This window comes from Sphingobium jiangsuense, from assembly GCF_014196495.1.
GTDB lineage: Bacteria > Pseudomonadota > Alphaproteobacteria > Sphingomonadales > Sphingomonadaceae > Sphingobium > Sphingobium jiangsuense.
Genome location: NZ_JACIDT010000002.1, coordinates 170,776 through 281,051, shown reverse-complemented (window position 1 = coordinate 281,051; position 110,276 = coordinate 170,776). Strand labels below are relative to the sequence as shown.

The 110,276-nt window shown below is 65.6% G+C and carries 123 protein-coding genes (1 of these 123 running past the window's edge); 65 read left to right on the top strand and 58 right to left on the bottom strand.

What is annotated here, in order from left to right; all coding sequences use genetic code 11:
* Nucleotides 1–17: 17 nt before the first annotated feature.
* From GGR43_RS03780 to GGR43_RS03710, 15 genes are all read left to right on the top strand, one after another.
* The gene (locus GGR43_RS03780; protein WP_188070611.1) at nt 18–269 is read left to right on the top strand and encodes an HNH endonuclease; all 252 of its coding nucleotides are present in this window, start codon (nt 18–20) and stop codon (nt 267–269) included.
* Nucleotides 270–392: 123 nt separating this feature from the next.
* Nucleotides 393–827, top strand: coding sequence for a P27 family phage terminase small subunit (locus GGR43_RS03775; protein WP_188070610.1), 435 nt, complete (start codon nt 393–395; stop codon nt 825–827).
* 82 nt (nt 828–909) lie between these two features.
* Nucleotides 910–2,622, top strand: a complete 1,713-nt coding sequence (locus GGR43_RS03770) for a terminase large subunit (protein ID WP_188070609.1) — start codon at nt 910–912, stop codon at nt 2,620–2,622.
* Nucleotides 2,623–2,632: 10 nt separating this feature from the next.
* Entirely contained in the window at nt 2,633–3,964 is a 1,332-nt protein-coding gene (locus GGR43_RS03765; RefSeq protein WP_188070608.1) for a phage portal protein, read from the top strand.
* A 164-nt stretch (nt 3,965–4,128) separates the two neighbouring features.
* Nucleotides 4,129–4,842, top strand: a complete 714-nt coding sequence (locus GGR43_RS03760) for a head maturation protease, ClpP-related (protein WP_223177268.1) — start codon at nt 4,129–4,131, stop codon at nt 4,840–4,842.
* 14 nt (nt 4,843–4,856) lie between these two features.
* Entirely contained in the window at nt 4,857–6,140 is a 1,284-nt protein-coding gene (locus GGR43_RS03755; RefSeq protein ID WP_188070607.1) for a phage major capsid protein, read from the top strand.
* Nucleotides 6,141–6,223: 83 nt separating this feature from the next.
* A complete protein-coding gene (locus GGR43_RS03750; RefSeq protein ID WP_188070606.1) occupies nt 6,224–6,400 on the top strand; it encodes a hypothetical protein in 177 nt (58 codons plus the stop codon).
* Nucleotides 6,401–6,404: 4 nt separating this feature from the next.
* Nucleotides 6,405–6,698, top strand: coding sequence for a head-tail connector protein (locus GGR43_RS03745; protein ID WP_188070605.1), 294 nt, complete (start codon nt 6,405–6,407; stop codon nt 6,696–6,698).
* Nucleotides 6,695–7,075, top strand: a complete 381-nt coding sequence (locus GGR43_RS03740; protein ID WP_188070604.1) for a phage head completion protein — start codon at nt 6,695–6,697, stop codon at nt 7,073–7,075. Before GGR43_RS03745 ends, GGR43_RS03740 begins: the two co-directional genes overlap by 4 nt.
* The gene (locus GGR43_RS03735; RefSeq protein WP_246343314.1) at nt 7,075–7,590 is read left to right on the top strand and encodes an HK97 gp10 family phage protein; all 516 of its coding nucleotides are present in this window, start codon (nt 7,075–7,077) and stop codon (nt 7,588–7,590) included. The genes GGR43_RS03740 and GGR43_RS03735 overlap by 1 nt, the downstream gene beginning before the upstream one ends.
* Complete coding sequence (locus GGR43_RS03730; protein ID WP_188070603.1) at nt 7,587–7,988, top strand: hypothetical protein; 402 nt, start codon at nt 7,587–7,589, stop codon at nt 7,986–7,988. The genes GGR43_RS03735 and GGR43_RS03730 overlap by 4 nt, the downstream gene beginning before the upstream one ends.
* A gap of 14 nt (nt 7,989–8,002) precedes the next feature.
* Nucleotides 8,003–8,182 (top strand): hypothetical protein, encoded by a 180-nt coding sequence (locus tag GGR43_RS03725; protein WP_188070602.1) that lies wholly within the window; start codon nt 8,003–8,005, stop codon nt 8,180–8,182.
* Between the two features lie 70 nt (nt 8,183–8,252).
* Entirely contained in the window at nt 8,253–8,696 is a 444-nt protein-coding gene (locus GGR43_RS03720; protein ID WP_188070601.1) for a hypothetical protein, read from the top strand.
* A gap of 97 nt (nt 8,697–8,793) precedes the next feature.
* A complete protein-coding gene (locus tag GGR43_RS03715) occupies nt 8,794–9,231 on the top strand; it encodes a hypothetical protein (RefSeq protein ID WP_188070600.1) in 438 nt (145 codons plus the stop codon).
* A 107-nt stretch (nt 9,232–9,338) separates the two neighbouring features.
* Complete coding sequence (locus GGR43_RS03710; protein WP_246343313.1) at nt 9,339–9,656, top strand: phage tail assembly chaperone; 318 nt, start codon at nt 9,339–9,341, stop codon at nt 9,654–9,656.
* Here the strand turns inward: GGR43_RS03710 and GGR43_RS03705 are convergent.
* Nucleotides 9,653–9,994: an NINE protein gene (locus GGR43_RS03705; protein WP_246343312.1), complete on the bottom strand. Its 342-nt coding sequence runs from the start codon at nt 9,992–9,994 to the stop codon at nt 9,653–9,655. The two genes, GGR43_RS03710 and GGR43_RS03705, sit on opposite strands and share 4 nt — an antisense overlap.
* Before the next feature lie 160 nt (nt 9,995–10,154).
* Here GGR43_RS03705 and GGR43_RS03700 point away from each other — a divergent pair, with 160 nt between their 5' ends.
* The 14 genes from GGR43_RS03700 to GGR43_RS03635 all read left to right on the top strand — a co-directional run bounded on the left by GGR43_RS03700 (nt 10,155) and on the right by GGR43_RS03635 (nt 23,833).
* Entirely contained in the window at nt 10,155–14,531 is a 4,377-nt protein-coding gene (locus GGR43_RS03700; protein WP_188070599.1) for a phage tail length tape measure family protein, read from the top strand.
* Nucleotides 14,528–18,325, top strand: coding sequence for a hypothetical protein (locus GGR43_RS03695; RefSeq protein ID WP_188070598.1), 3,798 nt, complete (start codon nt 14,528–14,530; stop codon nt 18,323–18,325). The genes GGR43_RS03700 and GGR43_RS03695 overlap by 4 nt, the downstream gene beginning before the upstream one ends.
* Nucleotides 18,325–18,609, top strand: coding sequence for a hypothetical protein (locus GGR43_RS03690; protein WP_223177267.1), 285 nt, complete (start codon nt 18,325–18,327; stop codon nt 18,607–18,609). Before GGR43_RS03695 ends, GGR43_RS03690 begins: the two co-directional genes overlap by 1 nt.
* On the top strand, nt 18,609–19,307 hold the full coding sequence (locus GGR43_RS03685; RefSeq protein ID WP_188070596.1) for a hypothetical protein: 699 nt from the start codon (nt 18,609–18,611) through the stop codon (nt 19,305–19,307). The genes GGR43_RS03690 and GGR43_RS03685 overlap by 1 nt, the downstream gene beginning before the upstream one ends.
* A 9-nt stretch (nt 19,308–19,316) precedes the next feature.
* On the top strand, nt 19,317–19,634 hold the full coding sequence (locus GGR43_RS03680) for a hypothetical protein (RefSeq protein ID WP_188070595.1): 318 nt from the start codon (nt 19,317–19,319) through the stop codon (nt 19,632–19,634).
* Between the two features lie 18 nt (nt 19,635–19,652).
* Nucleotides 19,653–20,114 carry a hypothetical protein gene (locus GGR43_RS03675; protein ID WP_188070594.1) on the top strand — a complete coding sequence of 154 codons (462 nt, stop codon included), beginning with the start codon at nt 19,653–19,655 and terminating at the stop codon, nt 20,112–20,114.
* 2 nt (nt 20,115–20,116) lie between these two features.
* Entirely contained in the window at nt 20,117–20,404 is a 288-nt protein-coding gene (locus GGR43_RS03670) for a hypothetical protein (protein ID WP_188070593.1), read from the top strand.
* 20 nt (nt 20,405–20,424) lie between these two features.
* The gene (locus tag GGR43_RS03665; protein ID WP_284278363.1) at nt 20,425–20,721 is read left to right on the top strand and encodes a phage holin family protein; all 297 of its coding nucleotides are present in this window, start codon (nt 20,425–20,427) and stop codon (nt 20,719–20,721) included.
* Between the two features lie 69 nt (nt 20,722–20,790).
* Nucleotides 20,791–21,057: a hypothetical protein gene (locus GGR43_RS03660; RefSeq protein ID WP_188070591.1), complete on the top strand. Its 267-nt coding sequence runs from the start codon at nt 20,791–20,793 to the stop codon at nt 21,055–21,057.
* Nucleotides 21,058–21,060: 3 nt separating this feature from the next.
* Nucleotides 21,061–22,206, top strand: coding sequence for an SGNH/GDSL hydrolase family protein (locus GGR43_RS03655; RefSeq protein WP_223177266.1), 1,146 nt, complete (start codon nt 21,061–21,063; stop codon nt 22,204–22,206).
* A gap of 14 nt (nt 22,207–22,220) precedes the next feature.
* Entirely contained in the window at nt 22,221–22,391 is a 171-nt protein-coding gene (locus GGR43_RS03650) for a hypothetical protein (protein ID WP_188070589.1), read from the top strand.
* A 277-nt stretch (nt 22,392–22,668) separates the two neighbouring features.
* On the top strand, nt 22,669–23,208 hold the full coding sequence (locus GGR43_RS03645) for a glycoside hydrolase family 108 protein (RefSeq protein ID WP_188070587.1): 540 nt from the start codon (nt 22,669–22,671) through the stop codon (nt 23,206–23,208).
* The gene (locus tag GGR43_RS03640) at nt 23,208–23,519 is read left to right on the top strand and encodes a hypothetical protein (RefSeq protein ID WP_188070586.1); all 312 of its coding nucleotides are present in this window, start codon (nt 23,208–23,210) and stop codon (nt 23,517–23,519) included. Before GGR43_RS03645 ends, GGR43_RS03640 begins: the two co-directional genes overlap by 1 nt.
* Nucleotides 23,516–23,833, top strand: coding sequence for a hypothetical protein (locus GGR43_RS03635; RefSeq protein WP_188070585.1), 318 nt, complete (start codon nt 23,516–23,518; stop codon nt 23,831–23,833). Before GGR43_RS03640 ends, GGR43_RS03635 begins: the two co-directional genes overlap by 4 nt.
* A 126-nt stretch (nt 23,834–23,959) precedes the next feature.
* Here GGR43_RS03635 and GGR43_RS03630 read toward each other — a convergent pair whose 3' ends face one another.
* The 3 genes from GGR43_RS03630 to GGR43_RS03620 form a co-directional block, all read right to left on the bottom strand.
* Nucleotides 23,960–24,172 (bottom strand): helix-turn-helix transcriptional regulator, encoded by a 213-nt coding sequence (locus GGR43_RS03630; RefSeq protein WP_188070584.1) that lies wholly within the window; start codon nt 24,170–24,172, stop codon nt 23,960–23,962.
* Nucleotides 24,173–24,396: 224 nt separating this feature from the next.
* Nucleotides 24,397–25,026 (bottom strand): SOS response-associated peptidase family protein, encoded by a 630-nt coding sequence (locus GGR43_RS03625; RefSeq protein WP_188070583.1) that lies wholly within the window; start codon nt 25,024–25,026, stop codon nt 24,397–24,399.
* Nucleotides 25,027–25,035: 9 nt separating this feature from the next.
* A complete protein-coding gene (locus GGR43_RS03620; RefSeq protein ID WP_188070582.1) occupies nt 25,036–25,362 on the bottom strand; it encodes a hypothetical protein in 327 nt (108 codons plus the stop codon).
* 659 nt (nt 25,363–26,021) lie between these two features.
* Here GGR43_RS03620 and GGR43_RS03615 point away from each other — a divergent pair.
* The 12 genes from GGR43_RS03615 (at nt 26,022) to GGR43_RS03560 (ending at nt 39,517) form a co-directional block, all read left to right on the top strand.
* Entirely contained in the window at nt 26,022–26,975 is a 954-nt protein-coding gene (locus GGR43_RS03615) for a LysR family transcriptional regulator (protein ID WP_188070581.1), read from the top strand.
* Between the two features lie 100 nt (nt 26,976–27,075).
* A complete protein-coding gene (locus tag GGR43_RS03610) occupies nt 27,076–29,223 on the top strand; it encodes a TonB-dependent receptor (RefSeq protein ID WP_188070580.1) in 2,148 nt (715 codons plus the stop codon).
* 16 nt (nt 29,224–29,239) lie between these two features.
* Nucleotides 29,240–30,232 (top strand): VOC family protein, encoded by a 993-nt coding sequence (locus tag GGR43_RS03605; protein WP_188070579.1) that lies wholly within the window; start codon nt 29,240–29,242, stop codon nt 30,230–30,232.
* On the top strand, nt 30,232–31,371 hold the full coding sequence (locus GGR43_RS03600) for an FAD-dependent monooxygenase (RefSeq protein WP_188070578.1): 1,140 nt from the start codon (nt 30,232–30,234) through the stop codon (nt 31,369–31,371). Before GGR43_RS03605 ends, GGR43_RS03600 begins: the two co-directional genes overlap by 1 nt.
* 14 nt (nt 31,372–31,385) lie before the next feature.
* Nucleotides 31,386–32,426, top strand: a complete 1,041-nt coding sequence (locus GGR43_RS03595; RefSeq protein ID WP_188070577.1) for an aromatic ring-hydroxylating oxygenase subunit alpha — start codon at nt 31,386–31,388, stop codon at nt 32,424–32,426.
* Nucleotides 32,414–33,340: a 3,5-dioxohexanoate:acetyl-CoA acetone transferase gene (kce, locus tag GGR43_RS03590; protein ID WP_188070576.1), complete on the top strand. Its 927-nt coding sequence runs from the start codon at nt 32,414–32,416 to the stop codon at nt 33,338–33,340. Before GGR43_RS03595 ends, kce begins: the two co-directional genes overlap by 13 nt.
* 3 nt (nt 33,341–33,343) lie before the next feature.
* Nucleotides 33,344–34,120 (top strand): cyclase family protein, encoded by a 777-nt coding sequence (locus GGR43_RS03585; protein ID WP_188070575.1) that lies wholly within the window; start codon nt 33,344–33,346, stop codon nt 34,118–34,120.
* Between the two features lie 3 nt (nt 34,121–34,123).
* Nucleotides 34,124–35,161: an SMP-30/gluconolactonase/LRE family protein gene (locus GGR43_RS03580; RefSeq protein ID WP_188070574.1), complete on the top strand. Its 1,038-nt coding sequence runs from the start codon at nt 34,124–34,126 to the stop codon at nt 35,159–35,161.
* On the top strand, nt 35,158–36,210 hold the full coding sequence (locus GGR43_RS03575; protein WP_188070573.1) for an aromatic ring-hydroxylating oxygenase subunit alpha: 1,053 nt from the start codon (nt 35,158–35,160) through the stop codon (nt 36,208–36,210). The genes GGR43_RS03580 and GGR43_RS03575 overlap by 4 nt, the downstream gene beginning before the upstream one ends.
* A 7-nt stretch (nt 36,211–36,217) precedes the next feature.
* Nucleotides 36,218–37,366 (top strand): alpha/beta hydrolase family protein, encoded by a 1,149-nt coding sequence (locus GGR43_RS03570; protein WP_246343311.1) that lies wholly within the window; start codon nt 36,218–36,220, stop codon nt 37,364–37,366.
* A 74-nt stretch (nt 37,367–37,440) separates the two neighbouring features.
* Nucleotides 37,441–38,208: a CatB-related O-acetyltransferase gene (locus GGR43_RS23935; RefSeq protein ID WP_281392408.1), complete on the top strand. Its 768-nt coding sequence runs from the start codon at nt 37,441–37,443 to the stop codon at nt 38,206–38,208.
* Between the two features lie 127 nt (nt 38,209–38,335).
* Nucleotides 38,336–39,517, top strand: coding sequence for a hypothetical protein (locus tag GGR43_RS03560; RefSeq protein WP_188070572.1), 1,182 nt, complete (start codon nt 38,336–38,338; stop codon nt 39,515–39,517).
* 204 nt (nt 39,518–39,721) lie between these two features.
* Here the strand turns inward: GGR43_RS03560 and GGR43_RS03555 are convergent, their stop codons facing one another.
* From GGR43_RS03555 to petA, 7 genes are all read right to left on the bottom strand, one after another.
* Nucleotides 39,722–40,486, bottom strand: coding sequence for an acylneuraminate cytidylyltransferase family protein (locus GGR43_RS03555; protein WP_188070571.1), 765 nt, complete (start codon nt 40,484–40,486; stop codon nt 39,722–39,724).
* Nucleotides 40,483–42,039 carry an N-acetylneuraminate synthase family protein gene (locus GGR43_RS03550; protein WP_223177265.1) on the bottom strand — a complete coding sequence of 519 codons (1,557 nt, stop codon included), beginning with the start codon at nt 42,037–42,039 and terminating at the stop codon, nt 40,483–40,485. The genes GGR43_RS03555 and GGR43_RS03550 overlap by 4 nt, the downstream gene beginning before the upstream one ends.
* Nucleotides 41,960–42,685: an inositol monophosphatase family protein gene (locus GGR43_RS03545; protein ID WP_188070569.1), complete on the bottom strand. Its 726-nt coding sequence runs from the start codon at nt 42,683–42,685 to the stop codon at nt 41,960–41,962. The genes GGR43_RS03550 and GGR43_RS03545 overlap by 80 nt, the downstream gene beginning before the upstream one ends.
* Before the next feature lie 209 nt (nt 42,686–42,894).
* Complete coding sequence (locus GGR43_RS03540) at nt 42,895–43,155, bottom strand: hypothetical protein (protein ID WP_188070568.1); 261 nt, start codon at nt 43,153–43,155, stop codon at nt 42,895–42,897.
* 241 nt (nt 43,156–43,396) lie between these two features.
* Nucleotides 43,397–44,242, bottom strand: a complete 846-nt coding sequence (locus GGR43_RS03535) for a cytochrome c1 (protein WP_188070567.1) — start codon at nt 44,240–44,242, stop codon at nt 43,397–43,399.
* Between the two features lie 14 nt (nt 44,243–44,256).
* Nucleotides 44,257–45,561 (bottom strand): cytochrome b, encoded by a 1,305-nt coding sequence (locus GGR43_RS03530; protein ID WP_188070566.1) that lies wholly within the window; start codon nt 45,559–45,561, stop codon nt 44,257–44,259.
* A gap of 11 nt (nt 45,562–45,572) precedes the next feature.
* Nucleotides 45,573–46,142: a ubiquinol-cytochrome c reductase iron-sulfur subunit gene (gene petA, locus GGR43_RS03525; protein WP_188070565.1), complete on the bottom strand. Its 570-nt coding sequence runs from the start codon at nt 46,140–46,142 to the stop codon at nt 45,573–45,575.
* A 232-nt stretch (nt 46,143–46,374) separates the two neighbouring features.
* On the opposite strand from petA, the gene GGR43_RS03520 reads away from it, so the two are divergent.
* Genes GGR43_RS03520 through GGR43_RS03510 form a run of 3 tightly spaced genes read left to right on the top strand, consistent with a single transcriptional unit; the run spans nt 46,375 to nt 48,284 of the window.
* Nucleotides 46,375–46,833 carry a tRNA (cytidine(34)-2'-O)-methyltransferase gene (locus GGR43_RS03520; protein ID WP_188070564.1) on the top strand — a complete coding sequence of 153 codons (459 nt, stop codon included), beginning with the start codon at nt 46,375–46,377 and terminating at the stop codon, nt 46,831–46,833.
* Nucleotides 46,830–47,690, top strand: coding sequence for an oxygen-dependent coproporphyrinogen oxidase (hemF, locus tag GGR43_RS03515; RefSeq protein ID WP_188070563.1), 861 nt, complete (start codon nt 46,830–46,832; stop codon nt 47,688–47,690). Before GGR43_RS03520 ends, hemF begins: the two co-directional genes overlap by 4 nt.
* 3 nt (nt 47,691–47,693) lie before the next feature.
* Complete coding sequence (locus GGR43_RS03510) at nt 47,694–48,284, top strand: GNAT family N-acetyltransferase (RefSeq protein ID WP_188070562.1); 591 nt, start codon at nt 47,694–47,696, stop codon at nt 48,282–48,284.
* A gap of 6 nt (nt 48,285–48,290) precedes the next feature.
* Here GGR43_RS03510 and GGR43_RS03505 read toward each other — a convergent pair whose 3' ends face one another.
* The gene (locus GGR43_RS03505; protein ID WP_188070561.1) at nt 48,291–49,049 is read right to left on the bottom strand and encodes a hypothetical protein; all 759 of its coding nucleotides are present in this window, start codon (nt 49,047–49,049) and stop codon (nt 48,291–48,293) included.
* Between the two features lie 115 nt (nt 49,050–49,164).
* Between GGR43_RS03505 and lipB the strand changes: the two genes are divergently transcribed.
* From lipB to GGR43_RS03490, 3 genes are read left to right on the top strand one after another with little or no spacing between them, the layout of a single operon-like run.
* Nucleotides 49,165–49,848 carry a lipoyl(octanoyl) transferase LipB gene (lipB, locus tag GGR43_RS03500; RefSeq protein ID WP_188070560.1) on the top strand — a complete coding sequence of 228 codons (684 nt, stop codon included), beginning with the start codon at nt 49,165–49,167 and terminating at the stop codon, nt 49,846–49,848.
* A 55-nt stretch (nt 49,849–49,903) separates the two neighbouring features.
* On the top strand, nt 49,904–50,218 hold the full coding sequence (locus GGR43_RS03495) for a hypothetical protein (RefSeq protein ID WP_188070559.1): 315 nt from the start codon (nt 49,904–49,906) through the stop codon (nt 50,216–50,218).
* Nucleotides 50,215–50,901 (top strand): hypothetical protein, encoded by a 687-nt coding sequence (locus GGR43_RS03490; protein ID WP_188070558.1) that lies wholly within the window; start codon nt 50,215–50,217, stop codon nt 50,899–50,901. The genes GGR43_RS03495 and GGR43_RS03490 overlap by 4 nt, the downstream gene beginning before the upstream one ends.
* A gap of 271 nt (nt 50,902–51,172) precedes the next feature.
* Here the strand turns inward: GGR43_RS03490 and queE are convergent, their stop codons facing one another.
* From queE to GGR43_RS03360, 26 genes are all read right to left on the bottom strand, one after another.
* Nucleotides 51,173–51,820 (bottom strand): 7-carboxy-7-deazaguanine synthase, encoded by a 648-nt coding sequence (queE, locus tag GGR43_RS03485; RefSeq protein ID WP_188070557.1) that lies wholly within the window; start codon nt 51,818–51,820, stop codon nt 51,173–51,175.
* Nucleotides 51,817–52,563 (bottom strand): 7-cyano-7-deazaguanine synthase QueC, encoded by a 747-nt coding sequence (gene queC, locus GGR43_RS03480; RefSeq protein ID WP_188070556.1) that lies wholly within the window; start codon nt 52,561–52,563, stop codon nt 51,817–51,819. The genes queE and queC overlap by 4 nt, the downstream gene beginning before the upstream one ends.
* 59 nt (nt 52,564–52,622) lie before the next feature.
* Nucleotides 52,623–53,048 (bottom strand): DUF3617 domain-containing protein, encoded by a 426-nt coding sequence (locus tag GGR43_RS03475; protein ID WP_246343310.1) that lies wholly within the window; start codon nt 53,046–53,048, stop codon nt 52,623–52,625.
* Nucleotides 53,049–53,181: 133 nt separating this feature from the next.
* Nucleotides 53,182–54,120: an Hsp33 family molecular chaperone HslO gene (hslO, locus tag GGR43_RS03470; protein WP_284277412.1), complete on the bottom strand. Its 939-nt coding sequence runs from the start codon at nt 54,118–54,120 to the stop codon at nt 53,182–53,184.
* A gap of 168 nt (nt 54,121–54,288) precedes the next feature.
* Entirely contained in the window at nt 54,289–55,215 is a 927-nt protein-coding gene (gene argF / locus GGR43_RS03465) for an ornithine carbamoyltransferase (protein ID WP_188070555.1), read from the bottom strand.
* A gap of 11 nt (nt 55,216–55,226) precedes the next feature.
* Nucleotides 55,227–56,417 carry an aspartate aminotransferase family protein gene (locus tag GGR43_RS03460; RefSeq protein ID WP_188070554.1) on the bottom strand — a complete coding sequence of 397 codons (1,191 nt, stop codon included), beginning with the start codon at nt 56,415–56,417 and terminating at the stop codon, nt 55,227–55,229.
* 175 nt (nt 56,418–56,592) lie between these two features.
* Nucleotides 56,593–56,985: a flagellar export chaperone FliS gene (locus GGR43_RS03455; protein ID WP_188070553.1), complete on the bottom strand. Its 393-nt coding sequence runs from the start codon at nt 56,983–56,985 to the stop codon at nt 56,593–56,595.
* Nucleotides 56,986–57,052: 67 nt separating this feature from the next.
* Nucleotides 57,053–58,489: a flagellar filament capping protein FliD gene (gene fliD / locus GGR43_RS03450; RefSeq protein ID WP_188070552.1), complete on the bottom strand. Its 1,437-nt coding sequence runs from the start codon at nt 58,487–58,489 to the stop codon at nt 57,053–57,055.
* 100 nt (nt 58,490–58,589) lie between these two features.
* Nucleotides 58,590–59,030 (bottom strand): hypothetical protein, encoded by a 441-nt coding sequence (locus tag GGR43_RS03445; RefSeq protein WP_188070551.1) that lies wholly within the window; start codon nt 59,028–59,030, stop codon nt 58,590–58,592.
* A 133-nt stretch (nt 59,031–59,163) separates the two neighbouring features.
* Entirely contained in the window at nt 59,164–60,318 is a 1,155-nt protein-coding gene (gene flhB, locus GGR43_RS03440; protein ID WP_188070550.1) for a flagellar type III secretion system protein FlhB, read from the bottom strand.
* 3 nt (nt 60,319–60,321) lie between these two features.
* Complete coding sequence (fliR, locus tag GGR43_RS03435) at nt 60,322–61,104, bottom strand: flagellar biosynthetic protein FliR (protein ID WP_188070549.1); 783 nt, start codon at nt 61,102–61,104, stop codon at nt 60,322–60,324.
* Between the two features lie 19 nt (nt 61,105–61,123).
* Nucleotides 61,124–61,399, bottom strand: coding sequence for a flagellar biosynthesis protein FliQ (fliQ, locus tag GGR43_RS03430; RefSeq protein WP_188070548.1), 276 nt, complete (start codon nt 61,397–61,399; stop codon nt 61,124–61,126).
* Between the two features lie 19 nt (nt 61,400–61,418).
* Complete coding sequence (gene fliP / locus GGR43_RS03425; RefSeq protein WP_425502147.1) at nt 61,419–62,216, bottom strand: flagellar type III secretion system pore protein FliP; 798 nt, start codon at nt 62,214–62,216, stop codon at nt 61,419–61,421.
* Entirely contained in the window at nt 62,200–62,535 is a 336-nt protein-coding gene (locus GGR43_RS03420; protein ID WP_188070547.1) for a FliO/MopB family protein, read from the bottom strand. The genes fliP and GGR43_RS03420 overlap by 17 nt, the downstream gene beginning before the upstream one ends.
* Nucleotides 62,535–62,861 carry a flagellar motor switch protein FliN gene (fliN, locus tag GGR43_RS03415; protein ID WP_188070546.1) on the bottom strand — a complete coding sequence of 109 codons (327 nt, stop codon included), beginning with the start codon at nt 62,859–62,861 and terminating at the stop codon, nt 62,535–62,537. Before fliN ends, GGR43_RS03420 begins: the two co-directional genes overlap by 1 nt.
* A complete protein-coding gene (locus GGR43_RS03410) occupies nt 62,858–63,742 on the bottom strand; it encodes a flagellar motor switch protein FliM (protein ID WP_188070545.1) in 885 nt (294 codons plus the stop codon). Before GGR43_RS03410 ends, fliN begins: the two co-directional genes overlap by 4 nt.
* A gap of 53 nt (nt 63,743–63,795) precedes the next feature.
* The gene (locus tag GGR43_RS03405; protein WP_188070544.1) at nt 63,796–64,470 is read right to left on the bottom strand and encodes a flagellar basal body-associated FliL family protein; all 675 of its coding nucleotides are present in this window, start codon (nt 64,468–64,470) and stop codon (nt 63,796–63,798) included.
* Between the two features lie 37 nt (nt 64,471–64,507).
* Nucleotides 64,508–66,529, bottom strand: a complete 2,022-nt coding sequence (locus GGR43_RS03400; RefSeq protein WP_188070543.1) for a hypothetical protein — start codon at nt 66,527–66,529, stop codon at nt 64,508–64,510.
* Entirely contained in the window at nt 66,526–66,954 is a 429-nt protein-coding gene (locus GGR43_RS03395) for a hypothetical protein (protein ID WP_188070542.1), read from the bottom strand. Before GGR43_RS03395 ends, GGR43_RS03400 begins: the two co-directional genes overlap by 4 nt.
* Nucleotides 66,951–68,282 (bottom strand): FliI/YscN family ATPase, encoded by a 1,332-nt coding sequence (locus GGR43_RS03390; protein ID WP_188070541.1) that lies wholly within the window; start codon nt 68,280–68,282, stop codon nt 66,951–66,953. The genes GGR43_RS03395 and GGR43_RS03390 overlap by 4 nt, the downstream gene beginning before the upstream one ends.
* Nucleotides 68,279–68,941, bottom strand: coding sequence for a FliH/SctL family protein (locus tag GGR43_RS03385; protein ID WP_188070540.1), 663 nt, complete (start codon nt 68,939–68,941; stop codon nt 68,279–68,281). The genes GGR43_RS03390 and GGR43_RS03385 overlap by 4 nt, the downstream gene beginning before the upstream one ends.
* Nucleotides 68,934–69,965, bottom strand: a complete 1,032-nt coding sequence (fliG, locus tag GGR43_RS03380) for a flagellar motor switch protein FliG (RefSeq protein ID WP_188070539.1) — start codon at nt 69,963–69,965, stop codon at nt 68,934–68,936. Before fliG ends, GGR43_RS03385 begins: the two co-directional genes overlap by 8 nt.
* On the bottom strand, nt 69,958–71,742 hold the full coding sequence (gene fliF / locus GGR43_RS03375) for a flagellar basal-body MS-ring/collar protein FliF (RefSeq protein WP_188070538.1): 1,785 nt from the start codon (nt 71,740–71,742) through the stop codon (nt 69,958–69,960). The genes fliG and fliF overlap by 8 nt, the downstream gene beginning before the upstream one ends.
* Nucleotides 71,743–71,773: 31 nt before the next feature.
* Complete coding sequence (fliE, locus tag GGR43_RS03370; RefSeq protein WP_188070537.1) at nt 71,774–72,130, bottom strand: flagellar hook-basal body complex protein FliE; 357 nt, start codon at nt 72,128–72,130, stop codon at nt 71,774–71,776.
* A 23-nt stretch (nt 72,131–72,153) separates the two neighbouring features.
* Nucleotides 72,154–73,440 carry a sigma-54 interaction domain-containing protein gene (locus tag GGR43_RS03365; protein WP_188070536.1) on the bottom strand — a complete coding sequence of 429 codons (1,287 nt, stop codon included), beginning with the start codon at nt 73,438–73,440 and terminating at the stop codon, nt 72,154–72,156.
* A gap of 196 nt (nt 73,441–73,636) precedes the next feature.
* A complete protein-coding gene (locus GGR43_RS03360) occupies nt 73,637–73,966 on the bottom strand; it encodes a hypothetical protein (RefSeq protein ID WP_223177301.1) in 330 nt (109 codons plus the stop codon).
* Between GGR43_RS03360 and GGR43_RS03355 the strand changes: the two genes are divergently transcribed.
* The 3 genes from GGR43_RS03355 to GGR43_RS03345 all read left to right on the top strand — a co-directional run bounded on the left by GGR43_RS03355 (nt 73,902) and on the right by GGR43_RS03345 (nt 79,012).
* Nucleotides 73,902–74,819 carry a flagellin N-terminal helical domain-containing protein gene (locus GGR43_RS03355; protein WP_188070534.1) on the top strand — a complete coding sequence of 306 codons (918 nt, stop codon included), beginning with the start codon at nt 73,902–73,904 and terminating at the stop codon, nt 74,817–74,819. The genes GGR43_RS03360 and GGR43_RS03355 overlap by 65 nt on opposite strands.
* 325 nt (nt 74,820–75,144) lie before the next feature.
* A complete protein-coding gene (locus tag GGR43_RS03350) occupies nt 75,145–76,062 on the top strand; it encodes a flagellin N-terminal helical domain-containing protein (protein WP_188070533.1) in 918 nt (305 codons plus the stop codon).
* 532 nt (nt 76,063–76,594) lie between these two features.
* The gene (locus GGR43_RS03345; RefSeq protein WP_188070532.1) at nt 76,595–79,012 is read left to right on the top strand and encodes an HAD family hydrolase; all 2,418 of its coding nucleotides are present in this window, start codon (nt 76,595–76,597) and stop codon (nt 79,010–79,012) included.
* 289 nt (nt 79,013–79,301) lie between these two features.
* Here the strand turns inward: GGR43_RS03345 and GGR43_RS03340 are convergent, their stop codons facing one another.
* The 9 genes from GGR43_RS03340 to GGR43_RS03300 form a co-directional block, all read right to left on the bottom strand.
* Nucleotides 79,302–79,991, bottom strand: a complete 690-nt coding sequence (locus GGR43_RS03340; RefSeq protein ID WP_246343309.1) for a L,D-transpeptidase family protein — start codon at nt 79,989–79,991, stop codon at nt 79,302–79,304.
* Nucleotides 79,992–80,121: 130 nt separating this feature from the next.
* Nucleotides 80,122–80,862 carry a sigma-70 family RNA polymerase sigma factor gene (locus tag GGR43_RS03335; protein WP_188070531.1) on the bottom strand — a complete coding sequence of 247 codons (741 nt, stop codon included), beginning with the start codon at nt 80,860–80,862 and terminating at the stop codon, nt 80,122–80,124.
* Between the two features lie 61 nt (nt 80,863–80,923).
* On the bottom strand, nt 80,924–83,062 hold the full coding sequence (flhA, locus tag GGR43_RS03330) for a flagellar biosynthesis protein FlhA (RefSeq protein WP_188070530.1): 2,139 nt from the start codon (nt 83,060–83,062) through the stop codon (nt 80,924–80,926).
* Nucleotides 83,063–83,071: 9 nt separating this feature from the next.
* Nucleotides 83,072–83,923 (bottom strand): lysozyme family protein, encoded by an 852-nt coding sequence (locus GGR43_RS03325; protein ID WP_188070529.1) that lies wholly within the window; start codon nt 83,921–83,923, stop codon nt 83,072–83,074.
* Between the two features lie 286 nt (nt 83,924–84,209).
* Nucleotides 84,210–84,512, bottom strand: a complete 303-nt coding sequence (locus GGR43_RS03320) for a hypothetical protein (protein ID WP_188070528.1) — start codon at nt 84,510–84,512, stop codon at nt 84,210–84,212.
* A gap of 1 nt (nt 84,513) precedes the next feature.
* Nucleotides 84,514–84,795, bottom strand: a complete 282-nt coding sequence (gene flgM, locus GGR43_RS03315; RefSeq protein WP_188070527.1) for a flagellar biosynthesis anti-sigma factor FlgM — start codon at nt 84,793–84,795, stop codon at nt 84,514–84,516.
* Nucleotides 84,796–84,836: 41 nt separating this feature from the next.
* Nucleotides 84,837–85,403 (bottom strand): flagella basal body P-ring formation protein FlgA, encoded by a 567-nt coding sequence (locus GGR43_RS03310; protein ID WP_188070526.1) that lies wholly within the window; start codon nt 85,401–85,403, stop codon nt 84,837–84,839.
* Between the two features lie 97 nt (nt 85,404–85,500).
* Complete coding sequence (locus GGR43_RS03305; RefSeq protein WP_188070525.1) at nt 85,501–86,004, bottom strand: OmpA family protein; 504 nt, start codon at nt 86,002–86,004, stop codon at nt 85,501–85,503.
* A complete protein-coding gene (locus tag GGR43_RS03300; protein ID WP_188070524.1) occupies nt 86,001–86,666 on the bottom strand; it encodes a motility protein A in 666 nt (221 codons plus the stop codon). The genes GGR43_RS03305 and GGR43_RS03300 overlap by 4 nt, the downstream gene beginning before the upstream one ends.
* 261 nt (nt 86,667–86,927) lie before the next feature.
* Here GGR43_RS03300 and flgB point away from each other — a divergent pair, with 261 nt between their 5' ends.
* The 13 genes from flgB to GGR43_RS03235 all read left to right on the top strand — a co-directional run bounded on the left by flgB (nt 86,928) and on the right by GGR43_RS03235 (nt 97,372).
* Nucleotides 86,928–87,284 (top strand): flagellar basal body rod protein FlgB, encoded by a 357-nt coding sequence (gene flgB / locus GGR43_RS03295; RefSeq protein WP_188070523.1) that lies wholly within the window; start codon nt 86,928–86,930, stop codon nt 87,282–87,284.
* Between the two features lie 17 nt (nt 87,285–87,301).
* Nucleotides 87,302–87,694 carry a flagellar basal body rod protein FlgC gene (flgC, locus tag GGR43_RS03290; protein WP_188070818.1) on the top strand — a complete coding sequence of 131 codons (393 nt, stop codon included), beginning with the start codon at nt 87,302–87,304 and terminating at the stop codon, nt 87,692–87,694.
* On the top strand, nt 87,691–88,392 hold the full coding sequence (locus tag GGR43_RS03285) for a flagellar hook assembly protein FlgD (RefSeq protein WP_188070522.1): 702 nt from the start codon (nt 87,691–87,693) through the stop codon (nt 88,390–88,392). Before flgC ends, GGR43_RS03285 begins: the two co-directional genes overlap by 4 nt.
* Before the next feature lie 31 nt (nt 88,393–88,423).
* A complete protein-coding gene (locus GGR43_RS03280) occupies nt 88,424–89,266 on the top strand; it encodes a flagellar hook-basal body complex protein (protein ID WP_188070521.1) in 843 nt (280 codons plus the stop codon).
* 29 nt (nt 89,267–89,295) lie between these two features.
* Nucleotides 89,296–90,039 carry a flagellar basal-body rod protein FlgF gene (gene flgF / locus GGR43_RS03275; protein ID WP_188070520.1) on the top strand — a complete coding sequence of 248 codons (744 nt, stop codon included), beginning with the start codon at nt 89,296–89,298 and terminating at the stop codon, nt 90,037–90,039.
* Between the two features lie 30 nt (nt 90,040–90,069).
* Nucleotides 90,070–90,861, top strand: a complete 792-nt coding sequence (flgG, locus tag GGR43_RS03270; protein ID WP_188070519.1) for a flagellar basal-body rod protein FlgG — start codon at nt 90,070–90,072, stop codon at nt 90,859–90,861.
* 11 nt (nt 90,862–90,872) lie between these two features.
* Nucleotides 90,873–91,547: a flagellar basal body L-ring protein FlgH gene (locus tag GGR43_RS03265; RefSeq protein WP_188070518.1), complete on the top strand. Its 675-nt coding sequence runs from the start codon at nt 90,873–90,875 to the stop codon at nt 91,545–91,547.
* 19 nt (nt 91,548–91,566) lie between these two features.
* On the top strand, nt 91,567–92,691 hold the full coding sequence (locus tag GGR43_RS03260) for a flagellar basal body P-ring protein FlgI (protein WP_188070517.1): 1,125 nt from the start codon (nt 91,567–91,569) through the stop codon (nt 92,689–92,691).
* A gap of 17 nt (nt 92,692–92,708) precedes the next feature.
* The gene (locus GGR43_RS03255) at nt 92,709–93,083 is read left to right on the top strand and encodes a rod-binding protein (RefSeq protein ID WP_425502154.1); all 375 of its coding nucleotides are present in this window, start codon (nt 92,709–92,711) and stop codon (nt 93,081–93,083) included.
* Nucleotides 93,080–94,423, top strand: a complete 1,344-nt coding sequence (gene flgK / locus GGR43_RS03250; protein WP_188070516.1) for a flagellar hook-associated protein FlgK — start codon at nt 93,080–93,082, stop codon at nt 94,421–94,423. The genes GGR43_RS03255 and flgK overlap by 4 nt, the downstream gene beginning before the upstream one ends.
* Before the next feature lie 20 nt (nt 94,424–94,443).
* Entirely contained in the window at nt 94,444–95,289 is an 846-nt protein-coding gene (locus GGR43_RS03245) for a flagellin (RefSeq protein ID WP_188070515.1), read from the top strand.
* Between the two features lie 142 nt (nt 95,290–95,431).
* Complete coding sequence (gene motA / locus GGR43_RS03240) at nt 95,432–96,295, top strand: flagellar motor stator protein MotA (protein ID WP_188070514.1); 864 nt, start codon at nt 95,432–95,434, stop codon at nt 96,293–96,295.
* 3 nt (nt 96,296–96,298) lie between these two features.
* Nucleotides 96,299–97,372: a flagellar motor protein MotB gene (locus GGR43_RS03235; protein ID WP_188070513.1), complete on the top strand. Its 1,074-nt coding sequence runs from the start codon at nt 96,299–96,301 to the stop codon at nt 97,370–97,372.
* Between the two features lie 71 nt (nt 97,373–97,443).
* Here the strand turns inward: GGR43_RS03235 and GGR43_RS03230 are convergent, their stop codons facing one another.
* The 4 genes from GGR43_RS03230 to GGR43_RS03215 all read right to left on the bottom strand — a co-directional run bounded on the left by GGR43_RS03230 (nt 97,444) and on the right by GGR43_RS03215 (nt 102,587).
* Complete coding sequence (locus tag GGR43_RS03230) at nt 97,444–98,655, bottom strand: MlaA family lipoprotein (RefSeq protein ID WP_246343307.1); 1,212 nt, start codon at nt 98,653–98,655, stop codon at nt 97,444–97,446.
* 388 nt (nt 98,656–99,043) lie between these two features.
* Complete coding sequence (locus GGR43_RS03225; RefSeq protein ID WP_188070512.1) at nt 99,044–100,348, bottom strand: dihydrolipoamide acetyltransferase family protein; 1,305 nt, start codon at nt 100,346–100,348, stop codon at nt 99,044–99,046.
* Nucleotides 100,348–101,364, bottom strand: coding sequence for an alpha-ketoacid dehydrogenase subunit beta (locus tag GGR43_RS03220; protein ID WP_188070511.1), 1,017 nt, complete (start codon nt 101,362–101,364; stop codon nt 100,348–100,350). Before GGR43_RS03220 ends, GGR43_RS03225 begins: the two co-directional genes overlap by 1 nt.
* A gap of 5 nt (nt 101,365–101,369) precedes the next feature.
* Nucleotides 101,370–102,587 (bottom strand): thiamine pyrophosphate-dependent dehydrogenase E1 component subunit alpha, encoded by a 1,218-nt coding sequence (locus GGR43_RS03215; protein WP_188070510.1) that lies wholly within the window; start codon nt 102,585–102,587, stop codon nt 101,370–101,372.
* Between the two features lie 123 nt (nt 102,588–102,710).
* Between GGR43_RS03215 and GGR43_RS03210 the strand changes: the two genes are divergently transcribed.
* Nucleotides 102,711–103,163 (top strand): Lrp/AsnC family transcriptional regulator, encoded by a 453-nt coding sequence (locus GGR43_RS03210; RefSeq protein ID WP_188070509.1) that lies wholly within the window; start codon nt 102,711–102,713, stop codon nt 103,161–103,163.
* On the opposite strand, the gene GGR43_RS03205 is transcribed toward GGR43_RS03210, so the two are convergent.
* The 5 genes from GGR43_RS03205 to phhA all read right to left on the bottom strand — a co-directional run bounded on the left by GGR43_RS03205 (nt 103,160) and on the right by phhA (nt 108,203).
* Nucleotides 103,160–103,453, bottom strand: coding sequence for a 4a-hydroxytetrahydrobiopterin dehydratase (locus tag GGR43_RS03205; protein ID WP_188070508.1), 294 nt, complete (start codon nt 103,451–103,453; stop codon nt 103,160–103,162). The genes GGR43_RS03210 and GGR43_RS03205 overlap by 4 nt on opposite strands.
* A gap of 184 nt (nt 103,454–103,637) precedes the next feature.
* A complete protein-coding gene (gene fahA, locus GGR43_RS03200; protein WP_188070507.1) occupies nt 103,638–104,945 on the bottom strand; it encodes a fumarylacetoacetase in 1,308 nt (435 codons plus the stop codon).
* Nucleotides 104,942–106,273: a homogentisate 1,2-dioxygenase gene (gene hmgA, locus GGR43_RS03195; protein WP_246343306.1), complete on the bottom strand. Its 1,332-nt coding sequence runs from the start codon at nt 106,271–106,273 to the stop codon at nt 104,942–104,944. The genes fahA and hmgA overlap by 4 nt, the downstream gene beginning before the upstream one ends.
* Entirely contained in the window at nt 106,270–107,325 is a 1,056-nt protein-coding gene (gene hppD / locus GGR43_RS03190; protein WP_188070506.1) for a 4-hydroxyphenylpyruvate dioxygenase, read from the bottom strand. Before hppD ends, hmgA begins: the two co-directional genes overlap by 4 nt.
* Entirely contained in the window at nt 107,322–108,203 is an 882-nt protein-coding gene (gene phhA, locus GGR43_RS03185; protein WP_188070505.1) for a phenylalanine 4-monooxygenase, read from the bottom strand. The genes hppD and phhA overlap by 4 nt, the downstream gene beginning before the upstream one ends.
* 93 nt (nt 108,204–108,296) lie before the next feature.
* On the opposite strand from phhA, the gene GGR43_RS03180 reads away from it, so the two are divergent.
* Nucleotides 108,297–108,767, top strand: coding sequence for an Lrp/AsnC family transcriptional regulator (locus tag GGR43_RS03180; RefSeq protein ID WP_188070504.1), 471 nt, complete (start codon nt 108,297–108,299; stop codon nt 108,765–108,767).
* Nucleotides 108,768–108,775: 8 nt separating this feature from the next.
* Here the strand turns inward: GGR43_RS03180 and GGR43_RS03175 are convergent, their stop codons facing one another.
* Nucleotides 108,776–109,957 (bottom strand): thiolase family protein, encoded by a 1,182-nt coding sequence (locus GGR43_RS03175; protein ID WP_188070503.1) that lies wholly within the window; start codon nt 109,955–109,957, stop codon nt 108,776–108,778.
* A gap of 81 nt (nt 109,958–110,038) precedes the next feature.
* On the bottom strand, nt 110,039–110,276 hold the 3' end of the coding sequence (locus tag GGR43_RS03170; RefSeq protein ID WP_188070502.1) for a copper resistance protein B. It continues 647 nt past the right edge of the window; 238 of the gene's 885 nt are visible here — the last part of the coding sequence; its start codon lies beyond the right edge, outside the window; the stop codon is at nt 110,039–110,041.

The window sequence follows — 110,276 nt, the reverse complement described above, 5'->3', positions numbered from 1 at the left end:
AGGTGAGAAAGCGGCGCATGGCGCGCACCGATGGCCTTTGCGAGCGCTGCGACGCACGGGGCCTGACGGTGTTCGCAACTGTCGTTGACCATATCAAGCCGCTCGCGCTGGGCGGGACGGACGAGGACAGCAACACGCGGAACCTTTGTGACCCGTGCCATGCCGAGGCGACGGCCGAGCAGTTCGGGATGCGCACGGCGCGGGGGATCGGGCGCGATGGGCGGCCGACCAGCCCGGACCACCCATGGAACCGGCCGGATCGGACCTGACCCCTCCCCCGGTCCGAAAGTCTGAGGGGGCCGAGGGCGGAAACCGAACCCCGCCCTTCATGCACAATAAGTTGGATTTTCAGACGGAAAAGTTGGGGGCATCCCCATAGGGGATGATGTGTCATGGAAGCTATCGAAGGCACCGGGCAGATTGCAGTTGAGCCGGATTGGTCGCTGCTGCTTTCCGACCCTCTCGAAGTTGAAACGGCGCGCCACCATTGGCAGCGGATCACGATCGAAATGCGCGAGCGTGAGACGCTGGCGGCCTCGACCGGGCATTCGATCCAACGGCTTGTGCTGGCGTACCTGATCTACGACCGGTCGGCCCGAGTCGTGGCAGAACAAGGGGCGGTGATGAAGCCGAAGCGGGGTAATCCGAAAGCCATCGCACGGATCAGTCCGTATTTTACGGCTATGCGCGAGGCGGCATCCGATGCCGCCGCACTGGAAGCCGAGCTTGGCCTGTCGCCGCGCCGCCGGGGCGGCGTCACCAAGGTTGACCGCAAGAACCGCAAACGCAGCGCCGCAGCTGCCTATCTGAAGTCCGTTGAGAAATAGGTTTCTGGCGCTGCCAGATCCGACGACAGCCTGGGCGGAAGCTGCGGTCAAAGGGGAATTCGTTGTCGGCGATCTGGTCGGCATGGCGGCCGAGCGGCATCTGCGCGATATGCGCGACGGCGCGGCGCGAGGCCTCCACTGGTCGCCCGAGGCCGCCGCCCATACGCTGAACTTCTTCCCGGCTGTATTTTCGGTCGCGGACGGCCCGCGCGCCGGGGAGCCATTCCATCCGCTGGAATGGCACACGTTCGTCGTCGGCAGCCTGTTCGGCTGGCTGCGGGAGGACGGGCGCCGCAGGTTCCGCAAAGGGTGGCTGGAAACCGGCAAGGGGCAAGCAAAATCGCCGCTCATGGGCGCGATCGGCGTCTATTTGATGGGCTGGGACGGCATTCCGCACGCGCAATGCTATGCGATCGGGCAGGACAAGGCGACGGCCAACGTCCTTTTCCGTGACGCGGTATCGATGTGCCGGGGGCAGGTTCCCGACGAGGATGACGGAACGACGCTCGAATCGCTAGGCGAAGTGGTCATTCGCGGCGAGTTGGACAACGCTTGGAAGATCGAGCACCCGGAAAGCGGCTCGTTCTTTCGCACGCTGGCAGGCGGCGAGAGCCAGTCAGGCCCTCGCCCCGCCTATGTGGCGGCGGACGAGATCCACGAATTCAAGTCGGATGGCCCGATTGAGACGTGGCAGCGCGCTATCGACAAGGTGGCGGGCAACTCGCTGATGCTGCTGGGCACGAACACCCCGGCGACCTCGCAGATCGTGGGCACCAGCTATTCGGAGATGTATCAGCAGATCGTGCGGGGCGAGGCCCGCGACGACAGCGCCTTCGCATTCATCGCGCGTGTGGATAAGGCGGATCGGGAAGCGGTATTCGAGAATGAGGCGTGCTGGGCCAAGGCCCTCCCTGCTCTTGGTGAGACATTCCCGGTCGATAATCTGCGCACGGTGGTCGCCGGGGCATCGCTGAGGCCGTCCACGAAATCGTCAGTCAAGCGACTCTATTTCGGGATCGACATAGGCGCTGCCGATTTCTGGATCGCGGAGGAAAGCTGGGCAGCGGTTCAGGGCGCCGTTGATGAGCGAGCCATGCGGGGCCGCAAATGCTTCCTGTCGCTCGACCTGTCGGCGAAGAACGACCTTACCGCGCTATCGGCGGCATGGGACGTTCCTGCCGATCTGGTCGCGGTCAAGACTTGGTACTGGACGACCAAGGAGGGGCTGGAGGATCGGGCGGAACGCGACCGGGCGCCCTATCCCGATTGGGTCGAGGACGGGCACCTGACTGCCACGCCCGGCGCGACGATCGATTATACCTTCGTCGCCCAGCGCGTCGCTGAACTGCTGGCGGACCATGAGGTCGAAGAACTGGTTGTCGACCCAGCCTTCCTAACGTCGTTCACCGACGCATTGACGGAGGTGGGTGTCGACTGGTGGCTATACGATGGCCCGACAAGCACCGGGCGCGGCCTGAAGATCGTGAAGCACGCCCAGGGAACGCGGATCATGTTCGAGGACCGGCAGCTTTGCATGCCCCACTCGATCACGCGCACCGAGGACCGCATCCTTGACGGCAAAATCATCATCGACGCCTCGCCGGTGTCCTACAGCTGTGCGGCCAATACGGTGATCATCGCCGATGGTCAGGGCAACCGGGCCTTCGACAAGAAGAAATCGCGGGGACGCATCGACGGCATGGTGACGATCGCAATGGCAGTCGGCGCGGCCACCGCGACGGCAAAGCCGAAGAAGAAATCCGTCTACGCCACACGTGGCGTTCTGAGGCTCTGAGGGAGGCGCAATGTCTGGCTTGTCTCCCGACGATTACCGGCGCGCGGCCGGTTATCGCCGTTCCTCCGCCGCGCCTGCCTCTCCTCCCGCAAGAGGCAATGCCGTGCCGGTGATGGCGTACAACACCTATGACCTGAATGATCCGGCCTTGCTGGATTTCATGCGGGATGGGAGGATTGGGGTCGTCGGCGAAGCGGCCAATGAGCGGATGGCGCTGCGCAACAGCACATTCTTCCGGGCAATGTCCCTTATCTGCGGGTCCATGGGCATGCTGCCGGTTCACCTTATGCGGCGGAAGGCCAATGGGGAGACGGAGAAGGCGCGCGATCACCCGCTGTTCAATGTGTTGCACCGCAAGGCGAACAGCTATCAGACCGCCAGCCAGTTCAAGGCCTATATGCAGTTCTGTGCATTGGCGGACGGCAACGCATATGCTCTCAAGGTGAAATCGCGCGGGGCGGTGCGGGAATTGATCCCCCTGCCCCGCCGATGCGTTAAGCCCTGCCTGTCCGACACGTTCAAGCTGACGTTCGAATATCAGCCGAAAATCGGTGCAAAGCGCACCCTGTCCCAGGACGAGGTTTTCCATTTTCGTTCGCCTTTGTCGCTGGATGGGCTGCGAGGCGTCGGCCTGATCGATGTCTGCGCCGATACCCTGGGCCTTGCGATGAAGGCGCAGCAGGCGGCCGGCCGCCTGCTGACCAAGGGGTCGATGGCACGGGGTGCACTCGAAACCAAAGAAGTTCTCGGTGACGAGACAATCGAACGCCTGAAGCAAAGCCTGCGTGACAATTATGCGGGCGTCGAGGCGGAAGACGACTGGATGGTCCTCGAAGAGGGGTTGACGGCCAAGCTCTTCGCCTCAAACGCGCGGGATTCGCAGCTCAAGGAGCTGATGCAGCACGAGGCCGAGGAGGTGTCGCGCTTCACCGGCGCGCCTCGCCCGCTGCTGATGTTCGATGAAACGAGCTGGGGAAGCGGGATCGAGCAGTTGGGGCTGTTCTTCGTTACCTATTGCCTGATGGCGTGGTTCGTCATCTGGGAAGAGGCCATCTGGATGTGCCTGCTCACCGAGGAAGAGCAGAACACCATGTACGCCAAGTACAATGAACAAGCGTTGCTGCGCGGATCGCTGAAGGATCAGGCCGATTTCTTCGCGAAGGCGCTGGGCAATAATTCGGCCTGGCTCTCGCCCAACGAGGTCCGCGAGGCCTTCGACCGCAATCCCCGTCCCGACGGGCAAGACCTGCCCCGACCCGGCACTACGGCCGCGCAGGTCGCGGAAGAAGATGAGCCGGAGCCGGGCACTCCTCCGGCCCGCAGGAAAAAGGAAACAGCATGAACCGCATGTCGCGCATTTTCGCGCGGGAGCGCCCCGGCGCGGTCCCGCTGCCCGGCGATCGTCGCGTCGGCGCCTTCACGAAAGAAGACGTTCTTTCCCGCTGGGGCGAGGAAGCCGCGGGCCTCCGCCCCGCCGCCCTCGAACAGGGCGACAACGTGATAACCATGTTCGATATCGTCGGCGAGGACTGGTGGACCGGCGGCGGCATCACCGCAAAGCGCGTTGCCGCGCAACTCCGCGCGATCGGTGATCGACCCGTTGAAGTGCAGATCAATAGCCCCGGCGGCGACATGTTCGAGGGATTGGCTATCTACAATGTCCTGCGCGAGCATCCGCAGCAGATCACCGTCAAGGTGATGGGCATGGCCGCCTCTGCCGCGTCCGTCATCGCCATGGCGGGCGATGAAATCCAGATTGGCGCCGCCAGCTTCATCATGGTCCACAATTGCTGGGTCGTGTCGGTCGGCAACCGCCACGACATGGCGGAAACCGCGAAATGGCTTGAGCCGTTCGATACCGCCATGCGCGATGTCTATGCCGCTCGGACCGGTCAGAATGCCGCCGATGTCGCCAAATGGATGGACGACGAAACCTATATGTCGGGCAGTCAGGCCATCGAGCGCGGTTTCGCCGACGCCCTCCTGGCTGCCGATCAGGTCCGCGTCGATGAGGCCGCCAAAGCCTCCGACCGGGACGTCAACGAGGTCCGCGCGCTGGAATTGACGCTGCTGGCGGCAGGGCACACCCGTACCGAGGCGCGCGCTCGCATCAACAAGATCAAGGGCAAGCCGGACGCTGCCCTGACAACCGCCACGCCGGGCGCTGGCGATCCTGAACTGGCCGCTTCCTTCAACGGCCTCCTGAACGCCCTTCGATAACCGGAGAATACCCCATGAACATGCTGACTTCCGCCGCCTCCATGGCGGCACTGGCGATTCACGCCGCCAATCCCCCGCGTTCCATCGCAGCCCAGCCCCGTGCCGATATCACCGGCGACACCAAGTCGATGCTTGACCAGATCAAGGCCGCCGTCGAGGAAATGCGCAAGCTGAACGACACGCGCCTCGACAAGATCGAAGCCAAGATCGACCCCCTCGACGTCGACCAGTTCGGCAAGATTTCCGATGCCATCTCGGCCATGGAAAAGACCATGGACGAGCATGCCAAGATCATCGCGGCAGGCAAGCTCAACGGCAATGGCGCGGTCATCGGCGATCTTGAGCCGACCGATCCCGAATATGTGTCGGCGTTCAAGCTGCACATGCGGCGCGGCACCGAGATCAGCGCATCGCTGAACAAGGCGACCGACAGCGAGGGCGGCTATCTCGCGCCGATCGAATGGGATCGCACGATCAGCGGCAAGCTGAAGCGCGTTTCGGCCGTGCGCCAGAACTCGCGTGTCATCTCGATTTCGACGGCCGGGTTCAAGAAGCTGTTCACCGATCGCGCTGTCGGCAGCGGCTGGGTTGGTGAAACTGCCGCTCGCCCGCAGACCAGCACCCCCGCCTTCGCGTCGCTCGACTTCATCCCCGGCGAGCTTTATGCCAACCCGGCGGCGACGCAGCAGATGCTGGACGATGCCGCGCTCGACCTCGAACAGTGGCTTGCCGACGAGATCAACACCGAGTTCGCCCGGCAGGAAGGCATCGCGTTCCTCTCCGGCGATGGGACCAACAAGCCCTATGGTATCCTCACCTATGTCACCGGCGCCGCGAACGCCGCGCGGCATCCGTGGGGCGCCATCAGCGTCGTGAACTCGGGCGCTGCGGCGGCACTGACCGCCGACGGCATCATCAACCTGATGTACGACCTGCCGTCGGAATTCGCGGGCAACGCCAAGCTGTACCTGAACCGCCTGTCGCTGCGAGAAATCCGCAAGCTCAAGGACGGCCAGGGCAATTTCCTCTGGCAGCCGAGTTTCGTGGCCGGGGAGCCCGCGACGATCAACGCCGCTCCGGTCGTAGAACTGCCCGACATGCCGACGATCGCGGCTGGCAACATCGCCGCGCTCTACGGCGATATGGAAGCGACCTACCTGATCATCGACCGGGTGGGCACCCGCGTCCTGCGCGATCCGTTCACCAACAAGCCGTTCGTGCACTTCTACACGACCAAGCGCGTTGGCGGCGGCGTGGTCAATCCCGAGTCCATGCGCGCGCTCAAGGTTTCGGCCTGATCCTCTCCGGGGCGGCTTTGGCCGCCCCGGTTGTTCGAAGGGGCGTCCCTCCGCCCTTCCGATCAACCGATGGGAGAAAATCCATGACGACCAAGAAAGCCGCCTCGGCAACGAGCGAAGAAGCACCGGCACCGATCGAACAGCACGCCGACGCGGCCCCTGCATCCGCAGCCGACCGCATCGACATGAACGACCCGACGCGGCCGGGCCATGAGGTTGTCACCGAAGCGCTCGGCATGGCGGCCGACGCGGACGACTGAAATCATGGCGGAACCGCTCACCCTCGAACAGGCCAAGGCGCAGCTGCGCGTGCTGGACGAGGACGAGGATGATCTGATCGGCGCCGCGATTGTCGACGCGAGGGGCTGGATCGAGAACTATACCGGTCGCTCCTTCGCGGAGATCGTCGGCGACGACGAAGTTCCGCCCGTTTTGCTGCGCGCAATGCGCCTACTGGTCGCGGGCTTCTATGGCGACCGCGAAACAGGCGGCCTCGCTGGCGATGTCGAGGTTAGCGCGCGGCGGCTGTGCGGCAGGTTCAAGGTTCGGAAGCTATGATAACCGGCCTCAAATCCAGCCAGCGGCGTACGCGACTCCGCATCGAGCGGCCGGTTGCCGACAACAGCTTTGACGGGGCCGGTTCGGGAGAATGGGAGCCGGTCGCGACCGTTTATGCCCAGGTGCAGGATGCGCTGCCAAGCCGTGGCGAAAAGCTGGATGGAGGGATGACGACGAGCATCCGCCCTGCCCGCGTCCGAATGCTCTTTCGCGAAGATGTGGCCGCGCACATGCGCTTTGCGGTCCTGCGGAAGGTGGGCGGCGTGGATACCGTGATCCGGCTGCTTCAGATCATCTCCGGCCCCGCCGAATTGGGATACCGGGAGGGCCTGGAGTTTATCGCCGAGGAATATCGGCCTGCCGGGAACCCGGCCTGATGGTAAATGTGAAGGGCCGCAGCGAGGTCAAGCGCTTCATCGGCGGCATTCCTGCCGAGGTTGCAACGCTGTTGCGCGGCGCTGGCCGTGCGGGCGCCACCGTCATCGCCGACGAGGCGAAGGACCGTGTGATTTCGCGCGAGGTACGCGGCGCTATCAAGGTCGCCACGAAGGCGGAGGATGGTCGCATCATCGCCAAGGTGCAGGTCAAGGGACCCGGCGCTTATATCGCGCCTTGGCTCGAATATGGGACCGACCCCCATTTCATTTCGGTCGATGACAGCCAGCGGGGCGGAATGAGCATCGGCAAGATCAACGAAAGAGTGAAGGCCGGATCGCTGGTCATCGGGGGCAAATTCGTCGGCAAGACGGTGCATCACCCCGGCTCGCGTCCGCATCCCTTCCTGCGGGTCGCGCTCGACACGAAGGAGAGCGAGGCACGGAACGCGGCGCAGGCGTTCATCAACAGCCGGATCAGCAAGACCGGGATCCGCACCGGCGGAGGCGACGCATGACCGGTGCGGAGATCATCGGCGCGCTGCTGCGTGATTATGACGCGCTGACGGCCATTGTGCCGGTCGGGAACATCAAGGGCGGGCGTTTGCCGGAGGGCGCCTTGCCGCCCCTGCTGCTGGTCCGAGTCGTCAGCCTGATCGATCGACAGCCATTGAAGCGACAGGGCTCGTGCCGGTCGACCGCGCGGATCGCCGTCACCGTGCGCGCAGGCAGCTACGCGCAGCAAGGCCAGATCATCGAGCTGGTGCGCACATGCTGCACCGGTCGCACCGGAAATATCGGTGGCGGTACCCGCGTCGCGATCCTTTCCGCTGGCCTTGGCCCCGACGTCAACGGCCCAGGCAACAGCTTCGAGCAGACACAGGATTTCCGGGTGAGCTTCGATGCCCCGGTTTGAACAGGAGAAAGACCATGACCGACAAGACGAAGAAGGCGTTCGTGATCAGCAGCTTCCGGGATGCTGGCACCGAACGCCGGTTTGAAGCTGGCACCACCCCCGACCTGACCGAAGGCGAGTTCATCAATTACAAGGCGGCCGGCCTCGTCCGCGCGCCGACCGCCGACGAGCTGAAGGCCAAGTCCGCCAGCTGACTACCCTACCCGTACCCGCACGCACCGCGCCCGCCCTTTGGCGGGCCTTTTCATTTGAGGAGAAAACCCCATGGGTTCGATTACTGCGGCGGGCACGGCGCTCGCCATTTCCGCTGCTGCCCCGGCAACGCAGGACGCGACCGGCTATGCCGCGCTGACCTATACCGAGATCGGCCAGATCGAGAAGATCGGCGCGATCGGCGCGAGCTATAGCAAGATCGAGTTCAAGCCCCTGAAAGGCCCGACCCAGAAGCACAAGGGAGGCGTCGACTATGGCTCGTTGCAGCCCAGCCTCGCCCACGACGACGAGGATGCCGGCCAGACGCTGCTGCGGACGGCTGCCGAGAGCAATAATCTCTATTCCTACAAGGTGACGCTGCCCGATGGCGCGATCCGCTACTTCCGGGGGCGCGTGTTCGGCTACCCGGAGAATATCGACGGGTCCGAAAGCATCGTCATGGCGAACCCGACGATCGAGATCGACACCGCGATCATCAAGGTCGCGGCTCCCTGACAGCTGAATTCCGGCCAAGCCGGATCATGAGCATCAGCCCGCCTGTCTCACGGGTGGCGGCGGGCTGGTGTACCCGTTTACCCGTGAAAGGAAAATCATGGATATCACCTCTCAGTCGGTGGCCGATACCGCCGCCATCCACCTGAAAAACGCCGATGGCGAATTTCTCTATTCCGGCGGCAATCCCGACAAGCCTGTCCGTGTCGTCGTCTACGGGCCTTCTTCCAAGCAGTATTCCGCCGTCGAGGCGCGCCAGACGGCCCGCGTGCTGAAACGGCGCGAAGACAATGACGGCAAGCCCGCTCTGCCGACGCCGGAACAGCGCGTCACCGAGCAGGCCGAGGATCTGGCTGCGATCACCGTCGCCTTCGAGAATTTCACCTATCCGCCAGCGGGCGACAAGCAGGGCTATGACCTGTTTTTCGCCTTCTATGCCGACCAGAAGCTGGGTTTCATGCATAATCAGGTGCTGAAGGCGGTCCAGAACTGGGGAAACTTCAGGAGCGACAGCAATCCCGCCTCGCCGACCAGCTGAAGCTTTATATCCGGCATCTGGCGTGGCTCAATGCCACGCCCAGGCCGCCTGAGGGCAGCAAGCGCGCAAAGGCGGGCGTGGAGGACAAGCGGAGTCGGGCGGAACGGATGGGCAAGCGGGCAGATATCCCGATGCCGCCGAACCCGGCCCCGCACATTATCAATCGCCTGATCGAGATCGGGTTGACCGAGGCGGCGGGCATGGGGGCGGCTCCGCTGAGCTGGAAGGAAATCGATGCCTGGTGCAACCGCACCGGCATCGATCTGCCCCCTTGGGAGGCCCGGTTGATCCGGGCGCTCTCCGTCGAGTATCTGGCGATGGGCCGGAAAGCGGAGGACGAAAATTGCCCGCCGCCATGGAAAGCGCCAATCACCGAGCGCGAGAAAGAAACCGAACTAGCCCGGTTGCGGATGGTGCTGGGTTAAGCGATCGCTTCGATCGTCAGGCGCTGCCGGGTTTCGTCCATTCTCTTGCGAATGATCGATGGGATAAGAAACAGATCGATCAATGCCCAAGGCCATGTGATGATCATCCCAACTATGGTAATGCCAAGGATCAACATTAAAATTCCGGTGCCCCTTTCACCGAGATAAAGTCGGTGAACACCCAAACCGCCAAGCAATAAGCACAAGATGTAAGCTGCACCTGCACTTGGCTTTTCGTTGGTAACGCGCTGCTCAATTATCATACGCTGAGTGTCTGATAAGCGGCCATTGCGTCCATAATTTTCAGACGGAATGGCCGTCATCGCTTGGTCATCCATTGTATTCGCCCCTACTAATAAATGATGACCAGTATTAAGGGCGCGCATGAGAGTCTAGAGCCAATTTCATTAGGCGGCAATCAGGTAGTTTTCGCGCAAGCGGGTAGTGTTGAACAGGCTGCGGAGCATTGCTCCGTGGCTCTTTTGGTGTGAGGGTTTGATGGCCGACAGCGAAGTGCCGACGCTTGAGGTCGGCTTTGCCATTGATACCGGCGGTTCGTTCGAAGCGCTGCGCCAGCTTGATGCGGCGATGGACAGCACCGAGGCCCGCGCGATCGCCAATGCCGAGCGCATCGAGAAAGCCACAAGCGGCATGATCAGTCTTGGTGGCGCAACCGCAGCCATAACCAGTTTCGGCAATGCGGTGACGCGGGAGGGCGCGATCGCCGCGCGCGAATTCTCGCGAGTCGAGAAAGCGGGGGAAGCCCTTTCGCGGCAGCTGGATCGTCAGGCTGGCGCGTTCGGCAAGACGCGCGAGGAATTGCGGCGGATGAAGGTCGAGGCGGCTGCGCTGGCGGCAGAGCAGCAGGGGTTGACCGAACTGGCGCAGCGCCTGCGCGCGCAGGAAGCAGCGCTGTACGACGCGGAATATGCGGCGATGACGCGGGCGCGGAATGAGGCCAGCGCCGCTGCCGAAGAAAAGGCGGAAGCAGCGCGCCGGGCGGTTGCCGCAGCCGAGGCCGATGCATCGGCCGTGCGCGAGGCCGCCTTCGCCTACCAGATGTTCGAGGCGCGCGTGCGCGAGGGCGCGCGGGCGCTGAAAGAAGCTGAAGCAGCCGCCCGCGCCGATGCCATGGAGCAGGAGGCACAGCGGATCCGGTCCGCCGCCTTCGCCCATCAGATGTTTCAGGCCCGCGTGCGCGAGGGTGCGCAGGCGCTGCGCGAGCAGGAGGCGGCTGCGCGCGCCGATGCGATGGCGGCGGACCGGCTGCGCATGTCCACCGACCCCCTCTATGCGGCAACCCGGCGCCTCAACGATGAATTGGCGGAAAGCTCGCGCCTCTACCGCGCCGGGGTTACCTCCGCCAACGAATATGCGCGGCAGCAGGTCGTTCTGACGCAGCGCCTCCGGGACGTCGAGCGCAGTTTCGGCAGCGTCGGCGGCGCCACCGCGCGCAACCGCCAGAGCATGATCAATTTCGGCATGCAGCTGAACGATATCGGCACCATGGCCGCGCTGAATGCACCGCCCATGCAGATATTCGCCAGTCAGGCCGGGCAGATTTTCCAGATTTTCCAGCAGGCAGAAGGTGGCGCCGCCGGGTTCTCCAAGCAACTGGCGGGCGTCGCCATGCGCTTCGCGCCGCTGGCGATCGGCGTCGGCATCGCCGCCACCGCCTTCGGGCTGCTGACCAGCGAGATCAACGAGAACAGCAAGGTGACGGTGACCTGGGGCGATGTAGCGCTGGGCGCGTTCGACGCGGCGAAGAATTTCCTCGAAACCCAGCTGACCAAGGCCTTCGCCTTCTTCGGCACCACCAGCAAGGATGTATGGAAGGATGTCGTCAACGTGACGAAATGGGGCGTGAACTGGATCATCGGAGCAACCACGGTCATCCCACGCCTCTGGATTGCTACATTTAAGCTGTTGCCCGGTGCGATCGGTGACGCCTTTTACTCCGGCGTGAATATCGCGATCGACGCGATCAATTGGCTGGTCAGGAAGGGCGTCGAAGGTATCAATGCCTTCGCAGCGAGGATCAACGCGATCCTGCCTCCCTCTTTCCGGCTACCGACGATAGAGCCTCCCCAGATTAAGGGGATCGAAAACAGCTTCGCAGGTGCCGGCCTCGCGGCAGGCAAGGCCTATGTCGGGGCGCTTAAGGACACTTTCACCCGCGATTTCATTGGGGAGGCAGCGGATTATCTATCCCCCTTCGCCCAAAAGCGCGCCAAGGAGCGTCTCGCCAAGGATGCGAAGGATGCCGGGAAAGAGGCGTCCAAGGCGGTGAAGGATGGGTTGAAGGAAAACCCGCTCGACACCGCCCTTGCCGATGCATTCTCCAATGTGTGGAAACTGGCAGCGGAGATCGGGCCCCAGTTGCAGAATTTGGGCAAGGGTCAGCCGACTTTCGGGCAGGCATTGATCCAGCAGGCGAAGGACGCCGAAGCGCTCGCGGAGGCCGCCGCCGACAATGCTGCCGCCGCGCTCGACTGGTATATGAGCAAGCTGGATCAGGTTTCCGACCGGGTGGACGCCGCCGCGAACAGCATGAGCCGCGCCTTCGGCTCCGTCGGCGACGCCATCGGCGGCATCATCACCGTGCTCGACGAATATGGCAAGCGGCAGGACGAAATCGACTTCGAACGAAAGTCTGCCGGTGTCAGCGACCAGCGCCTTGCCGAACTGCGCTCGAAGGAAATCAGCAACCAGCTTTCCGGTATGGTGGCGCTGACCGGTGCGGCCAAGGGTTTCTTCGGCGAGCACAGCAAGGGCTACAAAGCGATGGAGGCCGCCGAGAAGGCGCTTGCGGCGATCCAGCTGGCGCGCACGGCGGTCGATGTCGCGGGCGGCGCGGCGCGCATGTTCGCGACGCTCGGTCCTTTCGCCTTCCCCGCCGTCGCCGCGATGCTGGCTGTCATGGCATCGCTCGGCTTCAAGGGTGGCGGCAGTTCGTCCAGCTACACCCCGGAAACCAATGACGGCACCGGCACCGTGCTGGGCGACAGCGGCGCGAAATCCGACAGCATCAAGCGCGCAATCGACAGCCTGAAGGAAGTCGACACGGCGATGCTCGGCTATTCGCGCGAGATGGCGGCGTCGCTCAAGTCGATCGAGAGCCAGATCGGCAACCTTGCCACGCTGGTGCTGCGCGCCGGGAACGTCAATGCATCGGCGGGCATCAGCACCGGCTTCGCGACCGACACGACGGGCAAGATCCTGTCGGGCATCGCGACCGGTGGCGGGCTGTTGTCCAGCATCCCGATCGTGGGCGGCGTCTTCAAGGCGATCGGGAGCGTCATCGGCTCGCTATTCGGTACCAAGACCAGTGTGATCGGCAGCGGTCTTTATGGTGCTGCGCAAAGCCTGGGCGACATTCTCGCCAACGGCTTCGATGCCGATTATTACAGCGACATCCAGAAGAAGAAAAAGACCTTCGGGATCACCACGTCGACCAAATATTCGACGCAATATACCGACGCGGATCCCGGCCTTGAAAACCAGTTCACGCTGATCCTGCGCACGTTCAGCAACGCGATCCTGCTGTCGGCCGCGCCGCTGGGCGAGGCGACGAACGCGGTTGAGCAGCGGCTGAACAGCTTTGTCGTCAATATCGGCAAGATCGACCTGCAAGGGCTGACCGGCGCGGAGATAGAGGAAAAGCTGACGGCAGTGTTCGGCGCGGCGGCCGATAATATGGCGAAGGCGGCGATCCCCGGCATCGAGCGGTTCCAGCAGGTGGGAGAAGGTCTGTTCGATACGCTCGTCCGCATCGCCTCGGTGGCCGAGACGGTGACATCTTCACTCGACCTGCTCGGTGCATCCTTCGGGGGCTTGACGCTGGACATGAAGATCGCACTCGCCGACCGGTTCGACAGCCTGAGCGATTTCACCAGCGCGATCGATGCCTATTTCGAAGCCTTCTATTCGCCTGCGGAACAGGCGGCGGCGCGCACCACGCAGTTCGCGAGCGCCTTTGCCAGCCTCGGCCTCTCGATGCCCGCCACGCTGACCGCGTTCCGCGAACTGGTCGAGGCGCAGGATCTTACCACCGAGGCCGGGCAGGCGACCTATGCAACCCTGCTCCAACTGGCCCCGGCCTTCGCGGATCTGCAAACCTCGCTGCTCGGCGCCAAGAGCGCGGCCGATATCGTGAACGAGCGGCAAGATCTTGAGCGGCGGCTGCTCGAATTGCAGGGCAATACCGCCGCGATCCGCGCACTGGACCTTGCCCAGCTCGATGCCAGCAACCGCGCGCTGCAAGAGCAGATATGGGCGCTTCAGGACGCGCAGGAGGCAGCGGCGGCAGCGGATCGGCTGCGCGAAGCGTGGAAGTCGGTCAGCACCAGCATCATGGACGAGGTGCGGCGCATCCGGGGCCTGACCGGCGCCAATGACAATAGCACCTATGCCTCGCTGCTCGGCCAGTTCAACGCGGCGACGACGGCCGCGCGCCTCGGCGATCAGGAGGCGGCCGGGAAGCTGACGAGCCTGTCTCAATCGCTTCTGTCGGCCGCTGCCGACGTCGCGACCAGTCGGCAGGAACTGGACCGCATCCGCGCGCAGACGGCGGCCAGCCTCGAAGGTACCAATGCGGCGATCAGCGCGCTGGCGAAAAGCGGTTCCACCTCGACGGCGAGCACCCTCGCAGCGGCCGCCACGGCCGCGCAGGTCAGCGGCGCGACTGACACCACCGCCAACGACAATCTGGCCGCAGAGGTCAAATCGCTGCGCGAGGAGCTGAGCCGGATGCGCGAGGAGAACAACGCCGGTCACGCGGCCACCGCGAGCAATACCGGCGCGGTGAAGCGCCATCTCGACAACGTGACGGCACAGAGCGGCGGCGATGCTATCGCGACGGTGGCCGCCGCATGAAGGTCATCCGCCCGGTCAGCGTGACCGATGAAATCCTTGTCAGCAGCAGCGTGGCGGAGGCCGACTATCCCGAATGGTCGGCGGGCACCACCTATGCGCTTGGCGCGCGCGTCATCAAGGCGGCCACCCATCGCGTCTATGAGAGCATCATCGCCGATAATATCGCCAATGACCCCGCCTCGCCGCTGGAAGACGCGTGGGTCGATGCTGGCCCGACGAACCGCTGGGCGATGTTCGATGCGGCGGGCGGCCCGCAGACGCGCGACGCCGACGATATCGTCGTCCAGTTGGCCCCGCCCTCGCCGGTATCCTCGCTTGGCCTGCTCGATGTCGCGGCCGCCACAGTGCAGGTCCAGGTCATCGTCGGCGGCGACACCATCCTTGATGATGTGGTTGGCGCGCCGGGCACGAACCTGACGTTCCTCGACCTGCCTGCCCTCGCCGGTCAGCAGATCGTCGTCACGCTGACCGCGCCTGTCGGCACGAGCGCCTCGATCGGCAAGCTGGTGATCGGCGATGCCTTCGACCTGGGCCAGACCGAGGACAAGCCCACCGTCTCGATCACCGACTATAGCCGCCGTGAAACCGATGATTTCGGGGTGACGAAAGTGATTGAGCGCGCATGGGCGCGCCGCGTCACCGCCCGTTCCCGCATCGACTCCTTCGAGGTGGACGCGGTGCAGCGGTTCCTTGCCGCGATCCGCGCGACCCCCGCGCTGTGGATCGGCGAAGAAGGCTTCGAGGCGCTGGGCCTCTTTGGCTTCTACAAGGATTTCTCGATCGACCTTCAGGTCGGCACGACGAGCTATTGTTCGCTGACGGTCGAGGGTCTGCCGAGCGCGGACGTGCCGGTGGTGGTGTCCGAACCGGCGGTGCAGGGGGCAAGCAACCTGCTGGTGGTCCCTCCGGTTGCGCTGACCGATGCGATGCTGGTCAGCAGCAGCGTGGCGGAAGACGATTATCAGGAATGGCTGTCTTCGCGTACCTATGAGGCGGGCGACCGGGTGATCTGGCCCGCGACGCACCGGATCTATGAGAGCCTGATGCCGGGCAACCTCGGCAATCCCCCCAGCAGCGATGCCGCATGGATGGACCTTGGCCCGACCAACCACTGGGCGATGTTCGACGCGGCGCTGGGTACGGCGACCGAGGCAACGGGATCGATCACCGTGACGATCGCACCCGATGAGCCGGTGACCGCCCTTGCCGTGCTCGACGCCGACGGTGCGACCGTGCGGGTGCAGGCCGGGGCCTATGACCAGACCCGCGCCATCATCGGCGGGATGGTGACGTTCCTCGACCTCGATATCGCGGCTGGCGCCGATATTGCGGTGACGATCGCGGCGGCGGATGCTGGCGATCCGGTATCGGTCGGGACGATGCTCTGGGGTGCGCAGGTGCCCCTCGGGGTGACGGAAGCCAGCCCGACCGTCTCGATCACCGACTACAGCCGCAAGGAGGCCGACGATTTCGGCAATACGGTCGCGGTAGAGCGGGCATGGGCGAAGAACATGGCCGTCAGTTCGCTGGTTCGCACCGACGCGGTGGATGGGCTGCTGCGCATCATGGCGTCGCTCCGCGCGCGCCCGGCGCTGTGGATTGGCGATGATGGTTTCGACAGCCTGACGATCTACGGCTTCTACAAGGATTTCTCGGCGGAACTGTCGGAAGCGACCAGCGGCTGCGCCTTCTCGATCGAGGGGCTGTCGAAGGCGCCGAAGGTCGCGGATGCCGACACGTCGATCGCGCTGGTGATCTCCTATCAGAACGCGGCGACGAAGCCCGCCACCCCGGCCTTTGGCAGCGGACAGACGCCGGAAGGCTGGACATCCGCCCCGGTCGATCTGCCAGAGGGGCAATATCGCTGGGCGACGCAAGCCGAGTTTCGCGGGTCGGAGCAGCGGACCGAATGGTCCAGCCCGGTCGCGGTCGCGGGCGTCAGTTGGGCGGATGTCATCGACAACGATCCCGACAATCCCAAGCCCGAGAGCGGCGCGACCGTCGGCGCGACGCCGGAGCAGGTCAGCTTGCTCGACCAGCTTGCCAGCGACACGTCGACAGCGCTCGCGAATATCGCCGACGCCTTCCTGGCGATCACCAGCATGCAGGCCGACGCATCGGCGCTGGCGGATCGCGTCCTTTCAGCCGAAGGCGCGATCGACACGGTAGAGTCGACGCAGGCGACGCAAGGCGCGGCGATCACGCTGCTGCAAACCACCGCCAGCACGCAGGCGGGTCAGCTGGCCTCACTGACGACGGAGGTCCGCGCGAGCGGCAATCCGAACTTCCTTCCGAATGGCGGTTTCGAAAATGGCTCTACCGGATGGACTTTGCCCGAAGGAGCGGTGGTCTACACCAATGCGTCGGGCTGGGGTTCCTTCCTCCAGATTAACTTCGAGACGGGCGCCCTCATCAAGAGTGCGTATTGCGACATTACCACGGGCCTGCCTGCCTCTGGCTCTGTCCTCACCATTTCCGGAGACGCCGGGGCGACCGCGAATGTCACCAATATCCGCTTCGACATCTATTGCTATGACGCTTCGGGCAACGAACTCGCTTCGGGTTGGGCGAATTTCAAATCCGGCACCTTCAGCTTCCAGAACAACAACAGCAATCGCGCGGCGATGGCGAACAGCGTCACGATACCGGCGGGCACGACGCGGATCCGCGCACGGTGCCGAGGGCAGGTTTCTGCGCTGGGTGCCAACCAATATGCGCGGTTCCGACTGGTAAAGCTGGAGCGCGGCGCGACGTGGACGCCCTATACGGCGAATGCGAGCATCGTTCAGACCTTCACAACGATCAATGGCCTCAGCTCTTCGGTCGCCGACATGTCCACCACGCTGCTGGCTCAAGGCGCGCAGTTGGCCCTGCACGGCGCCGCGATCAGCGATCTTGAAGGCCAACTCGCCAGCCTGTCGCTCACGCTGTCAGTTGGCTCGAACATGCTGACCAACAGCACGTTCGAGGACGGGATGACCGGTTGGAACCATGTCAACGGCCCCTTCTCTGCATCGCCTAATGATCAATGGGGCTGGGGTCCGTATACCGCTTCTCCGGCGAATATGGTCGATAACCAGTGGCGTTACCTTTGGCGCGACGTGCCGGTCGCGCCGAATGTGCCCTACACTTTGTCGGCGGATCATGCGTTTTTCTTCAGCGGAGTGGGCAGGTTCTATGTGCAGATCGACTATCTGGACAGCGGGGCGAACCCGATCTCCGGAGCCAGCGCTTCGGGGCCGTCGATCGCCACCCCCATCGATTTCGACCCGGAGGACCAGAAGCGGTTCGCGACCGCGCTGACGCTGACCTCGCCGCCGACCGCCGCCTTCGCGCGGATCTATCTGGTGTTCCACAAAACCAGCGGCACGGTTTCGGCCACCTCTGTCCGCCGCGTGAAGTTCGAGCGCGGCACCAAGGCGACGCCCTACAGCCAAGAGGCCAGTGTCTACCAGTCGTTCACCGCGCTGAACACTCTGACGACGAGCATGGCCGATGTCACCACGACGGTCGCCAATCATGGGGTGACGATCGCCAGCCAGCAGACGGCGATCACGACGATCAACGGCAACATCACCACGCTTTTCGGCCGCGTGTCGATGGTCATTGACGTGAACGGATATGCGACCGGCTGGGAGATCAACAATAACGGGTCGTCTGGCAATATGAAGCTGCGATCCGACCTGCTCGAAATTTCGTCTCCGGGCGGCGGTGCGCGCACCGAATATAGCAATGGCAACTGGCGCGTCTATGACGCGGCCGGGACGCTGCGCGCGCGCTGGGGCGTCTGGTGATGCCCGCCGGGTTTGAAGTCTATACGAGCGGCGGCGTCACGATGAGCACGCCGAATTCGCGATGCATGAAATTCCTGGGGGTTGTCGCGGTGTCCAGCGTTTCCAACCCTTCCGGGTCGATCACGGACAGCCGCTTCCTGCTTGGCCGCAAGCCGGACGCATGGTTCATCGCTGGCGGCCTCTACGAGTACAGCCCGGAGATCGTCATTTCCGGTTCCACCCTGTCATGGTCCAACCCCTCCGCCCAATTCTGGATCGGCCGCATAATCTACGGGTTCTGGTAATGGACGCGCTCGGGGAGTCCTACGACGAGGACGGGTATATCCAGTTCTCCAGCGATTTCGTGAACCTACGCTTCACCGGAAAGCAAAGCGGCGTGACAGCGGATCATGGTCTTGGGTCGCAGGCGCTGGGGACACAGAGCAGGATCGTGTTCTATTTCTCGGGGGAGAATCCCCTGCCCGCCTTTTACTGCGCATCGCCCTTCGCCGTGACGCTCATGCAGGATCTGGGATCTGGCAATTATGCTGCGGAGGTGCGGGTCAATGCGGCCGTGGGCACCACGGTCGAAATGTACGTGTTCGATACCGCGCGACCCACGCCCGGCACCACCGGCGATGGACGCTTCGAACTGTATGACGAGACGGGCGCCATCACCTTCTCCCTCAACATGATCGTGGGGCTGTTCGTTGGGGAGATCAATATCAACTACCCTCCGGCGGTGTTCAACGGCGATGCGGGGCGCAAATATGCGGTTTGCGTGCCCTGCCATTTCCAGCGGGTCATTATCTCGGATACCGGCGCGCCCGGCTCTAATCGATATGCATGGAACTGGTCGACGCCGCGCCATGCCATCAACATTACTGCGGGGTCCGTGGGCTCATCCATGTGGACCTTCCGCAGCACCCGCAGCGCGTCGGGCGGCTCCAATGTGACCGCCGGAATTCCCCGCTGCCTCATCGTGGACGTCAACAACCTATAGGAGTGCTCAATGAAAGCATTTGCCCTCGCGGCCGTTATCGCCGCGATGTTCACTAGCCCGTCTCTTGCCCGGTCGCAGGAAGTCCGCCCGCAGGCGACCGTATATATCGACTACAAGGGCGCCTGCGGCGGCACGCTGGTCGAAACCCGCCGCCGCGACCAGATCGAGCGGAAGGCGAAGAAGGCGATCAGGAAGCTGCTGGCGGAAGGCCGCGATGTCCGACTCATCGTTCGCAACGAGAGCCTCCCTTACGGCAGCTTCACGATTTCCGGGCTGCGATCAATGGGCGTCCGCTTCCCTGTCTACAATCGAAATTTCTCCTGCTGATATCGAAAGGCAATCCCCATGTTGCACCTCAAGACTGCCCAAGGCGAGCGGCTGGAACTTCCTGCTCATGCGATCATCGCGGTGATGCGGCCGAGCAGCGGTGATAACCCCTCCGCCATCATCTTCGATATGGGCATGGGGCCGCAGATCGACCAGTTGGGCGATCAATATGGTTTCGTGAAGAAGCTGATCGCCGACAGCAATGCGATGGTCAATCCAATCGAAATCCGGGTGGTGGAGCCGGTGCCCGACGGCGACGGCGCGACGGCCGAGGGCCGCATGTTCTTTCCGCGCGATCGCATCGCCGGGCGGCGGGAAGTCAAGGATGACCAGCGCGGCGTCCGTTCGACGCTGTTCGTCAACCTTCTGGGCAAGCCCATTGTTATCAACGCCGCCGACACGCTGGACGAACTGGACGGCATCGGGCCGGAGCCGAAGCGGCCCCGGCGCCCCTCGAAATCCCCGACAAAAGGAGCATAGCTATGACGGACGAAGCTACCAGCGAAACCACGATCGAAGAAATGATCGCGCAGCAGGCCGATCTGGCGCGCCAGATTGCCGCCCGCAGCATCCCTGAGGTCGAGGCGGCCATAGCGCTGTTCACGACGGACGGCGCGCAGGATCTTCTCGCGCAGACACGGGCGCTCCACAGCCGCTTGGGCGCTGGCCTCGCCAAGCAGAACCTCGCCAATGTGTTGCAGGTGTTCAACCAGGTGCCCAACAATCTGAAGATCGCGCTCAGCGCGCTTCAGCGGGAGGCTGCGGCCTGATTTCATAGGAAGGTGACAGGGTGCATTGGGATGAATGGCTGGCGATCGTTCGCGCGAATATCTGGTGGATCATCGCCGGGATAGGAGGCCGCATGATCTTTCATGGACGCGAGGCGCAGGCCGGGCGGCGGCATTTCTGGGGCAAGGAACTACCGTTCGAGATGCTGGTCGCCGTCGGCATGGCCTTTGTCGGCAAGGCTGTCGCCACCTATTCGGGCCTTGGCCCGGAGCCTGCGACTGCGGCGGCTGGCATCGCCGCCTATCTCGGCCCCCGCGCCATCGATGCGCTCTACGACCGGGCCACGAAGCGGGCTTAGTCGCGCGGCATCAGACAGGATTTCAGGGCGCCTTGGGCGCCTTTTTTATTGGCAGAAAGGATGTGAAGGATGGCGCAGAGCTTTCCCGATTTCGCGCTGAGCGAGGAGTGGTCGGATATCGCCGCCACGGCCGGATATGAGGCCGTCGCGGGCCAGCAGGTCACGGTCCAGTACAAGGGCAGCTATCAGGCCTATGTCTATTTCGGCGGGGCCAGTGCGCCGGGCGCCGGGGATGGCGGCATGCTGCACGCCGGTGCGTCGGTGACCGGCACGGCCGATCATATCTGGGTGCGCGGGCTGATGGACGGCGCGGTCTATATTCAGATCGAGGATTGAGCGATGAGCATGAGCAAGAGCATCAATCCGGGCGCGTTCAATCGCGGCGCGGTCGACAGGTGGGCTGCGGGCAATGGCCTGCCGACGCTGGGCAAGAAGAGCGTGAAGCCCAAGCGCATCCTGTTCCATGGCAACAGCATCCCGGTCGGCTACAACGCGGCCTATCCCACTGGAAATGCGGGCGCATGGGCCAATAGTCCGATTTCCGCGATGAAGCGCGCGCTGATCGGTGCGGGCTATCAGGTGCAGGATGAGTTCTTCGAAGGGACGATGGGATACACGACCGCCGCATCGTTCGCGTCGTTCGATACCCGGCTGACGATCGGCGCGGGATGGGACTTCAATGGGATCATCGCCGCGAACTATGGCGTGCTGCGCAATTCCACGACGCAGAATAGCTGCACGTTCACGCCCACGACCCCGGTCGATAGCGCCACGCTGATTTTCCGTTCGCACGCCCTGGTGGGACTGGCGCAGGCGACGCTCGGCGCCATCACCAAGACGCTCGACATTCCGGCGACCTACGGCTTCTATCGCATCGATTTCGCGCCCTCCGATGGCGTGGTGCTCGGCAATAACGCCTTGCAGTGGAACCGCCGTGCATCGGGCGGCACCGTCGATCTGGCGGCGGTCTACTGTTGGAACAGCAGGCTGCCGTCGTTTCAGCTGCTGAACGCCTCGGCATCCGGCGCCCGCGCCCAGCATATCGCCAACGCCCAGGACGCAGGCCGTTCGCTCTATTTTCCTGAACTGGTTCTGTCGGCCGGGGATGAGGCATGGTGGATGACGGTGGCGAACGACTGGCGTGCAAATGCCCTGCCGCCCATGAATGATTTCCGAGGGTACGCGGAAGCATGGGTCCAGCGCCGTCTGGACAATGGGATCATCCCCCGCATCATCGTCGATCCCCGCACCGCTCTGACCGGCGGCACTGCAACCGTGACGGACATGGACGCCTACACCGCGACGCTTCAGGAGGTCGCAGCCGCCAAGGGCGCCAAATATTACGAGATGAAGGACCGCTGGGGCGAATATGCCGACGCGGCCGCCGCTGGCCTGATGGTAGGCGGCACCGATTATTTTCACCCCAACTGGTACGGCGCGCAGGATATGGGCCAGTTCCTCGCCCAGATCGCGCTGTCGGCCTAGCAGGAGAAGCCGAAATGGACGGAATTTACACGGTCACCGGAACGATCACGATGCGTGTTGGCGCGGAGGATCTGGAATCGGCCCAGCTGGCGCTGACCCAGCGCGCTGTCGAACTGAGCGATTTGTCGCCCGGCAATATCATCGTCGAGGTCGATCCCGCCGATGTGGCGATCGAGGCGGGCTAGGATAGCAAAAGCCCGGCAGCGTTGGCGCCGCCGGGCAGTGAAAGGAAGATCGCTCTCCCTTCGGGTCGCGCCGGGAGTATATCGCGATCCGCGCCGAGTCGCATCCTCTGGATTGTGGATGCGACCGTTGACCATCAGAAACGGCCTTTCGTGAGAGACAAGCGGGGTTGAGTGTGGCGCGTGAGAGCCAAGGTCGCGCCTCGATCCGGGCGCGGTCGCCCATTTCGTCATTCAGCAGGCGGTCCTTTCGGGCCGCCTTTTTCTTTGGGGAAAGCATATGAGCATCGACGACGTCATCGAGGAGATCATCCGCGTCGAAGGCGGCTATGTGAACGACAGCCGCGACGCGGGCGGCGAAACCAAATATGGGATCACCATCGCAACGGCGCGCGCCAATGGCTATAGCGGGCCGATGCGCGATCTGCCCAAATCGCTGGCGATCGAGATCTACCGCCGCCAATATGTCATCGCGCCCGGCTTCGACAAGATCGGGGCGCTCTCGCAGCCGATCGCGGCCGAGTTGGTCGATACGGGGGTGAACATGGGACCGACGGTTGCGGGTCGTTTCCTCCAGCGCGCGCTCAATGCGCTCAACAATCAGGGACGTTCGTGGCCCGACCTCGTGGTCGATGGCGCGGTCGGCGCAAAGACGCGCGAGGCGCTGGCGGCCTATCTCCAGCAGCGGGGGCGCGAGGGCGAGGCCGTTCTTCTCAAGGCCCTGAACGCGTTGCAGGCCGTCCGCTATATCGAGCTGGCCGAGGCGCGCGCGGCGAACGAGGCCTTCGTCTATGGCTGGCTGCGCACGCGGGTGGCCTGATGCGCGACTGGGTGCGCCCGGCCATCATCGCGGGCTTTGCGGGCTTCATCCTTGGTGGCGCCAGCGTGTCGGCGATCATCGGCACCATGTCCGCGCAGACCGCGCGGGATTTCGCGACCGGGGCGGGCGTGTGGCTGAACGTCATCCCGCAGGGCTTCTATGACCTGATTTCGTTCTTGGGTGTCGGCTACATTGCGGCGCGCTCGGCCGACAAGTTCACCGACGCGAAGAAGGCACAGGCCGAGGCCGATGCGGTGAAGCACTATAGCGAGGCGCAGGCGCGCCGGGCGAGCATGGAGACGCAGGAATGATCGGAACCATCATCACATTTGTGCGCGACTCGACGGCCGCCAGGATCGTGCTGGCCGGGCTGGCGGCGCTGCTGGTGGTCGCCCTGCTGGTACGGTGGGTCGATCGCGCGCAGGACCATGCCGTCGAACAGGCGGCCGAGGCAGGCCGGGCCGACCAGCGCGCTGGCGATCTTCAGGAAACCATCCACCGGATAGAGGAGGCGCAGGATGCGCGGGATGAGATACGCAATAGCGCTGGCAGCGCTCGCTATGACGAGTGCGTGCGGTCGGCCGGTGCCACCGCCGCGAACTGTCAGCGATTTCTGCCTCGTTGATCGGGCCATCCCGGTCGCCGTCGCGCCTGCCGAGGGCTTTGACGACCGGGGCAACCTGTTCGATACCGACGCGACCGTCGGCGCGCTGCTGGAACATAATGCGGCGTGGCGGAGGCTGTGCGGAAACTAGCGATCGTCCGCCAGAGCGGCGTCGGGGTGCTCGGCCAGATACCGCGCCGCTAGCGCGGTGCGGCGCTCGATCGGTGCCTGTCCCCTCTCCATCTGCCCCACGAGTACCCGCGACACGCCGAGGGCGTCGGCAAATTCCTGCTGGGAGAGGCCGAGGGCCTTTCGGAGTTCCTTCAATTCATCGGGTTGCATCGTCGCCTCGCTCGTCATATATTCGGCTTTGGCTCCCGTCCCGCTTCTTGTGGCGGTTCCGAGAGCCGGTCAGGTTAGAAGCGGATTTTGAGGATCAGTCTGATCCGCTTCCATTTGAACCGGAGATAGAGATTGAACATCTCGTTTCTCCTGTCCGTCACCGGGGCCTAGTCCCCGTTGACAGGAATATTGATAAGCTACTTATCATTTCCGGTCAAGGAAAAAGATAAGTAGCTTTTCTTTTATACGACCGCTGTCTGCGCAGCTTCAAATGGCAGGGCCAACGCACATGCGTCCGCATAGTCGCCCGTCAGCCATGCTGCATAATCCTCTGGCGCGAGGATGACCGGCATCGCCTTGGGATGCTTCGGTGCGATGAGATCGTTCGGGGCGCAGGTCAGAAACGCATAGACAGGACCGGCATCAGGGTGGACCTTCCAAATGCCCGCGAACGCGGCAACCGGCTGGCCCTTCACGCTAAACCACCAGTTCAGATCATCCGGTGCGGCGCGATCGATCGCCGCCTTTGGTTCGGCAAACTCGGTGAACGGCACAAGGCAGCGGTGCGCCGGCGTCTCCAACCAGCGGCTCCACATGCCCAGCCTCAAATTCCGGGCGTTGGTGTACCAGTCGTAAAGATAGGCTGATTGACCGGCTTTCGGCTTGATTTTGCGCTCGCGTTTGTTTTCCGGGAAGCCCCACAGCATTGTGTCAAGGACGCGCCGCCCGCCCTCCTCCCGAACGATCATCCCCGGCTTGCCCGGCGCGCTATAGTCTTTCTCCATCGCAATCTGCGAAGTCGCTATCCGGTCGATGCCCATCGGCAGCAGCAGCTGGTCACGCGGCACTTTCAATCTATAGAGATTGCACATGGACGCCTCCTAGCCTCGCCAGCGGCTGACGATCCTCTTCCATTCCCTGTCGGTTGGCAATGGGAGGCTGATCTGCGGCGGCTCGCGCACCAGTTCGATCCGGATCGGTCGAACGCGGCGCCCGAAGCGGTGCGCGCAAGGGCGACACCAGAAGCACTTGCAGGCGCGCTTCAGATCGTCATCCCAGCCAAGCCGATGAAAATGATACCAGAGGCCGTGGGGATCGAAGGTCGCGCTGTGCTCGCAGCGGCAGATAACCTTGACCGTATAGTGCCAGGCAGCGGCCTCGAAGAGATTGGTCGCGATCTTGAGGCCGTCCTTGCTGTAGCGTGCCACGTCACCTCACGCGGGCCTGCCGCCTGTGCCACGCCAGCGCGCCCGTCATGAATGGGCCATCATCGCGCTTTCCTTCGCGTATCTCTCGAATGAACTGCCTGTTGCTTAAGCCCCGTCGCTCCAGTTCATCGGCGACGGACGCGCGGATTTCGTCTATCTGTTCCATGTGAACATAAAGAGAACAAATAGAGCGAGTCGGTCAAGCGGGTTGCGATGGTTTGATGTCAACGAAAGCGCCTCTCACGAGAGACAAAGGCATTTGGCGTCATTTCGTTAGAGGCAGAGGGTGGACGAAACGCCCACCCCTAGCTTGCGCGAAATTTGCGTGAATTTCACGCAAAAAGCCGCTTTGTTCCTATTCCGTTCATGCTTCTGCGTTTCAGAAAATGGCGGAAAACAGCCATTTTTCATCATGGCCCTTTCGTTGACATCGTAGGGGTCGCAAGTTCAATCCTTGCCACGCCCACCATGAAAATCCCGCAGGTCCAGCGACTTGGCGGGATTTTTCATATGTGCGGCACGTCACAGGCGCGGCACCGGAAAGTCCGCAATTGAGAAATCGCCGCCGCCCCGCTAAGCAATGGGCAAGGCCGACCGGCGGGCTGCCCAAAACATAATGCCCGACAAAGCCGGTGGCCGGGAGGAGAATTCCCGTCCCGATGCAACTGAGCCATTTCGACCTCAACCTGCTGCGCGCGCTCGACATATTGCTGGAGGAGCGCAACGTCACCCATGCGGCGAAGCGGCTGTGCATCACGCAGCAGGCCGCGAGCAGCGCGCTACAACGCCTGCGCCGCCATTTCGACGACGAGTTGCTGACGCGGGTGGGCCGCAATCTCGAACTCACTCCGCTGGCCCGCTCGCTGGTCATCCCGGTGCGGGAGGCGCTGTTGAGCGCGCAGGCGGCGCTTGATACGCGGCCGGATTTCGACCCCGCCACCGCCCATTATACCTGCCGCATCGCGATGAGCGATTATTGCCTGCACGTCATCCTGCCCCATCTGCTCCGCTATCTGGCGGCCAAGGCGCCGCGCATACAGTGCATGGTGGAGCCGATCAGCCGCAACACCTTCCTGCGGCTGGAAATGGGCGATCTGGATTTCTGCCTGACCGCCGCCGACCTGCGGCTCTACGGGCAGCACAAGCCGACCCGGCATATCCGCACCATGTCGATATTCCGCGACGATTTCGTCTGCGTCGCCGACCCCGCCCATGTCGACATAAGCGACGGCATGTCGCTGGCGACCTATCGTCAGGCGCGGCACAATATCGTGGATTTCGGCGCGGGGGTGAAGACCATCGTCGAAAATGCGTGGGCGGCGATGGCGACGGATTTCGACATCGGGGTGAAGGTGCCCAATTTCGCCGCGCAGCTCTTCATGCTGCCCGGCACGCCCTTCGTCGCGACGGCCCAGCGGCGGCTGGCGAACACGCTGGCGCCCCGCCTCGGTCTGGCGGTCGCCGAATGCCCGGTGAAGATCCCGCAACTGCACGAAAAGCTGTTCTGGCACGACCGGCGGGAGCTGGACCCGGCCCATATCTTCATCCGCATGGCTTTCGGCCTGATCATCGAGCAGGCGGGCGTCCCGCCGGAAGCCGAGCCACAACTCTAGCTTGTAGTACCTATCTGCCGATAGTGTTTTCCAGCACCCGGCCTTCGCATCATGCTTCCTCCAACGAAACGCAAAGACGTTCAAAAAGGAGGGGGTTATCATGGCGCTATCAGCACGCATTCATGCCTTTGTCAGCCTCGCCGCCCTGAGTTGGGCCGGCGCGGCGCACGCGCAATCCGCCGGCACGGCGGCGGCCGACGACATCGCCAATGCCGGGGATATCATCGTCACCGCGCAGAAGCGGTCCGAGAGCGTGCAGGACGTGCCGCTGGCCGTTTCCGCCGTCGGCGGCGCCGCGCTCGACCGGTTCGGCGTCAGCAACCCGCTGCAACTCGGCGCGGCCGTGCCCAATTTCAACCTTCAGACCAACAGCGGCGTCACCTATATCTATCTGCGCGGCGTCGGGAACAATTTCCTCGGCCTCGGCATCGACAGCAACGTCGCCTATCACGCCAATGGCGTCTATATCGCCCGGCCGCGCGCGCAGGTCGCCAGCTATTTCGACGTCGACCGGATCGAGGTGGTGCGCGGGCCGCAGGGCGACCTTTACGGCCGCAACGCGACCGGCGGATCGATCAACGTCATCAACCGCAAACCGACGCAGGACACCACCGGCAACATCAATATCGACATCGGCAATTACGGGCTGGTGCAGGGCGAGATGGGCATCGGCGGCGCACCGGTGCCGGGCAAGATCGCCGTGCGTGCGGCGGCCTTCTTCATCGACCGGGGCGGCTACGGCAAGAACGAGGCGACCGGCAAGGATATCGACACCCGCAAGGAACAGGCCGCCCGCATCACCATCGACCTGACGCCGACCGAAAATCTGAGCCTCGAACTGGCCGCCGATTATTTCCACGCCAATGACAGCTTCGGCGTCGTGCATCAGGCGGGCGGCGCGCTGCCCGGCGTGCCGACCTATGCCGAAAGCGTCGGCAACCGCCCGTCGACCATCCGCAACGTGGTTTCCGGCGTCGATCCCTATCGCCGCATCCGCGTGTGGGGCCTTGCCGGGACGCTCAACCTCGATCTGGCGGACAATCTGTCGCTCAAATCGATCACCGCCTATCGCAAGTCCCGCTTCCGCGCGCTGGACGAACTGATCGGCACCAGCCCGTCGCAAGGCGCCATCAGCCAGTTCGAGGGGCAGCATCAGTTCAGCGAGGAAGTGCAGCTGCTGGCCAACGGCTCCAACTGGGATTTCATCCTCGGCAGCTATTATTTCACCGAATCCGTGGAAGGCTTCATCCACATCCCGATGTATATCGCGCCCGGTGCGCAATTCGACCAGCGCGGCAGCGGCAAGACCAAGGCCTATGCCGCCTTCGCGCACGGATCGCTGGAATTCGTAGACAATTGGAAGCTGATCCTCGGCGCGCGCTACAGCCATGAGAAGCGCTCCGCCGACGGCACCTTCACCGCGCCGTTCGTGCCGATACCGTCGGGCGGGGAAAAGAGCTTCAACGCCTTCACGCCCAAGGCCACGCTGCAATTCGAACCGTCGCCGAACCTCAACCTCTATGCGGGCATTTCCAAGGGGTTCAAGAGCGGCGGCTTCACCATCGGCGTGCCCGGTCCCGGCACCGACCCGGAAAAGCTGCTCAGCTACGAAGCCGGCCTGAAGGCGCAATTGTTCGACCGGCACCTCACCGCCAATCTCGCCGCCTTCTGGTATGATTACAAGGATCTGGTCGTCACCCGCATCGTCGGCGCCGCGACCATCGACGAGAATGCGGCCAAGGCGACGATCAAGGGGTTGGAGGCGGAAATCACCGCGCGGCCGACCAACCGGCTGCGGATCGACCTGTCGCTGGGCCTGCTCGACGCCAGCTATGACGAATATGTCACGCCCGACCCGCTGGATCCGGCCGCGGGGCCGGTTTCCCTCGCCGGGAACCGCCTGCCCGGCTCGGCCAAATATACCGCCCGCCTCGGCGCGCAATATGACATTCCGGTCGGCGCCAACGGCGCCCGGATCAGCCTCAACGGCGACGCGCTCTTTTCCGGCGACATGTATTTCGACCCCTATGAGCATGCCGGTTCCTACCAGCCGTCCTATTCCATCTACAACGCATCGCTGACCTATCACAGCGGCGACTGGTGGAGCCTTTCGGCCTGGGGCCGTAACCTGGGCGACCGGACGATCGTGTCCAACCAGCTCATTTCGGCGGATCTCTGGGGCTTTCCGCGCCTCACCTATCTGCGGGACCCGCGCACCTATGGCGTGTCCTTCAAGGCCAATTTCTGAACGGAGGAATGGACCGATGGCCATTATCGGCATCGAATCCCTGATTTACGAGGTAAGCGACCTCGCCCTTTGCGTCCGCTTTTTCGAGGATTTCGGCCTCGGCACGGCGGAACGGGAGGGGGAAGGCTTCCGCTTCGGTCTCACCGAAGGGTCCAGCGTCGTGCTCCGCCCGCGCGGCGGATCCGCGCTGCCGCCCAGCCCGATGGAGGGCGACGGCGTGCGGCAGGTCGTCTGGGGCGTGGACAGCGAAAAATCGCTCGAAGCGCTGGTGGCGGGGCTCGCCGCCGATATCGAGGTGCGACGGGCGCAGGACGGCACCGCCCATTTCCTGACGCCCTTCGGCATCGCGATGGGGCTGCGCGTCTTCGACCGCAAGCCCGTCGTCTATGCGCCCGATCCGGTCAATGCGCCCGGCCGGGTCAACCGGCTGAACCAGCACCGCAAATGGCGGGAACGGGCTCGGCCCAAGGTCATCAACCATGCGGTCTGGGCGATCCCGGAGTATGAGGCGGGCTATGCGTTCATGCGCGACAGGCTGAACTTCCGCCTGTCGGATCATCAGCGCGGCTTCGGCATGTATCTGCGCGCGGACGGCTCGATCAACCATCACAATATCCTGCTGCTCAACGCCAACGCCCCCTTCCCCGGCATGGACGGCAAGGTGCGCTTCCACCACGCCAATTTCGGGGTGGAGGATATCGACGAGATCATGACCGGCGCCAACCACATGACGCGCAAGGGGTGGAAAGGGTCGCATCTGGGCCTTGGACGGCACCGGATCGATTCCGCGCTCTTCTACTATCTGCCCTGCCCGGCGGGGGGCGAGGCGGAATATGGCGCCGATGCCGATTATGTGGACGACAACTGGGTGCCGCGCGACTGGGTGAGTCCCCTCTTCGCCTTCGCCCATTTCACCCACGACCTGCCCGCCTTCCTGCGGCAGGCGCCGAGCTGGGACGTCCGCTACCTGACGCAGGAAGCGCCGCAGGCCAATGGAGGAACCAACTGATGCCCGTCGTCTCGCGCGTTCTCGTCATCGGCGGAGGCATTGGCGGGCTGGTCGCCGCCCGCGCGCTGCGCCTCCGGGGGATCGCCGTCGATCTTGTCGAGAAGGAACCGCAATGGACCGTCTACGGCGTCGGCATCATCCAGCCCAACAACTTCCTGCGGGCGATGGACCGGGTCGGCCTCGCGCAGGACTGCCTCGACAATGGATCGGCGTTCAACGGCTGGCGGGTGCATGACGCGCAGGGCAATGTGCTGTTCGATCCGCCGGGGCCGCGCGACGCCGCGCCCCACCTGCCCGCCAATAACGGCATCACCCGTCCCCGGCTGCACGATGTGCTGATCAGGGGCGCGACCGATGTGGGCGCCGATATCCGCCTCGGCACCACCGTGACCGCGTGGAAGGACGATGGCGCCGGCGTCGATGTGACGTTCAGCGACGGCAGCGCACGCCGCTACGATCTGGTCATCGGCTATGAAGGCGCCTTCTCGCCGACGCGCAGGCAGCTTTTCGGCGACGACTATGCGCCGCACTTCAACGGACAGGGCTGCTGGCGCTATAATTTCCCTCGCCCGGCGGAGATGGACACCGGCATGGTGTTCTTCGGCCCGGACACCAAGGTGGGACTGGTGCCGCTGTCCCCGACGCTGATGTACATGTTCATCGTCACCGCCGAAAAGGACGGCACCTGGCATGAAGGGCCGACCGTGACGGAGGAGATGCGCAACCGGCTTAAGGGCTATGGCGGTCTCGTCGCCCGGCTGCGCGATCAGATCACCGATCCGGCAGCCGTCGTCTACCGGCCGATGCTGACCATGCTGGTCGACAAGCCGTGGCACAAGGGGCGCGTGCTGCTCGCCGGGGACGCGGTGCATACGACGACACCGCATCTGGCGCAGGGCGCGGCGATGGCGGTCGAGGATGCGGTGCTGCTGGGCGAGCTGCTGGGCGGCGACGGCACGCTGGAAGCGGCGCTGGGGGAATTCATGCGCCGCCGCCTCGATCGCGTCCGCTACGTGGTCGAATGCTCGGCGCAGCTCGCCGCTTGGGAGCTGGAGCAATGGAGCGGCGTCCGCAATCCCGACGCCGATCAGGGTGGCCTGCTGCATCGCGCGACCCATGCGCTGATGGCGGATTATTGAGAGGAGCGAGCCCCATGTCCTTTCTCCGCAACTGCTGGTATGTCGCGGCCTGGCAGGACGAAATCCCCGATGGGGGGAGCTTCCACCGCCGCATCCTCGACGAGGACATTCTCTTCGCGCGCGACGCGCAGGGAGCGGTGCATGCGATGCGCAACCGCTGCCCGCACCGCTTCGCCCCGCTGTCGCTGGGCGAGCGCATCGGTGATGTGATCGAATGTCCCTATCACGGCCTGCGCTTCGACCTTGACGGTCGCTGCGTGATGAACCCGCAAGGCGACGGCCATATCCCGCCCAATGCGAAGGCGCAGACCTATCCGGTCGAGGAGCGGCATATGCTCGTCTGGATCTGGATGGGCGCGCCGGATCGGGCCGATCCCGCCACCATTCCCGCGCTGGCCGGGCTGGACCCGGATCGCTACGCGATCAACCGCGGCTATATGCACACGCCCGCCAATTACGAATATATGACCGACAACATCATGGACCTCGGCCATATCGAGTTTCTGCACAAGGGCCTGCTGGGCAGCGAGGCGGTGCGGCGGGCGGAGGTCGACGTGAAGCAGGACGGCGACATCGTCCATTCCAACCGCCTGACCCGCAACGAGATCCTGCCACCCGCGCTCGATGCGCTCTACGAATGCAACGGCGCGCCGGTGGATCGCTGGCTCGACGTCACATGGTATCCGCCGGGCAATATGCAGCTGGTCGTCGGCGTGACCGGCGCCGGGCAGCCGGAGCGGATCGGCCGGGAAACGCCCGGCGCGCATCTGATGACGCCGGAAACCAGGGACAGCACCCATTATTTCTGGTCCAACGCCCGCGATTTCCGCCGCGACGATGCGGTGCTGCACGCTGCGCTGGACGAAGGTTTCCGCATCGCCTTCGAGCATCAGGACAAGCCGATGATCATCGCCCAGCACGGCGCGCTCGACGGTGAGGATTTCTGGGATCTGCACCCAGTCATCCTGGAAAGCGATGCGGGCGCGGTCCGCGCGCGGCGCATCCTGCGCAAGCTCATCAGGGAAGAACGGGAAACAGAAGCATGTCGAAGATAATCATAAGCTGCGCGGTGACGGGATCGGCGCATGTGCCGAGCATGTCGGACGCGCTGCCGGTGACGCCGGAGGAAATCGCCGGTCAGGCGATCGCCGCGGCGGAGGCGGGCGCGGCGATATTGCACCTGCATGCCCGCATGCCGGAGGACGGACGCCCCACCGGCGACCCGGACGTCTATGGCCGCTTCCTGCCCGTCATCAAGCAGGCGACCGACGCGGTGGTCAACATCACCACCGGCGGGTCGATCACCATGACGGTCGAGGAACGGCTGGCGGCGGCGGTCCGGTTCAAGCCGGAACTGTGCTCGCTCAACATGGGCTCGATCAACTTCGCCTTCTTCCCGGCCGCCAACCGGATCAAGAGCTGGAAGCATGGCTGGGAAGAAGCCTATATCAGGAATTCGGACGATTATATCTTCCGCAATACCTTCCGCGACATCGCCTATATCCTCGAAACCCTGTCCGAGGCGGGAACCCGGTTCGAGCATGAATGCTATGATGTGGGGCATCTCTACAACCTCGCCCATTTCCTCGACCGGGGGCTGATCAGGCCCGGCTTCTTTCTCCAGATGGTGTTCGGCATATTGGGCGGCATCGGGGCCGATCCCGACAATCTGATGTTCATGAAGCAGACCGCCGACCGCCTGTTCGGCAAGGACGCCTATCAATGGTCGGTGCTGGCCGCCGGGCGGCATCAGATGCCGTTCCTGACGCAGGCGGCGCTACTGGGCGGGCATGTGCGCGTCGGGCTGGAGGACAGCCTGTTCATCGAGCGCGGCGTGCTCGCCGCCTCCAACGCGCAGCAGGTGGAGAAGATCAGGCGCATCCTCGCCGAAATGGGCCATGAACCCGCGACACCGGCCGAGGCCCGCGCGATGCTCGGCCTCAAGGGCGGCGACCGGGTGGAGTTCTAGACCATGGCAAGACGGATTATCGACCTTTCCATCTATCTGGAAAACGACGTGATCTCCGATCCGCCGCCGTTCCGGCCGAAGATCGACTATATCGACCACAAAATGTCGGTTCCCGATCTGGCGGGCTTCTTCCCCGGCCTGAAGCCGGAGGGCCTGCCCGATGGCGAGGCATGGGCGATCGAGAAGGTGGAGCTGATCACCCACAATGGCACCCATCTCGACGCACCTTATCATTTCGCCTCGACCATGAACAAAGGGGAACGCGCGATCACCATCGACGAGGTGCCGCTCGACTGGTGCTTCCAGCCCGGTGTCAAGCTCGACTTCCGCCATTTCGCGGACGGCTATGTCGTGACCGCGCGGGATGTGGAGGCGGAGCTGGAGCGGATCGGGCACAGCCTCTCGCCGCTGGAGATCGTCGTCGTCAACACCTCGGCGGGCCGGCGCTACGGGCAGGACGATTATGTCACCGCCGGTTGCGGCATGGGTTATGGGGCGACCATCTATCTGCTGGAGCGCGGTGTGCGGCTGACCGGCACCGACGGCTGGAGCTGGGACGCGCCCTTCGTCCACACGAAACAGAAATATCTGGAGACGGGCGACGCGGGGCTGATCTGGGAAGGGCATAAGGCGGGGCGCGACATCGGCTATTGCCACCTCGAGAAGCTGCACAATCTGGAGGCGCTGCCCGCCACCGGCTTCACCATCGCCTGCTTCCCGATGAAGATCCGCGCCGCCTCCGCAGGGTGGACCAGAGCCGTCGCGATAATCGAGGACTGAAATATGCCCGCTTCCCCCAACCCGCTGCGCGACTGGCGCGTCGATCCGGCCGCGATCCGCCATGTCGGCACCGGCCTGCAACGCCCCGAATGCATCTTGGCCGAACCGGACGGCACGCTGTGGAGCGCCGACGCGCGCGGCGGCGTGATGCGCATCGATGCCGACGGCACGCAGACGCTGATCGCCCAGCAGGCCGACCCGCATTTCGACATCGCCGCCGACGCGGCGGGCAGCCTGCTGTCCGGCACCCTGCCCAACGGCCTCGCCTTCGCGCGCAACGGCGATATCCTGATCGCCAATTTCGGCACCGACCGGCTGGAGGTGATGACACGGCAGGGCCAGACCCGCGTGCTCGCCGACAGCATCGACGGTAAGCCCATGGGCAAGGTCAATTTCGTGCTGCGCGACAGCAGGGACCGGCTGTGGGTGACGATCTCCACCATGGTCAACCCCTGGTCGGACGCCTGCAACTCCACGCTGGCCGACGGCTATATCTGCCTGATCGACGAGCGCGGCGCGCGCATCGTCGCGGACGGCTTCCACTTCACCAACGAAATCCGGCTCGATGCCGACGAGCAATGGCTCTACGTCGCCGAAACCACCGCCAGGCGGGTGACGCGGCTGCGCGTGCTGCCCGACGGGTCGCTCACCGACCGGGAAGTCTACGGCCCGTCCACCTTGGGCGCCGGGATGATCGATGGCATCGCCTTCGACGCCTATGGCAATCTCTGGGCGACGATGATCTTCGCCGACCGGCTGGTCGCGATCACGCCCGAAGGCGACCTGATCGAGCTGCTCGATGATGGCGATCCGCAGGCGACGGCGCGGCTGGAGGCGGAGTTTGCTTCCGGCCGGATCGTCGGCTTCGACACGATGATGGCCTGCGGCGGCGCCATCTGCCCATGGCTCGCCAGCATCACCTTCGGCGGGCCGGACCTTTCCACCGTCTATCTGGGCGGCCTGCGCGCCACCACCATCCCGGCCTTCGCCAGTCCCGTCCCTGGCCTGCCGATGGTCCACTGGAAGGAGCGCCGATCATGACCTTCCTGCGCAATTGCTGGTATTTCGCCGCATGGGCGGACGAGCTGGGCGAGGGCACGCCCCTGTCCCGTCGCATCATCGGCGAGGCGATCCTGTTCTGGCGGCACGGGCGCGCGCTGCATGCCGTCGCCGACAGCTGCCCCCACCGCCTCGCGCCGCTGCACATGGGGCAGATCGAGGGAGAGACGATACGCTGCGGCTATCATGGGCTGGAATTCAGCGGCGCGACCGGCCGCTGCACGCTCAACCCGCATGGCGCGATCACCGGCGCGCTGACGATCCGCGCCTATCCCTGCGTCGAGCGGCACGGCATTATCTGGGTCTGGACCGGGGAAGCCGAGCGCGCCGACCCGACCGCCATTCCCGACATGGGCTTCATCGACCGGGCGGCCGAGCATGCGTTCAGCAAGGGCTATATGCACACGGCGGCCAATCACAAGCTGCTGGAGGACAATATCCTCGACCTCTCGCACGCCGATTATCTCCACCCGCATACGCTGGGCGGCGGGTCGATCACCAAGACCCGCGCCCATGTGGAGGAGCGCGGCGACACGGTGTTCGTGCAATGGCTTTCCACCGGCGAACCGGCCATCCCGATATTCCGCTGCGAGATGCCCGACCCGGACATGGCGACCGACATGTGGACCGAGGTGCTCTGGCATCCCGATGGCGTGATGCTGCTGCGCGTCGGTGCGACGCCGGAAGGGAAGCCGCGCGAGGACGGCGTCGACACCTGGAACGCCCATATCATGACCCCGGAAACCGAGGGGACGACGCATTATTTCTACTGCAATTCCCGCACCTACCGCACCGATGACGCCGCCTTCAACGCTGCGATGGCGGCGGGGCTGCGCCAGGCGTTCGAAACGGAGGACAAGCCGATGATCGAGGCGCAGCAACGCGCGCTCGGCGCGACCGATCTGTTCGACCGCAAACCCGCGCTGCTTTCCATCGACAACGGCTCCACCCGCGCTCGCCGCATCCATGCGCGGCTGCTGGCGGAGGAACGGACGGCGGACGCCTCCCCCTCCCTTTCCGCTCCTGCCTGAAGGACAGATGATGTACGAACCCTTTCCCGGAAATTATGTCTGGAATCTCAGCGTCAATATCTGCCTGTCCATGGGCGGCTGCATGGGCGAGATCGACCAGGCCAATGACGAGGTGCGCGAGATCGCGCGCGAGGGCGCCGACAAGGGCACGGCCGCCTTTTTCGACAGCTGGGGCCGTCTGGCCGACCGGCTGGTCGCGCTGGGCGAGGAATGCGAGGCGGCGGAGCATATGCTCAGCGCCAGCGAAAAATATCGCCGCGCCACCGCCTATTATATGACGGCGGAGCGCATGCAGGCGCGCGACTACGCCCCCCGCCAGCAGATGTACCGCACGATGCTGGACACGATGCAGCGCGCCATCGACACCGGCGGGCTGGGCTGGGAAAGGATCGACATCCCGTTCGAAGGGTCGAACTTCCCCGGCCTCTTCATCCCCGGCCATGGCGAAGGCCCGCGCCCGACGATGGTTTTCTGCAACGGGCTGGACAGCGTGAAGGAGATGATCGCGCTCTCCCTCGACGACAGCTTCGCCCGGAGGGGCATCTCCATCCTCGCCGTCGACCAGCCCGGTGTTGGCGAGGCGCTGCGCCTCAACGGCCTGCCCGCCCTCTACGACACCGAGCGCTGGGCGGGCGCGGCGGTGGACGCGCTGGAACGCCGCGCCGATGTTGACAAGGACAGGATCGGCGTGATGGGCTGGTCGCTCGGCGGCTATTATGCGCCGCGCGCGGCGATCTACGAAAAGCGGTTCAAGCTGTGCGTGGCGTGGGGCGCCAATCACAATTGGGGCGAGTTGCAGGCCCGCCGCCTCAGGAATGAGGGCGAAAACCCCGTCCCCCATTATTGGGACCATGTGATGTGGGTGTGGGGCCAGCCGGATATGGAGGCGTTCATGGCGCTGATGCCCAAGGTGACGCTCAACGGTCATATGAAGAATATGACCGTGCCCTTCCTCATCACCCACGGCGCCAACGACCGGCAGATCCCGCGTGAATATGCCTATCAGAGCCGGGATCAGGCGGTGAACAGCCCGCGCGTCGATTTCAGGCTGTTCACCGAGCGGGAAGGCGGCGTCGAGCATTGCAGCGCCGATTCGATGGAACCGGCAAAAAGCTTCATCGCCGACTGGGTGCGGGATCGCTTCGCGGAAATCTGATCCGGGGCCGCAATCGGGGCTTGCGCCCTCCCTGCCCGGCTGGCAGCGATTGTCGCCGGGCAGGGAGGGCATCGATGGAGATAGAATATCCGTTCCGGTTTCGCTGGAGCAAGGCGATCGAGGCCCGCTTTCGCGCCGCGCCCATCTATCTGAGGCATCATGATTCGATCGAAGGCGTATTCCGCGACGGCGAGGAGGTCACACTCCAATGCCCGATCCTCGTCGAGCCGTTCGCGACCATGCCGGAGGGCGATTTCATGTCCCTCTCCGCCTTTTCCTACAGCATGTCGGCGATGAGCCAGGACACGCGGGTCGGCCGCTATTGCTCGATCGCCAAGAATGTCGAGAAGCTGGGCATCGCCCACCCCACCGACCGCATCACGACCCATGTGATTTCCTTCCGCCATTATTATATCCAGATGATGCGGGACCATTTCGGCACATGCGCGCCGCGCATCCCTTTCGAGGCGGAAAAAGGCCCGGTGGTCATCGGCAATGACGTGTGGATCGGGCAGGACGTCCTCATCCAGCAGGGCGTCACCATCGGCGACGGCGCGGTGATCGGCGCAGGCGCGGTCGTCACGCGGGACGTGCCGCCCTTCGCCATCGTCGGGGGAACGCCGGCGCGGATCATCCGCTACCGCCTCTCGCCCGAAGAGCGCCGCCGCGCGCTGGAGACGCAATGGTGGCGTTTCTCGCCCGACCAGTTCGCGCATCTGCCGATGGACAAGCCCTCCGCCTTCCTCGACGGCATAGAGCGCATGATCGACGAGGGCGTCGCGCCCTATGCCCCGCCCCGGATCGATATCGCCCGCATGGTGCGGGAGGCGCTGGGCGGCTGACCGTCGGTGTGGAAAATTCCTCGCCCTTTCATGGTTAAGAATCTTTTAGTTTCCTTGAGGCAGAAGGACTTGGCGCGCCGGTTTACCATTCCGCTTAACCATCGGCGCGGCGGCAAGGAAGCGAAGCATGAAGGTTCTGTTCTATCTGCCCGTCGTTACCCCCTGGTGGTTCGACAATGTGATGGAGCCGCTGATCCGCATCATGGCGCGGGAGGCGCATGTCTCCGTCCTCGCGCCCGCGCCCTGGTCGTTCACCGGCGTCGGCGAGCGCGAGATGCAGCGCATGGCCGACCTGCCGGACGTCGACTGGTACATCATGAACCGGGACGATCACCCCTCCACCCGCACCATCCCCGACAATCAGCGGGAACTGGTCGATTTCGTCCACTCGCTGGCGCCCGACTACACCTTCTGCCGCGCCGCCGACATCGAAACGCCGCTGCACTTCCCCGGCGTGGTGCGCTATGTGATGGAAGGCGACGCCTCCCCGCTGCGGCCGGGTGCGCCTTCCTATGCGATCAAGCATCTGCCCTTCGATCATGGCGAGATGCCGGACTTGCCGGAGGAGGCATGGCGCCACCTCGAAACCGCCTTCGCGCCGGTGTGGGAGGATCGCCTCCGCCGGTTCGAGAATTTCCGGCAGGATCGCGACTTCGTGCTCGATCGCGCGGGCATTCCCGCCGACAAGCCCTTCGTGCTGCTGCCGCTGGAATATGAGCACCCGGAAAATTTCTTCCTGATGCACCGCCTCGGCGCCTTCCCCAACGACAGGCTGGTGGAGGAGCTGGTCGATCGCCTGCCCGACACCCATCGGCTCGTCGTCACCGACCACCCCCTCAACAAATATGCGGTGGACGGCTATGCGCTGGAAGAGGTGGTCGACCGGCTGGGCGACAAGGCGATATTGATCGACGCGAAGATCATGGGCAATCCGCCGACCGAGGTGCTCTCGCCCCATGCCGACGCGATGATATTGGGCGATTCCAAATGCTATTCCATCGCCGCCTTCTTCGGCACGCCGATGCTGCGCCGCAGCCGCTTCGCGACCGGTGGCTGGATGAACGCGGAAACCGACCTCGACCGCTTTCTGGAGCGTCTGGGGCAAGGCACGCTGTCGGCGCCCGATGCCAAGGCCACGCGCCGCTGGTTCGCCTTCCACTTCGCCAATGAGGCATTCACGCCCGACGACCCGGCGCTGACGCCCTCAGAGCTGATCGACCGGATGGTTACGCCGATCAATCCCGACCGCTGGGACCGTGGACTGGCGCGGTTCGGTTATCATGCGGCGGTGCAGGGCCTCGCGGCCTGAAACTTGCGGGACGCGCGGAGACTGCAATATCCCCCTCACCGTCATGCCAGCGCAGGCCGGCATCCCAGGAGAGGTTGTGCGACGCGGCCTGAGCCGAGCCTGCGCCGGGATGACAAATTGAGGCTTGTCCCCGCATCGACCATGGAAAAAGCCGGCGCACATCGATGCACCGGCCTCATTCCTTTCCGTTCCAACGTCGCCGCGCTACTGCCGTAGCGCTTCTTCCAGCGCACCCGCCGCCGCCCCGAAAGACGGCCGTTCCACGCCGTTCTGCGTCAGCCATTTCTCCGTCCGGGCGATATCGTCCAGATCGTGCACGTCGAAGCAGCCCTCGGTCAGATAGGGCTTGATCTTCCGCCCCATGCAGGGCCAGGGCGCCTGCCCGTCGGGGTCGCGGATGGTCGCCGCGCGCAGCACCCAGATCGAATGGTCGTAGAACAGCGCCATGGGCAGATCCTGCCGATTGGCCGAAACCTGCCCCGCCGTCTCCACAAAGGGTTGCAGCACGCCGTCCACGATACTCCGCGCCCGCCAGGGGTGATATTCGCTCATCTCATGCGAGGGCACCACCGCGCTCAGCGACGGGTCCGCCAGCATCTCCGCAATGCAATCGTCGATGATCTTCTCGGTAATCGTGCCGACGTTCGCATGTTGCAGCACGACGATATCCACCGGCCCCTCCGCCTCGATCCGGTCGAGCGCGTGGATCACCGCGTCGGAGCTCTGCGCCGTCGCGGTGCACAGTTCCGGCGGACGGCGGATCGGGCGATAGCCCGCCTGCCCCGCCGTTTCCAATATGCCGTCATCGTCGCTGCTCACATAATAGCGGCCGATATGAGCGCTGCGATGCGCGGCGGCGGCCGACCACAGCAGCAGCGGCACGCCATGCACCGGCAGGATGTTCTTGCCGCGCAGCGAGCTGCCGCCCCGGCCGATCATCAGCGCCGCGATGCGGGGGGTCTTGCTCATCGGCTCAGGCTCGCTCTTTGCTGGGGCACGAAATGGCGCGGTTCGACCGGGCGCCGATATTTGTGATGCTCACTGGGCGCGACGATCTTCTCGCCCGATCCCAGCACGATCTCCGCCTCGCGCATCCGGGCCACATAGTCGCGGAAATCCGAGGTGGTAAGGTCGAGCGCCACAGCGTCGAAATGCGCCCATTCGGTATTGCCGCACTTCACATGCTTCTCCACCATCCGCGCGCCCGCGGCGACGGCGAGCGCGGAACCGAACCAGCCCTCGTCATGGCTGGAATAGGCGGGGACGATGTGGGGGTGATCCTCGGCCAGCGCCGCATAATGGCGCACCACGCCGACATTGCAATCCTGCGCAGGCGTCGGATAGGCCGAGTTCGCCTGCATCAGATAGAGGCGCGGCACCCGCGCGAAGGTTTCCAGCGCCCATGCCTCGAACGCGCGGTCGGTCATGCCGGTCGACAGCACCACCGCATGGCGGGCAGAGGAGGCGACGCGGGCGAGATAGTCGGTATGCTCCGAAATGGTCGAGGGCAGCTTCACCAGCTCCGGCTCATAATCGAGAATGAAGCGATAGGACGGCTCATCCAGGATCGAGGCGAACCAGCGGATGCCGATCCGCTTGCACAGCGTATCGAGAAAGGCGAAATCCTCGCCGGACAGCTCCAGTTGCTGGCGATAGTCGGCGAAGGTCGTGCCGAAGGGCGACTTATAGGGCGCGGCCAGCTGCTCCGGCGAATAGAAGCTGTTGACGTCGCGCTTCTGCACCTTGACGAAATCCGCGCCTGCCGCACGGGCCGCGCGCACCATCCGCTCCAGCCGGGTGCGGTTGCCGAAATGATTGGTCGTCAGCTCGGCGACGACCGACACCTTCCAGTCCGGTTCGTTCGCGCCCCGGCCCATGGGCAGGAATTCGGCGGCCAGCTCCTCGGGCGGCAGCTGCGAATAATTGCGGTTGCCGACATGGATCACGTCCACCTCGCTGCCGCGCAGCATGTAGAGCGCGTTCAGCAGGAAATTTTCCTGCATGCCGATGACGAGGCGGCGGCTGCGCAGGTCGCCCGCGCTATATTGCCCGCCCTCGATCCGCGCATAGCCGGCCTCCGGCGTGAAGTCGAAGCCGACCAGATAGACTTTTTGCGGGCGGCCGCGCAGCCGCGCCACCTCCAGCGCGACCTTGAGCGCGGAGATGAGCAGCACGTCCTCGATGACGAAGGGGCCGGAGAGCAGCCGCTGCATCATCAGGTCGTTCGATTCCTGCCCCAGCGCGGCATGCGGCATATGCAGCACGCGCGCGCCTTCGGGGCGGAAATCGGTGGAGGTCAGATAGAGCTCGGCGCGCGGGCCGGATGCCTCCAGCTCGCGCTTCACCCAGTCGGCATGGAAGATGCTGATGTCCGTCGGGCGGATCCGCTCGGCATCGTTGACGCCGATGACCAGCGACCCGTCATAGACGGCGGAGGGAACCTTATCCGCCGACGGCCCTTTGCCCAGAATGAAGATCGTATCGGTGACATATGTCGACTCGATAGCGCTGATCTGGCTCAAGAAATCGTCCATCATAGTCCCTGTCGTTGATAAGCACGCCGCAACCGGCCTCATGCGCGAGGGCGACGCCTGCCAGCAGATCCCAGGACCGGGCGCCCTTGGGATTGACGAAGCGCGCGAAGGCGCCGCGAATGACGTTGAAGAGATTATAGACCGCGCAGCCCATGATCCGGCCCTCCGGCTCGCGCGCCAGACCTTGGCCGATCGCTTCGTTCCAAGAAGAGGAAAAGCCGACGATGCGGGACCGGGGGATGCGGGGAATGGCGCCGCTCATCATGACCTCGCCCAGTTCGGGCATCATCAGCAGGCTGCCTGCGTGAACATCGCCGCGCCAGATGGACAGCGACGTGCCCCATTCCTTGAGGCCGGAGCAGAAATTCTCGGTGCCGTCGATCGGGTCCAGCACCGCGCGCCATTGCCGGCCGATAGGCGCGCCAGCCTGCCAGCTTTCCTCGCCGATGAAGGCCAGATCGCCGAGCCGCGCGCGCAGCAGATCTGCTATACCCTGTTCCAGATAGACGTCGGCGGCGGTCACCGGGCTGCCGTCCGGCTTCCAGACGATATCGTAGCGGCGCTCCCGCAGGGCGGGCAACGCTTCCTCGATGAAGCGGACCACGTCGCGCAGAAGAGGGGCAATATCGGTCATATCGAAGGTCGGCCAGCCGGATTCCGTTGCAATTTCCGACACCTGAAATAGGCCGCAACAGTGGAGATATGGTTAACAAGCGGCAAACCGGGAGGTGTTTCGTTCCGGCACTGACGGAGCGGGAGCGGAGGACGAAAACGGCGTGCGACCTTTGGCTTGGCGCGTGTGGAGGAGGATGGCCGACGCGCAGGCGGTCAGGGGAACAGAGCCTACCTCAACGGGATCAGGAAACGCATCGGGAAACGACGCAGAATGGAAACGACCATGCCGAATGCATGGTTGCGGCCAAGAGTTGACACATAAGGACGATACAAGAAACCGTTCGGGCTGAGCTTGTCGAAGCCCTGTCCTTCTTGTCCAAAGAGAAAGGCAGCCATTGGCCTTCGGTCGCTCTTCGGGTCGACAAGCTCAAGGCGAACGGACGTGGCACGTCCGCTTTTCACCCAAATCAGACGCTCATTCTTCGTCATGCCAGCGCAGGCTGGCATCTCAGGAGGCCGCGCGCGACATGGCCTAAAACCCCGGCCTTCGCCGGGGTGACGATAGAGGCGGAGGGGACGGTAGAGCCAAAGACCCTACACCGACTCAAGGCGGGCCCGCCGCCGCCTCCCACCCGAACCAACGGAATCGCCCACGAAAAAAGGCATGCCCCGCTCAGGAGCATGCCTTCTTTTCCTTACCGCAACGCCGCGAGCGCGGCGGGCGCTTCTGTCAGTGCTTCACGCCGCTCCAGACCTGCCGGTAGGACATGAAGGCCAGCCCCGTCGCGATGATCAGGAAGAACAGCACCGCGACGCCTGCGCTCTTGCGGTTCTCCATCTTCGGTTCGGCGGTCCAGGTCAGGAAGGCCGAGACGTCCTGCGCCATCTGGTCGATCGTCGGCTTGGGCTGATCGTCGCCATAGGTGACCTGCCCGTCCGACGTCAGCGGCGGCGCCATCGCCAGGTTGAGGTTGGCGAAATAGGGGTTGTAGTGCAGCCCCGACGGCGTCTTGCTGTCCGGGAAGCGGCGCAGCAGCTCGGCCGGCTGGTTCTGGAAGCCCGTCAGCAGCGAATAGACATAGGCGGTGCCGTGATGGCGGGCCTTGGTCATCAGCGAGAGATCCGGCGGGATCGCATTGTTGTTCGCCGCAGCCGCCGCCACATTGTTGGCGAAGGGCTTGGGGAAATGATCGGACGGAACCGGATCGCGGGTGGTCGCCTCGCCGGTGGCGGGGTCGACGTCCGGGGTCTTGATCGGCCAGCTCTTGGCGATCGCCTTGATCTCGGCCTCGTTGTAGCCGAGGTCCTTCAGGTCGCGGAACGCCACGAACTTCAGGCTGTGGCAGGCCGCGCAGACCTCCTTGTACACCTGAAAGCCGCGTTGCAGCTGCTGCTTGTCATAATGGCCGAACGGGCCGTCGAAGCTGAACGACACATGCTTGGGCGCCAGATGGAACTCATGCTCGGCCGTGGGAGCCGGCGGCTCGCTTACATAAGCGATGCCGCCCGCGACGAACGAAACCAACAGCCAACCGGCAAAGAACAGGCCGACCAGAAATGCAAAGAAACGCACCATTATCCTGCCTCCCCTTATTCCGCCGGAACCGGGGCGGGCTCGCCCACGGCTTCGTGATCGGCCCCGCCATGCCCGGCCAGCACCGCTTCGGTGATGGAACCGGGCAGAGGCAGCGGCTTTTCAAATGCCGCGATGAGCGGCAGGATGATGAGGAAGTGCGCGAAATAATAAGCGGACGCGATCTGCGAGATCATCACATAGGGCTCTTCCGCCGGGGCGCCGCCGCAATAGCCGAGCACCAGCACGTCCACCAGCAGGATCAGGAAGAACTTCCTGAACAGCGGCCGGTAGTTGCCCGACCGCACCGGCGAGGTGTCGAGCCAGGGCAGGAAGAACAGCAGCAGGATGGAGGCGAACATCGCCAGCACGCCCAGCAGCTTGGCCGGAATGAAGAAGAAGTCCACCGTGAACGCACGCAGGATCGCGTAGAACGGCCAGAAATACCATTCCGGCACGATATGCGCGGGCGTCGAAAGCGGGTTCGCCTCGATATAATTGTCCGGATGGCCGAGGAAGTTCGGCGCGAAATAGACCATGAACGCGAAGGCGATGAAGAAGATGCCCGCGCCAAAGCCGTCCTTCGCCGTATAATAGGGATGGAACGGCACCGTATCCTGCGGACCCTTCACCTCGACCCCGGTGGGGTTCGACGATCCGGGAATATGCAGCGCCCAGATGTGGAGGATCACCACGCCCGCGATCACGAAGGGCAGCAGATAGTGCAGCGAGAAGAAGCGGTTGAGCGCCGCATTGCCCGGCGCGAAGCCGCCCAGCAGCCAGGTCTGGATCGGCTCGCCCACCACCGGGATCGCGCCGAACAGGCCGGTGATGACCTTGGCGCCCCAATAGCTCATCTGCCCCCAGGGCAGCACATAGCCCATGAACGCGGTCGCCATCATCAGCAGGAAGATGACGAGGCCGAGCAGCCACACCATCTCGCGCGGCGCCTTGTAGCTTCCGTAATAGAGGCCGCGGAAGATGTGCAGATAGACGACGATGAAGAAGAAGCTGGCGCCGTTGGCATGCGCATAGCGCATCAGCCAGCCCGAATTCACGTCGCGCATCGTATGTTCGACCGTGGCGAAGGCGACAAGATCATTGGCGCCGTAATGCATCGCCATGATGATGCCGGTGACGATCTGGATGACCAGCGCAAGGCCCGAAAGCACGCCGAAATTCCAGAAGAAATTGAGGTTGCGCGGGACCGGATAGCCACCGCCGATCGCGCCGTAGACGAAGCGCGGCAACGGCAGGCGGTCATCGATCCACTTCATCAGCGGAACCTTGGGGGTATATTCTTTTGCCCAGGGGAAACTCATCGGCTCTCTCCTCAGCCTACGAGAACAGCGGTCTCGGAGGTGTATGTATACGGCGGCACTTCCAGATTGAGCGGCGCCGGTCCTTTGCGGATGCGGGCCGCCGTATCATAGTGCGAACCGTGGCAGGGGCAGAAATAGCCCCCGAACTCACCTCTGTTCTCGCCTTCTCCGGCGCCGAGGGGCACGCAACCAAGATGCGTGCAGACGCCCATGGTAATCAGCCATTCCTTGCGGCCATCGACCGTGCGATCCTCCAGCGTCTGGGGATCGCGCAGCGAAGACACGTCGACCGCCTCGGCCTTGGCGATCTCTTCCGGAGTCAGATGCCGCACGAACAGGGGCTGGCTGCGGAAGGTTGTCTTGATCGCCTGCCCCGGCTGGATGCCGGACAGGTCCACCTCGGTGGAGGCCATCGCCAGAACGTCGGCGCTGGGATTCATCTGGTTGATGAGCGGCAACAGGGCGACGACACCGCCGACGCCTGCAAAACTCACCGCGGCGATATTGATGAAATCACGCCTGCGGACCCCTTCATTTTCAGTCGATAACGCTTCGCCTGCACTATTTTCTAGTGTCGCCATGCATTCAACCCCTGTCTCCATCTACCGATTCACAGGCAACAGCCCGCCCGTCACCGGCCCATTTTTTCGCTGCATCGCCCAGATTTTCCGAACATTCAAGGAATTTCACGCCATTTCTGGCGCGCTCCCCCGAACATGCGCAAATGCCTGATACCGTCGCGACCCTCGATTTGCCAACCGCAATTTTGAGCCTGAGGTGACAAAGCTGCTCGCGGCCGGTATCCGATGCCCCATGCACCTGGCCCTATACCAGCCCGACATCGCCGGCAATGTCGGCACGATCATCCGCCTCGCCGCCTGTTTCTCCGTCCCGCTCGACATCGTCATGCCGTGCGGATTCCCCTTTTCCGACAAGCAACTGAAGCGCGCGGCGATGGATTATGAGGGCGGTGCCAGCCTGACGCGGCACCCCAATGCCGACGCCTTTTTCGCCGCGCGCGCACAGGCGGGCAGCCGCATCGTCCTTTTGACCTCGCACGGCGACACCGCGCTGCCCGACATGGATTTCGAGGCCGGCGACACGTTGCTGCTCGGCTCGGAGGGCGCGGGCGTGCCCGCCGACGTGCACGACCGGGCGCACCGGCGCGTGCGGATTCCGATGGCGGCGGGATTTAGGTCCTTGAATATTGCCGTCGCTGCGGGCATCGCGCTGAGCGAGGCCCTTCGCCAGACAGGACAATATCCGCGATGAAACCGCTCGACCATCAGCAACAACAGGCCCGCACCTGGTTCGAGGCGCTGCGCGACCGCATCTGCGCCGAATTCGAGGCGATCGAGCGCGAGGCGGGCAGCGGCGCGCGCTTCGCCTACACCCCGTGGGACCGCGAGAGCGAGGGCATCGCGCCGGGCGAAGGCGGCGGCGGCGTGCGCGGCGTGATGAAGGGCAAGGTGTTCGAAAAGGTCGGCGTCAACGTCTCGACCGTGGGTGGCCGATTCTCGCCCGAATTCGCACGCACCATCCATGGCGCGGGCGAGGACCCGGAATTTTTCGCGACCGGCATCAGCCTCGTCGCCCATATGGCCAATCCGCATGTCCCGGCGGTGCACATGAACACGCGCTTCCTCGTCACGACGAAGCGCTGGTTCGGCGGCGGGGCGGATCTCAACCCGCCCATTCCCTATGAGGACGACACCGCCTTCTTCCATGAGGTGCTGAAAAAGGCGTGCGACGCCCATGGCGCCGATTATTATGAGCGGTTCAGCAAATGGGCGGAGGACTATTTCTACATCCCCCATCGCAAGGTGCATCGCGGCGTCGGCGGCATCTTCTACGACCATATCGAATGCGCCGACGATGCGGAGTTCGACGCGAACTTCGCCTTCACCCGCGCGGTGGGAGAGGCGTTCCTCGCCGCCTTCCCGCCGATCGTCCGCCGCCGCATGGGGCTGGACTGGACCGAGGCGGACAAGGCGCATCAGCTCGAATGGCGCGGGCGCTATGCCGAATTCAACCTGGTCCACGACCGGGGCACGATCTTCGGCCTCAAGACCGGCGGCAATATCGAAGCGATCCTGATGAGCCTGCCGCCGCTGGCCAGCTGGAGCTGAGCCTTGGCGCTGATCCCGGTCGAGGCGGGGCAGGTCGCCACGGTCGTCACCTCCCTCGAAATGACCGAGCGGCCGAGGCCCTCGCCGGTTTCGATCTCGCCGCTGCGCCTCGTCCGCTGGAAGGCGCCGGAGCCTGAGAAATACCGCCTGCTGTTCCGCCGCGTGGGCGAGCCCTGGCTGTGGTTTTCTCGGCTGGCGATGGCGGAGGAGGCGCTGGCCGCGATCCTGCGCGATCCGCAGGCGGAGATATTCGCCGCCTGCGACCCCGCCGGGATAGAGATCGGCCTGCTGGAACTGGATTTCCGCGCGCCCGGCCAGTGCCACCTCGCCTTTCTCGGCCTCGTCCCGCAGCTGACCGGCCAGGGGCTGGGGCGCTGGCTGATGGGACAGGCGCTGATGCTGGGCTGGCGCAAGGGGGTGGAGCGCATGACCGTGCGGACCTGCACGCTCGATCATCAGGCGGCGCTGCCCTTCTATATACGGTCGGGCTTCAGGCCGGTCGCGCGCAGCATCGAGACGTTCGACGATCCGCGGCTGCACGGGCTGCTGCCGCCGACCGCCGCGCCGCATGTGCCGATGCTGGCGCCGCGCTGAAAAGCGTCAGGACCGCGCGGCGTTCAGTTGGCGATAGATGAACGCGGTCATCACGATCATCACCATCTGCCCCAGCGACAGCGCGAGCGCCGCGCCGACATCGCCCGCCTGCTGCGCCATGTCCTTGCCGCCCAGCGCGAAGCCGACGAGGCCCAGCAGCGTCTGGCCGACCAGCTGCGCGATCATGATCGGGATGGAGATCAGCACCACGAACGCCAGCAGCCGCGCCATATGCCCGCGCGAGAGCATCCAGCTTTCGCGCAGCGCGGCGACCGCGCCGACCGGCCTGTCCGCTACCACCGCGTTCAGGGGCAGCAGCCGCGCCGACAGAAACAGCGCGCAGATCAGCAGCACGCCGCTGGCCGCCGCCGGGGAAAGCGCGCCGAACACCAGCAGCGGCACCGCCAGCGCCAGCCCCATCAGCAGCGCCGCGCCCAGCGCGACCGGCATCCGCCGGAAACCGTGGCGCAGCGCCTCGCCTACGCTGATGCCCGGCCGCAGCGCCAGCGCATAGGTGGCGAGCGACCCGCCCAGCACCAATATCGGGCACAGGAACAGCAGCAGCAGCGCGATGGAGGGCAGCTCTGCCTGAGTCGTAGCCGCCTCCCCCGCCCCCACCCGGCGCAGCGAGGGCGGAATCGCCTGCAACAGCAGCGCCACCGGAATGCCGGTGAACAGCAATGCTATCGGAACCACCAGCCCGGCCTCCCGCTTCAGGAACAGGCCAGCATCCTGCGATGCCTTACCGATCGACAGCGATTTCATCGTCCCGTTTCACTCCCGCGATCATTGCGTTGCGCCTGCCATGCCTTGCCCCTGCCGACGACGGCAGATGAGACATCGGCCTTGATCGCAGCGACAAGCCAAGTCAAGAGAAGCCATGGCATCCCAACCCGACATCAGCATGATCGAATGGCGCGTCGATGCGGCGCCCGTCCCCTACCCGCACGCGCTGGCCGAAATGGAACGGCGCGCGGCGGAGATTGCGGCTGGCACGGCGGGGGAGCGGGTCTGGCTGCTGGAGCATCCGCCGCTCTACACCGCCGGCACCAGCGCCGACAGCGCGGAACTGCTCGATCCGCGCTTCCCGGTCTACGATGCCGGGCGCGGCGGGCGCTATACCTATCATGGGCCGGGGCAGCGCATCGGCTATCTCAACATCGATCTGGGCAAGCGCGGCAAGGATGTGCGCAACTTCGTCCATAATGTCGAAGGCTGGGTGATCGACACGCTCGCCGATTTCGGCGTCGCCGCCCGCCGGGCGGAAGGGCGGATCGGCATCTGGACCGACGATCTCGACGGGCGCGAGGCGAAGATCGGCGCGATCGGCGTGCGCGTGCGGCGCTGGGTGACGCTGCACGGCTTTTCCGTCAACGTCGCGCCGGACCTCACCCATTTTTCCGGCATCGTGCCCTGCGGCATCAGCGAATTTCCGGTCACCAGCCTCGCGGCGCTGGGCAAAGCCGTCGACATGGCGGAATTCGACGCGGCGCTTCACCGCCATTTCCCGGCCTTCGTCGCACGCCTGCGCCGCTGCCCCGACGCGGATATTTGTTCTGCTTGAGCAAGCGCGCGCGCAACGTTAGTGTCGCCGCTCCGTCCCGCTTCAGGAGAGGTTAATGCCGTCTGTACTTTACAATGTCCGTATCCTGCCGACCACGGCCGCGCTGGCGCTGGGCCTGTTGACCGGGGCGTGCGGCGGCGGGCAGGATGCAGGCAATGGCGCGCAGGTGCAGATAAAGGATCTTGAAACGGTCGATGGCACGATCAACGACGCGATGACCGATCTCGACGGCGTGCAGAGCGAAGGCACCGCGCTTGTCGAAACCGGCGGCAACACCTCCTCCGCCGCCCGCCCCGCGACCGGCGCGGCGCAGAATGCGAGCGCGCCCTCTACCCCCGATGACGATACCGAAGTGGTGGCTGACCAATGAAGAAATTCCTCTCCCTTCCCCTGATGGCCGCCGCCGTGGCGGCCATGGCGCTTTCCTCCGCTCCGGCGCGGGCGCAATTCTATTTCGCCGAGCCTGACCTCTCCAGCCCGCCGGTCACCGGCGCGGAACCGCAGCTGGCGATGAACCTGCCCGGCGCGACCCCGGACGAACTGCGCGCGGCGCTGGTCTGGCATCTGCGCGCGGCGCTCAACGTCGCGGCGCTGCAATGCGACTTCGCGCCCAGCCTGCTGACGGTCAGCAACTATAATGCGTCGATCGCCCATCATGACGACGAGCTGGCGAAGAGCCTCGCCACCGTGACCGGCTATTTCCATCGCACCGTCGGCAAGGGCAGGACAGGCGACCGCGCGTTCGACGTCTACAACACCAAGACCTATTCGCTCTATTCCACCGTCCACGCCCAGCGCGATTTCTGCAACGAGATGAGCAAGGTCGGCCGCGAAGCGATCTTCGCGCCGCGCGGATCGCTGCATGTCGTCGCCCAGAACCGCATGGGCGAAATCCGCAAGTCGCTGGTCCCGACCGGGGAGCAATATTTCACCAACCCGGCCTACGGCTTCACCGCGACCCTGCCCGATTTCGGCAAGAAATGCTGGAAGAAGGACAATTTCCAGGCGAACTGCGCCAAGGCGTGGGAACAGCGCGCTTCTTCCGGCGGGTGATTTCGGGCGGGATGGGTGGTTGGCAGCCGCCCTTCTTACACATCACCCCAGCGAAGGCTGGGGTCGCAGGCCATGTCGCACGTCGCCGCCTGAGATGCCAGCCTACGCTGGCATGACGAAGAAAAACAGTTCTCACCCCCTGAGCTTGTCGACCCGGAGGGCGGGCGAAGCCCAACGGCTGCTTTTCTCTTGGGGAAAGAAGAAGAACAGGGCTTCGACAAGCTCAGCCCGAACGGTCCTCTTAGTTCGCGCGCAGCCAAACAAGCCTCCGCTATTTCAACCCCAGCATCTTGTGCGTCTGGAGCGTCAGGCGCCAGCGGGGATGGTCCATCACCTGCGCGATGCAGGCCTCGCGATGGCGGTCCGCGTCGGGGTCGTCCAGCGGTTGTAGCAGGAAATGGTCGAAATCCCATTGCCCGATATCCTCGAAGCCATGGCCGGGCAGCGGCTCGGCCGGCTGCGGCCAGACCAGCTTCAGCTCGTCGCCGGAGCGCTGCACCACCTCGCTGCCCGCCTTGGGGCTGATGCACACCCAGTCGATGCCGGGATGGACCGGCAGCGTGCCGTTGCTCTCGATCGCGATCTCGAACCCCGCGCCGTGCAGCGCCTCGACCAGCGCATCGTCGACCTGCAACATCGGCTCCCCGCCGGTCAGCACGATATAGCGTTCCTCCCGCCCCGGCCCCCAGAGATGCTCCGCCATTGCCGCAAGGTCGCCCGCCGAGCCGTAGCGCGCGCCATTCTCCCCGTCCGTGCCGACGAAATCGGTGTCGCAGAAGCGGCAGACGGCGCGGGCGCGGTCCTGCTCCCGCCCGGTCCACAAATTGCATCCGGCAAAGCGCAGGAACACCGCGCGCCGCCCGGAACGGACGCCCTCGCCCTGCAAGGTCAGGAACATTTCCTTGACCGCGTAGCTCATGCGTAGACGGTCGGATCGGGAAGGCCCGCCTCCGCATAGCCCTTGGCGCGCAGGCGGCAACTGTCGCACAGGCCGCAATGCTTGCCGTCCGGCGTCGGATCATAGCACGACCAGGAAAGCCCGGCGTCCAGCCCCAGCCGGTCCGCCTCGCGCGCGATATCGGCCTTGGACAGGAACTGGAGCGGCGTGTTGATGCGCACGCCCTGCCCTTCCACGCCCGCCCTGGTCGCCAGATTCGCCATCGTCTGGAAGGCGGCGATGAAGTCCGCGCGGCAATCGGGATAACCCGAATAATCGAGCGCATTGACGCCGATGAACACGTCGCGCGCGCCGACCACCTCCGCGAAACCGAGCGTCAACGACAGGAAGATGGTGTTGCGCGCGGGCACATAGGTGATCGGGATGCCGCCATCCCCGGCCGCGCCCACGCCGTCCTTGGGCACGTCGATATCGCTGGCGGTCAGCGCCGATCCACCGAAAGCGGTGAGATCGAGCGGCAGCACTACATGCCGCTCCACGCCCAGATATTCGGCGATCCGCCGCGCCGAATCCAGCTCGACGCGATGCCGCTGGTTATAATCGATGGTCAGCGCATAAAGGCGCATGCCCTGCTCGCGGGCAAGGGCGGCCGCGACGAAGCTGTCCAGCCCGCCCGACAGCAGCACGACGGCCCCAGGTGCCTGATCGGTATCAGGTGCCTGATTGGTATCAGGTGCCTGATTGGTATCACGATGTCCGGTCATGATCGTGCGCTAGACCCATCACTCCCCCGGCGCAAGGCACTTGTGACAGGCCGCGCGGTTCAGCGGCACGGGCCGGTGCGCCGCGCCTCCAGCGTTTCGGAAAAGGGCGCGCCGTCGACGACGCCCTGCGCGGAAATCTGCACCAGACGCGGGGTTTCCATCCGCAGGTCGGTGCGCCCCGCGCCATTGCCCCGGCATTGATAGGTGATGGAGGCGCGCTCCGGCGTGTCGGTGACGACGAAGCGCTCGCACCCGGCATCGCCGCCCCGCATCTGGAACAGCTGCGCCGGATCGCCCAGGCACAGCTTGCGGATCGCGGCGCCGCGATCCATGCCGCGCGGACGCAATTCCCATTGTCCTTTTTCCAGACCGGCGAAAATCTTCATGTCGGCGGGCGCAGCCGGACCATTCCCCGGCCCCATCGCCGTCAGCCCCGCAAAACACGCCGCGCCGAGCGCCAGCGGGCGCCAGAGCCTTGCCTTCATACTTCCCATCCTGCCCCCCGCCGCTTCGCCTGTTGCAGGAAAAGGGCGGACTTGATCGTCCCCATGGTCTTGCCTAGCGGGCAATTAAGGCAAAAAGAGGATCGCCCCGCACCCGAAGAAAGGCAGCCGCCGGTCAATTGGCCAGGCTGGCCACCGCGATCGGGAAAATGCGCGAGCAGAAAGCGCAATCGACGTTGATATTGCCCTTGTCGTCCGCCATGTCCTTCCGCTCGCCCGCGGGAAAGCGGGCCAGCACGTCGCGAATATGCGTCTCGTCGCAGCGGCAGCCGCGCGTCAACTCCTGCCCGTCGCTGACGCGGATTTCCTCTTCCTCATGGAACAGGCGCCAGATGATCTCGTCGAGGCCGAGCCGGTCGTCGGTCAGTTCCTCGGCGCGGATCGTGTGGGCGAGCGCCTCGACATGCTCCCATTCCGGGTGGTCGTGCCGCACATGCAGGCGTTCGCGCCCGACCTCGCCTTCGGGCAGATGCTGCGCCAGCAGGCCACCCGCGATCATGCCGCCGCCCGGCCGCTCGCGCACGTCGATGCGCACGAAGCTGGGGATCTGCTCGGACTGGAAGAAATAATGCTCGACCGCCTTGCCCAGCGATGCCCCCTCCAGCGGCACGATGCCCTGATAGCGGTGCGCCTCGGCCCCTGCGACCGCCGCCTGATCGAAGGTGATCGCCAGATAGCCCTTGCCGAACAGGCCGAACAGCGTCGGGTCGCTCCCCTGCTCGGCCAGCTTGTCCGCGTCGAACTGCACATAGCCGCGCAGCGCGCCGCCGGCCGCATTGCTCTTGTAATCCGCCACCAGCAGGCTGACCGCCCCGGCCTCTGTCTGCGCCTGAAGCGTCAGCTGGCCCGCATCCTCCTTCAGCGTGCTGCCCAGCAGCGCGGCCAGCACCAGCGCCTCGGCCAGCAGCCGGGCGATGACCGGCGGATAGGTGTGGGCGGAAAGAATCTCGTCCAGCGCCGGCCCCAGCCGGGCAACGCGCCCGCGCGCATGGCGCGACGGGATGGTGAAGCCCAATATGCCGTCCAGCCGCCGGTCGATCTGCTGCCCTGTCACTCTGCCGTCCTCGGTCAAGGCATCGCGCGCCGGGGGCCTGCCCCGGCGAAGGACGATGCGCTTTTGAAATTTCCGAATATCCGGCCCGCCTTCATGCGCGCCGGACACCCTCTGCGTCGCCCTGCGAGATGGGAACGCAGCGGCGGAAAAGCAACCATGACCAGCCGATCAGAGCTTGCCGAGCGCCCAGAGCAGCACCGATTTCTGCGCGTGGATGCGGTTTTCCGCCTCGTCCCAGATCAGTGACTGCGGCCCGTCGATCACCGCATCCACCACTTCCTCGCCGCGATGGGCGGGCAGGCAGTGGAGGAATTTCGCGGCGGGCTTCGCCAGCGCCATCAGTTCCGGCGTCACCTGAAACGGCATCATCGCCGCCAGCTTTTCCTCGGCATGCGCCTGCCCCATGGAAATCCAGGTGTCGGTGACGACGATATCGGCGTCGCGCGCCGCCTGCGCCGGGTCGCGGGTCAGCGTGACCACGGAGCCGAGCGCGCGCGCGGCGTCCGCGAAGGACGGGTCGGGATCATAGCCCACGGGGCAGCCCATGCGCACGTCGAACTTCATCAGCCCCGCCGCCTCGACGATCGAGTGGAGCACGTTGTTGCCGTCGCCCAGCCATGCCCATTGGCTGCCGGGCAGCGCGGTGCCATGCTCGATCACCGTCAGCAGGTCCGCCATGATCTGGCAGGGATGGGACAGGTCGGTGAGGCCGTTGATGACCGGCACGGTCGCATGGCGGGCCATTTCCTCGACCTTGGCATGGTCGTCGGTGCGGATCATGATCGCATCGCACATGCGGGAGAGGACGCGGGCGGTATCCGCCACCGTCTCGCCCCGGCCGAGCTGCGAGGTGCCGCCGTCGAGGATCAGGCTGGTGCCGCCCAGCTGACGCATCGCCATGTCGAAGGACACGCGGGTGCGGGTCGAGTTCTTCTCGAAGATCATCGCCAGCACATGGCCCGCCAGCGGTGCGTCGGCGTCCGCCGCGCCCCTGGGCTTGCCCGCGCGCGCCGCCTTGCGGTCGATCGCGTCATTGAGCATCGCGGCGATGGCGTCGCCGCCCGCGTCCGAAAGGTTGAGGAAATGCCGGGTCATGTCGGTCCCCTTCACTCGGCGGCGGGCGGGGCGTAATCCCGCGCGCCCGCCGACAGCTTCGCGAGGCATTCGGCGATGTGGCTTTCGTCGATCACCAGCGGCGGCAGGATCCGCACGACATTGTCGCCCGCCGACACCGTCAGCAGCCCATGATTGTCGCGCAGATGCGCGACGAACGCGCGGCTGTCGCTCTTGAGCTTCAGGCCGAGCATCAGCCCGCGGCCGCGCACGCTGTCGAACAGCGCGTCATGATTGGGGATGAGCTGTTCCAGCCCGGCGCGCAGCCGCTCGCCCATCGCCCGCACATTGGCGAGGAATTCGGGCGTGTCGATGATGCCCCAGACGGTCGTGCCCACCGCCATGGCGAGCGGATTGCCGCCATAGGTGGAGCCGTGGGTGCCCGCCACCATGCCCTTGGCCGCCTTCTCCGTCGCGAGGCAGGCGCCGAGCGGGAAGCCCGCGCCGATGCCCTTGGCCACCGCCATGATGTCCGGCTCGACGCCATATTGCTCATGCGCAAAGAGGGTGCCCGTCCGGCCCATGCCGCACTGCACCTCGTCGAGGACCAGCATCAGCCCCTGCTCGTCGCACAGCTTGCGCAGGCCGGTGAGGAATTCCGGCGTCGCGGGGGCAAGGCCGCCCTCGCCCTGCACCGTTTCCAGCAGGAAGCCGGCGGTGTTGGCGTCGACGGCGGCGGTCGCGGCCTCCAGATCGTTGAACGGCACCACCTGGAAACCGGGCAGCAGCGGCTCGAATCCGTCACGCATCTTCGGCTGGTCGGTGGCGGAGATCGTCCCCAGCGTCCGGCCGTGGAAGGCGTTGGAGAAGGAGATGATCTTGTGCCGGTGCGGCTCGCCATTGGCATAATGATAGCGGCGGGCGGTCTTGATCGCGCACTCGACCGCCTCGGCCCCCGAATTGGTGAAGAACACCGTGTCGGCGAAGGTCGAATCGACGATCATCTGCGCGAATTTCTCGCCCTGCGGGCTGCCATAGAGGTTCGACACGTGCATCAGCGTCGCGGCCTGCTCCGCGATCGTCCTGACCAGCCGGGGGTCGCCATGGCCCAGCGCGTTGACCGCGATGCCGCTGGCGAAATCGAGATAGCGCTCGCCGCGCTCGCCGATCAGATAGCAGCCCTCGCCTCGCACGGGACGCACATTGCACCGGGGATAAACGGGCATGAGCGGCGTGATCGACATGAGCTTCCCTTTCTGCTGGGCCGGACGTCCGGCCGACGATGGTGTCTTTCCGGCGCGGGATTATCGCGCCAAACGCAAAAAGGCGACCCCCGCCGGGCCGCCCTTCGCGATGCGCGCCTATATCGCGCAACGCCCCTTTGCGTCAACCATGCTCCGTCCCCGGCGCGGCGGGCCTTCAGCCGATCCGGTTCCAGGCTTCGGCGATTTCGGAGATCAGCGCATGCGCCTTGCGCGTGTCATCGGACAGGCCGCTGTCGTGGGAGAGGACCAGCAACCGGCGCGCCTCGCGATAAACCTGGGCAAGGCTGATGGCGATGTCGCCGCCATTGTCGAAATCGAGGCTGGTTTCCAGCGCCTGGAGGATCGACAGCGCCCGCACATGCTTGTCGCGCGCCTTCACCGCATCGCGATGGTCGAGCGAGATCGCGCAGGCATCCATCGCCAGCAGCACCTCGTCGAACAGCACCTTGACGAGGCCGTGCGGCGATGCGCTCGCGATCCGGCTTCCGGCGTGCACCGCTGCGTAGCGTTTGGAGGCGTTCCCCGCAAATCCCGGCGAATAATACATGGGTGTCGATTTCCTGTTTTCTGGCTGTGGATATGAGTTCATGCGGCCGCGATTTCACCCGGCGTGATCAGCTGTCCTTGGCGTTCCAGGAATCAATCTGCTGCTTCAGATAGCTCTGCGTTGCCTTGAGCGCGGTCAGCTTGGATTCCATCGCGGTGTACATCTTGCTGAGCTGTGCCTGATAATCGGTCATGCGGTCGTCCAGATTCTCCAGATCCTTGGCATAGCTCTTGGCAAGCTTGGTGTAGCGGTCGCTGGCGAGCGTCAGCGCGCCGTAATCCTTGTCGGTCAGCACCGCGTTGATGTCGGCGACGGCCTTGGCGAGGCCCGGATTGCCTTCGGTGCTGACGTCGGGGTCGATCATCCGCTTGATCGCCTCCGGGTCCTTCTCATAGGCGGCGGCCAGCTTTTCCTTGTCCAGCGACAGCGTGCCGTCCTTGTTGGTCGAGATGCCGATGCTGCTGAGCGTGCGGAAGGTGCCGGTGTCCGACAGCTGCATCGTGGTGAGCTTGGCGAGGCGGTTCTTCATCTCGCGAATCGCCGAATCATTGGTGAGCGCGCCCGCGTCGGTGGTGTCGGTGCCGGCCGCCGTCACGGTGTTGAGCGACGTCCGCAGCTCGTTGAACGCATCGACGAATTCCGCGACCAGATCGGTGATGCTGGCCGCCGGCGCGTCGGTCGCCAGCATGACGGTGGTGCCGGGCGCGGCCTTGTTGAGGTCGATGCGCACATAGGGAATGGCGTCCGTCACTACGTTGTCGGCATAGTCCATTTCCACGCCGTCGAGGACGATCTTCGCATTCTGCGCCGCCTGCGTCTGGGTCATGGTGCTGTAGGAGCTGGTATCGAGGCTCGTCTCGGTGCTGCCGAAGGTGAACGCCTGAAGGCTGGTGCTCGTCGTGTCGGACGGCTCCTTCGTCAGCGAAAATTCGTTCGCCTCGCCACTGGTGCCCTTCAGCACGAGACGCGATCCGGTCGAATCGGTCATCACCGTCGCGGTGACGCCCGCATTCGCCGAGTTGATCGCCTTGGCGAGGCCGCTCAGGCTGTTGTTGGCGGAGGTGATGTGGATCGTGCTGGTGCCCGATTTTGTGTTCAGCGTCAGCGTGCCCAGGCCTACCGGCGAGTTCGCGTTCTCCAGCGTCGCGGATTTCATCACCTGCGCCTGCGCGAGCTGCTTCACCTCGATCTGCGCGGGCAGGCCCGACGGCACGCCGCCGGTCAGCGCCGTCACCGACGCGACGGTCGGGTCGCTGGAGGCCGGCTGGCCGGAATAGGAGGTGTCCTTGAGCAGGCTGGTGAGCGCGGTCGAAAAGGTGCTGAGCGAACTGGCCGCCGTGGCGATGCCCGAAATGCGCGAGGTGTTGAGCGTCTGCTTGTTGGTGATGAGCGTCTGCTTGGGATCGCGGACCGCGGCGACGAGCGAGGTCACCAGCGAGCTCGTATCGATGCCGGAGCCGGTGCCCAGAGAGGATATGATGTTGCTGCCGATGCTCGACGTCATGGTCGTTCCCTTTCAATGCAGAGGACGACCGTTAATCGCAAATGTTTAACGAAAAGGTGATTTTTCCGGTTCGCCCGGCCGATGCGGCCGATGGCGGCCTTCAGTCGGCGTGACCGACGATCGCGCCGACCGTGCGGGGATCGAGATTGGCCTGCGCCGCGCGGGCGAGATCCGCCTTGCGCGCCATCGCGCGGGCCAGTTGCAGCGCCATTTCCAGCGCCTGCGTCGTGGCGGGCGGCGGAGGAACCAGCACGGTGGAGCCGGAAGCCATGGCGTCCATGTCGGCGCTCGCCTGCTCGACGCCGCCGTTCATCTCATCGAGAATATGGGAGATGCGCGCCTGCATGCGCGCATAGTCGGCCATGCTGGCCATGAGCTGGCGCCGCGCCTCCGCGCCGTGATCGGCGCCGACCTCCTCCTCGCCGGACGATCCGCCCGCGCCGGCGCTGGCCGCCTGCACCGCCGCGACCGCCGGAACGACGCGCGGCGCGATGCGCTCTGCTGCCGCGGCATTGTCGATTCGAGGCACGAGATCAGTCATGGCACCACTATCGGGCGCGGCCGTAAAGGCTTTGCAATCGAGTGCGGCTAAGCGCCGTTTAACCAAGAAGCGCGCAAACGGGCCGAACAGGCCGAGCTATCGGCGCTCCTCGCCCCTCTGTCCGCCCGCGCCCCTATCGGCCTTCGCCCTTGCCGCTCTTGCGCCCTTCGGCGTCGAACAGCATGTCGTCCGGCAGGTCGATGAACGGCCGGTCCATCTCGCTCGCCATCTTGTGCTCGACGCGGAACACGAAAGCGAGGATCGTCGCCACCGCGACGTAAAGCTGCTCGTCCACCAACTGCCCGACGCGAGAGGTGAAGTAGATGGCGCGGGTCAGCGCCGGATATTGCAGCACCGGCACCTGATGGGCGTCGGCCAGATCGCGGATCGCCAGCGCCATCTCGTCCCGCCCGCGCGCGACCACCACCGGCGCGCCGTCCCGGCCGGGCTGATAGCGCAGCGCGACCGCGAAGTGGGTCGGGTTCATCAGCACGACCGACGCCTCCTCCACCGCCTTGCGCGCGCTGGCGGACAGGGTTTCGAACTGCCGCCGCCGGATCTGGCCCTTGAGTTCGGGGGAGCCTTCGGATTCCTTGTGCTCGTCCTTGATGTCCTGCTTGCTCATCGCGAGGCGCTTGCTGCGTTGCAGGAACTGCGAGGGCACGTCGATCGCCGCGATCAGGAACAGGCCGCCCGCCATCACCAGGCAGGTGTGGATGAAGATCGCGCCCACCTTGCCGAGCGCGCCTGCAAGGTCGCTGCTGCCCAGCGTCGAAACTTCCGCCAGCTGGCTCCACACCAGCCAGACGCCGAGCGGCCCCAGCACCCCGACCTTGGCGATGGACTTGGCGAGTTCGATGAGACCATGCGTGCCGAACATGCGCTTGAGGCCCTTGGCCGGGTTGAGCTTCGAGGGCTTGGGCTGGAACGCCTTGGCGCGGAAGCCCAGCGAGCCCAACATCGCGGGCGCGGCGATGGCGGCGGCGATCGTCGCCAGCATCACCCCGCCCACGGGCACGAGCAGGCCGGAGAGCAGCGTCGCGCCCCGGTCGGCGGGGGCGAAATCGACCACGTCCTCGTGCCCGAAGCGCAGCGCGGAAATCAGCATATGCTGCAACGCGTCCATGATCATCGGCCCGCTCACCGCCAGCCAGACCACGCCCGCGAGCACGACAAGGGCAGTGCCCAGATCGCGCGACTGGAGGATATCGCCGTCCTCCGTCGCCTTTTCCAGCCGCTTGGCTGTCGGCTTTTCGGTCTTTTCGCCGCCACCGTTGGATTCGGCCATGGGTTACCTCCCCTCGGCGATGATCTGGGCCTGGTCAAGCCCTTGCCGCAGCGCGTCGGACATCGCCTGCGCCATGATCGGTATCGTCATCGCCAGCAGCACGAGGCCCGCGATCAGCGCCATCGGCATGCCGACCGCGAACAGGTTGAGCGCGGGTGCCGAGCGCCCCAGCATGCCCATCACCAGCTGGATGAGGATCAGCGCGAAACCGACCGGCAGCGCCACCGTCAGCCCCGCGCCCAGCAATGCGCCGCCGAACTGCACCAGCCCGAAGATCGTATCGTTGGAAAGGCTCACCCCGCCGGGCGGCAGCGCCTGATAGCTTTGCACCACATAGCTGGCGAGCAGCAGATGCCCGTCCATCGCCAGCAGCAGCAGCGTGGCGAGGATGGAGAGGAACTGCCCGACCACCTGCGTCGACTGGCCCGATTGCGGGTCCACCATCGACGCGAAGCCCAGCCCCATCGCATTGGCGATCGCCTCGCCCGCGACGAAGGCGGCGGCATAGCCGATCTGGAGCGCGAAGCCCATCGCCACCCCGGCCAGCACCTCGCCCATCACCAGCAGCACGCCCGCGAAGCTCGCTATGCCGCCTTCGGGCAGCTGGAACACCACGCTGTTCATCGCCCCCATGCCGACCGCGAGGCTGATGATCAGGCGCAGTTGCACCGGCACCGCCTGCGCGCCGAAGATCGGCGCGGCGAAGAACGCCGCCCCCGGCCGGATCATCGCGATGAGCCAGAGCCAGAGCTGGTTTTCGACGCCTGCGAAGCCTGCCGGGAACATGGAATGCCTGCCCCCTTCCCTAATTGCCGAGCATTTCGGGAATACGCTCGAAGATATCCTTCGCGAAATCGGCGATCAGCACCAGGATCGACCCGCCGAACAGCGCCAGCATCACCGCCACGACGATCAGCTTCGGCACGAAGCTCAGCGTCTGCTCGTTCACCGAGGTCGCCGCCTGGATCATGCCCAGCAGCACGCCGGTGATCAGCGCCGGGATCAGGATCGGCGCGGCGGCGAGCGCCGTCACCCACAGCGCATGCTGGGCGAGGCCGACGAAATAATCCGAGCTTTCCATCTTCCGTCCCGCCTTTCCGTCAGGTCGCGAAGGAACTGGCGAGCGACCCCATGGTCAGCGCCCAGCCGTCCACCATCACGAACAGCAGCAATTTGAACGGCATGGAGATGATCGTCGGCGACAGCATCATCATGCCCAGCGACATCAGGGTCGAGGCGATCACCAGATCGATGATGAGGAACGGCAGGAAGATCATGAAGCCGATCTGGAACGCCGTTTTCAGCTCGCTGGTGACGAAGGCGGGCAGCAGGATGGAAAAGGGCACCTCCTCCACCGACCGGAAGGCGGGCGCCTCGGCCAGACCGGCAAACAGCTTGAGGTCGCTTTCGCGCGTCTGCTTCGCCATGAACACATGGAATATCTTCGCGGAGCGGCCGACCGCCTCCTCAATGCTGATCTGCCCCGCGCCATAGGGGGTGAAGGCCTGCGCGTTCACCTGATCGATGGTCGGGCGCATCACGAAGAGGGAAAGGAACAGCGCCAGGCCCACCAGCACCTGATTGGGCGGCGTCTGCTGCAACCCCAGCGCATGGCGCAGCAGCGACAGCACGATGATGATGCGGGTGAAGCTGGTCATCATCAGGATGAGCGACGGCAGCACCGTCAGCAGGCTCATCAGGATGAGGATCTGGAGCGACAGCGACATCGGCGCGCCGGTGCCGGAAATATCGTTCATCGCGCGGGTGAGCGCTCCGCCCGGCGCGGGCGTCGGCACGGGCGCGGCCGGAACGGCCTGCGCCAGCGCCGGATGGGCACTCAACAGCACGAGGCCGGTCCCCACCCCGGCAAGGACCAGCCCCTTAATAGCGCGGCGCACGGTCCGCCCCCTCCCGCGCCGGTTCGATCGGCCTTTCGCGGTAGCTGTAGGACGGGCGGGCGGGCGGCTCTTCCCTGCCCTCGGCCAGCTTCTCGATCCGCCCGCGGGTGATCGAAACGAGCAGGCGCTTGCCGTCGAACTCGATCACCGCCAGCTTGCCGAACGTGCCCATGGGCAGCATTTCCAGAACCTTGATGGCCCTGTCCCCCTGCGCGCCCAGCAGGCCCGGCTGATATTTACGCCACAGCCACAGCGCCCCGAACGCCATGCCCCCCACCAGCGGCAGCAGGATGAGGAGCTTCATGAAATACAAGAACATCAGGCACGCCTTTCAACCCCGGCCATCATCGTTTCGGTGTTGGCGACATCGACGACCCGGATGCCATACCGGCCGTTGACCGTCACCACCTCGCCCTTGGCGATTAGCGCGCCATTAACCATGATGTCCAGCAGGTCGTCGGCCTGCCGGTCGAGCTCCACCACGCTGCCTTCGGTCAGGTCCATGATTTCGGACAGGCGCAGGCTGGTGGAGCCGACCTCCACCGTCAGACGGACCGGGATGCTGGAGAGAAGATGATATTGCGGGTTGGCGGTCATCTTGCCGATCGCGCTTTCCACCTTCGGGGCCTCGCTCATGTCACTCATGCGGTCTGTCCTTGATCCATCGTTTCTATCTTGAAGGCGGCCCTGCCGTTCTGCTCGCCGATCGTCCCGTGGGCGACCAGCCGGTTACCGACGAGCAGAGGCAGGCTGCCGCCGATGCTGACGGGGATGACGTCCCCGTTCTTCAGGTTGAAAAGTTCCGCCAGCGTCAGCGTCGGCCGCGCCAGCACGGTCTTGGCCGGAAGGCTGATCTCGCCCATCTGGCGCGCGAGCCGCGCCTGCCACACCGGGTCGCGATGGGCCATTTCGTCGGGCGAATGGGTGGCGAGCAGCGGTTCGAGCTGGCGCAGCGCAACCTGCGGATAGAGCAATTCGATCGCCCATTCGGCGTCATTGCCGATCTGCACGGTGAAGCTCTGGCTCATCATCGCTTCATGCGTATCGGTCAGCGCCAGCGCCTGCGGATCGGTTTCCCGCGTGACGAGCGCCATTTCCATCGGCAGCAGGTCGGCCCAGGTGCGAATCAGCGCCTGCATCACGCCATCGGAAAGGCGGGCGACGAGCCGCTCTTCGCTGGGGGCCAGTTCCTGCCGTTCGGGCGCGGGGCGCGTGCCCTTGCCGCCATAGAAGCGGTCGACCAGCGCCCAGGTCATCGCCGGGTCCAGCCGCACCAATATCATGCCCTTCAACGGGTGCAGCCGGTAGGTCGACAACGCGCAAAAGGCCGGCGCCATCGCCGACCACAGGTCGTAATTCACCATTTCGGCGCGCTGCGCGGTAACCGCTGGCTTCCCCCCGCACAGCGGCTCGATCAGCGCGCGCATCTGCCGCGCCGTCCGTTCCGCCAGCCGGTCTATGCCGGAAAGCGATTCGGGGGCCTGCGGCTCCGATGCTCCGAACTTGTAAGGTTGTACGTTATCCATGTTCAATATGTCCCCAGCCCTCGGCCGGGGGACATACCCGGCTCTGGACGGGCCTATTGAATAACGAAATTGGTAAAATAAACGTTATCTACCCCCGAATAGCCGGTTTTTTCTTTCAAAATCCGGTTAATCAGGTCCGTCAGCTTCTGCTGGAGCGCCCTTTTGCCGTCCGGCGTGGCGATGACGATCTCCTGCTCCTGCGACAACAGCATCAATATGCCGGAACGGATCGCCGTTTCATGCGCCTTCAGCCCGTCGGTGACGCGGGCGTCGTAGAAGGTGGAAATCGCCAACGCGACCTGCACGAATGCGTCGGTATCGGCCAGGTTCGAGGTGTAGGGCGCGGGCATCTGGTAATAGGTGGCCTGATAGGCGGACGGATCCTTCGGGCGCGGCAGGTCGATGCCGGCCGGGGGCGGTTTGATCTCCGAATCGACATGGGGGATGGTTGCCTCATTGCCGCCGCCGCCCTCGCCGCCGCCGCTGCTGCTGCCGCCCGCCTCGGCCACCGCCTTGGTGGCCACCGCGACCGGATCCTCGCCCTTGAGCACGAGCCGGGGCTTGTTCGGATCTTCCTTCGGCCCCTGCGCCTCGGCATGGGTGAAGGCGCCGGTGGCGTACAGCCCGCCGGCGGTTCCGGCGGCGCCGACGACCAGCGCCGCGACCACAAGGATAATCAGCTTGCCCTTGCCGCTTTTCTTTTTCGGCGCTGCGGCCTCTTCACTCATGCGTGCTGTCCCACCCTTTGACGATTATGGCCGATCCTCACGCATAGCGCGCCCTGTCGACCCGTGATTCGCCGGGAACCGCCTGTGCCTCGGTCATCCCCGCATCGTTGATAACGGTTCTGGTGAACGGATTTTTAGCGTTACCGCCGGAATATTGTCCCGCGAAGGCGGCAGCGCCATCCTGGCGCGCGCCCGCATGGCCGCCCTGCCCGCCATTGGGCGCGGTTCCGGTCTGCGCATTGCCGCCGTCCGGCTGCTTCTCACGGCCGCTCTCGCCGCGCTGGCTTTCGCCCGCCTGCGTCACCCGGTCGATCCGCACCTCACCGATGCGGATCGCGGCAAGATGGGCGTCCTGCACCAGCCGCCCCTTGTCGCGGATCAGCGCGACCTGCGCAGCCTCCGTCTCGGCGGTCAGGCGGATGTCGCTCCCGTCGGCGCCCGGCATGATGTCCACGCGCACCGCGCCGAGATTGGGCGAGGCGATCTGGAAGCTGCCCCGGCCCGGATTGTCGCTGATGGTCGCGATCTGGCGGGCGATATCGTCGATCCACTGGCCGCTGACGCCCATGTCGATGACCTTCTGGTCGAGCGACGCGCCGATCCCCCCGGCCAGACCAGTGAGGCCGAGCGGCGTTGTCGCGGCCGCGACCGGCGGCGCCATGCCGAACGTCTTCATGTCGAAGGCCGATGGCTGCTGCTGGGCGGTCGAGGATGAGGCGGATGTGGTTCCGGCGGCAGGCTCGGCCTGCTCGGCGGCGCGTGCCTTGTCTTCGCCCTTTGCCGGTGCGGGCCGGGGCGCGGCCTCGGCGCGAACGGCATCGCGGGGCATCGCCCGCTCAGGGGCCTGCTCAGGGGCCTGCTTCGGGGCCTGCTCCGCCGGGGCGGGCGAAGGCGAGGATGAGGGCGTGTGCGACGCGGCCGGAACAGCCGTCTTCGCTGCGGCGAGAGCCGACTGCCCACCCTCCGCCGCTTCGGTATCCGATATGGTTACCGACACCGGCGCCGGATTTTCTTCCTGTCGCGCGGCGGTGGCGGGCGTAGCGATGGTCGGATTCGGGATCACCGGCGCCTGTTCCGGCGCGGTCATGCCCTCTCCCGCAAGGCGGACGGAAACGGCTCCGGTCGTGGGAACGACGGTCCCCTGCCCGGTTTCAACCGTCGAGAAAGAGCCGCCCCGTCCCCGCTGCGGCAGGACGGAGCGCGCCATGTCGAGAAGCGACGTCGCTTCCCCCGGACGGACCGGAAGCGCGGCCTCCGGGGTGGCTTCTTCCGGTGCTGGCGCCGGTTCCTTCGCCGCGTTCGTGGACGGCTGCGGATTGATGGCGGCGTCCTTGGCCTTGGAGGATTGGCGTGCGCCATCCGGCGCTGCTTTGGCCGCCGGAACGTCCGATGCCGAAACCTCCGCGCCAGCCTGCGCCGCCGTTACGGCTTGCTCAGGCACAGGCCGAGACACAGGCGCAGACGGAGCGGACCGGACATGCCTGCCCACCGCCACGCCCTCTTCAGGCTCCGATGCCGTTTCAACAGCGGCAGGTGGCGGCGCGGGCGACTCGACAGGCGCGGCGATCAGCGGCGGCTGCATTGGCGAAAGTGGCAGGCCATCGGCGGATACCGGGGTTTCCGCCGTTTCCGGCAGGGTTTGGGCATCGCCCGTCTCCTCAGCGGCAGCGGAGACGTCATCCTCGGACATCGACGAAGCAGACGGTAGCTCGACCGGAATTTTCCGTTCGGCGGCGGGAGCCTTGACCTTTTCCGTGCCTTGCCCTTGCACCGGCGAGGTCGGCATCGGGACCGCAACCTGCCCCGCCGGAACCGCGCCTTCGCCTGCCCCACCGGAAGGGACCGCAGGGACCGCATCGGCTGCTGGCGCCCCGTCAACCTTGATCGGAAGGATAGCGACACCCGGCGAACCGGCCGCCTCCGCTTCCGCCAATATCCCGGCGAAACCGGCGCTCTCGCCTTCGGCTTCCAGACCGGCGGGAAGCGCCGCGCCCGGAACGCGAAGTGCCGCGGCGCCGGTCGGGGCGCCCCCTGCAAGACCCAGCAGATCCAAGCTCATTCGGTCCCCCTTTGCTGCATGCTGCGATAGCGCGGAATGGCGGCGAGGCGCGCTTCCAGCGCCTGCTCGTTCGCGCGCTGGGCGCGATCCTCCAGCCGCAGCGCGATTTCCTTCTCGCGGTTCGTCTCGGTCTGGCGATGCTGCTTCTGCACGACAATCTTGCGCGCATCGTAGAGCGCGCCGTCCAGCTGCCGCCCCGCCTGTTCGAGGCGGGTCGCCAGTTCGCGCGCGGCCGCGAGGCTGCCGCCCAGCTGCATCGAGCGATCCTCGAACAGCTCGCTGCGCACCCGCTCCAGCCGCCGCACATTGTTGGACAGCGAGTTGACCTGCTCCTCGGCGCGGACGGTATCGGCGACGGCCATCGCATGCTGCGCCTCGCGCACGCGGACAAGGCGCTTGCGGCGGGCGATCAGCTTGCGGCTCATGCCCCGAACTCCGCGATCAGCGCGCTGATGCTGGTTTCAAGGTCGATCCGTTCCTTCTGGTTCTGGCGCAGGAAGTTCAGCACCTCCTGATGCCGCGACACCGCCTCGTCGATCAGCGGATCGTTGCCGGGGCGATAGGCGCCCATCAGGATGAGATCGCGATTTTCCTCATAGGCGGCCCAGAGCGAGCGATACATCGCCGCCGCGCGCATATGCGCATCGTCGGTCACGTCCGCCATCACGCGGGACAGCGACTTGCCGATATCGATCGCCGGGAAGATCGACTGTTCGGACAGATGGCGCGAGAGCACGAAATGTCCGTCGACGATCGCGCGCGCGGCATCGACGATCGGGTCGTCGGTATCGTCGCCGTCGGCCAGCACGGTATAGAGCGCGGTGATCGAGCCGCCGGTGCGGGTATCGACGCCCGCCCGCTCGACCAGCCGGGGGATGAGCGCCAATGCAGAGGGCGGATAGCCCTTCATCGCGGGCGGCTCGCCCAGCGACAGACCGATCTCGCGCTGGGCATGGGCGCAGCGCGTCAGGCTGTCGATCAGCAGCAGCACGCGCAGGCCGCGCGAGCGGAAATATTCGGCGATGGCCGTCGCGCGGGAGGCCGCGCGCAGGCGCAGCACCGGCGGATGATCGGCGGGCACCGCGACGACGACGCTCTTGCGCATCATCGGCCCGGAAAGCTTGGTCTGGAGAAAGTCGGAAACCTCGCGCCCGCGTTCGCCGATCAGGCCGACGACGATCACGTCCGCCTCGGCCCCGGCGATCATCTGGCCCATCAGCACCGATTTGCCGACGCCGGACCCGGCGATGATCGCGATGCGCTGGCCCCGCCCCGCCGTCAGCAGGGCGTTGACCGCGCGCACGCCGAGGTCGAACGGTTCGGTCACGCGGCCGCGGTCGAGCACATTGCCGCGCACCCCGCCCAGCGGCCACAGCCCCTCGGCGAGGATCGGCCCCTTGCGGTCGAGCGGCTGGCCCATCGCGTCGACCACCCGGCCGAGCAGCCCTTCGCCCACCTGCACCATGTTGGCGGCGCTGTCCGGCTCCACCCGCGCGCCGGAGCGCAAGGGCGCGCCTTCGTCGAGCGGCACGAGAATCGCCTTGTTGCCGCGAAAGCCGATCACCTCGGCGCGGGCGAAACTGCCGTCCGAGGCCGCCACACGGGCGCCGGTGCCGATCGGGCGGTTGAAGCCCGTCACCTCCAGCATGCCGCCCTCATGGCTCACCAGACGGCCGATCGGGCGCGGCGCGCCTTCGGTCAGCGCCACCTGGCCCAGCAGATCCTCGGCATGGGCAAGAGCGGCGCGGATCATCCCTGCCCTTCCATCGTGTCGAGCATCGCCTTGAGGCGCGAAAGCTGCACGTCCGGGCCGTCCTCGATCCATCCCTCGGACGTTTCGAGCCGGACCGACCCGCGCGCGATGGCGGGATCGGGCGTCAGCACGATGCCGAATTCATGCCCCGCCAGCAGCGCGATATCGTCGGGATGCACGCGCAACTGGTTGCGTCCCTGCTCCTCCTCGATGAACGCGGCGACCGCTGCGACGCGCTTCGCCAGCAGCTCCGGGTCCACCGACACCTTGCCGACGATCTGCTCGACCAGCCGCAGCACCGTCACCGACAGCAGCGCGGAAAGCTCGCCATTGGCGACCGGCGCCATCTGTTCGAGCGCATGGATGAGGCGCTCGCGGATTTCCTGATCGGCCGCCATGTTTTCGCCCGCCAGCCGCATTCCTTCGTCGAAACCCTGCGCGAACGCCTCGGCGCGGATCTGGTCGACCGGGTCGATCGCCGGCTCGTCCACGCCGACCATCGGCCCGGACGCGGCGGGAATGAGCGGCCGCCCGTTCGCGACCGGCTGCGCACCGGTGAAGCGTTCGAGGAAGATCGGCTGGTTGCGCGTCCCGGCCAATGCGCCGATGGCGACCGGGAGGGCCTCGTCCCGATGACAGGCAGCAAGAACTCTAGACAAATTCGTCCCCCTTCGCGGCAAGCATGATGACGCCCTGTTCGGCGAGGCGGCGCGCCTGCGAGACCACCGCCTTCTGCGCCTCGATCACCTCGGCCAGACGCATCGGGCCGCGTTCTTCCATCTCGTCCTGGATCGACTGGGCCGCGCGCTGGGACATGCAGCCCAGCATCTTGGCCTTCAGCATCTCGTTCGCCCCCTTGAGCGCGATGGTCAACAGCTCGGTATCGACGCCGCGCAGCAGCGCGCCCATATTCTTGTCGTCGAGGTCGATCAGGTTGTCGAAGATGAACATCTCCTCCTCGATCGTCTGGGCGACGTTCTTGTCCCGCTTGTTCAGCGCCTTGATGATCCGCTGTTCCATGTCCTTGCGGACATTGTTCATGATCGCGGCGGCCTCGCTGGTGCCGCCCCGCTGCGAGGTGGCGCCCGTGCTGGTCGCTATCGGCGCGTTGGCGAGGATGATCTCCAGCTCGTCCAGCGCCTCCAGCGGCACCGGGCCGAGCGTGGCGACGCGATAGACCACGTCCTCCTGCCACGCGGCCGGAAGCATCGAGAGCACGTCGGCCGCGACGCGCGGTTCCAGATGGGTGAGGACCACCGCCATCACCTGCGGATGCTCGTTTTCGATGATGGCGGCGATTTCGCGCGCCTCCATCCACTTGAGCATGGTGAGCTTGGTCGAGGCGGTCGGCGGCGTGATGCGCGCCAATATATTGTCCGCGCGCTCGGGGCCCAGCGCCTTGTGCATCGCGCCGCGAATATGGCGCGGCGCGCCGTAGCCGATGGTCGTGCGCCGCTTCGCCTTGTTGACGAACTGGTCGAGCGCCTGATTGACCTCGTCAATCTCCACATCGGCGACATCGTACATCGCGAAGCCGAGCTGGCGCACCTCGTCGGGTTCGAGGCGGGAGAGGATCTCGGCGGCCTCGTCCTCGCTGAACAGCATCAGCAGCACCGCCGCCGCCGCGCTGCCGTGCAGCGGGTTGGCTTCCCTGTTTTCGTCGGCGAGAGCGGCTTCAGGCATTTTCTTTGGCCTTGCGGTTTTCGCGGAGCAAGTCGCGCACCACCAGAGCGGCGCGATCCGGATCCTGCTTCACGAAGTTGCGGATCAGGTCGGCGCGCTGGGCGTAGTCCGGCGTCGAGCTGATCATGTCGAGCGTGACGGTCTGGTTCGGGTTTTCCTGAGCGGACCGCAGCAGCTCCTGCGAAATCTCGTTGCCCAGCGCGGTGCGTTCGACCGAGGGCGCGGCACCGGCGGCGCCGGGCGCGCCCGGCGCGCCATCGGCCTTCCTGCCGCCGCCCATCTTCTTCAGCATCGGCCGGCCGATGCCGAAGATGAGGACCGCGACCACCGCGAGGGCGGAAAGATTGCGCACAAGCATCTTGAACCAGTCAGCCTCATAGACGGGCGGAGCCCCGGCATCCTCGTCCAGCTTCGCGAAACCGCGGGCGGACAGCGCGACCACGTCGCCGCGCGCCTGATCGAAGCCGACCGCGCTCTTGACCAGCGCTTCAAGCGCGGCGACTTCCTCCGCCTTGCGCGGCTTGCCGTCCGGCCCGTTGTCGAGCGCCACCGCGACCGACAGGCGCTTGACCGTGCCGATGGCGTCGCGGGTGACGGAGATTTCCCGGCCCAGCTCGAAATTGCGGTTATAGCTTTCCTGCGTGCGCATCGGCGCCAGTTCCGGCACGGCCTGCCCGTTCGCGCTGGCCGACTGCGGATCGGTCGCGGCCCCGGCCTGCTGGACGTTGGCGGCCTGCGTTCCGGGCTGCGCGGGCAAGGGCGGCTGGTTGGCAAGGGCGCCGGGAATGCCGCCCGCCTCGCCATTGGCCTGATCGCCCGGCTTGGTCGCCTGCCAGCTGCCGGTTTCGGCGCGCAACCGCGCCTCTTCCTGCGGATAGGTTTCGCGCGTCGCCTGGCGTTCGTTGAAATTGACCTCGGCATGCACCTCGGTCGAGAATTTGCCCGCGCCGACGATCGGCGTCAGCAGCGCGATGACCGCCTGGCGATAGCGCTCCTCGATCCGCGCCTGCACCGCGATCTGGCGGTTGGTTTCCCCTTCCGCGCCGTCGACATTGGACAGGAGATGCCCGTTCTGATCGACCACCGACACATTTTCCGGCGCCAGATTGGGCACCGAGGACGCGACCAGATGCACGATCGCGCGGACCTGATCGTCCGACAGGCTGCGCCCCTGCGCCAGCCGCAGCATCACCGACGCCTGCGGCTTGCTCCGGTCGCGCAGGAACACGCTGGGCGCCTCGACGGCCAGATGGATGCGCGCGCTTTCGACCGCGTCGATCGCCTCGATCGTGCGGGCGAGGTCCATTTCGCGCGCCGAGCGCAGCTTTTCATTCTCCACCGCGCGGCTGGCGCCCATCGGCATATTGTCGATCATGCTGCTGCCGTCGGGCGCGCTCTTGGGCAGCCCTTCGGAGGCGAGCATCATCTTCGCCTTGAAATAATCGTCCTCGGCCACGGTGATGGAGCCGTTGTTCCTGTCGAACTTGTAGGGCACCGCATTCTTGTCGAGCACATCGGCGACGGCGGCCTTGTCGCCATCCGGCAGGCCCCGGAACAGGTCGCGCTGCGGCGGCTCGCGCAGGGCCATCCACGCCAGCGCGGCAGCGCCCACCACGCCGAGCAGGCCCAGCATGGGCAGGCTGCGGGCGACGGCGGGCTGGCCGAGCAGGCCGGTGAACCGCGCGCGGAGCGCATCCACGCCCCCCTTGCCCACGGCCCCGCCGGAAGCGGAAACGGCGGGCAGCGCCGGGGCGGCTGTTGCTGCACTGTCACTCATGATTGCCAACTTTCCTTGCTACGACCCGCCGTCATACCGGCATGCTCATGATGTCCTTGTAGGCGGACAGCAATTTGTTGCGGACCTGAAGCGTCGCCTCGAACCCCAGCGACGCCTTCTGCTTCGACAGCATCACCGCCGCGATGTCGGTGGTCTCGCCGCGTTCGAACGCGGCCGACGCCTCGCTCGCCTCGGCCTGAAGGCCGTTGACCTTTTCCAGCGCGGATTTGAGGCTGTCGGCGAAGTCGGCCTTCTGGCCCGACCCGGCGCCCTGCACCCCCGCGGCGTCGGCGGCGCCGCCGGTCGAGGCGACATCGCGCAGCGCGGCATTGCGTTGCAGGATCGCACTGCGCAGCGCCATGATGCTGTCGGTGGTAATCCCGTTCATCGGCTTGTCCCCCTAAAGGCCGCTCAGGCCGCGGCCAACTCGCGCAGCTCGGCGAGGCGATAGCGCAAGGTGCGCTCGGAAATGCCGAGCTTCCGGGCCGCGAGCGCGCGGTGCCCATCGGTTTCGCGCAGCGCCCGGCGCACCGCGTCGAGCTTCGACGCGCGGGCGATGTCCTGCATCTTCACCGGCTTGTGCTTCGGTTCGGGCGCCAGCGCGGCGATGCCGCGCGGCTGCGCCTGCGGCGGCACGGCGGTCGCCATCATCAGCGCGAGGTCGGCGGCGGTGATCCGCTTGCCCTCGCGCAGCACCACGGCGCGCTGGAGCACATTGCCCAGCTCGCGGGCATTGCCCGGCCAGCTGTGGCGGGAAAGAACCTCCATCGCCTCGGCGGTCGGCCAGGCGAGGCTGTCGGCGTCCGCGCCCTTGTCCTCCAGCCGGAGCAACATCGCCGCGCCGATCGCGACGACATCGCCCGGACGGCTCGCCAGCGGCGAGAGCTGAAGCGGCATCACGTTGAGGCGCCAGTAAAGATCGCTGCGGAACCGCCCGGCCTCCACCTCGGCGACCAGATCGCGGTTGCACGCGGCGATCACCCGAACGTTGACCGGCACCGGATGGGTCGCGCCCACCGGCAGGATCTCGCCTTCCTGAAGCGCGCGCAGCAGCTTGGCCTGAAGGTTGAGCGGCAGTTCGGCGATCTCGTCGAGGAACAGCGTGCCGCCATCGGCCGCGAGGAACAGGCCGTCGGCCGACTGGGCCGCGCCGGTGAAGCTGCCCTTGCGGTGGCCGAAGAGCATCGCTTCCATCATGGTTTCGGGCAGCGCCGCGCAGTTGACGGCGATGAAATCCTTGTCCTTGCGGGCGGAGCGGACATGGAGGAAGCGCGCCATGCCTTCCTTGCCGGTGCCGGTCTCGCCCTGGATGAGGACGGTGGCGTCGCTCGCCGCGATGCGCGAGGCCAGCGACATCAGGCGCATGCTGCTGTCGTCGCCCACGGCGGGCAGCCCGGCGGGACGCAGCAGCTCGGCGATCAGGGCGCAGGCGAAGCCGATATCCTCGGCGCCGAATTCGACGCGGGCGGGCATGCCGTTCGCGGCCCGGACATAGAGCGGTTCGCCCGCCCGGTAATCGATCAATATGTCGCGGCAGGTCGCATGGGCGATTTCCCCTGCCAGCAGCAAATGGCGGCTGTTGCGATCACGCGGCGCGGCGGCGGCCACCGGTGCGATATCCAGAAACGCATGCTCCAGCCACGCCTGCAAGGCAGGCACCTGGGCGCAGAGCGCGTCGCTGATGCCAAAATTCGACATCTTTTTTCAGTCCCCATCTTTAGGGATGGTCCGGCGCCCCCGCGCCTTGCTGCCATCCATCCGATGAAGCCGTTTCTGCGCCCAAACACTTAGTATATGGTTAACAAAGGCCGGTTCTGCCGCCCGGACGGCAATTTTTTTCCGCTTCCGGCAAAAGAATCCTGCATCTTTTCAACTGACTGTTTTTCAATGATTTTTATGGAAACGAGGCCGAGGCCCCACCGGCAAAATCGTCGTTAACAGGGGCTTTCCCCGTTAAAAAATCCGCCGCTTCCGCCGTTTCTTCCGCGTCGCGCGCGCGAGCGTTCCGGGTATCCGCATGGTCTGCCACCGCCCGGCAAAACCCTGCCGGAAAATTCTGCCGGGTCGCCCCTAAATCTTTTCTTCCGGTCACCGTTATCGGGCTTGAGGTCGCCACAGCCCCCTCGGCCGCGATCCAGGAAAGCAGAAAGGGAACAACCATGACTGTCATCGGAACGAATATTTCGGCGATGCGTGCGAACACCGCATCGACGTCGGCCAGCAACTCGCTCGCCGCGTCGATGGAGCGCCTGTCGTCGGGCAAGCGCATCAACAGCGCGAAGGACGACGCGGCGGGCCTCGCCATCGCCACCAAGATGACCGCGCAGATCAACGGCCTGCAGGCCGCGCAGCGCAACGCCAATGACGGCATCTCGCTCGCCCAGACGGCGGAAGCCGCTCTCGGCCAGATCAGCGACCTGATCCAGCGCGTCCGCGAACTGGCCGTCCAGTCCGCCAACGGCACGATGGTCGACGACGACCGCAAGGCGATCAACGCCGAAGCGGGTGCGCTGCTCGACCAGATCGACCAGATCGCCAAGACCACCAACTTCAACGGCGTGAACCTGCTGGGCGGCGTGACCGACCTCGACGGTTCGGGCGGTGCGACGGCGGTCGGTACCAATGTGACGATCCAGACCGGCACCAGCGCCTCCGACACGGTTGCGGTCACCATCGAGAACAGCTCGACGGCGGCGCTCGGCATCAAGAAGTCGGCCGACAACACCCCCGACACCGGCACCGCCTGGAACGCCAGCGCCGGCACGGGCGGCAAGGAAATCGACCTGTCCACCGCCGCCAACGCCTCGGCTGCTCTCACCCAGCTCGACTCCGCGCTGACCGCGGTCGCCGCCAACCGTGCGGGACTCGGCGCCAGCCAGAACCGCCTGTCGGCGACGGTCAACAATATCGACGCGACCGTCACCAACCTGACCGAAGCGCGCTCCCGCATCGAGGATGTCGATTTCTCGGCCGAGACGACCCAGCTCGCCAAGGCCCAGATATTGAGCCAGGCTTCCACCGCGATGCTCGCCCAGGCGAACCAGACGCAGCAGAACGTGCTCAAGCTGATCGGCTAAGCATCGGCTGACAAGACCGGGTGGCGGCGGCCGTCCCGCCGGCGCCCGGTCAACCCTTCGTCACATCATAGTCCCCCAACGTGGCGGGGGGTTTTCCCCAAAGGACGGGCCCATAAATATATATAGCCTTATTCTGAACCCTCGCTCCTCCCTCTGGAGCGAGGGTTTTTCTTATCTAAAGCATTGAATTTTAATGGTAAATGGAAAATTTTCCATTTTTTTCCGCCGGTCATTAAAGAATGCCCGCGCCCTGCCGTTCTGATGGATATGGCCGACGGGAAACCGACGGTCTGGGGAAATCAGAGGGAATAGAGGGACTTAAACCATGACTGTTATCGGAACGAATATTTCAGCGATGCGCGCCAACACGGCGTCCACTTCCGCCAGCAACTCGCTCGCCGCGTCGATGGAGCGCCTGTCGTCGGGCAAGCGCATCAACAGCGCGAAGGACGACGCGGCGGGCCTCGCCATCGCCACCAAGATGACCGCGCAGATCAAGGGCCTCCAGGCCGCGCAGCGCAACGCCAATGACGGCATCTCGCTCGCCCAGACGGCGGAAGCCTCGCTCGGCCAGATCAGCGACCTGATCCAGCGCGTCCGCGAACTGGCCGTCCAGTCCGCCAACGGCACGATGGAAGACAGCGACCGCAAGGCGATCAATTCCGAAGCCGGCGCGCTGCTCGACCAGATCGACCAGATCGCCAAGAACAGCAATTTCAACGGCGTCAACCTGCTGGGCGGCGTGACCGACCTCGACGGATCCGGTGCGGGCACCGCGGTCGGCACCAATGTGACGATCCAGACCGGCACCAGCGCGACCGATACGGTGCAGATCAGCATCCAGAACAGCTCGACGGCGGCGCTCGGCATCAAGAAGTCGGCCGACAACACCCCCGACACCGGCACCGCATGGGATGCCAGCGCCGGCACGGGCGGCAAGGAAATCGACCTGTCCACCGCCGCCAATGCCTCGGACGCTCTCGCCCAGCTCGACGCCGCGCTGACCGCCGTGGCCGCCAACCGGGCCAGCCTCGGCGCCAGCCAGAACCGCCTGTCGGCCACGATCAACAATATCGACGCGACCGTCACCAACCTGACCGAAGCGCGCTCCCGCATCGAGGATGTCGATTTCTCGGCCGAGACGACCCAGCTCGCCAAGGCCCAGATATTGAGCCAGGCCTCCACCGCGATGCTCGCCCAGGCGAACCAGACGCAGCAGAATGTTCTCAAGCTGATCCAGTAAGACAGCGCACCTCCCCCAGACCGGCCGGTGGCATGTCCATCCACCGGCCGGTCGATCGCCTCTTCGGTACATTTTAGTCCCCCATGTGGCGAAGGGGTGTCCCTGCAAAGGGAAAAGGCCCGAACGGCACCAGTGCCGCCGGGCACGAACGGACCCTCGTTCCCCCTCTGGAACGAGGGTCTTTTTCGTTTTCGGCGACCGTTGCAGGCAGGTTTCGGTGGACGGCGGCTTTGGGCCAAATCCTTGCCATTCCTATCGCGTCATGCCAGCGAAGGCTGGCATCTCAGAAGGCGACGCGCGCCATGGGCTGCGACCCCAGCCTGCGCTGGGGTGACGGTAAAGGCGGAGGTCCACCCTTCATCCAAGCCAGCCCTCCGCGCCCATATCCGCGAAGAATAGCATCGCCTTACCTCGCGCGGCCGCCTCTCCCGGCCGCCATAATTAACCCTTGGGAAACCTTATTCCTTAATAAGGGCAGGCGTATTGGGCCCGATCCCGCAGGGATGAGGGTCGATGGGGAGACGCAAATCCGATGAAAGACGCCATCCACGCCTGGGAAATCGAGGGCTTTCTCGACCAACTGCCGGACTCGGTCGAAATCCTGTCGCTCGACTGCTTCGACACGCTGATCTGGCGTAACGTGCATCGGCCCAACGACGTGTTCCACGAGCTTTTCCCCGACGGACGCGGCATGGAAGTGCGCGTCCGCGCGGAACAGAAAGCCCGCCGCGCGCTCCAGCTGGAGCCGGAGCGCGAGGAAATCTTCATCGAGGATATTTACCGCAACCTTTCCCGCGCCGGTGAGGACCGTCATTCCGGCCTGATCGCCGCCGAACTGGATGCAGAGGCGCGGCATTGCTTTGCCTTCCGTCCGGTCGTCGACCTCATCACGGAGGCGAAGAAGCGCGGGCTCAAGGTCATCATCGTCTCCGACATCTACTGGCCCGAAGCGCAGCTGCGGGACTTGATCGCCCGCACCGCCGGGCAGGAACTGCTCGACCGGATCGACCGGATCTATTGCTCCTGCGATTATGGCTGCGGCAAATATAAGGGCCTGTTCGGCCATGTGCTGGAGGATCTGGGCGTATCGCCCGACGCCATCGCCCATCTGGGCGACAACCAGGCGGCAGACGTCGAGGCGCCGCGCGAGCTGGGCATCCATGCCGTGCATTTCCTGCAATTCCAGGAGCATCAGGCCACCCGCCTGCGGCTGGAAGCGATCGCCTCCACGCTGATGGAGCGGGACGCGCGGCGCACCATGCCGGTGTTCCAGCCGCACCGGGCGCAGATCGCCCTGCACCACAGCGACGATCCGGTCGAGGATTTCGGCTATGGCGTGCTCGGCCCGATCATGCGCGGCTTCACCCACTGGCTGGCGGCCGAAGCCGACGCCTTCGAGGCGGAAACCGGCAAGAAGCCGAAATTGCTCTTCCTGCTGCGCGACGGCTATCTGCTCGCCAAGGCGTTCGAGCGGGCCTATCCGCACCGGGCCGGCCAGATCGGCATGGCGGAGGTCAGCCGCTTCACCGCGCTCGCCTCCAGCTTCACCGACGAGCGGGCGATCCGCAACTATCTGCTCACCGGCAAGATGAAGTTCAGCGGCGCGTCGATGCTGGGCACGCGGGAAATGGCCTGCAACCAGCTGCTCTTCACCGCGCAGGAAACCCGCAAGATCGCGCGGGAAGAGGATGGCCCGACCTTCCTCCAGACCCTGCTGGAACCGGAGAATATCGAGCGCATCCGTACCCGCTCCGCGCAGTTCCGCGAAGGGCTGCTCGCCCATCTCCGCCTGCACGGCGTCGAGGATGGCGATGCGGTGATGCTGGTCGACCTGGGCAGCGTCGGCACGATCCAGAACGTGCTGACGTCCGTGCTCGAAAGCGAGATGAACCTGCGCGTGGCCGGGCGCTATTTCCTGCTGCGCGAGGAATCCTTCACCGGCCTCGACAAGAAGGGGCTGATCGACTTCCGCCATTATGAAACGGACGGGCTGTTCGCGATCTTCCAATATATCGCGCTGATGGAGGAATTCTGCACCATCCCGCAGGGGTCGGTGCTCTATTACGGCAAGGACGGCCAGCCCCGCCGCGACAATGCGGAAGGCGACCCGGCGCAGAATGCGATGCGCGCTAAGGCGCAGGCCGCCTGCTTCGCCTTCGTCGGGCAGGAGGATCGCGGCTGGCACGCCGCCCCGGCCTCATGGGGCGACGAGAGCGCGCGGCGCATGGCCACGGCCAGCCTCGCGCGGCTGCTGTTCCTGCCGACGCAGGACGAGATCGCGATGATCCAGTCCTTCGTCCATGACGTGAACATGGGCAGCACCGACAAGATCAGGCTGATGGATTGCGAGGCGGCCGCCCGCAACATGCGCCGCCACGGCGCCTTCCACACGATGGCGGTGCGCGAGCGCATCTACCAGCCCGGCGAGCTGCGCGGCTACGGCATGGCGGAAACGCTGTCGCTGCTGCTCACCCGCCGCTTCGGGCTGGACCTGAAGGCGACGGATTTCCAGACCGGCGGCCTGCGCCTGCCCGTGCTGCTGACGGCGGGCGGGAGCCACACGCAGATGGACATCACCGCCTATCCCACCAGCGAGGGCTATTATCGCGCGCTGGTGCCGATCGGGGCGGGCCGCTTCACCGCGATCGTGATGATCGGCCAGCTGTGCGACTGGTTCCAGATCGAGGAGGCGAGCTTCCGCATGGTCGGGTCCTATATGTCGGTGCAGACGCACAGGGCGGCGCTGCCCGCCGCGCCGATCTGCGACGGCATGGAGCAGAGCGCTCCCGGCCTCTATCACTGCACCCAGGCCAGCGCCTTCCTGATGTTCACGCCGCCCTCAGTCGCGGAGGACGAGCCGCATATGCTGCACCTCGTCTTCCGCCCGGTCCTGCTGCGCGACACGGCGGCGGCGGAGGCCCGGCAGCAGCCGCTGCGTCAGGTGGCCTGAACCGAAGCATTACCCCAGCGAAAGCAAAGGGCAGGCTGGCGAATAGCGCCGGCCTGCTTTTTTGTTGGTGGTTCCGGCCTTGGGATAGCTATTTGGGAGTGGGAGTACCATAATCCAATCGTCATGCTGAACTTGTTTCAGCATCCATCAGGCCCAACAGACCGTCGGTCAATCCGGTGAAATGGACCCTGAACCGAAGGCCAGCACAGCTAACCAAGTTCAGGGTGACGGTAAGGGCTACGCTCCGCTTCGGTTCGCAAGCCGCCCCCAAAACACCCGCCCCACAACCTCAATTCACCTGCATCATCTTCCCGTCGGTGATGATGACCGGATCGCCCGGCTGGACGGCGGCGAAGAGTTTTTTCGCGAACGGGGTGGGCACACCGATGCAGCCATGCGTCGCCCTGCCCCATTCGACGTCGCTGCCGTGGATCGCCACGCCGTCATTGGTCAGCCACAAGGTGAAGGGCATGGGCGCATTGTCATAGGTGCGCGAATGATAGTCGGCGATCTTCCGCTGGACGGGAAAGACGCCGAGCGGGCTGGGCTTGTCGGTGGCGCCGTAGAGGATGACGGCCGCGCCGATCTCGTACCCGGCGCGGAACACGGAGAGCGTCTGCGCCTTCAGGTCGACGGTGACGACCACCGGCCCGGCGGGCACGTCCTTGTCGTCCCAATGATAATCGCCATGGCGCAGCGGGCTGTCGATCTTGAGGATGCGCTTCACCCGGAAAGCGGCGGCGACCGCGTTCGCGTCCGGCAAGGATTGAGGGGCGCTTGCGGCGGCGGGTGATGGAGCCAAGGAAACGGCCGGAGAAACGCCCGCGGCCTGCTTGCCCGCGCCCTCCGTCTTTGCGGCGCCCGCGCCGTCGCGCAGGGAAAGATAGACGCCCTTCAGCATGATGCCGAAGGTCAGCACGACGAGAGCCGCGACGGCTCCGGCAAAAATCAGACGGGTCTTTCCCTTGAGGCTATTCATCCCGGTCATCCCGCAAGGCATAAGGGCCGAACGCCGTGCCGGTCAATGGCCAGCCCGGCCCATGACGCTTTCCAGCCCTCTTACCATCCCCCTTCCCCGCCCTCTGCCGCGCGGGGAAGCCGGACCATGTTCAGTCGTTCCACTCGCGCAGCATGCCGCGCAGCTTGTCGAGCGCGGCCTTCTTGATCTGGCACACCCGCGCCGCGCCGATATCCAGCGTCGCGCCGATCTCCTCCAGGTTCATCTCCTCGACGAAATAGAGCTGCAGCACCATCGCCTCGCGTTCCGGCAATTGGCGGATGGAACCGGCGAGCATCGCCTTCAGCGATTCCCGCTCCAGCTTCTCGTCGGCGCGCTCCTCCAGATCGGCGAACCACATCGACTGGTCGGAATAGACCTCGTCCATGCTCTGTTCCTGCACCATCTCCGCCGCGTCGACCATCTCGCGATAGGCGGCGGCGTCGAGGTTCATCTCGGCCGCCATCTCGGTTTCGCCGGGGGTCCGCCCCAGCCGCTGCTCCAGCCGCCGGCGCACCTCGGTCAACTGCTTGCGCTTGGCCATGGCGGAGCGGCAGATCGTCGCCTGGCGGCGCAGGCTGTCGATCATCGCGCCGCGAATGCGCATCTGCGCATAGGAGGCGAAGCCAAGCCCGCGATCCTCAAAGCTGTTGGCGGCTTCGACCAGCGCGACCATGCCGATCTGGAGCAGGTCCTCGATGTCGATCGCGCTCGATACGCGGCCATGCACATGCCAGGCGATCTTGCGCACCAGCGGCATATATTGCCGCGCCAGTTGCTCTGGGCTCGGCGATCGGGCGGTGCGGCCATATGTCAGCGCATCCCCATCGGCTGCAATCCGGTTCATGAACATGCTGAAATCAGTCCCTTATTCCAACGCTTCATTGCCTGTCCGGCGATCATCCCGGCGATGATCACGCCATTCTCTCATGATGGGCCGCCGATCCCGGCAGCGGATCGTGGCGCGGCTTCGGCTTGTCCACGCCGCCGACGACGGCGACCACCTCGACCGGCTTGCCGTCCGGGATTTCGAGGAAGGACAGCACCGGCGTTTCGGGCAGGTGCGGCTTGAACAGCCGCGCCAGCGCCCGGCGCGCCAGCGGCGAGGTGACGATAGCGAAATTGCGCGCCTCGGCCATCAGCGGGCGGGCGCCCTGAATGACGGCCTCGGTGATGCGCCCGGCCAGCGCCGGTTCGATCGGGTGGCGCGCATCGCCCGCGACCCGCATCGCCTGCGCCAGCAAGCCTTCCAGATCGCCGTCGAGGGTGATGACCGGCAGCGGCATCTTCACCGGCACCAGCGTCTGGATGATGAGCGAGCCGATGCGCTGGCGCACCGCCTCGACCAGCTGCTCCGGCGTCATGTCCGGTTTCACCGCGTCGATCATCGCCTCGCAGATGCGGCGGAAATCCTTGAGCGGAATGCCCTCGGCCAGCAGCGCGCGGCACAGCGCGGTGATCTGGGCGAGGTTCAGCAGGCCCGGCGTCAGCCCGTCGGCCAGTTGCGGCGCGGCTTCCTTCAGATTGTCGATCAGCTTGCGCGCCTCGTCCATGCCGAACATTTCCGACGCGTTCATCGTGATGAGCTGGTTGAGGTGGGTCGCCACCACGGTCGAGGGATCGACCACGGTATAGCCCGCGACCACCGCCTCGCTGCGCATTTCCGGGCGGATCCACACCGCGTCGAGGCCGAAGGTCGGGTCCTTGACCGCGCGGCCGGGCACCGTGCCTTCCAGCGCGCCGCTGTCGAGCGCCAGCAGGTCCTCCGGCCACACCTCGTCCTCGCCGACGATAACGCCGCCGATGGTGATGCGATAGCCGTGCGGTTCGAGCGAGAGATTGTCCTTCACCCGCACCAGCGGCACGACGAAGCCCAACTCGCGCGAGAGCTGCTTGCGGATGCCGGTGATGCGCGCCATCAGTGGCGCGCCCTTGCGGTCGTCCACCAGCGGGATCAGCGCATAGCCGACCTCCAGCCCCAGTACCGCGCCGTCCGACACGTCCGCCCAGTCGATCTTCGCCGGGTTTTCCGGCTCCGGCGCGGCCGGGGCGGCGGCGGCTTCGGCCTGCACCCTGGCGGCCTTGCGCAGGCGCCAGGCGACGAAGCCGCACAGCGCCGCCGTCGGCAGGATGACCATGTGCGGCATGCCGGGGATGACGCCCATGATGCCGAGGATCGCCGCCACCGGCGTCCATGCCTTGCCGCTGCCGAACTGGTTGGCGATCTGGCCGCCCAGGTCGTGCTCGCTGTTGACGCGGGTGACGATGCTCGCCGCCGCGATCGACAGGATCAGCGCGGGCACCTGCGCCACCAGCGCGTCGCCGATGGCGAGGATCACATAGGTCTGTGCGGCTTCCGACAGCGACAGCCCGTGGCTGACCGTGCCGAGGATGATGCCGCCGATGATGTTGATGATGAGGATGAGCACGCCTGCGATGGCGTCGCCCTTCACGAACTTGCTGGCGCCGTCCATCGAGCCGTAGAAATCCGCCTCGGTCGCGACTTCGGCGCGGCGCAGCTTCGCCTCTTCGGGGCTGAGCAGCCCGGCGTTGAGGTCGGCGTCGATCGCCATCTGCTTGCCGGGCATCGCATCCAGCGTGAAGCGGGCGGACACTTCCGACACGCGCCCCGCGCCCTTGGTGATGACGACCAGGTTGATGATCATCAGGATCGCGAACACGAACAGGCCGACGACATAGTCGCCGCCGATCAGGAAATTGCCGAAGGATTCGATCACATGCCCGGCCGCGTCCGGCCCGTTATGCCCGTCGACCAGCACCACGCGGGTGGACGCGACGTTGAGCGCGAGGCGCATCAGCGTCGCGAACAGCAGCACCGTCGGGAAGCTGGAAAAGTCGAGCGGGCGCGCCGCGTTCAGCGCGACCATCAGCACCGCGAGGCTGATCGTGATATTGCCGATGAAGCCGATATCCAGCAGGATCGACGGCACCGGCACCACCATGAACATGACCATCAGCAGCGTCGCGAACGGCAGCACCGCCCCTCTCGCCGTGTTCATCCAGACTTTGCCGTTCATTTGGGTACGGGTCATGGGGTGGTCTTACCTTCCGAAGGTGGCGAGCATGAGATAGGCGAGCCGGGCGGTCGCCGGTTGCGGACGCAGGAGTTCATCCTCCGTCAGGCTTTGCGAGGATTGCTGGAGCCGTTCGGTCTCCACGCGGACATAATCGGCCGGCTGCACCGTCTTGCCCTGCGGCAGGTCGGCGGCGGCGGAAGAGGCCGCCCAGCCGGAACCGCCCGTCTGGCCATTCAGGGCGCTTTCGACGCCGTTTTGCAGCTTGGCGGCAAATTTTTGCCGGATGTCGGCAAAGCTGCGCGGATTGCCGGACCTGTCGTAGAAGATCGAGCGGTTGGCCGCCGCCGCCGACGGGAACATCGAGGCGGCGCCCGCATAGGGATTGCTGTCATGGACGGCGAGGAACTTGGCCGCCCCGCCCGCGCCCAGGAAATGGGCGAGATAGAGGTCTACCGGCTCCGCCTCGCGCCCAAGGCGGCTTTCGAGATAGGCCTTGTTGTCGGCGGCATGCTCGGCCGCCATCACCGATGCGGTTTCCGGATGGTTGCGCAGGTCGAGTATCTGCTGGCGCAAGGTCGGGTCGGACACATAATAGCGCCCATTGGCCCCGCGCTGGACCGCATCGGCCGCCCAGCCCAGCCCATGATCGCTGCCGTGCCGGTCGATCACGGCGAGCCAGCTCTGGTCGATGAACTGATACAGCCCCTTGGCCGAGGAGGTCGAGGCCTTCGCGGTCGGGTTGAGGCTGCTTTCGATCTTCGCCTGACCCAGCAGATAGGCGAAATCCATCCCCGTGCGCTGGCTCGCCATCGCAATCGCGTTCGTCACGCGATTGCGGCTGGTGCCGCCAACGGAAAGATCGGAAAAAACGGACATTCCCTAACCCTGAAAAACTTGCACTGGTTATAAAGCAATAACCATGCCAGTTTTTTGGGCGGGTTTTCAGGGAATGATCGGGAGAAACGGGCGAACCATCCTAACCGGTCGCCCTGTCCACACTCGTTCGCCCTGAGCTTGTCGAAGGGCTGCTTTTCTCTTGGGGCTGGAAGAAGACAGGGCTTCGACAAGCTCAGCCCGAACGGAGAGGGGATCAGAAAACGTCATCCCAACGAAAAAGCGCGGAGGAACCCCGCGCTTTCGAACCGTTATCGGCAAGGATCGCTCAGCGCGCGTAGGTCGCGGCGGCGGTCTCTATGCCCTGCTGGGCGAGCAGGTCGATGCGCTGGCGCGCGTCGTCGGCGGCAAGGTTGATGTGAACGCGCGTCGCCTCGACCATCGGCAGCAGATTTTCCAGCGCCAGCCGCGTCTCGCCGTCCAGCTCCGCACCCGCGCCGGTGCGCACGGTCTCGCAGGCGAGCCGCACCGCTTCTCCGGCCGAAATCATGCGCGCGGGATCGCCGCCGCCCAGCGCCAGGCGCAGGTCGTCGAAAGCCTGCTCCAGCGCCTGCACCTGTTCGCGGGCCATCTTAGCGATCCAGATCCAGCGCGATCATCTTTTCCGCGATGGCATCGGCATTGACCGGATAATTGCCCGAGGCGATGGCTTCCTTGATCGCCGCCACCCGGTCCATATCCACCGGCGCGCCTTCGGCGGCCATGCGCGCGGACGGCGTGGAGGCGCCCGCGACCGGCGCGCCACCGCCCGTGATGCCATCCGTCGCGGCCGAAGCGGACCGCGCCTTGCCGCCTTCCCGCAGCTTTGCCAGATCGACGGGCGATCCGATCGACTGATTGATCGATTTGATCATTACAAATCCTTTCCGACTATCGCGTCTGATAACGGCCGAATTTAATATTCCTTAAATCCCGGAACGCGAACAATACCGTTTTCCATCACCTGCGCCAGCACCGGATCCGATTTCGAGTCATTGCGCACCCGGATCAGGTCGCCCGCCGCGCCATCCTCGTCGGCGATCATCTGCCGCGAAACGGTGAAGGCCGCGCCTCCGGCGACCAGTTGCACGGGGTCGCCGCGCTTGATGATGACTTCCTTGCGCACAACAGGCGCGGCCGCGCGGCCATAGGCGGCGGGACGGGCCGCGGCCATACCCATCGACGCTTCCCCCGCGCCCGGTTGCAACGGCACGCGAATGCGCCAGCCGATCGCCTTGCACTGCACGATGGCGGCGCCGAAGGCGGGACCTGTCACTTCCGGCAGATCCGGGCAGGCGGCCAGCCGCAGGCGGCGGTCCACCGGCGCGACCGGTCCGCCGGGCTGGCCGATGGCGGCGCCGACGGTCATCGCGACCAGACTGTCCAGCCGGTCCAGATTCTCGAACCGCTGCTGCTGCGCCAGCGCGGGCGCGCCCGGCAGCAAGGCGAGGACAGCCAGCAACTTCGCGGCGATGCGTGCCATATACGATCTCCCATTCCGTTCGCGCGAACGAACCCTTGTCGAAGATCATAAAGCAGGAATCGTGCCATTTTCAAAAGGCACGGTGAGCAAGCGGCGATTATCGCGCGGCGTCCGCCGGGCGCGCGGTAAGGATCAGCATCTGGCCGGACGCGCCGCCCGTTCCCTGATCCTGATCCAGCCCGCGAATGACGAGGCGCTGGCGGGCAATGCCCTCCTGCACCAGCTTGCGGGCGACGGAGCCGACGCGCGCAGCCGCCAGATCCCAGTTGTCGAAGCGGTTGGCGGCCGGATCGAGCCCGACCGAGCGTATCTCCACCTTCGCGCCTCCCGCTGCATATTGATGCGCCAGCGCCTTCATCCGCGCCTCGCCCGCAGGCGTGAGGATCGCCTCGCCCGGCTGGAACAGGCTCGCTGCGGCCAGCCGCTCGGTCTGGCCGACCGGCGCGCCGAATTGCTGCGCGACGCCCTCGACGACCTCCTGCCGGTTTCCCGCGCTCGCCTGAAGCAGCACGAAAAAACCCAGCAGCAGCAGGCACAGGTCCGCGAAGCTGATCGCCCAGCGGCCGCGACGGAGAAAAGCCGGGTCCGCCGCGGCCTTCACGCGACTTCCCTGATGGAGGCGCGGCGGACGGGCGCGGTTTCGCGGCGCGCCACGCGAATCATCCGGTCGCACAGCTCGCCCTGCCAGAACAGCTCGCGCTCCGACAGGTTGGCGAGGCGCGCGGCGATCGGCGCGGCGACCAGATTGGCGATCAGCAGGCCGTAGAAGGTGGTCAGCAGCGCCAGCGCCATCGCCGGGCCGATCTTCGCGGGGTCGTTCATCGCGCTGAACATGCCGACAAGGCCGACGATGGTGCCCGCCATGCCCAGCGCGGGCGCGCTGTCGGCGATGGAAAGCCAGAATTTGTGAACCTTTTCATGCCGGGCGCGGCGGTCGGCCATGGTCTGCTCCGCCCACAGCTCGAACCGGTCGACGCTCTCGGTATCGGACAGCTTGCGGATCGCCGTCGCCAGGAAGGGATTGGCGGCGCGCACCCGGTCGGTGCAGGAAAGGCCGCGCAGATTGGCGATATGATCCACCCGCGTCATCGTCGCGCGGGCCAGCAGCATGTCGCGATCGGGATCGGCGCGCCACAGCACCGGCATCGCGGCGAAGGCGCCCCACAGCGCGGCAAAGCCGTTCTGCGCCGTCGCCAGAACCACGCACCCGGCGATCATCAGCACCAGCGTGATGGGATCAAAGAGGTTCAGGAGTATCTGCATGGTTCCACCTTCTTGCCCGACACATCTTACCAAATCACCAAGACGGCAAAACTTTGCCGCCTCACGGCAAAAGCCTGCCGCCCTTGCCCGGCAGCCTCATCCCGTCACCGGGCGCCCGCGAAAAAATGACGCATTTCCGCCAATAGCCAAAATTGGCACGCCCTTTGCTTTAATCCTGACAGGCGGGAGCCACCCGATGTCCATCACGGAAAACGGCAAGGCTTCCCGAAACTTTAGTCGGAACGAAGGTGAAAACGGGAAATGGGTCTGGAAAACGATCTGTTCGGTGTGCACGGAAAGGCCCTGGAGCTGCGGTCCCAGCGGCTGAACCTGCTTGCCTCCAACATCGCCAACGCGTCCACGCCGGGATATAAGGCGCGCGACATCGACTTCGAGGCCGCGTTGCGCGACGCCACGCAGGGCGACGCCAGCGTCAACAAGGCCATCGACAATTCCATGGGCTATCGCGTGCCAATCCAGCCCAGCCTCGACGGCAACACGGTGGAGCTTTCCACCGAGCAGACGCTGTTTTCCGAAAACGCCGTCAAATACCGCACCACCCTCTCCTTTCTGGAAGGGCGGATCAACACCATCACGCGCGCGCTGAAGGGAGAATGAGCATGGCCGACACCCCCATGAACATCTTCGATATCGCCGGCCGCGCCATGTCGGCCCAGCTCGTGCGTCTGAACACGACCGCGTCCAACATGGCCAATGCCGGGAATGTCACCGGGTCCGCCGCCGAAGCCTATCGGGCGATCAAGCCGGTTTTCCGCTCCGTCACGGAAAGCCCCGGCGTGTCGACGGTGAAGGTGGAGAATATCGTCACCACCAGGGCGGAGCCGATCAAGCGGCACGACCCCAACCACCCGCTCGCCGACGCGGACGGGAATGTGTGGGAATCGGCCGTCGACAGCAGCGCGGAGCTGGTCGACATGGTCGAGACCGCCCGCATGTACGAGAATAATGTTCAGGTCCTCCAGACCGCGAAATCTCTCCTGCTCGAAACAGTGAAGATGGGCAAATGACCACAGTAACCAGCAACACCGCCGCCAACGGCGTAACCACCTATAGCGGCAGCGCCGCCAGCCTGGGCGACACGTCCACCAGCCGTCTTTCGCAAAAGACGCTGGACCAGTCGGACTTCCTCGCCCTGCTGACCGCGCAACTGCAGGCGCAGGATCCGCTCAACCCGACCAGCAATGCCGATCTCGTCGCGCAGATGGCGACGATCACCAACACCAGCGGCATTTCGGAGATGAACACCAACCTGGCCAACATCGCCGACACCATCAGTTCGCTGAAAAGCCAGCTCAGCGCCTCGCGCCTCGGCACGGCGGCCAGCTGGATCGGCCATGCGATGCTGGTCAGCAGCGATTCCGCCGCGCCCAACACCGCGGGCGATTACAGCGGCCAGTTCACGATCAAGTCCGCGTCCGACGCGGTGAAGGTCAATCTGGTCGGCAGCGACGGCACCGTCGTCAAGACCCTCGATCTGGGCGCGCAGCCCGCCGGCGAGGTCACCTTCTACTGGGACGGCAAGGACGAAGGCGGCAACTATGTCGGCGGCGGAACCTACAAGGTTCAGGTCGAGGGCGCCGAGGCGTCCGGCATGGCGACATGGACCAGCATCGCCGCCGTGCAGTCGCCCGCCGACGACAGCAGCGCCCGGCTGATCACCACGCTGGGCACCTACGATCCCGCCGACGCCATCAAATTGCTTTGATTTCCCAGCCTTTCAACGAGGAGCCACCACCATGTCCTTCTACATCTCGCTTTCCGGCCTGAAGGCCGCCCAGGCCGACCTTTCGACCATTTCCAACAACGTCGCCAACGTCAACTCGACCGCGTTCAAGAAGAGCCTCGCCAATTTCGGCGACATCTTCGCCGCCGCGCCGATGCAGACGACCACGCAGGTCGCCGGCCAGGGCACGCGCATCGCGGGCATCAAGCAGCAGTTCACACAGGGCACGGTCGAAACCACCGACAAGACGCTGGACCTTGCGATCACCGGCGAATCCTTCTTCACCGTCAGGACCGCGCCGCCGACCTCGCAGACCAGCTACACCCGCAACGGCGCCTTCTCGCTCGACGCGAACCGCTATGTCACCGACACCACCGGCGCGCGCCTTCAGGTGCTGCCGGTCGACGCCAACGGCGTGCCGACCGGAAACACCTCCGGCGATCTGACCGACCTCCAGATCCCGCAAAGCTATGAGGACACCAGCACGACCCCGTCGACCTGGGTCCAGCTTTCCAGCATCGAGATCAACGAGGCGGGGCTCGTCACCGCCACCTTCGCGGACGATCACACGATCATGCTCGGCAATGTGGCGCTGGCGGCCTTCCCGTCGGCCGAAGGGCTGCGCCAGAAGGGCGACGCGCATTGGCAGACGACGCTGTCGTCCGGCCAGCCGACCTATGGCGCGGGCAATGCGGGCCTGTTCGGCACGATCCGCTCCGGCGCGCTCGAACGCTCCAACGTCGACCTGACCGAGGAACTGGTTTCGCTGATCGCCGCGCAGCAGAATTTCCAGGCCAATGCGAAGGCCATCGAAACCCAGAACGCCGTCGCCAGCGCGATCATCAACCTGCGCTGACACGGGATAGCCAAGGGAAGGTCTGAGCCATGGATCGGCTGGTCAACACGGCACTTACGGCAATGCGCGGCGCGATGTCGCGGCAGGCGACGATCGCCAACAATCTCGCCAACGCCAACACGACGGGGTTCCGCGCGGAAATCGCCAATGCCTCGACCCTGTGGATCAACGGCCAGACCTACAACAGCCGCGCGCAGAGCACCGAGCAGGTGCTCGGCGCCGACATGAAGCAGGGCAGCGTCACCCACACCGGCAATGCGCTGGACGTCGCGATCAACGATCAGGCGATGCTGGCGGTGCAGGCGGCGGACGGCAGCGAAGCCTATACCCGCCGGGGCGACCTCAAGGTCAGCGACAGCGGCCTGCTCACCACCGGCGACGGCATCCCCGTCATCGGCGAGAGCGGCCCTGTCACCCTGCCCTCCTACGACAGCATCTCGATCGCCAAGGACGGCAGCATCAGCATCGTGCCGACCGGCGGCGATCCCAATGCGCCGCAGCAGGTGGACCGGCTGAAGCTCGCCAACCCCACGGGATCGCAGATCGCCAAGGGCGCGGACGGGCTGTTCCGCGAGGTCAACGGCGGGGTGCTGCCCGACGATCCGCTGGCCAGCGTCACGCCGGAATCGCTCGAAGGATCGAACGTCAACGCCACGCAGGCGCTGGTCCAGATGATCGAGGCCAGCCGCGCCTGGGAAACCCAGGTGAAGCTGATCGATACCGCGAAGAAGATCGACGACAGCGGCGCAAGCCTGATGCAACTGCCCTCCTGAACCGGGCCGGAATGACAGGGAACTGAAGCAATGACCAACGCAGCTCTACACGTCGCCCGCACCGGGCTGGACGCCCAGAACACGAAGATGCAGGTGATCGCGAACAACCTCGCGAACGTCAACACCACCGGCTTCAAGAAGGACCGCGCCGATTTCCAGACGCTGGCCTATCAGCAGCTGGTGGCGGCGGGCGCGGCCTCCGACACCGAGAACAAGTTCGCCACCGGCCTGTCGCTGGGCACCGGCGTCTCGATCGCTGGCACCAGCAAGATCATGACGCAGGGCACGGTGACGCCGACCGGCAATTCGCTGGACCTCGCCATTCAGGGCAACGGCTTCTTCCAGTTGCAGCGCCCGGACGGCACCATCGCCTATACCCGCGACGGCAGCTTCACGCAGACGGCCGAAGGCACGCTCGTCAATTCGGACGGCCTGCCGGTCATCCCGCAGATCCAGATCCCCGAAGGCACCACCGGCATCACCATCGGCACCGACGGCATGGTGTCGGCGACGGTCGCCGGCCAGTCCGAACCGACGCAGCTCGGCCAGATCGAACTGGCCAGCTTCACCAACCCGGCGGGGCTGCAATCGATCGGCGACAATCTGATGCTCGAAACCGCCGCCAGCGGCGCGCCGCAGGTGGGCGTGGCCGGGCTGGAAGGCCGTGGCACCATCGCGCAGGGCAGCCTCGAAGGGTCGAACATCAACATCGTCGAGGAGCTGGTCGACATGATCGAGACGCAGCGCGGCTATGAGGTCAACAGCAAGATGATCAAGGCCACCGACGAAATGCTGCAATATGTGAACCAGCAGATCTCGTGAGGACCGGACGGATGAAACGCGCCCCCCTCCTGCTGCTGGCGACCGCCGCGCTGATCGTCGCGGCCCCGGCGGATGCGAAGAAAAAGAAGGAAGCGGACGAAGCCTTCGCGCCGACCTATTCCATGCCGATGCCCGAAGCGGCACCGGCCAACGGCTCGATCTTTCAGGCCGCCTATGGCTATGCCCCGCTGACCAGCGGCGCGCGCGCGGCGATGATTGGGGATATCATCACCATCCTGCTGGTCGAAAGCACGCAGGCGTCGAAGAGCACGGCGGCCAATACCAGCCGCACCGGCGATATCGGCCTCAACCCGCCCAGCACGGGCCTGCTCTCCAAGCTGTTTTCCGCCAGCGACATCGGCGCGAGCGGCTCCAACAGCTTCAAGGGCACGGGCGCGGCCAGCCAGTCGAACAGCCTGTCGGGCGAGATCACCGTAACCGTCGCCCGCGTCTTTCCCAACGGCACGCTGCTGGTGAAGGGCGAAAAGGCGCTCACCCTCAACCGGGGCGACGAATATATCCAGATTTCCGGCCTCGTGCGGCAGGCGGACATCACGCCCGACAACCGCGTGCTTTCCACCCGCGTCGCCGATGCGAAGATCACCTATACCGGCAAGGGCGAAATCGCCCGCGCCAGCCGTCAGGGCTGGCTGCAACGCTTCTTCAGCATGATCAGCCCCTTCTGACAGGATACGGACAGCCATCATGACCCGCATTCGCTTCCCCTCCCTCTCGCTGTTCCTGACCGTGCTGGCGCTGGTCGCCGGTCTGGTCTCCGCGCCCGCCGCGCAGGCGGAGCGGATCAAGGACCTCGGCTCGTTCCAGGGCGTGCGCCCCAACCAGCTGACCGGCTACGGCATCGTCGTCGGCCTTGCGGGAACGGGGGACGACAGCCTCGATTATTCGACGCAGGGCATGAAGGGCATGATCTCCCGCTTCGGGCTGACGCTGCCCGCCGGGGTCAACCCGTCGCTGAAGAACAGCGCGGCGGTGATGGTGACGGCGGAACTGCCCGCCTTCTCCAAGCCCGGCCAGCGCCTCGACGTCACCGTCTCCGCGATCGGCAAGGCCAAGTCGCTGCGCGGCGGCACGCTGGTGCTGACCCCGCTGCGCGGCGCCGACGGCCAGATCTACGCGATGGCGCAGGGCAGCCTCGCGGTCGGCGGCCTCGGCGTCACCGGCGCGGACGGCAGCCACCTGTCGGTCAACGTGCCGTCCGCCGGGCGCATTCCCGGCGGCGCGACGGTGGAGCGCACCGTCGCGACCGGCTTCGACACCGCGCCGCAGCTCGATTTCAACCTGGCCGAGGCGGACCTGACGACCGCGCTGCGCGTGGCCGACGCGATCAACATCGCCTTCGGCGACAAGCGAGCGCGCGCCGTCGATGCCGTCACCGTCTCCATCGCCGCGGAAGCGGGCGCCGAACAGCGCATCCTGATGATGGGCCTCATCGAGAATATCGAGGTGAAGCCCGCCGATGCGCCCGCCAAGGTGATCGTCAACGCCCGGTCCGGCACCGTCGTCATCAACGGCGCGGTGCGGATTTCGCCTGCGGCCATTTCGCACGGCAAGCTGACCGTCGCGGTGCAGGAAAGCCCCCGCGTGGTGCAGCCCGCCCCCTTCTCCGCCGGGCAGACGGCGGTGGAGCAATCGAGTGCGCTTTCGGTGACGGAGGAAAAGAAACCGATGATCAGCTTTAAAGGTGGCGCCTCTCTTGCCGATATAGTGAAGGCGGTGAACGCGATCGGCGCGACACCCTCGGACATGGTGGAAATCCTCCAGGCCCTGAAACAGGCCGGAGCGATGAAGGCGGAGCTGGTCGTGCTGTGACACAGGGTATCGGAACCATCGGCGCGGGCAGCGCCCCTAGCGGAGCCGGCGCGGCGAGCGGCGCAAGCGCCATCGATCCTGAAAAGCTGAAGGTCGCCCAGCAGTTCGAGGCGATCTTCCTGCGCCAGATGATCGGCTCCATGCGCTCGTCCAGCCTTGCCGAAGGGATGTTCGATTCGAGCGCGAGCGACCAGTTCCGCGACATGGCGGACGCGCGCACCGCCGATGAAATGTCGAAGACCGGCAGCTTCGGCATCGCCGACCTCCTGATCCGCCAGTTCGGCTGGGACAAGCCCGCCGCCTCGCCGCAGGCCGCGCTGCGCGGCATCGCGGCGGTCGAGGGCGACGCCGCCGCCATGGCTGCCACCGCAGCGAAAGGGAAAGCCCCATGAGCGCATCGGACATCTTCCTGCTCGGCTCGTCGGGCCTTCGCGCCTATCAGACGCAGCTGGCGACCATTTCGCAGAACATCGCCAATGTCGGCTCGGAAAACTATACCCGCCGCACGACGACAATCAGCGAGTCGGTCATCTCCGGCTCCAGCAACATCCTCTACAAGCAATATGCGAATTTCGGCGGCGCCAACGCGACCGGCATCACCCGGTCCAGCGACAGCTATCTGGAGGCGCGCGTGCGCTCCACCGGCGCGGACCTGTCTTACGCCAAATCCTACCTCAAATGGGTGAACAACGTCGAAAGCGCGCTCAACGACGATGAGACGGGCGTGGGCACGATGCTCACCAATTTCTACAGCTCGGTCGATCAGCTTGCGGCCAACCCTGCGGATTCCTCGCTGCGCACGAGCATGCTCTACCGGCTGGAACAGGTGGTCTCCGCCTTCCATACCAGTTCCAGCGACCTCGAAAGCGTGCTCGACCAGAGCTATGCGAGCGTCGAAAGCGACATCGGCCTGCTGAACAACGCGCTGAGCGCGTTGCAGGACATCAACAAGTCGATCAACATCGCGGCGGACAATTCCGCCCACAAGGCGCAGCTGCTCGACAGCCGCGATTCGCTGCTCAAGACCATTTCCTCGAAGCTGAACGTGTCGATCAGCTTTTCCGGCAGCGGCGCGGCGACCGTCACCTACGACAGCCAGACCATCGCCAGCACCACCACCGCCGCCACCTTCTCCGTCAGCCAGAACCCGGACAAGACGATCGCGCTTTCGCTGGGCGGCACGGCGGTCGCCGCGCCGACCAACGGCACGCTGGGCGGCGATTTCGCCGGATCCGCCAATGCGCGCGACCGGCTGAACTCGCTCGACGCGATGGCGGTGCAGCTGGCCGACGACCTCAACGCCTGGCACCGTCAGGGCTATACCGACGGCACCCCCGGCTCCACCAATATCGATCTGTTGTCGGTGGGCACGACCGCCGCGAGCCTTTCCGTCGCCATCGGCAGCATCGACGACATCGCGGTGAAATCGGCCGACGGCACGATCAACGGCAATCTGGTCGGCATCGGCGCGGTGCGCGAGGCGAGCGACATCGAATCGCAATGGACCAAGCTCGTCACCGCGCAGGGCAATCTCGTCTCGACCGTGACGGACAAGCAGGTGCTGGCCGAAAACCGCGACGAGATCGCCCGCAACGCCCGCGAGGAAGTGAGCGGCGTCAATCTCGACGTGGAGGCGGCCGACCTGCTGCGCGTGCAGCAGGCCTATCAGGCCTGCGCGCGTGTGGTGCAGGCCGCCCGCGATATCATCGACTCCATTCTCAACCTGAGATAACCGCCGGAAGGAACTGACTGATGGTTGCGATCACCGCCCAGACGATGGCCGACGAAATCCGCCGGCAGCAGAAGCTGGCGACCAGCATCACCGATTTGCAGGCGGCGATCTCCAGCGGCAAGATGCTCACCAAATCGTCGCAGGACCCGCAGGCCTGGGTCCAGATTTCGGAGATCGGCCGCGCGCAGGCGCAGCAATCGGCATGGGCGACGAACATCGCCTATGCGCAGTCGCGCGCGCAAAAGGCGGAGACGAACCTCAACGACATCAGCTCGCTGATGACGCGGGCGCAGGAACTGATGGTGACGGCCAAGACGGGCACGCTGGACGAAACCAACCGCGTCGCGATCGCCTCCGAGCTGGAAGGCATCCGTGTCAGCATCGCCGACCTGCTCGCCGAAAAGGATTATCTGGGCGTGCCGATCTTCGATCAGGGCGCGCCGACGATGATCCCGGTCGGCAAGAACTATGCGGTCGACGCGGTGCCGACGCAGGAATCGCTGTCGCAGGGCATCACCGTCAATGGCGCGCCGCAGTCGCTGGATTCGATCCTGCAACAGGCGATTACCGCCGTTAACAGCGGCGACGCCGATGCGCTGGCCGATGCGATGACCGCGGTGACCGCCGGGGGCGACCACATCACGCTGGCGCTGACCCTTCAGGGCGTGCGCTCCGACCGGCTGGAAAAGGCGTCGACCCGCATCGACAGCGTATCGCTCGACCTTGCCGAGCGCCGGTCCACGCTGGAGGACACCGATCTTTCCACCGCGATCATGACGCTCCAGTCCAAGATGGTGTCGTTGCAGGCGGCGCAGATCACCTATTCCCAGATCAACCAGCAGACCCTGTTCGACCTGATCCGGTGAGGCGTCCGATGCGTTCCGTCCGCCGGGCGAAAAGCATTAACCATCCCGCTAAACCATATCGGAAGCAGGTCGTTCTATAAGAATGCACAGGGGGGCGATCCGCCCGCCCGGATTGCCAGAGATCAGTTTTACGGGGATTTCCATGTTCGCCATTATCGGCCTTGTCGTCCTGCTCGCCATGGTATTCGGCGGCTTCATGTTCACCGGCGGCGATATCGGTCCGGTGCTGCATGCCCTTCCCCATGAAATGCTCATCATCGGCGGCGCGGCCGTCGGCGCGCTCATCATCGGCAACAGCGGGGCGGACCTCAAGGCGCTCGGCGCGGGCCTCGGCAAGGTGTTCAAGGGCCCGAAATACAAGAAGAAGGATTATCTCGACTGCATCTTCCTCGTCTCGCGGCTGATGAAGAGCCTGCGCGTGGAAGGGCCGGTGGCGCTGGAGCCGCATATCGAGGACCCCAAGAATTCCGCCATTTTCGCCGAATATCCGGTGCTGATGAAGGATCATGCGCTGATCGCGCTGATCTGCGACACGCTGCGCCTCGTGGTCGTCTCCTCCGGCACGCTCGATCCGCACGCGGTCGAGGACGTGATGGACAACACCCTGAAGACCCATCACCATGAGGTGATCCGCCCGGCCGACAACCTGCAAGGGCTGGCGGACGCGCTGCCCGCGCTCGGCATCGTCGCGGCGGTTCTGGGCGTGGTCAAGACCATGGGCGCGATCGACCAGCCCCCGGCGATTCTCGGCGGCATGATCGGCTCGGCGCTGGTCGGCACCTTCCTCGGCGTGTTGCTCGCCTACGGCATGGTCGGCCCGTTCGCCAACCGCTGCCGCCAGGTGATCGAGGCGGACGCCGCCATTTACCATGTCGTCAAGCAGATCATCATCGCCTCGCTGCACGGCCACCCGCAACCGCTGGTGATCGAGGCCGCGCGCTCTAACCTGCCCCACGCGAACCAGCCGGCCTTCGCCGAGGTGTTCGACGGCATGCGGGGCAAGTAGGCGATGGCGGACGCAGGCAAGAAAGGCGCGAACGAGCCCGAACCACGGCCGATCATCGTCAAGAAGATCATCGCCGACGGGCATGGCGGCCATCATGGCGGCGCATGGAAGGTCGCCTATGCGGACTTCGTGACGGCGATGATGGCCTTCTTCCTGCTGATGTGGCTGCTCGGCGCGACGACCGAGAAGCAGCGCAAGGGCATCGCCGACTATTTCACGCCCACGCTCGTCCAGATGAAGCAGGGCAGCGCGGGCGCGAACGGCATGTTCGGCGGCGACAGCTTCACCGCGAAGGACAATTATCCGACCTCCGGCGGCCAGGGCACCCTGTCCATCACCATCCCGCGCGACGCCACCGGCGTCAAGGACCGGGGCGGCAAGAACCACAAGGACCGGGTGGCCGAGGACCGCGCCAAGTTCGAGCAGGTGAAGGAGCAGCTGGAGCGCAAGCTCGCCAGCAGTGTGGCGCTGCGCAAGCTCGCCCGCAACGTCCGCCTGACCGAAACGCGCGAGGGCCTGCGCATCGACCTGATCGACGAGGCGGACTTCGCGATGTTCGGCATGGGCACGGATCGCCTCGTGCCGCAGGCGCGCAGCCTGATCGGGGAAGTCGCGAAGGTGATTTCCGGCGTGCCCAATAATGTGATCGTGCGCGGCCATACCGACGGCCTGCCCTATGCGGCGGGGCGGACGATGAACAACTGGCTGCTGTCCTCCGCCCGCGCCGAGGCGACCCGCAAGGCGCTGGCCGACAACGGCATCGGCAACGGGCGCTTCATGAAGATCGAGGGCGTCGCCGACCGCGATCCCTTCATCGTCAACGATATCTACGACCCGCGCAACCGCCGCATGTCGATCATCCTGGCGTGGAGCCAGAGCCCGTCCGCCGAAGGCGGCGGCAGCGGCTCCGCGGCGACGCCGGCGCCCGCGCCGCCGCAGACGCGGGCCGAAGCCAACAGGCGGATGCTCGACATGGGCGGGACCGACCTGCCCGACGGCGCCGTGCCGATCAACGCGCTGCCCTCCGGCGTGGCGTCCGGCAAGGTGGGCGACACGGTCAGGAAAAGCTCGCACTGAGAAACCGCGCAGCGGCGGGCCGGGAGGGGATCGTTCCCTTTCCCGGCCCACTCCTGCGCGAGTGCGCCGCCTTATTGTGGTTGAAGCACCGGGCTTTTCGCCTCGTCGGCGGGGACGGTTTCCGGCACCTCCGTTTCAACGGGCACCTCGATCGGCGCCATATCACCCGACAACCCGTCGAGCACCGGCATGTCGGGCAGGGTCGTCACCACCGGCGGCGGCTCCTGCGCGAGCGGGCGCACATTTTCCGGCGTCATCCCCTCCAGCGGAGAGGCGGGCACCGGCATCGGGCCTGCCGCCCCGCCCTCGTCGCGCGCGGGCCTGCCGCGCAGCGCATCGATCTCCGCCTGCCGCCGCCGCAGATAATCCTCCTTGATGGCGGTATAGGGGTCGCCGCTCTCATCGCGCAGCGCGCGCAGTTCGCTGTCGCTTTCCGCGCGTTCGTCCAGCAGCCGGATGATGGTGGTCGGTATGACATACAGGGGATCGTCGAACGGCCTCCCCACGGCGAAGGGCAATATCGATATGTCGATCACGCGCCCGAAAACGTCGCGCAGCGTCGTCGGCCCGATCAGCGGCAGGTACAGGAACGGCCCCGGCTTCACCCCGTAAAAGCCCAGCGTATAGCCGAAGCCGTTATTGCGGTGGGGCAGGTTGAACGGATGCTTCTTCGCGGTGTCGAACAGCCCGCCGATGCCCAGCGTGGTATTGATGGCGAAGCGCCCGGCCGTTTCCGCCGCCTTCCCGATCTTGAACTGGAGCAGATAGTTCAGGAAGACGACCGGTTCCTGAAGATTGCTGAGGAAATTGCGCAGCCCGCTGCGGATCGGGCGGGGAACGGTGTCCTTATATCCGAGCGCGACCGGCCCCACGAACGCCTTGTCCACCGACTGGATGACGGAGAAGGTCTGGGCGTTGATCGCCAGGAACGGATCGCCCGGCACGAAGCGCGGGCGCGCCGTCACGACGATCTCGCCCGCCTCTTCCTCCTCCTGAGGGGCAGCGGCGGCATCGGGGGATGCGGGCGGGGAAGACAGAGGCGCAGGCGGCGCCTGACCGGAACCGTCCTGCAGCGGCGCGGCCGCCTCCCTCTGCGCCGGTTCCACGGCTTGCGCCGGAGGGGCGGCCTGATCGGCCCCCGCCTCTTCGCCGGGCGGAATGCCGTCCTGCGGCGCCGCCAGCGCCAGCGCGGATACGGGTTCGGTCGGTATCGCGGGAACCGCGTCGGGAAGGGCCGCCGTCGTGCCCAGCAATATCGCGGTGGTAAAGGCCGTAACGCTCAATAGTCTGTTCTCTCTTTATCGACCGCCACCTGTCCCCACCGGCAAATCTTCCCGTTCCGGCACAGACCGACGCACGATCCTTCCGCCTTCCCTAAAGCATGCGACCCCGGTGATCCAGTGGCACAGGCTGTAAACTGTCGTCCTGCCCGATCGGATGCAAAGGGAAAGGAAAAAATTGACGGTCCTGTCCTTGCGACGGCGGAATGGCGGGGTTGGGTGGCGAGCGGACCTTCGCCTATACCGTCACCCCAGCGAAGGCTGGGGTCGCAGGCCATGCCGCGCGCCGCCTCGTGAGATGCCAGCCTTCGCTGGCATGACGGAATAGGAATGGCAAGGATTGGCCGGAAACAGCAATGCGGCAAGCCATCAGGTCACCGCCCCTGCCCGCTCATTCCATGAACAGCAGCGCCGGTTGCTCGATCAGGCGCTTGATCTGCCGGATGAAGCGCGCTGCGTCATGGCCGTCGACGATGCGATGGTCGAAGGAGGAGGACAGGTTCATCATCTTGCGCACGGACAGGAAATGCCCCTCGACCACCGGGCGCTCGACGATCCGGTTGGGGCCGATGATCGCGACCTCCGGGCGGTTGATGATCGGGGTGGTGACGAGGCCGCCCAGCGCGCCGAGGCTGGTGATGCTGATGGTGGAACCGGAAAGGTCGCCCCGCGTCGCCCGGCCCGCGCGCGCGGCATCGGCAAGGCGGGCGATCTCCGACGCGAGGTCCCATATCGTGCGGCCCTCGGCATGGCGCAGTACCGGCACCATCAATCCCCCCGGCGTCTGGGTGGCGATGCCGACATGGACCGCGCGGGAGGTGCGCAGCACCCCCGCCTCCTCGTCATAATGGGCGTTGAACCACGGGAAATCCGGCAGGGTCCGCGCCAGCGCGCGGATGAGGAAGGGCAGCAGGGTCAATTTGGGGTGGCCGGGCGCGCGATGCTCGTTGAGGTCGTGGCGCAGGCCCTCCAGCTGGGTGACGTCGATTTCCTCGACATAGCCGATGTGCGGAATATGGCTGCTCGCCTCCTGCATCCGCTCGGCGATGCGGCGGCGCAGGCCGGTTATCGGTATCTCCTCCCCGCCTTCCCGGTCCTCGTCGCCTGCGGGAGTCGGCGCGGAAGGGCGCGCGGCGGCGCGGCGGGCGGCATGGCGGTCGAGATCGTCGGGGATGATGCGCCCGCCCGGCCCGGTCCCGCGCACCTCCTCCAGCGCAATGCCCAGTTCCAGCGCGCGCCGGCGCGTCGCGGGCGAGGCGAGCGGAGGAGCAGGCGCGGCAGGCCCGCCTTCCGCCTTCTTCACCGGCGCGGGTTCGGGCATGCGTTCAGGCGCCGGGGCGGGCGCAGCCTCTTCCTCCACCTGCTCCACGGCCGGAGGCGGAGCCGGCTTCTCCTCGGCCTTACCCTGCGGCGCGGCAATGCTCCCGGCGTCCTCCCGGCCCGCATTGCCCGGCCCCTCCACCTCCAGCTCGACCAGCACCGCGCCGACCGGCAGCATCGCACCTATCTCGCCATGGATCGCGGCCACCACGCCATCGACCGGCGAAGTCATCTCCACCGTCGCCTTGTCCGTCATCACATCGGCGAGGTTCTGGTCCTCCCGCACCCGGTCGCCCGGCTTCACATGCCAGGCGACGATCTCCGCCTCCGCCACGCCTTCGCCGACATCGGGCAATCGAAAGAGGAAGCGGCCCATCAGCTATTCTCCATCACCTTGAGGAGCGCCCTGGCGAGGCGGGCCGGGCCGGGGAAATAATCCCACTCGAACGCATGGGGATAGGGCGTGTCCCAGCCGCACACGCGCTCGATCGGGCTTTTCAGCATCCAGAAGCAGCGCTCCTGCACCAGCGCCGACAGTTCCGCCCCATAGCCGCCGAAGCGCGACGCCTCGTGCAGGATCACGCAGCGCCCGGTCTTCTGCACCGAGGCGGTGACCGTCTCGATATCCAGCGGGACGATGGAACGCAGGTCGATCAGCTCCGCATCGACGCCGCTGTCCGCTATGCCCGCCTTCGCCACATGGACCATCGTGCCATAGGCGAGCACCGTCGCCTCGGCGCCTTCCCGCACCACCGCTGCCTTGCCGAGCGGGATTTTATAATGCCCCTCCGGCACCTCCGCCTCCGGCAGGCCCGCCCATGTCCGCAGCGCCTGATCGTGGCGCCCGTCGAACGGGCCGTTGTAGAGCCGCTTGGGCTCGAAGAAGATCACCGGGTCGTCCTCCTCGATCGCGGCGATCAGCAGGCCCTTGGCGTCATAGGGGGTGGAGGGGATGACGGTCTTGATCCCGACCACATGGGCGAACAGCGCCTCCGGGCTCTGGCTGTGGGTCTGCCCGCCGAAAATGCCGCCGCCATAAGGGGAACGGATGGTGATCGGCGCCCAGAATTCCCCGCCGGAGCGGTAGCGCAGCCGCGCCGCCTCGCTGACGATCTGGTCGAAGGCGGGCAGGATATAGTCGGCGAACTGGATCTCCGCGACCGGACGCAGGCCGTAGACGCCCATGCCGATGGCGGTGGCGATGATGCCCCCTTCGCTGAGCGGCGTGTCGAAGCAGCGCTTCGTCCCGTGCTTCGCCTGCAACCCCTCGGTCACGCGGAAGACGCCGCCGAAATAGCCGACATCCTCGCCGAAGACGAGCGTGCGCGGGTCGTCCGCCAGCTTCACGTCCAGCGCGGAATTGAGGGCCTGGATCATGTTCATCGACGGCATGGCGGCTATATCCCCAGCTCGCGGCGCTGCTCGGTCACGCGCCAGTCGGGGTCCTTGAACACGTCGTTGAACATTTCGGAGACGGGCGGCTTGGACTTGCCGAAGGAGCCGACCATCTCCGCCGCCTTCTGCGCCTCGCGCAGTTCGTCGAACAGTTCCGCCTCCATCTGCTCCTGCCGCTCCGCCGTCCAGTGGCCGGCCGCGATCAGATGATCCTTCAGCCGCTCCACCGGGTCGCCCAGCGGCCAGTGCTCGCCCTCGTCCTTCGGGCGATAGCGGGTCGGGTCGTCGCTGGTGGAGTGGCCCGCGACCCGATAGGTGACGAACTCGATCAGCGTCGGGCCGAGATTGGCCCGCGCCCGCGATGCCGCCCAGCAGGTCGCGGACCAGATGGCGAGGAAGTCGTTGCCGTCCACGCGCAGGCCGGGAATGCCATAGGCCAGCGCCTTGGCCGCGAAGGTCGTCCGTTCGGCGCCCGCCACCCCGGCGAAGGTGGAGATCGCCCATTGATTGTTGGTCACCGCCAGGATCACCGGCGCACGATAGACGCTGGCGAAGGTCAGCGCCTCGTGAAAGGCGCCCTCGGCCGTCGTCCCCTCGCCCACATAGCCCAGCGCGATCCGCGTGTCGCCGCTATAGGCCGAGGCCATCGCCCAGCCGACCGCATGGCCGAAGCGGCTGCCCAGATTGCCCGACAGCGAATAGAAGCCGTAATCGCGCGCGGAATAGAGCACCGGCAATTGCCGCCCGTGCAGCGGGTCGCGCTCGTTCGAATAAAGCTGGTTGATCATCTTTTCGAGCGGATAGCCCCGCGCCAGCAACCAGCCCTGCACGCGATAGGTGGGAAAGCACATGTCGCTCGGCTCCAGCGCCATGGACTGGGCGACGCCGATCGCCTCCTCGCCGGTCGATTTCATGAAGAAGCTGACCTTGCCCTGCCGGTGCGCGCGGAAGAAGCGGTCCTCGAACAGGCGGGTCTGCACCATCGCGCGCAGCCCCTTGCGCATCACCTCCGGGGCGAGATGCGGGTCCCACGCGCTGCCCTCCACGCCCAGCACACGGACGAGGCCATAGGGCAGGTCGCGCAGTTCCGTCTCCGGGGTCCGCCAGTCGGGCATCCGGGCGGCCGCGCCGAGGTCGAAGGACAGATGGTCGAAGCGCGCCTTGTCCCCCGGCCGGGCCGGAGGCTGCGGGATATAGAGACTCAAGGGTGGCTTTTTCATGGCCTCTCTCCTGCCCTTCTTATCGCAAATCCGGCGCGTCAATTCCATTGCATATCCTGCGATATTAACGGATATTGGGGAAAGCCGGTTCCAATTTCGCCCGTTTCGTTGGAATGATTTTTCATGGACGAGACAGATCGAAAAATCCTATCCGTGCTGCAACAGGATGCGGATCTTTCCGCGGCGCAGGTTGCGGAGAAGGTCGGCCTTTCGACCACGCCCTGCTGGCGCCGCATCCGCAGGCTGGAGGCGGACGGCATCATCGCCGGGCGCGCGGTGCTGCTCAACGCGAAGGCGCTGGGGCTGACCGTCAACGTCTATGCCGACATCCGCCTGCGCCAGCATGACGAGGACACGCTGCTGGCGTTCGAGGCCGCGATCGCCCGCTTGCCGCAGATCGTCGAATGTTTCTCCGTCAGCGGGGAAAGCGATTATATCGTGCGGATCATCACCGACAGCATCGAGACCTATGAGTGGCTGCTCAAGAAGATGCTGCTGCACATGCCGGGCGTCGCCTCGGTCAATTCCCGCTTCGCGCTGGGGTGCGTGAAGATGACCACCGCCTTGCCCCTTTAGGCACCGACGATCGCGTCGATGCTCTTGGCCAGCGCCACGTCGCGGGCGGTGACGCCCCCGGCGTCATGGGTGGTCAGCCAGATGTCGATCTTGTTGTAGACATTGGTCCATTCGGGGTGATGGTCGGTCTTTTCGGCCTCCAGCGCCACGCGCACGATCACCCCTATCGCTTCGGAAAAGCTCTTGAGGCGGATCTGCCGGTGCAGCGCGCGCCGGTCGGCGTCATAGGTCCAGCGGGTCAGTTCGGCGAGATGCTCGCTCATATCCTGTTGGGAAAGCAATGTAACCATATCGTCCTCATGGCTTGGATGGCGGGGACAAGGAGGTTCGCCGATGGTGTGCGGCCGATGGCGAGCGGGGCGGATAGTATCAGCAATCGCGGCGGGCGTCGTCCCCTCATGGGGTTGCGCCCATCTGCCGCCAGATATTCGGGGCGGCCCAACCCGCTGTCAATAAGCGTTGAAAATGAAACGCTTATGACGAAGCGGCCAGCACCATCGCGCGGCATTCGCCAAAACCTATGGAAACGAAGCCTTCGGCCATGGCGGTCGCGCGGAAGGATATTTCGTCGCCGTCCTCCACGAAGGCGCGGGTTTCGCCGGTCGGCAGGGACAGCGGCCGTTTCCCGCCCTCCGACAGTTCGAGCAGGCTGCCGCAGCCCTCGCGGCCGGGCGCGGAGATCGTGCCGGTACCCAGCAGGTCGCCGGGGTTGAGGTTGCAGCCGTTCGACGCGTGATGCGTCACCATCTGGTTGACGGTCCAGTACATCGCGGCGGCCTGCCCCCGGCTGAGGCGGAACGGCGCCACCCCTTCCCGCCGCATCCGGGCGGTGCTCAGGCTCGCTTCCAGCACCAGCGACAGCGCGCCATGGGCCTGATCCTCCTCGCTCCACAGATAGGGCAAGGGGCTGGGGTCGCCCTGCGGCCGGGGGGCCTGTGCGATGCGGAACGGCGCCAGCGCCTCGGCGGTCACGATCCATGGCGAGATGGTGGAATGGAAATTCTTGGCGAGGAACGGCCCCAGCGGCTGATATTCCCATGCCTGGAAATCCCGCGCCGACCAGTCGTTGAGCAGGCAGAAGCCCGCGACATGATCCGCCGCGCCGGTGATGGGAATGGCCGTGCCCAGCGCATTGCCCTCGCCGATCCAGACACCCAGCTCCAGCTCATAATCCAGCCGCTGCGTCGGCCCGAAGACCGGCTCGTCGGCATCGGGCGGCTTGCGCTGGCCGGAAGGGCGCCGCACCGGCACGCCCGACGCGCGGATCGAGGAGGCGCGGCCATGATAGGCGATCGGCACATATTTATAATTGGGCAGCAGCGGCGTGTCCGGGCGAAACTGCCTGCCGACATTGGTCGCATGGTGAATGCCGACATAGAAATCGGTGTAATCGCCGATGCGCGCCGGAACGTGCACCGTGCACCCGGCCCGATCACGCAGCAGGCCCTCCACCGTCCCGCGCCAGCCGGGGTCGGACAGCAGCGTGCTGATCCGCCGCCGCAAGGCCCGCCGCCGCTCCACCGGCAGCGCGAGCAGGCGATTGGCGTCGGCCGCGCGGCAGGCGTCGGCGCCCGCCGCTTCGAGCAGCCCCGCCTCGCAGCAGGCGCGCAGGTCGAGAACCGCCTCGCCAATGGCGACGCCGAGGCGCGGTTCCTCCTCCCCCTCGCGCGAGAACAGCCCATAGGGCAGGTTCTGGATCGGGAAGTCGGCATGGCCCTGCGCGCTGGCAACCCAGCTCGTGCGGGCGGGATCGTGCGTTTCGTCGGTCCGCCACCAGTTCATTGCCCGTCCTCCTCGTCCCCGCTCGCCGTCCAGGGAAGCCGGGCCTTGGGGAAACCGGCCCAGCAGGCGTCATAACCGGATTGCAGCAACGGGGTTTCCATCGCCCATGCGGTGGGAACGAACGGAAAGCGGCTTTCGAACATGAACGCCATGCTGCCCTCGATCCGTTGCGGGGCGAGCGGCGCGGTGACGGCCTTCCGGTAGCTCGCGGCATCCGGCCCATGGGCCGCCATGCAATTGTGCAGGCTCGCCCCGCCCGGCGCAAAACCGCCGCCCGATTTCGCGTCATATTCCCCCTCGATCAGGCCCATGAACTCGCTCATCACATTGCGGTGGAACCAGGGCGGGCGGAACGTGTCCTCCGCCACCATCCAGCGCGGCGGGAAGATCACGAAATCGATATTGGCCGTCCCCGCCCGTTCGCTCGGGCTGGTCAGCACAGTAAAGATCGACGGGTCGGGATGGTCGTAGCTCACCGTATTGATCGTGTTGAAGCGGGTGAGGTCGTAGCGGCAGGGCGCGGCATTGCCGTGCCACGCGACCACATCGAAAGGGCTATGATCGAGACGCGTCGTCCAGAGCCGCCCCTGGAATTTCTGGATCAGCTCGAACGGCCGCTCCCCATCCTCGAACGCCGCCACCGGCGTTTCGAAATCGCGCGCATTGGCGAGGCCGTTGGCACCGACGGGGCCAAGCTCCGGCAGGCGGAAAGGCGCGCCGTAATTCTCGCAGACATAACCGCGCGCGGGTCCGTCGACCAGTTCCACGCGAAAGCGCAGGCCGCGCGGCAGCAGCGCGACCTGCAACGGCGCGAGGGGCATCGCCCCCATCTCCGTCACGATCCGCAGCCGCCCCTGCTGCGGCACGATCAGCATCTCGCCATCGGCGCAGAAGAAGGCGCGGTCGGTCATCGACCGGTTGGCGGCATAGAGATGCACGCCGCAGCCGCTGCCCGCAGCGACATCGCCATTGCCCGCATAGGTCACCAGCCCGTCGACAAAATCGCGCGCTTCCTCCGGCAGCGCCAGCGGATCCCAGCGCAGCCGGTTGGGCGAGGCGGGCCGCTCCGCAAAGGGGCCGGAGCGCAGCAGGCCTGCCCCGTCATAAGGCGCGAAGGGCGCATGGGCGGCGGACGGGCGCAGGCGATAGAGCCAGCTTCGCCGGTTCTCGTGCCGGGGCGCGGTGAAGGCGGTGGCGGAAAATTGCTCGGCATAAAGACCGTAGGGCGCATGCTGCGGCGAATTGCGCCCGACCGGCAGCGCGCCCGCCACCGCCTCGGTCGCATGATGGTTGCCGAAGCCGGGAAGCATCGCCCCTTCCCTCTTCATGATCCGTCCTCCCCTTCCACATTCAGCACGCCGCGCCTGATCTGATCCAGCTCCATGCTTTCGAACAGGGCCTGGAAATTGCCGTTGCCGAAGCCCTCATTGCCCTTGCGCTGGATGATCTCGAAAAAGATCGGGCCGAACAGCGGCTCGGTGAAGATCTGGAGCAATATGCCCTCGCCCCGCTCCACGCTGCCGTCGATCAGGATGCGGTTGCGGCGCAGCCGTTCCAGATCCTCGCCATGGCCGGGCACGCGGCTGTCGACCAGATCATAATAGGTGTCGATCGTATCCTGAAGGCGCACGCCGCGCGCGCGCAGCTTTTCCACCGTTTCGTATATATTGCCGGTGGTGAGCGCGAGATGCTGGATGCCCTCGCCCTTATAGTCGCGGATGAATTCCTCGATCTGGCTCTGCTCGTCCTGGCTTTCGTTCAACGGGATGCGGATCGCATGGTCGGGCGCGATCATCGCCTGGCTGAAAAGGCCGGTCGCCTGCCCCTTGATATCGAAATATTTCTGCTCCTCGAAATTGAACAGGCGACGATAGAATTCGCTCCACACCCGCATCTGCCCGCGCCGGACATTATGGGTGAGATGGTCGAGCAGGTCGAGGCCGACGCTGTTGCGCGCCTCCTCCGCCCTCCAGCCGGGGAATTCGGCCCAGTCGGCATAAAGGTCCTCGCCGTCCCGCACGAAATAGAGGTAAGAGCCGCCTATGCCCTGAATGACGGTGTCCTCCTCCTCGGTCGCCCTGGCGCCATGGTCGAGCGCCCAGCGCATCGCCGCGTCCGGGTCGGCGACGCGGAAGGCCATGGCGCTGGCCGACGGGCCATGCTCGCCCCGGAATGCCGCCACCCGCCCGGCATCGTCGCGGTTCAGCATCAGGTTGATGCGGCCCTGCTTGTAGCGGGTGATGTTCTTGGTCGGGTGGCGATGGGTCGGCACGAAGCCCAGCGCCAGAAAGCGCTCCGCCATCGCATCGGGATCGGGCGAGGTGAACTCGACGAATTCGAAGCCGTTGAGGCCGAGCGGATTTTCGGTGGTGGTGGTCATGACCTCTCCTCTGCGGAATTGCCCGAATGCTCCCCCACGCGATGCTGCGTCCCCCAGTGAAAGACCCTGTCCTGCGCCACGATCTCGGCGGGATCGAGATCCGCTTCCCCCTCCAGCTCGCGGTAGATCGGCGCGAAGTCGGTTTCGGCCGTCTGGCGCAGCAGGTCCTCGAAGCTGTCGATCACGAAATAGCATTGCTGATAATCGTCGATGCGATAGCGGGTGCGCATCAGCCGCCGCAGGTCGAAGCCCAGCCGGTGGGGCGAAGGATCGTCCAGCGCGAAGATCGACTCGCCATGCGAGGAAACGATGCCCGCGCCATATAGTTTCAGCGCGCCGTCCCGCCGGATGAGGCCGAATTCGACCGTATACCAGTAGAGCCGCGCCAGCCGGTCGATCGCCCCCAGCCCGTCGGCGCGCAGCCCGCCTTCGCCATAGGCCTGCATATAGTCGGCGAAGGCCGGATGGGTCAGCAGCGGCACATGGCCGAATATATCGTGGAACACGTCCGGTTCCTGCAGATAGTCGATCTGGCCGGGCGAGCGGATGAAGCGGCCCGCGACGAAGCGGCGGTTGGCCAGATGCTCGAAGAACAGCCGGTCCGGCACCAGCCCCGGCACGGCGACGACCTGCCATCCGGTGCGCTGCATCAACCGTTCGGACAGTTCGCCGAAGTCGGGAATGCCCGGCTTCGTCATCCGCAATATGTCCAGCCCCTCGATGAATTCCGGCACCACGCGGCCGCGCAGCATGCGCGACTGCCGCTCGAACAGCCGGTCCCACATCGCATGCTCCGCCGCGCCGTAAAGATGCCATTCCTGCGGAACGGTCCAGTCGGCGGCGGCGCCTGCGGGCGGCGGGGGAAGAGCCTGGGCCATGCCCCCTTATCTCATGACGGCGGAGAAATGGGGTTCCAATTTGCCCGCAAAACGCGCATTCTCTGAAACGGATCAATCAGGATTCCGGCAATCATGAAACCGAAAGATCAGATCGACGAGATCGACCGCAGGATCCTGTCGGAACTTCAGAGGAACGCGCTCATCAGCCATGCCGATCTGGCGGAACGGGTCGGCGCGTCGGTCGCATCCTGCTGGCGGCGGATCAAGGCGCTGGAGGCCGCGGGCATCGTGAAGGGCGCGGTGCGGCTGGTCGATGCGGAAAAGGTCGGGCGCGGGGTCAATGTGCTCTGCAACATCCGCATGCGCAGCCACAGCCTCGACGCCCGCAGCGCGTTCGAGGCGTTCGTTGACGGACACCCGGAGATCGTCGAATGCTTTTCCATGTCGGGCGAGTGGGATTATCTGCTGCGCATCGTCGTCGCCGATGTGGCGGACTATAATCTCTTCCTCATGCGCACGTTGCTGGCGCATCCCTCGGTCGCCGGGGCGGCGTCCCACTTCGCGCTGTCGATGACCAAATATACGACCGCCGTGCCGGTATAGGCGGCGCCTCAGGCGCGCTCTATCGCGATGGCGGTCGCCTCGCCGCCGCCGATGCAGAGGCTGGCGACGCCGCGCCGCAGCCCGCGCTGCTCCAGCGCGGCGAGCAGCGTGGCGATGATGCGCGCGCCCGACGCGCCGATCGGGTGGCCGAGCGCCGTCGCCCCGCCGTTGACGTTCAGTCTTTCGGACGGAATGGCAAGCTCCCTCGCCGCGATCATCGCCACCACGGCGAAGGCTTCGTTGACCTCGAACAGGTCGACGTCCGCGACGCTCCACCCCGCCTTGTCCAGCACCTTGCGGATCGCCGGAACGGGCGCGGTGGTGAATTCCGCCGGGTCCCGCGCATGGGCGGCGGTCGCCACCACATGGGCGAGCACCGGCATGCCGAGGCGCGCGGCGGCGGGCTGGCGGGCCAGCACCAGCGCGGCCGCGCCGTCGGAGATGGAGGAGGCATTGGCCGCGGTGATCGTGCCGTCCGCGACGAAGGCGGGCTTCAGCGACCGCACCCTGTCCGGGTCCGCCCGGCCCGGCTGCTCGTCGCAGTCGATCAGTTGTTCGCCGCCACGGCCCGGCACCACGACCGGCACGATTTCCCGCACGAAAGCGCCCGATGCGATCGCCTCTCGCGCGCGCTGGAGCGAGCGGAGCGCATAATCGTCCTGCTCCTCGCGGGTGAAGCCATGGGCGCGGACGGCCTCTTCCGCGAACACGCCCATCGCCTTGCCGGGCTGATAGGCGTCCTCCAGTCCGTCCATCATCATCGTGTCGATCACCCGGTCATGGCCGATGCGCGCGCCCGCGCGATGCCTGGGCAGCGCATAGGGCGCGTTGGTCATGCTCTCCATGCCGCCGGCGACGATCACCTCCGCCGCGCCGCACGCCAGCGCCTCATGGGCCATGATCGCGGCCTGCATGCCCGATCCGCACATCTTGTTGACGGTCGTGGCCTCGACCGAGCGGGGCAGCCCCGCGCCGAGCGCCGCCTGACGGGCGGGCGCCTGCCCCAGCCCGGCGGGCAGCACGCAGCCCATATGGATGCGGTCGATCGCATCGGGATCGACGCCGGACCGATCGACGGCGGCCTTCACGGCGGCCGCGCCCAGTTCCGTGGCCTTGAGCGTGGAAAAGACGCCCTGAAATCCGCCTATCGGCGTGCGGGCATAGCTCGCGATGACTGTCCGGCCGGTCATGTCCGATCCTCCTGCGCCGCTTCGGGCAACCTGCTTGTCATAGCATGAAAAGCCATGAAGGGGGACAAGCCCCCGCCTTTCTCAGAACCAGAAGCGGACACCCGCGACGAGGCGCAGGCTGTCGGGATCCTCCCCCTTCGCGCGATGCAGGCGGGCGGTCTCGCCCAGCTTGCGTTCCCAGTGCAGGCCGACATAGGGCGCGAACTCGCGCACCACCTCATAGCGCAGGCGCAGGCCCAGCTCGATCGAGGTCAGCCCCGCGCCCGTATCCAGTTCGGGCATGTGCTGCGCCGACAGATTTAGCTCGGCCGCCGGTTGC

Bases quoted from the DNA above. Each gene is read 5' to 3' on its own strand.
- GGR43_RS23935 (WP_281392408.1), top strand. From the start codon at position 37,441: ATGGAGATAGAATATCCGTTCCGGTTTCGCTGGAGCAAGGCGATCGAG.
- GGR43_RS03180 (WP_188070504.1), top strand. From the start codon at position 108,297: ATGAAACCGAAAGATCAGATCGACGAGATCGACCGCAGGATCCTGTCG.
- GGR43_RS03570 (WP_246343311.1), top strand. From the start codon at position 36,218: ATGATGTACGAACCCTTTCCCGGAAATTATGTCTGGAATCTCAGCGTC.
- GGR43_RS03625 (WP_188070583.1), bottom strand. From the start codon at position 25,026: ATGTGCAATCTCTATAGATTGAAAGTGCCGCGTGACCAGCTGCTGCTG.
- GGR43_RS03520 (WP_188070564.1), top strand. From the start codon at position 46,375: ATGCACCTGGCCCTATACCAGCCCGACATCGCCGGCAATGTCGGCACG.
- GGR43_RS03730 (WP_188070603.1), top strand. From the start codon at position 7,587: ATGACCGGTGCGGAGATCATCGGCGCGCTGCTGCGTGATTATGACGCG.
- motA (WP_188070514.1), top strand. From the start codon at position 95,432: ATGTTCGCCATTATCGGCCTTGTCGTCCTGCTCGCCATGGTATTCGGC.
- fliN (WP_188070546.1), bottom strand. From the start codon at position 62,861: ATGAGTGACATGAGCGAGGCCCCGAAGGTGGAAAGCGCGATCGGCAAG.
- GGR43_RS03770 (WP_188070609.1), top strand. From the start codon at position 910: ATGGCGGCCGAGCGGCATCTGCGCGATATGCGCGACGGCGCGGCGCGA.
- queE (WP_188070557.1), bottom strand. From the start codon at position 51,820: ATGAGCTACGCGGTCAAGGAAATGTTCCTGACCTTGCAGGGCGAGGGC.
- flgB (WP_188070523.1), top strand. From the start codon at position 86,928: ATGGGTCTGGAAAACGATCTGTTCGGTGTGCACGGAAAGGCCCTGGAG.
- fliF (WP_188070538.1), bottom strand. From the start codon at position 71,742: ATGAGTGACAGTGCAGCAACAGCCGCCCCGGCGCTGCCCGCCGTTTCC.
- GGR43_RS03420 (WP_188070547.1), bottom strand. From the start codon at position 62,535: ATGTTCTTGTATTTCATGAAGCTCCTCATCCTGCTGCCGCTGGTGGGG.
- fliE (WP_188070537.1), bottom strand. From the start codon at position 72,130: ATGAACGGGATTACCACCGACAGCATCATGGCGCTGCGCAGTGCGATC.
- GGR43_RS03745 (WP_188070605.1), top strand. From the start codon at position 6,405: ATGGCGGAACCGCTCACCCTCGAACAGGCCAAGGCGCAGCTGCGCGTG.
- GGR43_RS03205 (WP_188070508.1), bottom strand. From the start codon at position 103,453: ATGGTTACATTGCTTTCCCAACAGGATATGAGCGAGCATCTCGCCGAA.
- GGR43_RS03285 (WP_188070522.1), top strand. From the start codon at position 87,691: ATGACCACAGTAACCAGCAACACCGCCGCCAACGGCGTAACCACCTAT.
- GGR43_RS03695 (WP_188070598.1), top strand. From the start codon at position 14,528: ATGAAGGTCATCCGCCCGGTCAGCGTGACCGATGAAATCCTTGTCAGC.
- GGR43_RS03310 (WP_188070526.1), bottom strand. From the start codon at position 85,403: ATGGCACGCATCGCCGCGAAGTTGCTGGCTGTCCTCGCCTTGCTGCCG.
- GGR43_RS03675 (WP_188070594.1), top strand. From the start codon at position 19,653: ATGTTGCACCTCAAGACTGCCCAAGGCGAGCGGCTGGAACTTCCTGCT.
- GGR43_RS03640 (WP_188070586.1), top strand. From the start codon at position 23,208: ATGCGCGACTGGGTGCGCCCGGCCATCATCGCGGGCTTTGCGGGCTTC.
- GGR43_RS03505 (WP_188070561.1), bottom strand. From the start codon at position 49,049: ATGAAATCGCTGTCGATCGGTAAGGCATCGCAGGATGCTGGCCTGTTC.
- GGR43_RS03660 (WP_188070591.1), top strand. From the start codon at position 20,791: ATGGCGCAGAGCTTTCCCGATTTCGCGCTGAGCGAGGAGTGGTCGGAT.
- GGR43_RS03750 (WP_188070606.1), top strand. From the start codon at position 6,224: ATGACGACCAAGAAAGCCGCCTCGGCAACGAGCGAAGAAGCACCGGCA.
- phhA (WP_188070505.1), bottom strand. From the start codon at position 108,203: ATGGCCCAGGCTCTTCCCCCGCCGCCCGCAGGCGCCGCCGCCGACTGG.
- GGR43_RS03680 (WP_188070595.1), top strand. From the start codon at position 19,317: ATGAAAGCATTTGCCCTCGCGGCCGTTATCGCCGCGATGTTCACTAGC.
- GGR43_RS03325 (WP_188070529.1), bottom strand. From the start codon at position 83,923: ATGTCCGTTTTTTCCGATCTTTCCGTTGGCGGCACCAGCCGCAATCGC.
- GGR43_RS03530 (WP_188070566.1), bottom strand. From the start codon at position 45,561: ATGAGTTTCCCCTGGGCAAAAGAATATACCCCCAAGGTTCCGCTGATG.
- GGR43_RS03775 (WP_188070610.1), top strand. From the start codon at position 393: ATGGAAGCTATCGAAGGCACCGGGCAGATTGCAGTTGAGCCGGATTGG.
- GGR43_RS03395 (WP_188070542.1), bottom strand. From the start codon at position 66,954: ATGAGCCGCAAGCTGATCGCCCGCCGCAAGCGCCTTGTCCGCGTGCGC.
- kce (WP_188070576.1), top strand. From the start codon at position 32,414: ATGTCGAAGATAATCATAAGCTGCGCGGTGACGGGATCGGCGCATGTG.
- fliQ (WP_188070548.1), bottom strand. From the start codon at position 61,399: ATGGAAAGCTCGGATTATTTCGTCGGCCTCGCCCAGCATGCGCTGTGG.
- GGR43_RS03725 (WP_188070602.1), top strand. From the start codon at position 8,003: ATGACCGACAAGACGAAGAAGGCGTTCGTGATCAGCAGCTTCCGGGAT.
- fahA (WP_188070507.1), bottom strand. From the start codon at position 104,945: ATGAACTGGTGGCGGACCGACGAAACGCACGATCCCGCCCGCACGAGC.
- GGR43_RS03740 (WP_188070604.1), top strand. From the start codon at position 6,695: ATGATAACCGGCCTCAAATCCAGCCAGCGGCGTACGCGACTCCGCATC.
- fliR (WP_188070549.1), bottom strand. From the start codon at position 61,104: ATGTTCCCGGCAGGCTTCGCAGGCGTCGAAAACCAGCTCTGGCTCTGG.
- GGR43_RS03345 (WP_188070532.1), top strand. From the start codon at position 76,595: ATGAAAGACGCCATCCACGCCTGGGAAATCGAGGGCTTTCTCGACCAA.
- GGR43_RS03720 (WP_188070601.1), top strand. From the start codon at position 8,253: ATGGGTTCGATTACTGCGGCGGGCACGGCGCTCGCCATTTCCGCTGCT.
- GGR43_RS03595 (WP_188070577.1), top strand. From the start codon at position 31,386: ATGTCCTTTCTCCGCAACTGCTGGTATGTCGCGGCCTGGCAGGACGAA.
- fliG (WP_188070539.1), bottom strand. From the start codon at position 69,965: ATGCCTGAAGCCGCTCTCGCCGACGAAAACAGGGAAGCCAACCCGCTG.
- GGR43_RS03615 (WP_188070581.1), top strand. From the start codon at position 26,022: ATGCAACTGAGCCATTTCGACCTCAACCTGCTGCGCGCGCTCGACATA.
- GGR43_RS03400 (WP_188070543.1), bottom strand. From the start codon at position 66,529: ATGAGCTTGGATCTGCTGGGTCTTGCAGGGGGCGCCCCGACCGGCGCC.
- GGR43_RS03260 (WP_188070517.1), top strand. From the start codon at position 91,567: ATGACCCGCATTCGCTTCCCCTCCCTCTCGCTGTTCCTGACCGTGCTG.
- flgF (WP_188070520.1), top strand. From the start codon at position 89,296: ATGGATCGGCTGGTCAACACGGCACTTACGGCAATGCGCGGCGCGATG.
- GGR43_RS03715 (WP_188070600.1), top strand. From the start codon at position 8,794: ATGGATATCACCTCTCAGTCGGTGGCCGATACCGCCGCCATCCACCTG.
- flgG (WP_188070519.1), top strand. From the start codon at position 90,070: ATGACCAACGCAGCTCTACACGTCGCCCGCACCGGGCTGGACGCCCAG.
- GGR43_RS03580 (WP_188070574.1), top strand. From the start codon at position 34,124: ATGCCCGCTTCCCCCAACCCGCTGCGCGACTGGCGCGTCGATCCGGCC.
- GGR43_RS03610 (WP_188070580.1), top strand. From the start codon at position 27,076: ATGGCGCTATCAGCACGCATTCATGCCTTTGTCAGCCTCGCCGCCCTG.
- GGR43_RS03495 (WP_188070559.1), top strand. From the start codon at position 49,904: ATGCCGTCTGTACTTTACAATGTCCGTATCCTGCCGACCACGGCCGCG.
- GGR43_RS03755 (WP_188070607.1), top strand. From the start codon at position 4,857: ATGAACATGCTGACTTCCGCCGCCTCCATGGCGGCACTGGCGATTCAC.
- flhA (WP_188070530.1), bottom strand. From the start codon at position 83,062: ATGACCCGTACCCAAATGAACGGCAAAGTCTGGATGAACACGGCGAGA.
- queC (WP_188070556.1), bottom strand. From the start codon at position 52,563: ATGACCGGACATCGTGATACCAATCAGGCACCTGATACCAATCAGGCA.
- GGR43_RS03630 (WP_188070584.1), bottom strand. From the start codon at position 24,172: ATGACGAGCGAGGCGACGATGCAACCCGATGAATTGAAGGAACTCCGA.
- GGR43_RS03475 (WP_246343310.1), bottom strand. From the start codon at position 53,048: ATGAAGGCAAGGCTCTGGCGCCCGCTGGCGCTCGGCGCGGCGTGTTTT.
- GGR43_RS03350 (WP_188070533.1), top strand. From the start codon at position 75,145: ATGACTGTTATCGGAACGAATATTTCAGCGATGCGCGCCAACACGGCG.
- GGR43_RS03460 (WP_188070554.1), bottom strand. From the start codon at position 56,417: ATGTCGATCACGCCGCTCATGCCCGTTTATCCCCGGTGCAATGTGCGT.
- petA (WP_188070565.1), bottom strand. From the start codon at position 46,142: ATGGCGACACTAGAAAATAGTGCAGGCGAAGCGTTATCGACTGAAAAT.
- GGR43_RS03490 (WP_188070558.1), top strand. From the start codon at position 50,215: ATGAAGAAATTCCTCTCCCTTCCCCTGATGGCCGCCGCCGTGGCGGCC.
- GGR43_RS03780 (WP_188070611.1), top strand. From the start codon at position 18: ATGGCGCGCACCGATGGCCTTTGCGAGCGCTGCGACGCACGGGGCCTG.
- GGR43_RS03280 (WP_188070521.1), top strand. From the start codon at position 88,424: ATGTCCTTCTACATCTCGCTTTCCGGCCTGAAGGCCGCCCAGGCCGAC.
- GGR43_RS03535 (WP_188070567.1), bottom strand. From the start codon at position 44,242: ATGGTGCGTTTCTTTGCATTTCTGGTCGGCCTGTTCTTTGCCGGTTGG.
- GGR43_RS03700 (WP_188070599.1), top strand. From the start codon at position 10,155: ATGGCCGACAGCGAAGTGCCGACGCTTGAGGTCGGCTTTGCCATTGAT.
- flgM (WP_188070527.1), bottom strand. From the start codon at position 84,795: ATGATCAAATCGATCAATCAGTCGATCGGATCGCCCGTCGATCTGGCA.
- GGR43_RS03455 (WP_188070553.1), bottom strand. From the start codon at position 56,985: ATGTATTATTCGCCGGGATTTGCGGGGAACGCCTCCAAACGCTACGCA.
- GGR43_RS03410 (WP_188070545.1), bottom strand. From the start codon at position 63,742: ATGGATAACGTACAACCTTACAAGTTCGGAGCATCGGAGCCGCAGGCC.
- GGR43_RS03265 (WP_188070518.1), top strand. From the start codon at position 90,873: ATGAAACGCGCCCCCCTCCTGCTGCTGGCGACCGCCGCGCTGATCGTC.
- GGR43_RS03760 (WP_223177268.1), top strand. From the start codon at position 4,129: ATGTTCGATATCGTCGGCGAGGACTGGTGGACCGGCGGCGGCATCACC.
- hmgA (WP_246343306.1), bottom strand. From the start codon at position 106,273: ATGAAGAGGGAAGGGGCGATGCTTCCCGGCTTCGGCAACCATCATGCG.
- GGR43_RS03320 (WP_188070528.1), bottom strand. From the start codon at position 84,512: ATGGCCCGCGAACAGGTGCAGGCGCTGGAGCAGGCTTTCGACGACCTG.
- GGR43_RS03690 (WP_223177267.1), top strand. From the start codon at position 18,325: ATGCCCGCCGGGTTTGAAGTCTATACGAGCGGCGGCGTCACGATGAGC.
- argF (WP_188070555.1), bottom strand. From the start codon at position 55,215: ATGACCCGGCATTTCCTCAACCTTTCGGACGCGGGCGGCGACGCCATC.
- GGR43_RS03445 (WP_188070551.1), bottom strand. From the start codon at position 59,030: ATGACTGATCTCGTGCCTCGAATCGACAATGCCGCGGCAGCAGAGCGC.
- GGR43_RS03765 (WP_188070608.1), top strand. From the start codon at position 2,633: ATGTCTGGCTTGTCTCCCGACGATTACCGGCGCGCGGCCGGTTATCGC.
- GGR43_RS03245 (WP_188070515.1), top strand. From the start codon at position 94,444: ATGGTTGCGATCACCGCCCAGACGATGGCCGACGAAATCCGCCGGCAG.
- GGR43_RS03555 (WP_188070571.1), bottom strand. From the start codon at position 40,486: ATGAGCAAGACCCCCCGCATCGCGGCGCTGATGATCGGCCGGGGCGGC.
- GGR43_RS03545 (WP_188070569.1), bottom strand. From the start codon at position 42,685: ATGACCGATATTGCCCCTCTTCTGCGCGACGTGGTCCGCTTCATCGAG.
- GGR43_RS03600 (WP_188070578.1), top strand. From the start codon at position 30,232: ATGCCCGTCGTCTCGCGCGTTCTCGTCATCGGCGGAGGCATTGGCGGG.
- GGR43_RS03645 (WP_188070587.1), top strand. From the start codon at position 22,669: ATGAGCATCGACGACGTCATCGAGGAGATCATCCGCGTCGAAGGCGGC.
- GGR43_RS03655 (WP_223177266.1), top strand. From the start codon at position 21,061: ATGAGCATGAGCAAGAGCATCAATCCGGGCGCGTTCAATCGCGGCGCG.
- GGR43_RS03390 (WP_188070541.1), bottom strand. From the start codon at position 68,282: ATGATCCGCGCCGCTCTTGCCCATGCCGAGGATCTGCTGGGCCAGGTG.
- GGR43_RS03560 (WP_188070572.1), top strand. From the start codon at position 38,336: ATGAAGGTTCTGTTCTATCTGCCCGTCGTTACCCCCTGGTGGTTCGAC.
- GGR43_RS03685 (WP_188070596.1), top strand. From the start codon at position 18,609: ATGGACGCGCTCGGGGAGTCCTACGACGAGGACGGGTATATCCAGTTC.
- GGR43_RS03735 (WP_246343314.1), top strand. From the start codon at position 7,075: ATGGTAAATGTGAAGGGCCGCAGCGAGGTCAAGCGCTTCATCGGCGGC.
- GGR43_RS03210 (WP_188070509.1), top strand. From the start codon at position 102,711: ATGGACGAGACAGATCGAAAAATCCTATCCGTGCTGCAACAGGATGCG.
- flhB (WP_188070550.1), bottom strand. From the start codon at position 60,318: ATGGCCGAATCCAACGGTGGCGGCGAAAAGACCGAAAAGCCGACAGCC.
- GGR43_RS03585 (WP_188070575.1), top strand. From the start codon at position 33,344: ATGGCAAGACGGATTATCGACCTTTCCATCTATCTGGAAAACGACGTG.
- flgC (WP_188070818.1), top strand. From the start codon at position 87,302: ATGAACATCTTCGATATCGCCGGCCGCGCCATGTCGGCCCAGCTCGTG.
- GGR43_RS03355 (WP_188070534.1), top strand. From the start codon at position 73,902: ATGACTGTCATCGGAACGAATATTTCGGCGATGCGTGCGAACACCGCA.
- hemF (WP_188070563.1), top strand. From the start codon at position 46,830: ATGAAACCGCTCGACCATCAGCAACAACAGGCCCGCACCTGGTTCGAG.
- GGR43_RS03335 (WP_188070531.1), bottom strand. From the start codon at position 80,862: ATGTTCATGAACCGGATTGCAGCCGATGGGGATGCGCTGACATATGGC.
- GGR43_RS03340 (WP_246343309.1), bottom strand. From the start codon at position 79,991: ATGAATAGCCTCAAGGGAAAGACCCGTCTGATTTTTGCCGGAGCCGTC.
- GGR43_RS03235 (WP_188070513.1), top strand. From the start codon at position 96,299: ATGGCGGACGCAGGCAAGAAAGGCGCGAACGAGCCCGAACCACGGCCG.
- GGR43_RS03300 (WP_188070524.1), bottom strand. From the start codon at position 86,666: ATGCAGATACTCCTGAACCTCTTTGATCCCATCACGCTGGTGCTGATG.
- GGR43_RS03705 (WP_246343312.1), bottom strand. From the start codon at position 9,994: ATGGATGACCAAGCGATGACGGCCATTCCGTCTGAAAATTATGGACGC.
- fliD (WP_188070552.1), bottom strand. From the start codon at position 58,489: ATGACGTCGAGCATCGGCAGCAACATCATATCCTCTCTGGGCACCGGC.
- GGR43_RS03710 (WP_246343313.1), top strand. From the start codon at position 9,339: ATGGGCAAGCGGGCAGATATCCCGATGCCGCCGAACCCGGCCCCGCAC.
- GGR43_RS03365 (WP_188070536.1), bottom strand. From the start codon at position 73,440: ATGTCGAATTTTGGCATCAGCGACGCGCTCTGCGCCCAGGTGCCTGCC.
- GGR43_RS03575 (WP_188070573.1), top strand. From the start codon at position 35,158: ATGACCTTCCTGCGCAATTGCTGGTATTTCGCCGCATGGGCGGACGAG.
- GGR43_RS03650 (WP_188070589.1), top strand. From the start codon at position 22,221: ATGGACGGAATTTACACGGTCACCGGAACGATCACGATGCGTGTTGGC.
- GGR43_RS03670 (WP_188070593.1), top strand. From the start codon at position 20,117: ATGACGGACGAAGCTACCAGCGAAACCACGATCGAAGAAATGATCGCG.
- GGR43_RS03405 (WP_188070544.1), bottom strand. From the start codon at position 64,470: ATGAGTGAAGAGGCCGCAGCGCCGAAAAAGAAAAGCGGCAAGGGCAAG.
- GGR43_RS03540 (WP_188070568.1), bottom strand. From the start codon at position 43,155: ATGACGAAGAATGAGCGTCTGATTTGGGTGAAAAGCGGACGTGCCACG.
- GGR43_RS03225 (WP_188070512.1), bottom strand. From the start codon at position 100,348: ATGGGCCGCTTCCTCTTTCGATTGCCCGATGTCGGCGAAGGCGTGGCG.
- GGR43_RS03220 (WP_188070511.1), bottom strand. From the start codon at position 101,364: ATGCCGTCGATGAACATGATCCAGGCCCTCAATTCCGCGCTGGACGTG.
- lipB (WP_188070560.1), top strand. From the start codon at position 49,165: ATGGCATCCCAACCCGACATCAGCATGATCGAATGGCGCGTCGATGCG.
- GGR43_RS03215 (WP_188070510.1), bottom strand. From the start codon at position 102,587: ATGAAAAAGCCACCCTTGAGTCTCTATATCCCGCAGCCTCCGGCCCGG.
- hppD (WP_188070506.1), bottom strand. From the start codon at position 107,325: ATGACCACCACCACCGAAAATCCGCTCGGCCTCAACGGCTTCGAATTC.
- GGR43_RS03605 (WP_188070579.1), top strand. From the start codon at position 29,240: ATGGCCATTATCGGCATCGAATCCCTGATTTACGAGGTAAGCGACCTC.
- GGR43_RS03175 (WP_188070503.1), bottom strand. From the start codon at position 109,957: ATGACCGGCCGGACAGTCATCGCGAGCTATGCCCGCACGCCGATAGGC.
- flgK (WP_188070516.1), top strand. From the start codon at position 93,080: ATGAGCGCATCGGACATCTTCCTGCTCGGCTCGTCGGGCCTTCGCGCC.
- GGR43_RS03635 (WP_188070585.1), top strand. From the start codon at position 23,516: ATGATCGGAACCATCATCACATTTGTGCGCGACTCGACGGCCGCCAGG.